We start from the raw sequence: 115,343 nt of genomic DNA on the forward strand, positions 1-115,343 counted from the left end.
GCACGATGCCGCCGAGGGTGAGCACCCACAGCCAGCTCGCGGCGATCTCCGAGTAGTGCCGGCCCAGGTCGCCGAGGTGCAGGTTGCGGTGCAGGTCGTCCAGCCAGGTGGTCATCGGGGTGGAGCCCCACCAGGTGGTCAGCTGTCCCTGGACCTTTCCGGTGTGCGGGTCGACGTAGACGGTGTGCTGGTTCTCGCCGAGATCCGGCTGGGAGAACACCACCCGGGTGCTCTGATCATCCTCGGCCGGCTGGACCGCCGCGATCGTGCCGTCCGGGTGACTCGCCCGCGCCGCGGCGATCTGCTCGGCCAGCGGGAGGGTGGGGCCGGTCGTCGTTGCGGCGGTCAGCTTGTCGCCGTACAGGATGGTGTCGATCTGTGGGGTTGCCGTGTAGAGCAGGCCGGTCAGGGCCGCCACCACCAGGAACGGGGCGACCAGCACCCCGGCGTAGAAGTGCAGGCGCAGCAGCAGCGCGCCGAACGCGGACGGCCGGCGGGCCTCGCGGGGAGGTGCCGGCGGGGTCACCGGCTGTTCGGTCAGTTCGGGGGTCACGGCCATACGGCTGTCCTCGGCATTCGGTGAAGGGGTGGGGCAGCGTCGCCGGTTGGTCGCCCCCGGGGGCCGGGAAGTTCCCAGGAAATCTTCGGGAACCAGGCCGCGGCATCCGGCGACTAACGGGCATGTCGACTGTCACCACCCGGGCTCGCCTGAGGCCGTTGCTCGTCCTCGCCGCACTGCTGCTGGTGCTCGTGCCCGGCACTCCGGCGTGGGCGCACAACGCGCTGGCCGAGGCCAGCCCGGCCAAGGGCGCCACGCTGAAGAAGTCGCCGGCCGAGGTGAAGCTGCGGTTCCTGCAGAAGCTGGACCCGGAGCACACCACGATCACGGTGAGCGACGCCGGCGGGGCGAAGATGGCCACCTCGGCGCCGAAGGTGAACGGCGCCACCGGCACCGTCACCATCGGCGAACCCCTGGCCGACGGGGTCTACACGGTCGCCTACCAGGTGGTCTCCACGGACGGGCACCCGGTGAAGGGGTCGTACGAGTTCACCGTCGACGACCCGGCGCCGCCGATCAGCGCCGCACCCTCCGCGGCGGCACCCGCCCCCGTTGCCAGCACCACCACGACCAGCGCCGTGAGCCCGCCGCTGGTGGCCGCCGAGGAGTCCTCGAACACCGCTACCTATGGTCTTGTCGCCGGCGTCGCGGTCGCTCTTGCCGCGATCGCCGCCTTCCTGTTCATCCGTCGCCGCAAGGCATGAGAGGTTCCCCGATGAAGCAGACCGCATTGCGGCGCGCCGCCACCGTCACCGCCGTCGCGGCCGCGTTCGTGTTCGGCCTGGCCGGCCCCGCGGCCGCCCACGTGACGGTCAACCCGAGCACCGCGACCCAGGGCGGGTACGCGAAGGTGTCGTTCCGCGTGCCGAACGAGAGCGACACCGCCTCCACCACCAAGCTGGAGGTCAACCTGCCGGTGGACAGCCCGGTCGGTTCGGTGTCGCTCAAGCCGGTGCCGGGCTGGACCGCGGTCGCCGAGAAGTCGAAGCTGGCCACCCCGCTGAAGGTGCACGACCACGAGATCAGCGAGGCCGTCACCAAGATCACCTGGACCGCGGCGTCCGGCTCGGAGATCAAGCCGGGCACCTTCCAGGAGTTCGACGTCTCGCTCGGGCCGCTGCCCGAGACCGAGCAGATGGTCTTCAAGACGCTCCAGACCTACTCCGACGGCACCATCGTCCGCTGGATCGACGAGCCCGCCACCGACGGCACCGAGCCGGAGAGCCCGGCGCCGGTCCTCAAGCTGACCGCCGCCTCAGCCGCACCGTCCGCCGCCGCCCCGGCGCCCGCCCCCGAGGCGGCCGCCCCCGCCGAGGACGACGGCAACGCCATGGCCTGGGGGATCGCCGGCCTGGTCGCGGGTCTCGCCGGCCTGGTGATCGGGCTGCTCGCCTACCGCAAGGCCGCTCAGGCCACGACCCCGGCGCCCTGAATCCGGGTGTAGATCGACAGCGGGTGGTGCGGCTCACGCCGTAGCCCCGCTGTTTTCTTGGAGAGGGCTTCTTCCAGCCGGCCGAGCCGGGCGAACCATCACGATGCGGCAAGCGGCTCTAGCCCGCCCGGTAGGCCGCCTCGACGTCCTCGGGCGCGCGCATCCGCCAGGCGTCGGTCACCAGTTCGCTCAGCCGTTCGGGTGACACCCGCTCCAGCCGGACCATGACGAGCGGCAGGCCGTCGTAACCCGGCGTGGTGAAGAACATGGTCGGCTCGCCGAGCACCAGCGCCTGCTTCTCGGCCTCGTCCCCGACGTAGAGCACCGCGATGTCGGTACGGATCACCCGCGGTTTTCCGGGTAGACGTTCCGGATATGACCAGACGAAACCCTTGCCGGCGACCCGGAAGTCGAAGCCGTCACTGTCGATCTCCTCGACCTGCGGGAGAGCGAGAGCCAGCCGCCGTACGTCATCCGCGTCACTCACGGTGGCCATTCTGCAACATCGCCCCCAAGGGATGCCTTGCCTACGGGCTAGGTAGGCTCCTATTATCCGATCCAAGAAGTAGGAATTGACCCTCCCTCCCCTGGCGGTCGGCACATGCAGAAGCTCATCCTCCTCGCCCTGGTCGGGCTCGGCGCCCAGCTGGTCGACGGCAGCCTGGGCATGGCCTACGGCGTCACCTCGACCACCCTCCTCCTCGCGATCGGCACCAACCCGGCGGCCGCGTCCGCCACGGTGCACCTCGCCGAGATCGGCACCACGCTGGTCTCCGGCCTCTCGCACTGGCGGTTCGGCAACGTCGACTGGAAAGTCGTCCTCAAGATCGGTGTCCCGGGCGCGGTCGGCGCCTTCGCCGGCGCGGTCGTCCTCTCCGGCATCTCCACCGAGGTCGCGGCGCCACTCATGGCGGTCATCCTGCTGGCACTGGGCCTGTACGTCTTCCTGCGCTTCACCTTCCAGGGCCTGCCCAAGGGCCAGCTCGGCAAGCCGCTGCGCAAGCGGTTCCTCACCCCGCTCGGCCTGGTCGGCGGCTTCGTCGACGCCACCGGCGGCGGTGGCTGGGGCCCGGTCGGCACCCCCGCGATCCTGGCCAGCGGCCGGCTCGAACCGCGCAAGACGATCGGCTCGATCGACACCAGCGAGTTCCTCGTCGCCGTCGCCGCCAGCATCGGCTTCATCTACGGCATCGGCAGCGAGAACATCGACTACGGCTGGGCCTTCGCCCTGCTCATCGGCGGCGTCATCGCCGCACCCATCGCCGCCTGGCTGGTCCGCCACATCCCGCCGCGGGTGCTCGGCGCCGCGGTCGGCGGCGTCATCATCCTCACCAACACCCGCTCCCTGCTGCGCAGCGACTGGATCGACGCCCCCGACAACGTCCGCTACGCCGTGTACGGCGTGATCTACGTGGTCTGGGCGGCGGCGATCGTCTACTCGGTGCTGCAGTACCGCAAGCACTCCTCCGAGGACGCGCAGATCATCGCCGAGGCGGAGGCCATCGCCGCGGCCGGCGACACCCCGGACGAAAAGGACAAGGCGCCCGCCAACGTCTGACCATCGATCGTACGAAGAACGGGTCCCGCCACCAGGCGGGACCCGTTTTCGTGTGCGGCTCAGTCGGTGGCCACCTGCCACGGCCTCCGGGGGTTGATGACCGATTCGCCGACCTTCGGCCACTGGTTCCCAGGCATGCCCTCCGAGTCGGCCAACTCGGATTTGAAGGTGTTAATGGCGATCTCGAACTGGGAATACGCGTCGTAGATGATCGGCGCGGCTCCCGCCAACATGGTGATCGCCCCGGCCGCCGCGGCGACGACGATGGGCGGCGCTGCGGGAGCGCCGACCACGCTCCCCGCGGAGACCGCGGCCGCCACGATCCCCACGACGACCGTCACCAGCGCCGCGCCGATGGCGAGAAGGAACACGATCTGACTGTGGGCGAGTTCGTGAAGCTGACCCTTCACCGAGGTCGAGAGAGGCATGAATGATTGGGTGGCCAGGCGCTGCGCCTCGGCCGACCGCTCGTAGGCCCGTGCCGCGGATCCGGAGAAACTGTCGACAGCGGCGCGCTCGCTCGGCGCCATCTTCGCGGCCAGCTCGCTCAACTTCTGACCCACGTCGGTCTCCCACATGTCCCCGATGCGGAACAATGCGGGCGGATATCCGGGTTCGGTCAGAAATCTTTGAAGCAGGTCCATGAAGTCGTTGGTGAGGTCGGCCGCTTGGCGGAAGCCGGCGATGATGGCCTCGGAGACCCCAGGGATGTAGATGAACTTGAGCGCTCGATTGAGTCGCTCCTCCAGTAGCTTGAAGTTGCTCTGGACGTCCTCGATGCCGCGTGAGATCGCCTGGTTGGCATCGTGGAATGCCTGTTCGAACGTGCCCGCACCGGCTGCGGTCATCTTCCTACCTCCCTGGTGGGTCGTTGGTGATCGGGCCGATCGCCTCGCCCAGGACGGCTCCGAGACCGGTTGCCGCTTCCCGGTCGGTCTCGTCGATCTGGTCTCTCGCGTTACGCAGGGCCAGTGAGAGTTCCTCCATCTCGAGGTACCCGTCGTTGAGGCTGGTGGCCACGAACGCTCGGAGTTCCTTATACGTGGCGAGAACGCCCAGTTCGACGCCGACGATGCCGAACTCGAAACCGCTGAGGCCGAGGCTCTCCGCGGACCGGGCGGCGTCGCCGACGGTCCGGGCGGCGGCGAACCAGAACTGGGAATCACTGTCGAGATCCTCGAGCGCGGCCCGCACCTCGCCGGGACCGGGTAGATCTCCCATCCCGACACCTCCTCGTTTCGTCAGTCACCGGTTACACGGCGGATGAAGTTCTCTGGATCGCGGGCCAGTCTCCGCACCTCGTCGAGATGCGGTGTGCGGGTGGACGTGGCCTCGTCGTCCGCCGCGATCGCCCGGTAGGCCTGCCGGCAGGCCGCCTCGATCTCGTCCGCCACCTGCCGGCCACTGGCCTCCGACCGCAGCCAGCGTTCGTCGATCTCCACCGTGGTGAGGTGGCTTCCGGTCAGGGTGATGGTGACCCGGCCGGAGTGGCTCCGGCCGGTCGTCGTGCGTTGGGCGGAGGCCTGCACATGCTCGGCATAGGCGCCGATTTCGGCGAAGGCTTCGGTGACCGTCCGCAGGAGGTCGTGCAGCCGGGGATCCGGAGCGCCATCGAACCGCGGCCGGACCGCTGGTCCGGTCGGTCCGGCCGCCGGCCGGGCCGGGGGAGGAGGCCTGCGCACGTCCTCGGCCCAGGCCGCCGCCTGCTTCGCGAGAGCGTCTCCGGCGGCAGCCAGGACGGCCGGCGCCACAGCCTCGGGAGAGAACCGACGGCGCCAGTCACGGTGGATCTCCACAGCGTCCAGCCGCCCGGTCTCGTCGACCCGCACCTCCACCGTGCCGGTCTCGTCCATGCCGATCGCGGACCGTGGCTCGCGAACGAAGGACTGGGCCGCGCTCTGCAATCGCCGTAGATCGTCCAAGCCGCTCATAGGCCCCACCCCCCGAATGACGTCCAACGCGGAAATTACCACGGCAGACCTATTACGTATTGACATACGCTTTTGATCTTTCTCCGGCTCACGGGTGCTGTGCCGTTCTGATTCAATGTCGGGATGCAACCGCGATCCGGCTCCGTGTCCCAGAGCTTGCCTCTCTTCATCATCGTGATTTCACTCATGCCGCTATTCCTGATTTGTGGTGGCTTCTTGGCTTGGTTTCTTGTCCTGCCCAGCTTGCAGGGCGGCGCACGATGGGAAGCGGCAAACCCGAGTTGCCCGGTTCTGGACACAGCGATTGCCGCCCGTCTGGGTGTCGCCACTCAGGCGGAGAAACCGGTGTTCGATCCGGACGCGACAACGCCCTTCGCCTCGTGCGGCTATGGGGCTGCTGGGACGGCGGACGTGACCCTGGCTGTGGCAGTAGAGGTCACGACGCCCGGAGCGCTGCAGGACGCGCACGACAAGGCCTTGGACGAGTTGGAGGAGAGCGCGAGGCGGCTGAACCCGATCGGGGCGCAGCAGGCGGATCAGATATTCGGTGAGCCTGACGTAGTTGAGAGGCTGGAAATGGTCAGTGTGGTCGACAATGCGGTGATCGAGATCAAATTCGATTATCCCGACGATCAGCCTCTCGACGCTGCCGCGAAAGCGGCTCTTCGTGATCCATTGCAGTCCGTTACTGATCAGGCTGTTGCTAATCTTGGTTGATCAATTCCCGGGGGTCAGAGATCGGGGGAATCCGCCGGCGCCATGATTCGCAGCGCGTTCGGGTCGACCGCCACCCGCAGCGGCGTCTCCCCGCACGGCTCCCCGTCCACCTCCACCTGCGCCGGCCGGTCGGTCTCCAGCCACAACTCGCCGACCGCCAGGAACGGCTGCTCCCGCAGCGTCCGCCGGTGCCCGGTCAGGGCGTTGCGCGCCGTCTCCCGCAGCAGGTGGAACTTGCCCGACCCGCCGACCGGATAGGCGACCAGCAGGCGGTCGTCGGCGTGGGCGTCGGCGGTGATGGGGCGCCCGGCGTGGAAGCCGCCGTTCGCAACGTACACCTGATGGGTCTTGAAAATGATCTCCCGGCCGTCGGCGCGGACCGTGGCCCGTAGCGGGCGATGCTTGGTGAGCAGGCCGAGTGCCGTGATCGGGTAGGCGATCCGGCCGATCGCCCGCTTCAGCCGGCTGGGCACGTTGATCATGATTTCGGCGGAGAGGCCGACGCCGACGTGGTTGGTGAACGGCATGTCGCCGGCGATGCCCAGGTCCACGTCGATGACCTTGCCGTCGACGAGAGTGGCGATCGCCTGGTCCAGGCCCGGCTCGATCCGGACCGTACGCGCGAAGTTGTTCGTGGTCCCCAACGGCAGCAGGCCGAGCGCCACATCCCGGTGCGCCAGCATCCGGCCGGCCGTGCTCATGGTGCCGTCCCCACCGCCGGCGACCAGCAGATCCGGCTTGTGGGCGAGCGCGGCGGCCAGCGAGTTCTCCAGTTCGCCGGGCCGGTCCACGGCGTACGCCCCGAGCAACTCGAACCCGGCGGCCAGCAGGCGGGCGTGCGCGTCGGCGTACAGTTGCCGGCCACGACGCGACCGGGCGTTGACCACGAGGGCCGCCCGCCGCTCGCGCCGGATGTCCTCGGTCAGCTGCTGCTTCGTCCGCACCGGCCGACCCTACCGTTACGAGATCACGAGCGGCTCACATGGACGGCCGCATATCCGCGCAGCACGAACGTCCGCGGTGGCTTCGGTGGCGCCGCCAAGCGCAGCCCCGGCGCATGGTCGAGCAGGGCGGCGAGCGCGGCCCGCAACTCGATCCGGGCGAGCGGCGCGCCGAGACAGAAATGCAGCCCGGCGCCGAACGTCATGTGCGGGTTCGGGTCGCGGCCGGCGTCGAACCGGTCCGGCTCCGCGAACACCGCCGGATCCCGGTTGGCCGCCCCGAGCAGCGCCGCCACCTCGGCCCCCGCCGGCACGGTCACCCCGCAGATCTCCACATCGGCCGCCGCGGTCCGTACGAACAGCTGCGACGGGGAGTCGTACCGCAGCATCTCCTCCACAGCGCGCGGGATCAGCGCCCGGTCCGCCCGTACCCGCGCCAGCTCACCCGGATTCCCGAGCAGCGCTACCACACCGTTGCCCAGCCCGTTGACGGACGCCTCGTGCCCGGCGTTGAGCAGCAGGATCGCCGAAGCCACCAGTTCCTCCCCGGTCAGCCGGTCCGACCCGTCCCGGATCGCCACCAGGTGACTGACCAGGTCGTCCTCGGGTTCGGCGGCGCGTACCCCGGCGAGATGCTCCAGATATCCGGCGAACTCCCGGCAGGCCTCCAGCGCGTCGGCCTCCACCTGCGGGGTGCGGCTGACCTCGTACATCCGCACCATCGCCGCCGACCACGGCCGCAACCGATGCCGATCAGCGGCCGGAACCCCGAGCAGCGCCGCGATCACACTCACGGCGAGCGGCTCCGCGAAGTCCGCCAGCAGGTCGAACTCCCGCCCCACAGCCCCGAGCAGCCGCTCCGCCTCCCCGGCGACCGCCGCCCCGAGCCGCTCCACATGCCCCCGCGCGAACGCCTTGGCCACCAGCGCCCGCAGCCGCGTGTGCACGGGCGGCTCGTTCTCCATCATCTGGTTGCGGTGCAGCGTGTTGAACGGCTCGAACACCCCCGCCGGCTCCAGATCCACCCAGAACCGCCCCAACCGCCGATCCCGCAACACCGCATCCACGGCCGCATGCCCGGCCGCCAGCCACCGCCCACTCCGCTGCCGCCCGATCGGCGCCGCCTCCCGAAGCCGCGCCAGCACCGGATACGGATCACCCACAAACGCCGAATCCCCGAAGTCGACCTCCACGCCATCCACTTTCTCTCACCCTTCGTTTCCGGGACGCACGTGCCTTTTCCGGTACGCACGTGCCCGCCCCCGAAAACAGCGACCGCCCCGCCCGCTCCAGGCGGCCTGCCTGCAACTCCAGCCCGTGCCGCCCGCGCCGGGCGATGCTGCCCACTCACCCTCCCTCAATACCGGCTCCCCGGACATCCCTGCCCGGGGAGCCGGCCCCGGCCCTTCCCCGGCCTTCGTCTGCCGGCCTTCGCCGCCACCCGGCCGCCACCCGGGCCGCCGCCAGCCCTCGCCTGGCCTCTCCGCCCACCTGTCGTCCGCGCCGGCGCCCGCTCGACCTGCCCGCCCGGCCCTTGCCCGGCCGCCGCCCGCAAGCCTTTGCCTGTCGGCCTTGGCCGCCACCCGGCCTCCCAGCTCGGCTGTTGCCTCCCTGCCCGGCCCGGCCCTGCCCGGCCCTGCCCGGCCCTGCCCGGCCCTGCCCGGCCCTGCCCGGCCCTGCCCGGCCCTGCCCGGCCCTGCCCGGCCCTGCCCGGCCCTGCCCGGCCCTGCCCTGCCCGGCCTCCCAGCTCGGCTGTTGCCTCCCCGCCCGGCCCTTGCCCGGCCGCCGCCCGCAAGCCCTTTGCCTGTCGGCCTTGGCCGCCACCCGACCCCCGCCCGGCCGCGGCGCATCTGCACGACGTGCCCCGTCGCGAGGCCGATGTGTCGGATGCGGCGTGGATCGCCGACCTTGTCGAGCACGGCCCCGCCCTGTCGGTGACCGTGTCGAGGCCCGGCCGGCAGCGCAGGCCGCACCCTCGTTCCGCAGCCGAGGATCCCTTGGCTTGCGGGCCTTCGACCCGTGCCGCCGCGCGCTCGGTGGCCGAGCGAACTCGCGAGAAGCAGCGGTGCGCTACGAGGTGAGTCCTGAGCCGCCCGGTAGCCACCCAAGAGGGTTCCGTTCGCGGCCCCGTACAAGCGGAGGCGATCACCATCATCAAGTTCCTTGACCGCGGGATCGGTCCGAGCCGGGGTGCCGGCGGGCGGTGTTGAAACAGAGGATTTCGGCGCGCATTGGAAGGAGGCTCATCGCGGGCGAATTTGGCATGATCGTCTTCCTGGTGGGGCTTACACTTCCTCGCGTCGGCGCAGGAGAATTGAGGTATGCCGCAGCTCCAGTTGTTCACCAAGGAAGAGATTTCCGAAATGCGTGACAGGAGCGCGCGCCGGAACCATTCCCCAGTCGCCGAACAATTCCGTAGCGAACACGATCGTCACCGCGCATGGGGTCTACGCAGGCGTCACGCCGAGCGCCTCCGCCGAATCCGCACCCGCGACGAGGCGGCTCAGTCGCCCGACCGCGCGCCGGCCAGCAACAGGGCCACCCGCCCGAACACGACCACCTCGCCGCGCCCGGCCACGACCACCTCGCCGCGCCCGGCCACTCCATCGCGCCCGGCCGAGACCACTCCGCTGCGTCCGGCCGAGACCACGCCGCTGCGTCCGGCCGCGACCATCCCGCCATGCCCGGTCGAGGCTCAGCCCATACTGGAACGGAGCGGCACGCACCCGGGTGAACGGTCGGCAGCACGAGGTCGGCCGATCAGTGACGGCATGAACCAGCCCCATGACTATCGAGCGGAGCCGCGACTCGAGCGGTCGAAGAACACCTCACCTCCGGGACGCACGGCTGGCAGGCTGGCAAATCAAGTGCCTGAGCTGCCCGAATGCGCCGAGGGTGTGGGCACTCCGGAGTCCCGCGCCCAGCAGATCCGTACACCGGGCCAGCGGGCGGACATCGCTACCGCCGACGGTCCTTCCGCGGACGAACTCGTTGATCAGCTCATTGCCCCCGCTGAACGGAACGGCCGGCGGCTTGGACGTAACCGCCCTCCGGCTACACCCGGCCCACCGCTCAACCCCTCCACCATCAAGTTAGGCCAATCGTGCCCGCCTGCGGTCAAGCCCGCCAACCACAACCGCGCGCCCGGTGGAGGTCGCCAACCACAACCGCGCGCCTGGTGGAGGTCGCCAACCGCGACCGCGCGCCTGGTGGAGGTCGCCAACCGCGACCGCACGCCGGGTGGAGGTCGCCAACCGCGACCGCACGCCGGGTGGAGGTCGCCAACCGCGACCGCACGCCGGGTGGAAGTCGCCGATCATGGCGGCCCACGAACCGACGTCGCGTGGCCGCGTCAGCCACGTTCGGCTGGCCGGGCCGATCCGGCAATCGGTCAACGGGATCGGGAGTCCGCTTTCGGTAGCCTTTCTGAACTGGTGGAGGAGGCGACCAGGAATGGGCAGCTGGAGCCGTTCCGCCCTTCGCCGTCGTGCCGATACATAGCCGACGCCAAGTCCGGTCCGAATTGTTCGCGGTCATCGACGACTGGCGACCGGGTGCGACTGGAAGGCAGAATTCGTTCCACTTTTCCGCTGCCGCATGGGAATTCTTCGCCACCGAAACAAACCGCCTCCGAGTCGATTCGGTCTCGTCGACCGCCCGGTTCGCTGAGCCGGCCGGGGGCGCCCACGGTCTGGGGCGCGCTGGGCGGCCCGGCCAAGCGGCTGGAACTGTTCGCCGGCGCCGGGTTCAGCGACCCGATCCTGGCCGCCGACACCGGGTTCAACCTGGTGGTGGGCGCTGTGAAGGGCTTACGCCGGAGTTCTGGTGGTGGGCGCTGTGAAGGGCTTACGCCGGAGTTCTGGTGGTGGGCGCTATGAAGAGCTGACGCCGGCGCCCAGGGCGGTGCGTACGGTGTTGACCAGCTTCTCCCGGTCGAATGGCTTGGCCAGGATCGTCGAGCCCGGCTCCAGGTTGTTGCCCTGCTCGTCGAAGAGCGAGTCGGCGTACCCGGAGACGAAGACGACGCAGAGGCCGGGCCGTCGTCCGGCGGCGATGCGGGCCAGTTGGCGGCCGTTCATGCCGGGCATCACCACGTCGGTGACCAGGGCCGCCACCTCGCCGCCGTGCCGTTCCAGCAGGCGCAGTGCCTCGCCGGCGTCGGGCGCGGTGAGCACCCGGTATCCGGCGCCGCTGAGGATCCGGGCGGTCACCTGGAGCACCGCCTCCTCGTCGTCGACCAGCAGCAGCGTCTCGCCGCCGGCCGGATCCTGCGGTGCGGTCTTCGGCGGCGGGGCCGCCGGGATCATGCCGGCCATGGCGGGCAGGGTGAAGGTGGCGGTGGTGCCCTGCCCGACCCGGGATTCGATGGTGAGCTGGCCGCCGGCCTGGCTGACGATGCCGTGCGCCGTGGACAGGCCCAGCCCGACCGTGCCGGTGGTCGACTTGGTGCTGAAGAACGGCTCGCAGCAGCGTTCGAGGACGTCGGAGTCCATGCCGGTGCCGGTGTCGCGGACCTCGACCGCCGCCCGGTCGTCCTGCGCCGACGTGGTGATCGTGACGGCGCCGCCCTCCGGCATCGCTTCGGCGCTGTTGCGGACCAGGTTGCGCAGGACCTGGGTGAGCTGTGCCGCGTCGGCTTTGACGGTGGGCAGTCCGGTGCCGAGGTTCAGCCGCAGGACGGTGCCCGGTCCGGCGGCGGCCCGCAGTGACGTCTCGCATTCGCGCAGCAGCGCGTTCATGTCGAGGGCGGTGGGCTGGTTGACCTCGCGGCGGCCGAAGGCGAGCAGTTGCTGGGTGAGGCCTTGGGCGCGTTCGCCGCCTTTGACGACCTGGGCCAGGTCGTCGATCAGGCTTTCCGCGGTGTCCGCCGGGATGCGGCCGTCGTCGCGGCCGTCGTTGATCGACTCGATGGCGAGGTTCACGTAGCCGAGGATCGCGCCGAGGATGTTGTTGAAGTCGTGTGCCGTGCCGCCGGCCATCCGGCGCAGGGCGTGCAGGCGTTCGGCGTCGCGGGTCCGGGTCTCGTCCTGCCGCCGCTCGGTCTCCTCCCGCAGCCGCTCCTCGGCCTGGGCCACGTCGGTGACGTCGTCGACCATCAGCACGCCGCCGGTCAGGCCGTCGTCCCCGTCGTGGATCTGCCGCAGGTGCACCCGCAGCGAGAGGATCTCGCCGTCCGGCCGGGTGATCCGGTGGGTGAACCGCAGTTCGGTGTCGGGACCCGCGCCGTGCAGCAGTTCCAGGGCGGCGTTCTGCGCGGGCCGGTCCAGGCAGGCCAGCCAGCCCTGCCCGAGGAGACGGTCCATCGGGGTCTGGAGGATTTCGGCGAAACGCGGGTTCACGTAGTCGGCGTGGCCGTGCCGGTCGATGATGCCGATGCCGACGGGGGAGGCCACCGCCATCGCCTCGAACCGGCGTTCGGTGTCGTGCAGCGCCCGTACCTTCTCGATGAGTTTGGCGTTGACCGCGTGCAGATGGGCCTGGGTGAAGTCCTCGCCCGTGTCGAGGTCGACGGTGACCGGCCCGGCGGCCAGCGCGGATTCGATCGCGTCGAGCAGGGTGCCCGGTTCTTCGGAGCGCAGCACCACCTGGCTCACGCCGCAGGCCTCGGCCAGCGGCCGGGTCTCCGGTTCCAGGTAGTTGGCGGTGTAGAAGATGACCGGTGCGGAGGCGGCCTCCCGGTCCGGGTCGGCACGCAGACGGTGGACCAGTTCCAGGCCGTCGATGCCGGGCATCAGCACGTCGGAGACGACCACGTCGGGGTGATGGGTGTGGGCGAGCCGGAGCGCGTCGGCGCCGTCCTTCGCCTCGATGACCTCGTGACCCCGGAAGCCGAGCAGCAGGCGCACGATGTCCCGGTTGGCGGCTACGTCGTCGACGACCATCACTGTCGCCACGGAGGCTCCCTCAAGAAGAGAAGCATTTGATCAGGATATGTCCGTAATAAAGGTTAAAGCATGTACGTTGATGCTGAAACCGATTCGGATCTTCGGGGGTACTGCCGTGCTGGGGAGGGCCGTCTCTCTGGTGGCCGCCGGAGCGGCCACGGCCTGGGGTCTGACGAGGGCCGCCCGTCGGCTCCGGCGCCGCCTGGACCGCTACCACTACCTCGCCGAGATCCTGAACCAGACCGGCACACCGGCGTTCGTGAAGGGCCTCACCGGGCGCTACCGGCTGACCAGCGCCGCCTACGACCGGCTCCAGGGCATCCCGTACGGCGGCGCCACCGGCCGCTACGACCGCGAGGTGCACCCGCCCGCCCGGCTCGGGGAGTTCCGCCGCCGGGACCGGGCCGCCCTCGCCGCGGACGGCCCGGTCGCTTTCGAGGACATGATTCCCGACGCCGGCCGGATGCGCCGGTTCGTCACCACCCTGTACGCGCTCCGCGATCACCACGACCAGCCGTACGCGATCTTCGGGGTGAGCGCCGAGGTGACCGACCTGACGGTGACCGAGGCCGGCCGCCTCACGCAGGCGCACGAGAACGCTCAGCTCGCCGCGATCGTCGAGGCCTCGCAGGACGCGATCGTCAGCAAGTTCCCGGACGGCACGATCAAGACCTGGAACCCGGGCGCCGAGAGGCTCTACGGCTACACCGCCGAGGAGATGATCGGCAGCGACATGAACCGCCTGCTCCCGCCGGACCGGCTCGGCGAGGAGCGGGAGCTGCTCGCCCGGGTGCTCAGCGGCCAGGCCCTGACCCGGTTCGAGACGCGCCGCCGGCGCAAGGACGGCGCCGTCATCGAGGTGTCGCTGAGCATGGCGCCGATGCGCGACGCCGACGGCGCGGTGATCGGCGCCTCGACCGTGGCACACGACATCACCGCGCGGGTCCTGGCCGAGCAGCGCCGCCGGGTGGAACGCGAACAGCTCGAAATGATCATGCAGGCGGCCAGCGACCCGTTCTTCACGATGGACGCGGCCGGCGAGATCACCGAGTGGAACCGGCAGGCCGAGCACGTCTTCGGCTGGCGGCGTGAGGAGATCCTGGGCCGGGACCTGACCGGCACGATCCTGCCGGAGCGGTACCACATGGCGCTGCTGCGGCTGCTGGGCGGCCGCCTCGAATGGCTGCTGGACCGGCCGACCGAGATGGCCGCGCGGCACCGGGACGGTCACGAGATCCCGGTCGAGCTGACCATGTGGTGCATCCGGCACGACCACAGCCCGCACTACCACGGCTTCGTCCGGGACATCACGGCCCGCCGGCAGACCGAACAGGCCCTCGCCGAAGCCCGCGACCAGGCCATCGAGGCGGCCCGGCTCAAGTCGCAGTTCCTCGCCTCGATGAGCCACGAGATCCGTACGCCGATGAACGGTGTGATCGGCCTGACCAGCCTGCTGCTCGGCTCCCCGCTGGACGAACGGCAGCGCCGGTACGCCGAGGGCATCGGCGCCGCCGGATCGGCCCTGCTCGCGGTGATCAACGACATCCTCGACTTCTCCAAGCTGGAAGCCGGCAAGGTGCTGCTGGAGGACGCCAACTTCCAGGTGGCCCGGCTGATCGCCGAGGTGGTGGCGCTGGTCGCCCCGCCGGACACCCAGAAGGCCGTCACCGTCAGCGCCGACTGCCACCCGGAGCTGCCCGCCACCGTCTGCGGCGACCCCGGCAAGCTGCGCCAGGTGCTGCTCAACCTGGCCGGGAACGCGGTCAAGTTCACCCCGCGCGGCCGGGTGGAGATCACCGCGGCGCTGGACCGCACGAACGTCGCCGGCCCGGACGCCGTACCGATCCGGTTCGAGGTGCGTGACACCGGCATCGGCATTGAGGCGCTGGCGCGGGAGCGGCTGTTCGAGGCGTTCACCCAGGCCGACGCGAGCACCACCCGGCGGTTCGGCGGCACCGGCCTGGGCCTGGCCATCAGCCGCGACCTGGTCGAGCTGATGGGCGGCCGGATCGGCGTGGAGAGCGTGCCGGGGGAGGGCAGCACCTTCTGGTTCACGGTCACCCTGCGGACCGCCCGGGAGGGCCTGGACCTGGTCGACCGGCACAGCCTGGACGGGCTGCGGGTACTCATCGTGGACCCCGACGAGGACGACCGGACCGTCCTCACGGAGCAGCTCAGCGCCTGGTCGATGGATACGACCGGGGTCCGCGACGAGGACGCCGCCACCCGGGCGCTGGCCGAGGCGGCCACCGCGGGACGCCCCTTCGACCTGATCATCACCGACGTCGAGAGCACCCCGGTGGAGCGGCTGGTGCCGGCCGGCTGCCCGGTGCCGAAGACCGTCCTGCTCGCCGCCGACCCCGGTCACCTGCCCAGCGAGCCGGACCAGCGGGTGTCCGGGGTCTTCGCCAAACCGCTGCGGCAGGCACAGCTGTTCGACGCGCTCGCCGGGGTGCTGAGCGAGGCCGACGGCGACGGCGTGGTGGGCACGGTCGCGGCGAATCCGCCGGGCCGCGGTCACCTGCTGGTGGTCGAGGACAACGAGATCAACCGTACGGTCGCGCTGGGCATCCTGGCGAACCTCGGCTACACGGCCGACGTGGCGGTCAACGGCCGGGAGGCGGTGGACCGCGCCCTGAACCGTGACTACCAGGCCGTCTTCATGGACTGCCTGATGCCGGAGATGGACGGCTACCAGGCGACCGAGGAGATCCGCCGTCGTGAGCCGTCCGGCCGGCACGTGCCGATCATCGCGCTCACCGCCAGCGCCCTGGCCGAGGACCGGGCCCGCTGCCTGGCCGCCGGCATGGACGAGCACCTGGCCAAGCCACTCATCCCGGCGGACGTGGCCCGGGTGCTGGAACACTGGTCACAGCCGGCCCCGCCGGACTTCGCCGAGGTGACGGCGGAGATCGAACGGCGGCTGGACCACCTGCGCGGACCCGACCCGGCGGCCACCGCCGGCGCGCTGGCCGGACTCCTCGCCGCCCTCTCGGCGAAGATCCCGGAACACCTGGACCGGATCGAGCACGCCCTCGCCTTCGAGGATCCGGGCACCACCCGTACCGAGGCCCACCAGCTCATGGGGGTGCTGGCGAACCTCGGCGCGGGCCCGGCGACGACCGCCTGCGGCCGGATCGAGTCGGCGGCCCGCGCCGGTGACCTGCACGCCGCCGTGGTCGCCTTCACCGCGGCCCGCCCACTGATCCTGACGGTCCGCGACGCCGCCGATCAGATCCGGCGGCGCCCGCTGCCGACGCGCTCCCGGCGGTCGGCGTAGAGGCTGGTCACCGTCACGGTGGCCAGGGTCAGGCCGATGACGGCGAGCGACGCGTCGGTCGGGATGTCCGGTACGCCCGGCCAGGCACCGTGCGCCCAGTGCAGCACCAGCTTCACGCCGATGAAGGCGAGGATGACCGCGAGCCCGTAGTTGAGGTGCCGCAGCCGGTCCAGGACGTTGTGCAGCACGAAATACAGCGCCCGCAGGCCGAGCAGGGCGAACGCGTTCGTCGCGAACACCAGGTACGGGTCCTCGGTCACGCCGTAGACGGCCGGCACCGAATCGACCGCGAAGACCAGATCGGTCATGAAGACGGCCACCACCACGAGCGCCAGCGGGGTGAGCGCGCGCCGGCCCCGCTCCACCACGGTCAGCCGGCCGCCGTGATAGTCGCCGGTCACCGGCATGAGCCGTCGCATCAGCCGCACGCTGCGCATGTGCTCGATGTCGACCCGGTACTGCTCGTGGCGCATCGCCTCCCGGAACACCTTCACCGCGGTCGCCAGCAGCACCGCCCCGAACAGCAGGAACGCCCACGCCCCGCTGCGCAGCACGACCGCGCCGGCCGCGATGAAGACGGCCCGCAGCACCAGGGCGCCGGCGATCCCGTACAGCAGCACCCGCTGCGCCAGCCGCGGAGGCACCGCGAACGCCGCCAGCAGCAGCATGAAGACGAACAGGTTGTCGACCGACAGCGACTTCTCCACCACGTAACCGGTGAAGAACTCCACGGCCGGGCGTCGTCCGTACACCTGCCAGAGAAGGACCCCGAACGCGGCCGGAAGCGCGAGATAGAAGAGTGACCAGCCGACCGCCTCGCGCATCCCCACGTCGTGGGGGCGATGGGTGATCGCGAAATCGGCGATGAGCAGGCCCAGCAGAACGGCGACGCTGATCGCCCAGAGCTGCGGAGACGCGATGGACGGAAGATCGAGCACGGGGCCCCCTCGGACACGTGTCATCGTCCGAGGTCTCCCTCACCCGCCGCACCCTGCACGCCGGGCGAACGCACGAGGGCACGTCCGCGTGCCCGTGGTGACCGCCACGCTCTCGTGGAGGTACTCCCCTCGGGGGCAGCATAGGCAGACCCGGCCCGGCACACCATGCCAACCGTGGATTCCGCCGAATCGGTTGACGACCGCCGCCACCGGGGGGACGGTGGGATTCCGGCTGCTCAACGCAGTCGCCGGCGGCCCCGAGGAGGTCCGCGATGTTCGTCGAGACAGTGCTCGCCGGCCTGCTGATCCTCTGCATGCTGATCAGCATGGCCGCGCTGTCGGCACCACATCACCGGCGCCGTCGCCGGCGCCGGCACGGATGACAGGCTCGGCTCGGATCAGGTCGCGCGGGGGCGCGGCTCAGATCAGGTCGCTCAGGGTCGCGGCGAAACGCGCGGGCGCGCGCAGATGCGGAAAACCGGGCCGTTTCGCGACTCGCGCCGGGACTCCCTTGGAAAACCAGCACCGGTACGAGTCCCGCAGCCGCCGATCCCCGCGCGGCACCGCGAACTGGCGGTACGCGGCCGGCACCCCGGCCAGGTCGGCGCCGGCCTGATGCTGCTCCGGGCTCTCCGGTGGCGCCTCGGCCGGCTCGTCGAAGGTCAGCACGGCCCGGGTCGCGTAGGCGGCCGCGAACGCCTCCGCCAGCAGCGCGCCCTCGCCCTGGCCGACCAGCACCGGGGCGCGGTGCAGCTCCAGGTCACGGACCAGCACGGCCAGATCCCGGGCCAGCGCGTCCAGATCGTTGTCGCCGCGGGCGGCGGACTGGCCGTGGCCGGGGAGATCCACGGCGATGACGGTGCACGGGCCGGTCAGCTCGGCCGCGACCGGCCACCAGATGGTGCGGTCGTAGAACAGGCCGTGCAGCAGGACCACCGGGCGGCCGAAGCTGCCCCAACGGTCGTAGACCAGCAGATTCTTCGGAGTTCCGTAGGCGTGGGTGGTGCGGCGCGGGGGTTGAGGATGCACGGCGTGGGGTCTTCCTGAATCGGGGGGAACCCAAACATGCAGTGTCATCCCGGGGTACACCAAACATTCCTCGAAATTGATCTTTTAGAGTCCCCCGTCCGTACCGTTTCAGGTTCCGCCGCCTAACGTGAGCAGGCATGGCGTTCGTTCTCGACACCGCGGCCCTGCCCGCCACCGAACGTGTGGAGGCCGTGCACACCGCGATGATGTTCGCCTCCGCCCCCTGCCACGTCATCCACGAGAACCCGGCCGGCCCGGTACACGCCCGGATGGAGGTGTGGGACCTCGGCGACACCAACATTTTCACCTGCCGCTCCTCCGGCCTGCGGCTGCTGCGCACCGCCAAACTGGCCCGGCAGGACGCCATGCCGGTGATCTCACTGGCCGTCCAGCGGGAGGGCTACGGCCGCCTCGACCAGCACGGCCACCAGCGGGTCACACCGTCCGGCGAACTGCTCGGCGTCGACCTCTCCGGCGCCTACGACTACTCCTGGTCCGGCGACGGGGCGGCCGGGTGCGTACAGATCCCGCTCGACCAGCTCGATCTGCCCCTCGACGCGATCCGTGAGGCGCTCGGCAACCTGCGGGCCAGCCCGCTCTACCGCCTGGTCACCGCCCACATCGCCACCCTGTCCCGGGACCGGGCCCGGATCACCGCCGACCCCACCGCCCCCACCGTGGCCGCAGCCACCGTCGACCTGGTCCGGGCGCTGCTCGCGTCGGCCACCCGCAGCGAACGGCACACCCGCCGCGCCCTCGCCGAAACCCTGCTCACCCGGATCCGCGCGCATGTCCGCCACCACCTGACCGACCCCGGCCTCACCCCCGCCCGGATCGCCGCGGTCCACAACATCTCCCTGCGCCAGCTCTACAAACTCTGCGCCGGCGCCGGCCTCAGCCTGGAACAGTGGATCATCAACGAACGCCTCCGCGGCGCCCGCCACGACCTGCTCCACCCGGGCCACCAGCACCAGCCGGTCACCGCGATCGCCCACTCCTGGGGATTCCGCGACGTCACCCACTTCACCCGCCGTTTCAAGGCCCGCTACGGCCTCACCCCCTCCCAGCTGCGCCGCGCCTCGGCCGACGCCCGTCGCCCCGGCATTTAGCGCCTTTCTTGTACGCGTGTTCTTGTCCCGCCTTTTCAGGGCCGTCCCGTCCGGTCGGCGCGCGCTTGCTGCCCGCTCCGGCCTGTGCCGCGCCCGCCGGGCGGAGATCGGTACCCGGGCGCCTGCCACCCGCTGCTTTCGGTCCCGCTGGGTGGGTGGTTGCGGTGTTGCCGGCCGGGCTGCCGGGTTGCCCTCTGCGGTAGCGCCGGTCGCCCGGTGCGGTGGTCCCGCTCTTGCTTTCCAGGCGCGGGGGTTGCCTGCTCGCGGCCGTTGCGCCGGTCGCCCTCAGTGGGTGGTCGCGGTCTTGCTTCCCATGCACCGGGGTTGCCCACTCCCGGCCGTTGCGCCGGTCGCTGCGGGTGGGTGGTCACGGTGGTGCTTCCCAGGCGCCGGGGGTTGCCTGCTTGCGGCCGTTGCGCCGGTCGGGCTGGGTGGGTGGTTGCGGTGTTGCTTCCCAGGCACGGGGGTTGCCCGCTTCCGGCCGTCACGCCGTTCCCTCTGGGCGGGTGGTCGCGCTTTCACGAGGGTGGGCGCGCATGGTGGTGTTGTGGTCGCCTGCGTGCCCTATCGGGGCGATGGCCGCTCATGCGGCGGCTTTCGTGCGCGCTCACCGCCGAAAGCCCGGCCGGCCGGCACTCCGCGTGAGCGAGGGACCCGGTTCACCATCTCTTGTGGAAGATCGAGGTGGCCTGAGGGCCTCTTTCCCGGTTGTTGCCGGGGTGGATGTCACGTCGCTTGTTCGCGTGTTTCCCGTCTTTGCCGCGAGGTTAGGCCGGTCATCGTCGGCCGCGCGAGTCATCCGCAGGAATCGATGTAGATCTCGGGTGATCGTCACCGAACGCGGGATCTTGCGCCATTGTGGCCATCCGGGAGTCTCCTTCTTGGGCGTTCGCGGTTCTACGTCAAGCGCCCGGTCGGGCGAACCACCAAATGGAGGGCGCCGTCCGCCGCGCTGGACGGAAATGGGGCTTTCGCCGGAAGCAGGTGCCCGTTTCGCCCGCTTTGTGTGCCGCTGTTGTGCGATCTTGAACGATTTGCCACCCGAGGCGGTGGTGAATCGTTCAAGATCGCTCCGGGGGGCGCGTCCTGCTGGCGAGGGATTGCGGATTCGGCCGTGGGCGGCCAAGAAGAAGACTCCCGGATGTATCCGATAACCCAAGGTCTTCCAGCAGAAATGGATCATGGGCGATGATTGGCCGCCGGACAACAGCCAGGAATCAAGATCGGCCCGACAGCCGCCATCGCCCAAGATCGCCGGCGGGTCGGGGGTGACGCCGCAGCCATCCGCATGCGCGACTCGACATCGCGGCCACCCACAACCGAGAAACAGGCTCCAGAACAGCACGGATGTACCACTGCACCCTCACGTATCCAAGATTGCGGTCACGGTGAGTGACTTCCGGTGGCTCCGTGGCGCGACCGGTATCAAGCGCCACCACCCACCCGACGCGACCGGCGGGACGGCCGGGAGCAGCGCCTCGGGTGCCTGGCGATCATCACCGCAACCACCCGCCTGGCGGGATCGGCGGGACGGCCGGGAGCGGCGTCCAGGTTGCCTGGCGATCACTACCGCAACCACCCGCCCAGAGGGAGCGGCGTGACGGCAGGTAGAGGGCAGCCCCGGGGCAAGCACAAACCGCAACCACCCACCCGGGGCGAGCGGCAGGAACATGCGGGAGTGGCCAACCGGTCCACGCCCGGCGGGGGCGGCACAGGCTGGAGTGGGCAGCGAGAAGGGCCGGGCGGGCGGAACGGGACGAATGGGAACGGGACGGCGGCACGCGTACAAGAAAAGGAAGCGGAAGAGAAACGCGGACCTCGACCACGGACGATCTTCAGCGGCCGGTGGTGCTGAAATGCATATAGTCCTTCAACGTGGTCCAGTGGCCGCCCCATGTGAAGCCCTCGCGGGTGAAAGCGGTGACCGCGCCGTTCGCGTGCAGCATGCCTGGGTGGTGGGCGTCGCGGGCCAGCCAGGCGGCGCTGTTCGGTGGGTCGAGGTAGTTGCCGCGGATCATCGGGTTCTGGCGTGGGTTGATGTCGACGGCCCGGCCGTACGCGTGCTGTGACCAGGTTTTCGTCCCGGCCACGTAGCGGCATTCGTAGCCCTTCGTGAGGACCGTCTCGTCGGGGACCACGGCCGGTGGCATCGCCATGATCGGGAAGCGGCGGCGGTAGAGGGTGGCGAACGCCCGCTGGGTGGGGCGTGTCAGGGTGCGGTGCATGGTGAGGTGGCCGTCGTGGGCGCGGCCGTCGAAGCCGAGGTAGCGGACCCAGATGCGGCGCAGGTCGGTGGCGCGCAGCGGGCAGTGTGCCGGTTCGGGGGCGGTCAGCGGCTCGATGTGGGTGCGCCAGCGGGGCAGCGGCGCGGCGGGTGGGGTGAGCCGGAGCATGCCGTCCACCGAGAGCGCCGTCCGGCCGTTCCATCTGCGCAGGTCGGCGACGCTGTGACCGTACCGGGCGGCGACGCCGGAGAGGGTGTCGCCGGGCCGGACGACGTGCACCGGCGGGCCGGGCGGGAGCAGGAGCAGGGCGGTGAGCAGTCGGATCACAACCGTCCAGTCTTCCCGTCCGGGGCGTTCTCAGCCGGACATGACGCGGTTGCGGCCGGCCTCCTTCGCCCGGTAGAGGGCGTGGTCGGCGCGGGCCAGCAGTTCGTCCAGCGAGGTGTCGCCCTGGGCCAGGCTGGTCAGGCCCACGCTGATCGTCACGTGCAGGGGGCCCGCCTGCGTGGGCACCGGCTCGGCGGAGACCGCCAGGCGGATCCGGTCGGCCAGCTCTTCGGCGTGGCCGCCGTGATCGGGCAGGACCGCGGCGAACTCCTCACCGCCGTAGCGGCCGAGCACGTCGGAGTGGCGCAGCCGGCTCCGGATCCGGGCGGCCACGGTACGGATCACCTCGTCGCCGACGCCGTGCCCGTGCGTGTCGTTGATCGCCTTGAACTTGTCGATGTCCAGCATGACCGCCGCCAGTTGACGGCTGTTGCGGGCGGCCGCCTGCACCAGGGCGCCGGCGATCGCGTAGAAGTGCCGCCGGTTGTGCTGACCGGTCAGCTCGTCGGTGGTGGCCAGTTCCTGCACCCGGCTGAACAGGCGGGCGTTCTCGTACGCGGTCATGCCCTGGGTGGCCAGTGCGGCCGCCACCTGACGGCTGGTGCCGTCGAGCCCGGAACCGCCGAGCAGCACCAGCCCGACCGGGCCGTCCCGTCCCACCAGAGGGACGGTCAGTGCCCTGGGCGCGCCGGCGAGCACGCGTTCGCGTACCCCCGCCGTCTCTTCCAGACCGAGCAGCTCGGGCGTGTCGCCCGGGGTGATCCGCACCGTGCTCCCGACCGCTTCGACGGGTGTGGCGCCGACCACCTCGATCACCTCGCCATCGGTGCTGATCAGGCATCCGGCTGTCGCGCCGAGCTGGGCCCGCAGCGTGCCGCACAGGTGCCACAGCAGCCGGTCCGGCTCCAGGATGGCGCTCATCTCGGCCAGGCTGGCCCGCAGCATCTCGGCGAGCGCCTGCTGCTGCCGGGCGGCCTGCACCTGCGAGTGCAGCTGTGCCGCCCGCGCCGTCTCCAGCGACACGGCGACGTGGCTGCTCACCGCGGTCAGCACGGCGACGTCGTCGTCGGTGAAGACGCCCCGGGCGAGCCGGCTGTCCAGGTAGACGATCGCCACCATCCGGCCCTTGAACTGGACCGGGGCGATCAGGATGCTGCGCAGCCCGTGTACCACGGCGCTGCGTGAGCCGAGCGCGGCGCCCTGCTCGGTGCCGGCGACCACGAGCGGCTCCCCGGCGCCGGCGACCCGGCGGACCAGCGTGGACGCGTACTCGTCGGTCTCCGGAAGATCACCGGAGGCGTCCCGGCCCGCGTACCGGACCGGTTCGCCGGCCTCGTCCAGCAGGAAGAAGACCGCCCGCTCGGCGCCGAGGATGCGCAGCATCTCGTCGAGCGCCACGCTGGCCAGCTGCTGCGGGTCCAGGATCGTCGCGGCGGCCGTGCCGACCTGCTGCAACGCCTCCAGATGCCGGTTGCGGCCGGACGCCGGGCGGCGGTCCGCCACGGTCCGTCGATGGGTGCCGGCGCCCTCGTCGACGCCGAACTCGGCACGCGTCTGCCGTCGCCGCTGCTCCCAGCCGTGGAAGAGCGCCATGGTGAGCGCGAACCGGGCCTGCCGGTCGGACTCGTTGGCCATGCCCATGGCGCGCATCGCCCGGGCCCGGATCCGGAACACCTCGTACTGGATGAACGGCGCGTCCACCTTCCGCAGCCGCCGCTCCGCCTCGTCGGCGATCCGCAGGCAGCGCTGCGGGTCGCCGGCCGCCAGGTACCAGGACGCCTTCGTGGTCAGGTGCACACAGCGCAGCAGCGGGGTGCCGCCGACCCGGCCCAGGTCCCGGACCGCCTTCTTGGCCACCGCGAGCCGGGCCGGCCGGTCGGCGTCCGAGGCGAAGCGGAACTGGATGAGCCGGCCGTGCGCCTGGTACATGTAGATCCACTTGTGCTGCGGCAGCAGTTCGGCGCGGCGCAGCTTGAGCGCGTGGAACTCGGCGAGCACCTCCTCCAGCTGCGGCCCCACGTCGCCCTGCTCGATCAGCAGGCAGGCGGCGGCGGTCAGCATGTTGGCCCGCTGCACCCGGGTGCCGGTGCCCGGCGGGAACGCCGTGTGCAGCCGCTTCAGCGCCGCCGCGGCCTCACCGAACCGGCTCTGCCCGGCCGGGATCATCACACTCAGCATGCCGAGCGAGGTGCCCAGCACCTGTTCCTGGTCGGGCAGGTTCCGCATGCCGCGCTCGTACTCGCGGGCGCTCTCCTCCACGTAGCCGCGCAGCAGGTAGCGCATCGCGAGGGTGGCGTAGCCGGGGATCAGTTGGGCCGGAACGTACCAGCGAGCGTTGCGGGAGGTGGTCTTCTCCCAGATGCTGCCGTCGTCGACGCCGCTGATCATCAGGGCGCAGCCGTGCATCCACTCCACATAGGCGCCCAGCCCCGGGTCGTCCAGCCCGGCGGCCGCCTCGGCGGCCCGGCGCAGGCAGCGTTCACTCGTGGTGCGCAGCTTGACCACCGCGGTCACGTAGCCGATCAGCGCGTAGACGCGGACGTACTCGGGGCACGGGCCCAGCCGGTTGACCGCGTACACGGCCCGCAACGACAGGGCGCCGGCCTCGGCCAGGCGCAACCCGAGCCCGGCGGCATAGCCGCCGGCATCCAGCACGGCGGCGAGCACGGCCAGGTGTTCCCGGCGCCGGCCACGTGCGGTTCCGAAACCCACCCCGGTACGCCGGACGAGCCCACCCACGAACGCCACCAGCAGCGACGTGAGGAGCAGCAGCAGCCCCCGGCCCCCCAGCGGTCTGCGCAGTTCGGCCAGCGCGGCCCGGGTCGCCTCCAGAGCCCGGTCGTCGTCCCAGACCGTGTGGTACAGCTCGATGCGGGTGGTGAGCAGCCGGGCCCGCCACAGCCGGTCCGTCTCCCCGGCCAGCGCCCGGTCCAGCACCTCCCCGGCCAGCTCCAGCCGGCCCGCCCGCAGGTAGGCCTGGGCCAGCGAGTGCAGCATCCCGGTCTCCGGCGCCGGGTCCCCGGCCACCGCCTCGGTCAGGTAGCGGATCGCCTCGTCCGGCGACTGGTCGGCCAGGGCACGGCGGCCGGCCAGCGCGGCGCTGCGCCGGCGGTCCCCGGCCGGGACCTGGTCACCGGCCCGGCTGTAGTGACGGGCCACCGCGTACGCGTGCCCCTCGTCCCGCAGCTCCTCCGGCAGACCCTCCAGAGCCCGGGCCAGATCGGCGTGCACCCGCCGCAACCGGTCCTCGTCCAGCCGCTCCAGCAGCACGTCGCGCAGCTGGGGGTGGATGAAGGCGTACCAGCCGCCGGGCCGTGGCTCCAGCACGTGCCGGTCGGCCGCGGCCGTCAGCGCGGCCAGCATCCGGTCCGGATCGCCGACCGCCAGCAGCGTCGCGGCCCGGAACCGGACCCCGGCCACCGCGGCGATGGCCAGGCAGTCGAGTGTGCCGTCCGGCATCGTGGTCAGGCGGGTGGCGAGCAGGTCGAGGACGTCGGCGACCGGCGGCAGCGCGTCCGCCCCGGCGAGGTCCAGCTCCCAGGAGCCCCACACCGGGCGCAGCAGACCCGCGTCGAGAAGCCGCAGCAGGTAGCTGACCACGGCCAGGGGCGTGCCGTCGGTCCGCGCCGCGACGTACCGGACCAGCTCCCCGGTCACCTCCGCGCCGGGCAGCCGGGACGCGATCAGATCGGCGACCGCCGGCCCGTCCAGCGGGTTGCAGTCGACCTCCAGGGTCCCGGCGCTGTCCAGCCCCGCGGCCGGGTCGCCCGCCCCGTCCGGGGCGGTGAGCAGCACCAGCGCCGGCAGCCCGGCCAGGTCGGCGGCCAGCTTCTCGAGCAGCTGCCGGGAGCCCGAGTCCAGATGCTGCGCCTCGTCGATGACCAGCATCAGCCCACCGCAACGGGTGGCCAGCTCACTCAGGAAGGTGGTGCCGGCGCCGAGCACGTGCTCGTCACCGCCGGCCGGCGCGACGTCGGCGCCGGGGGCGCTCAGCTCGCCGGAGATCCGGGCCAGCAGACGCGGCCCGGCCGCCGTGGCCGCCTCCCTCACCAGCCGCTCGACCGCGGTGCGCCGGGCCGTGGGCAGCCGGCGGACCCCGGCCAGCCAGTTCCGTACGGCCTCCCGGACCGCCGACAGCGGGGTCGCCTCCCCGGCCCGGCAGGTGGCCCAGAACAGGGGGAGCCCGGCGGCCTCCGCCTCGGCGGCCAGTTGCTCGGCGAGCCGGGTCCGGCCGGAACCGGGCCCGCCGCGGATCACCGCCACCCCGCCGTGCCCGGCCAGTGCCCGTTCCCAGCGGCGGGTCAGCCGCTCCGTCTCGGCGGCCCGGCCGCGCAGCGGCCACGCGCCCACCGCGGGCTGCTCGGCGGCCTCCCCGCCCGGACAGCCGCGCAGGGCGTCGAGCAGCGACCGGGCGTCCTGGAAGCGGTCGTCCGGATCCTTGGCGAGCAGCCGGTACACCACCTCGGCCAGCGCCGGGCTGATGCCCGGGCGCGGCACCGCCAGGTCCGGGACCGGGGCGGCCAGGTGCAGGCGCAGCAGCTCGCCGACGTCGTCGGTCTCGAACGGCAGTCGCCCGGCCAGGCACTCGTAGAGCACCACGCCGAGCGAATACAGATCGGAGCGGCCGTCGACCGGGCGCTTGAGCATGCCGGACTGCTCCGGCGACGAGTACAGGAAGGTGCCGACCGCCTGGTCCGGCGACCCCGTCTCGCCGAGCTGCGCCAGACCGAAGTCGATCAGTTTGGCCGGCTGGTCCGTGCTGACCATGATGTTGCCCGGCTTGAGGTCCCGGTGCACCAGCCCGAGCCGGTGCGCGGCGGCCAGGCCCCGGGCCAGCCGGGCGGCCAGAGCGACCACCCAGTCCTCGGCCAGCACGCCACCGGACAGCTGGTCGGCGAGCGTTCCACCGGGCAGATGCTCCAGCACCAGAGCCGGTACGCCGTCCAGGTCGCCGACCGCGAAGACCCGCACCACCGCCGGATCGTCGATGCAGGCCAGCAACGACGCCTCACGGGCGAACTCGGTCCGGATCCGCGGATATTCGGCGGGGTCGGCGAGCGGGCGCTTCAGCGCGTACCAGCGGTCGCCCCGCCGGGCGCGGTGGACCATCGTGAACGCGCCACGACCGAGCTCGTCGACCACCTCGAGGCCGGTCAACCCTGTATCCGTCACGGGAACCTTCACTTCGTGTCCGGCGTCACGAAAACCTCTTCGGCCGGAAACGGTCATTGCTGAACGAGTCTCAGAGCGTCGCTGCCAGCTTCTGCAGCGCTTCTTTGGCCCCGGCGGTCAACGGCTCACCGTGACCGGGAAGGATCGCCTTCACCTCCAGGCCGGCCAGCTTCTTCACCGACGCGGCGGCCAGGGTGGCGTCCGTCGTGTACTGCGGCGCGGAACCCTCCAGCCCGTTCTGGTTGCGCAGCGCGTCGCCCGTCACCAGCACCCCGGTCCCCGGTTCGAAGACCGACATGTGCCCCAGGGTGTGCCCCGGGGTGCCGATGATCTGCAGGCCGAAAACCTCGTCACCATCCTTGAGCGGGGTCAGCGTCTCGCCCGCCGCATCGATCGCCGCCACGTCCGCCTCACCGGCGTACAGGGTGGCGCCGACCAGCGGGGCGATCGCGGCGAGCCCACCCGCGTGGTCCTGATGCTGGTGGGTGAGGATCACGTGTCGCACCGAGTCCCACCCCAGGCCGGCCGCCTTCAGACCGGCCTCCACCGACGCCTCCGAACCCGGGGTGCCGGTGTCCACGACGGCCACCTCCCCGCCACGGACCAGCAGGTAGACCGAGACGAACGAGAGATCCACCCGGCGCCAGTCGCCCACCAGGCCCGGCGGTGGAGCGGCCGCCGACGGCGTCCCCGCCGGATCGGTTCCGGAACACCCCGTCACGGTGTTCAGCACGGTCACCCCGAGGACACCGGAGCCCCCGGTCAGCAGCAGTCTGCGGTTGAGACTCATAGAACATCCTTAGCGCATCGCGGGCGCGGTCGCACACCGGACAGCAGGACGCACGGAGCCGGTTTCGCCGGGCATGCTGGTTTTCCCGGGCCGGAGGCGGGCACCGTGAACTGGTACCGCCCGGTGCTCCCTCGGGACACCCGATTCTGAGCAGGGGGATCTCGTGTTACGGCAACCGACTCCGGTGATCGACGCGATCGTCGCCGAGCACCCCGGCTACCGGCCGGTCACCCTCGACCTGTTCCGCCCGCCCGTCGACGGCCCGCTGCCGCTGGTGATCTGGGTGCACGGCGGGGCATGGCGCTACGGCACCAACAAGCACGACGGGCCCCAGCTCGCCCCGGCCCGGATCGGCGACCGGATCCTCGCCGCCGGGTACGCGCTGGCCCGCGTCACCTACCGGCTCAGCGCCGAAGCCACCTTCCCGGCCCCGCTGCACGACGTCAAAGCCGCCGTCCGCTGGCTCCGCCGCAACGCCGCCGACCTGGGGCTCGACCGGAGCCGCTTCGCGATCTGGGGTGAATCGGCGGGCGGCCACCTGGCCGCGCTCGTCGCGCTCACCGGCGACGACCCCACCGTCGGCGACCACGATCCCGGCGTCTCCGACGCGGTCCGGGCCGGCGTGCTCTGGTACGCGCCCAGCAACCTGCTCACCATGGCCGCCCAGAACCACCCGCACGGCCTCCAGGACCACGACGCCCCCGACTCCCCGGAGAGCCGGCTCGTCGGCGGCCCGGTCCAGGAGATGCCGAAGGAGTCGGCCGCCGCCAGCCCGGCGAGCTATGTCTCCCCGAACGCGCCGCCGCTGCTGCTCGTACACGGCGACCAGGACCGGGTGGTGCCCGTCGGCCAGAGCCGGGAACTGCACGAACGCCTCACCGCGGTGGGCGCCCCCGCCGAACTGCGCATCGTGCCCGGCGCCGACCACTGCTTCGTCGGCGCCGACCTGGCCCCGCTCGTCCACGAGGGCCTGGCCTTCCTCGACCGCCACCTGACCTAGGGCCTATCTGGTGGATCACCCAAGTGCGAGGCGAGGTCCAGGTGGTGGCTGGCGTCGGCCGCGGGAAGGCCTAATACCGGTGTTGTATTTGGCCTTCCCGCGGACGCCGTCAGGCGCCGCCTGGACCACGCCGCAGCCCTGGGTGATCCACCAGATAGGCCCTAGACCGGCGGCAGCCGGCGGCGGGACGTCACGTCCAGCTTCCGGAACACCTTGCGCAGATGGTGGTCGACGGTGTTCGCACTGAGGAACAGCCGCGCGGCGATCTCCCCGTTCGTGGCACCGGCCGCGGCCAGGCGCGCGACCGCCAGCTCCTGCGACGTGAGGGTGCCGCCCGTCTGCCCGGCCGCGTCCAGCTCCCGGGCCGCGCGTTCGGCGTACCCCCGCGCGCCCATCGCCTCGAACATCGCCGCGGCCCGGCGCAACTCGTCGCGGGCGTCCCGGCGCCGCCTGCGCCGCCGCAGCCACTCCCCGTAGAGCAGATGCGCCCGCGCCAGATCCGCCCGGGCCTCGGTCCCACCCAGCAGCGCGACCGCCCGCCGGTACAGCGGCTCGGCCTCCCCGGCCTCGGCGACCAGCGCCCGCGTCCAGGCCAGCACACCCAGCGCCCAGCCGGTGCCCGCCGCCTCCGCCAGGCCGGTGAACCTCGCCAGCGCCGCACCGGCCGTCTCCGGATCACCGCTGCGGACGGCCGCCTCCACCAGATCGGGCAGAACCCGCGCATGCACCCCGAGCACGTCGGCGGCGACCACCTGACCGGCCAGCACCCGGGCCCGCCGATAATCACCCCGGCCGAGCGCCTGCGCCACCGGCCCCTCAGCGAGCCGGTCCGGGCGTTGGCGGACGCCGATCTCGGCACACACCCGCTCCGCCTCCGCCAGCGACTCCCGGACCGCCGCCACATCACCGAGCCGCGCCGACGCGTCCGCCGAGCCGTACAGCCCCGTCACCAACTGCCACCGGGCCCCCGACCGCCGCGCGATCCGCACCACCCGGCGCCAGACCGCGCGCTCCGCACCCGAATCCCACAGCAGAGCCGACAGCGTCGCCGCGGTCAGATGCCGCCGCAACACCACGTCGTCCGGGACGTCCGGCGCCAGCAGCATCCCCACCGCCCGCCGCACCTCGGGCACGGCCGCCGCGCATCCCTCCGCCACCAGCGCCCCGAACGCCCGCAACTGCTGCTCCACCACCGCCGCCCCATCAACCTCGACGGCTCCGCCCACCGGCGCCGTCTCTCTGTTGCCGGGCGGTCGGGCCGCTGCCTCCACGATCTCGGCGAGGCCGGTGCCGGGTCCCGCATTCCCGGCGCGGATCAGATGCTCCACCGCTTCGAGCAGGGCTCCGCGAGCCAGTCGCGGCTCACTCTCCCCGATCGCGCGCGCGGCTTCCAGACAGATCAAAGACCCTTCCGCGTACGCCGCCGCGCGCCCCGACAGCACCACGGCCCCCGCTTCGACGAGCAAAGCCCGCCCGCGGACCACCCCCGCCCCGGGCCCACCGGCAACCTGCGCCGCTTGCGGGCACTCAGCCCCTGGCCGCCACCCGGGCCGGGGCTCCAGGACGGTGCCGGCCGACCGCGGTGCTGGTGGGCGCGTGTCCGTTTCGTGGGCGGTGTCGGCGGGCCGCCATGCCGGTAGGGGCCTGTCTGTGTCGGCGAGTCGCCGTACCGGTGCGGGTGTGTTCGCTTCAGGGACGGTGTCGGCGAGTCGCCGTACCGATAGGGATGTGTTTGCCGCAAGGGCGGCGTCGGCGAGCCGCCGTGCCTGTAGGGGCGCGCCCGCGACCAGAGCGGCTTCGGCCGCGTCGAGGAACCGTTCCGCGCGGCCGGCGCCCGGGGTGAGTTCCGCCGCCCGGGTCAGGAAGGCCGCCCGTGCCGCATATCCGCCCCGCTCGCCGGCCCGGTCCGCGGCCCCGACCAGAGCTTGCGCCACCGTCTCGTCGAGCCCCGCGCAGGATCCGGCCAGGTGCCAGGCCCGCTGGTCGGCATCACCGGCCGGTCCGGTCACGGCGGCGAGGGCGGCATGGACGGCCCGCCGCCGGTCACCGGTGGCTCCGCTGTAGATCGCCGACCGGGCGAGCGGACGCCGGAACACCGCGGTCACCCCGAGTGTCAGTATCCCGGCGGCCACCGCCGATTCGGCCACCCCCGGAGCGATGCCGAGCCGGTCGGCGGCCGCCACGATCCGCGCGATGTCCCCACCGGGCTCGGCCGCGGCGATCAACAGCCAGGTCCGGGTGTCCTCCGGCAGTTCCCGTACCCGTCGCAGGTGGAACTCCTCGATCCGGCTGCCGGCCGGCAACGGATCGGGCAACGACTGCGCCCCGGCCAGCTGATCGGCGGAAAGCTCCCGCCCCAGGTCGATCAGCGCCAGCGGATTCCCGCCGGTCCCCGCCACCAGACGAGCCGCGACCAGGGCGTCCAGCGGCCCGGCCACCACCGACCGCAGGACGGCGGCCCCCTCCGCGGCGCCCAGCCCCGCCACCTCCAGTACCGGAAACCGCCCCCACCCGGCGGGCATCTCCCGAGCCGCCAGAATCAGTCCCACACCCGCCCTGCCGCCCTCAGCCCAGCGCGCCGGCATCCGTCCACCCCGGACCACGGCGACGGCGGCGCCCGGCAGCCGGCGGGCGACCGCGGCGAGCACCGCAAGGGACTCCCGGTCGAACCAGTGGGCGTCGTCGGCGTAGCAGAGCACCGGGCACTCGACAGCGAGCCCGTCGAGCAGCGCGGCGACCGCCCCGACGACCGGTTCCGGCCCGGTGGGCGGATCATCGGCCGGCCCGAACGCCCCATGCAGCGCCCGCAAACCGTCCGGCGGCAGGATCGTCGAGGCGAGAGGCAGCACGGGGATCAGCAGCCGGTGCAGCGCCGCATAGGGAAAGCCGCTCTCCGCCTCCACCCCCGCCACCCGGATCACCCGCAGGCCGGAGGCTCCGGTGACGGCCTCCTCCAGCAGTGCGGTCTTACCCGACCCCGGATCGCCCACCAGCACCAGCGCGTCGCCGAGACCCCCATGCAGCGCCCGGATGAACTCCCGCAGCGTCCCGCATTCCCCGGCCCGTCCCTGTAGAGCCATGACGCACCGAAAGCTATCGGCCCTCCACTCCCGATCCGCTGGCCCACTGTGCAGCCCTATCGGCCCACAGTGCACACCTGGAGATCTTGCTCCGCTTCCGGTTCCTTTCCTGTACGCGTGTCGTCGCCCCGACCTATCAGGGCCGTCCCGTCCGGTCGGCGCGATCTCACTGCCTGCTCCGGCCCGTGCCGCGCCCGCCGGGCGCAGATCGGTGCCCGGGCAGGCCGGGCGGGTCGCCACGTCCTCGTGTGCCGCCGCCCCCGCTTTCGGTCACGCTGGGCGGGTGGTCCCGCTCTTGCCTCCCAGGAGCCGGGGTTGCCCACTCCCGGCCGTTGCGCCGGTCGCTGCGGGTGGGTGGTCGCGGTCTTGCCTGCCAGGCGTCGGGGGTTGCCTGCTCGCGGCGGTTGCGCCGGTCGCCCTCGGTGGGTGGTCGCGGTCTTGCTTCCCAGGCACCGGGGTTGCCCACTCCCGGCCGTCACGCCGGTCGCTCTCAGTGGGTGGTCGCGCTTTCACGAGGTTGGGCGTTCCGCAATCCCTCGTCCAGCGGACGCGTCACCCTGAGCGATCTTGGTCGATTTATCACCGTCTCGGGTGACCAATCGTTCAAGATCGCAGAGCGTCGGCATGCAAAGCGGGCGAAACGGGCATCTGTTCCCCGCGAAAGCCCCGTTTCCACCTAGCGCGGCGGATGGCGGCACCTTCGCCGAATGCGCGACTCGACATCGCGGCCACCCGCAACCGAGAAACAGGCTTCAGGGCGGCACGGATGTACCACGCATCTGCCCATGCCCAAGATCGCGGTCACGGTGAGTGACTTCCGACGGGCTTCCCTGGCGCGACCGGCGTGACGGCCGAAAGCACCACCCCGGATGCCTGGTAAGCACCACCGCAATCACCCGCCCGGGGCGACCGGCGTAACGGCCGAAAGCACCACTGGCGAGCACCACCGCCACCACTCGCTCGGAGGGAGCGGTTAGCGCCTCGGTGCCTGGCAAGCACATTCACCCAGCGTGACCGGAAGTAGGGCAGCCGTGTTCCCGGCGGCGCAGGAGGGAGGGCACCGATCTCCGCCCGGCGGGGCGGCACGGGCCGGAGTGGGCAGTGAGATCGCGCCGACCGGACGGGACGGCCCTGATGGGGCGGGACGGCGACACGCGTACGGGAAAGGAACCGGAAGCGAAACGCGGACCGCCACCACGGGCCGGCACCGAAGGCCGGCTTCGAAGTGGTGCTGGAGGGGTCAGGGGACGGCCAGGGCGGGGGCGGCGGCGAGCCACTCCAGGCCGAGACGGGTGTCACCGGCGATGGTGACGGAGAGCTGGTCCGGGCGGCGGCGGTCGCCGACCAGGCGGCAGAACTCGACGATGTCGGCGGTGACCTCGGCGTCGGGCACGAGCGACGGGGGCTGGGGCGGTGTGGATCCGGGCGGCGGCGGGGTCACCGGGACGGTCCACGTGCCGCCGCCGGGTCCGGTGAGGTGCAGCCGGACGTGGCGGCCTTCCGGCGCGGTGACCCGGGTGGCGGTGGCCAGCGGAAGGGTCCGGACGGCCAGGTCGGCCATCGGGTTGAGGTGTTCGGGCAGGGGTGTGACGGTGGGCCGGGCCAGGACGCCGCCGATGTCCTCGCTGTGGATCCACGTTTCGAAGGCCCGCGCCACCAGGGCGTCCGGCACCGGCATGTCCCAGCCGACGGCGATCGTCCCGGTCGGCGCGGGGACGGTGAGCAGGGCGCCGCACAGGGCTTCTGCCTGGGCGCGCCAGGTGCGCCGGGCCTGCTCGGCGGTGCGGGTGCGGGCGAAGTTCAACACCTCCCGGGTACGGGACTCCGGGTCGGATCCTGGCGCCAGCGGCGGTTCGACGGTGACTCCGAGGGCGGCCGCGATCAGGCTGTCGGTGGCGGTGAGGTGGGCGAGCAGGTCGTGGACGCTCCATTCGCCGTACGCCGCGATCCGCCCCCAGTGGTCGTCGTCGAGCCCGGTGAGCAGCAGGTCGAGGGCCGCCACCTGGGCCGCGTACGGCTGCGCGTACTCCGGGGCCGCGGGAGCCGGACGCCGCCGGACGGGCGCCGCGGACCGCAACCGGGCGGCGAGCCCGGCCGGGGGCCGTCGATGCGTGCCGCCCAGTTCGGCCGCGGTCTCGCGCAAGGTGCGTGCCTCGCCGGCGCAGATGTCGCAGTCGTCGAGGTGTTCGCGGACGAGGCCGTCGTCGCCGGGCGGGCAGGCGTCGAGGGCCCACGCCCCGAGGAGGGGCGCCACGATCTCGTGACTGTCGGTGCCGGTCATCGCGTCACCTCCGCCGGGCTCGGGTGCCGCGCAAGTCCGTCTACAAGCTTGCTCATTGTGCCTCCGGGCCGTGAGCGTGATTTCCACTCAACGCCACGGTCAATCGCCGTAACCCTTCGCGGAGCCGGGATTTCGCGGTGCCTTCGGGCAGGCCGAGTTCGGCCGCGACCTCACGGTAGGTGCGTCCCTGGAGGTAGGCCAGGGAGATGACGGTGTGCAGGTGTTCGGGCAGGGTGCCGAGCGCGAGCCGGAGCCGCCGGGTGGCGTCGGCGTCCTCGACCTGGTCGCCGACCGGGTCGCCGCGGCTGAGGGCTTCCGCGCTGAGTTTGCCGTCCTGGGTGGAGCGCCGGTGGGTCTCCTCGCGCCGGACCAGGTCGACGGCCCGCCGGTGGGCGAGCATGGCGAGCCATCCGCGCAGGCTGCCCTTGGCCGGGTCGAAGGCGAGCGGCCGCTGCCAGACGGAGAGGAAGACCTCCTGGGCGACGTCTTCGGCGGCCCGCTCGTCACGGGTGACCCGGACGGCGACGGTGTAGACGAGCGCGCTGAACCGTTCATACAGCTCGCTGAAGGCGTCCTCGTCGCCGAAGACCAGCCGGTCACGGAGCCGGGTGTCGTCGGCGAGGACGGTCTCCTGTCGCACCAAGGCGCTCACCCCGCAACACTCTAGCGGCCGGGGTCCAGTTAATCGACGGAAACCGATTCGGCTCGTGGTTCGGGGACGACGGCGGGCCGGTCGGCGAGTTGTTCCCGCAGGTAGTTCCAGAACACCGCGAGCATGGCGGCGACCGGTACGGCGAGCAGCGCCCCGACGATCCCGTAGAGGCTGCTGCCCAGGGTGACCGCGAGCAGCACCACCCCGGCGTGCAGGCCGAGCCCGCGGCTCTGCACCATCGGCTGGAGGACGTTGCCCTCCAGTTGCTGCACCGCGACGATGATGGCCAGCACGATGAGCGCGTCGGTCCCGCCGTTGGTGACGAAGGTGATGACCACCGCGACGAAGCCGGCGAAGAGCGCGCCGACGATCGGCACGAACGCGGTCACGAAGGTGAGCACGGCCAGGGGCAGCCACAGGTCCACCCCGAGGACGAACAGTCCGATGCCGATCAGCACCGCGTCGATCATGCCGACCAGCGCCTGCGAGCGGACGAACGAGCCGAGCGCGTCCCAGCTGCGGCCGGCGACCGCGGGTACGTCGGCGGCGAGCCGGCCCGGCAACTGGCGGCTGAGCCAGGGCAGGAAGCGCGGCCCGTCCTTGAGGAAGAAGAACATCAGGAACAGCGCGATGATCGTGTTGACCAGGCCGTTGAAGAACGAGCCGACGCCGTTCAGGGTGGCCGTGGCGATGCTGCCGACGCTCGCCTGGAGCTTGTCGACCGCAGTGTTCAGGTACTCGTTGGCCTGGTCGTCGCTGATGTTCAGCGGTGGCCCGGCGGCCCAGTCGCGCAGTTCGGCGATGCCGGCGACGACCTGGTCGGCCAGCACGCCGGACTTGGCGCCGACCGGCACCGCGATGCCGACCAGCGTGCCGATCGCGACGACCAGGAAGAGCAGCGTGACCAGGGTGGCGGCGAGCGCGGGCGGCCACCTGTGCCGGCGCAGGAAGCGGGCCGGGGGCCAGGTCAGCGTGGTGAGCAGCAGGGCGATGACGACCGGCCAGATCACCGGCCAGGCCTTGCCGAGCAGCCAGAGTGTCACCCAGGTGGCGAGCAGGACCAGCAGCATCTGGAGTGAGATGCTCGCCGATGTGCGCAGCGCGCCTCGCGCCTTCCTGGAATTCAGACCGGGTCCCATGTGATCACCCTAGGGACCCGGCGCACGGGACCGCGCGCCGAGGCGTGCGGTCCCGTGGGGGAGGGTCAGAGGTTCAGCGCGAACTTGACGAAGTCGCCGGCCTTGAACTGGCCGGTGGCCGGGGCGATCGGCGTGGTCGGCCGGAAGTCCGGGTTCCGCTTGAGGAAGCCCTCCTTGTCGGCCTCCAGGATGCCGAGGATGACCTCGGTGACGACCCGGCCGCCGACCGGGCCGAGCCGCTCGCCCGCGTGGGTGAGCTCGGCCTCCTTGAGGATGTAGAACCAGAGCGGGGCCTTGCCCTGCCAGCCGGCGTTGTCCGGGTCGGGCAGGCCGAGCTGGGCGTTGGTGAGCGGGGTGACGCCCATCCGCGCGGCGACGTCCTGACCGGCCGGCAGGCCCAGCCGGACACCGCGGATCAGGTTGCGCTCGGCCAGCGACGGCACCCCGTCGCTGACCACGGTGGTGGGCATGTTGAACAGCGGCAGGGAGAGCTTGCCGTCGATCCGGCGGGCCGCGTTGCGGGGGGTGGCGGGCCGGCCGGGCACGTCGAAGAAGTGCCACCAGTCGATCTCGAGGCGGGCCGGCAGCGGACGGTTGCCGCGCAGGTCGGCGCCCGGCTGGCCGAAGATCGCGGCCGCCGAGACCCCCGCACGGTTGTTGAGCAGGTACCCGGCCCGGATCATGCTGTGCCCGAAGCGGTACGCCGCGACCGAGTACTCGATCGGCATCATCGGCCGGTGGGGGTTCTTCGGCTTGTAGAACTCCCGCTTGACCTGGCCCTTGTTGTTGAGGAACCGGCCGACCACCTCGGAGCCGGCGACCTTGTCGAGGAAGTCGTGGATGATGACCCACTGGAAGTGCCAGCGGGTGATCCGCTGCGCCTCGGCCAGGTTGCTCGCCAGCCCTTCGGACAGCACCCGGTTGTGGAACTTGGCGAAGGCCAGGTGGAGCTGCGCGACGATCAGGTTCTCGTCGTTGCGGGCGTCGCCGAGGATGGCGCTGCCGTCGGCCCGGCGCGGCAGGTCGTCGACGCCGTTGGCGTTACGGACGATCTTCATCCGGAGACCGTCGGCCTCGTACAGATCGGGATCCTGGGACGGGCCCCGCCCGTAGAGCGAGCCGAGATCGAACACCGGGGTGTCGAAGTTGGTGAGCGCCAGCGGATCGGCCTCCGCCTCCGCCAGCGGGGTCCGGTCCAGCGTCATGTCGTGGTCGATGAACTGGCCGAGGAAGGTGAACCCGGCGGGGATGCGCGGGTTGTCCAGGTCGGCCGGGTTCGGCAGGGTGGGCTCGCCCATCTGCGCGGCGAGGCTCCGGAGCAGGTCCTCCGGCGGAGCGTACGCCTCGGTGTTCTTGAACATGATGCCGAAGCGGCCCTCTTTGTCGCGGCCGGCCTTCACCGCGATCTCGCTGCCCCGGGTGCCGGCGCCCGCGTGTTTCCAGTCGTTCGGCGCGCCGGGAGCGTCCGGGGCGGCGGCCGCCGCGGCCGTCGCCGCGACACCGGTGGTGCCCACGGTCGCCGCGACCGCGCCCGCTGCGGTGCCGGCGAGCAGCGTGCGCCGGTCGATGTTGCTGTCTGCCATGTGTGCTCCTTCTGCCGGGGGTGCCAGGAAGGTAGCCACGCACACGGGTCGATTGCGACGTCGAAGGACACCGCACGACTAATACCGACTGGACGGCTTAATCCGACTCGGGAACCTTTGTTCCGGACGAGGGAGACGGCCGCAACCCGCGCTGCCCCACGACGTTGGGCATCAACGCGGTCGCCACGAGCACCAGGAGGGCGGTTCCGGTGGCACACCACATGATCGCGGTGAATGTGTGCGGCACCACGGTGGTGGCCGCGACCAGCACCGCGCAGCCCGCCCACATGGGCGCCGACGGCCATCGGGATCCGGCTGCCACCTGCGCGTTGACCAGCACGAACACCAGCGCGTAGAGGGCGCCGGTGGCGGCGAAGACCGGCGCGTACCGGCCCAGTCCGGCGTAGTCCGGGCCGCCGGCCGCCCCGAACGCCAGCCCACCGGCCAGCGCGGACGCGGTCACCAGGACGGCGCCGGACGCGGTGACCAGCCCGACCGCGACGAGCAGGGCGCGCCTGCTGCCGTGCGCGAGCCGGGGGAGGGCGAGCACGGTGACCACCTGGGGCGCCCAGATCGCGCCCTTGGTGAGAACCGTGCCGACCGCGTACGCGCCCGAGGCGGCGGCCGGCAGCAGCGCGCGGGCCAGCAGCAGGTCGGCGTAGGAGACCACGAGCATCGCGAGGGTCGCCGAGCAGGCGGTGAAGACCTGCCTGGCGGTGATGCCGAGCCCGGTGGCGGTACCCGCGGAGGAGCGGGTCAGCAGGATCAGCGCGACCGGGATCAGCAGGGCGGTGGCGGTGCCGATCAGCATCGACCCGGTCAGCCCGGCGCCCAGCAGGAGCCCGGCGCTCAGGCCGCCGTACCGGCCGACGGCCTGCACGGCCATGCCCACGGCGAGCAGCAGGAACCGCTCGTCGCCCTGGAGCTCACCGAGCCAGCGGCCGGCCGCCACGATCGCTCCGGTGTAGACGGCCAGCAGCAGGATCACCGTGGCCGGCACGTCGAGCAGCGGGCCGGCCACCGGGGTCAGCAGGGCGACCAGGGCGGTGCACACGGCCGCGGTGAGCCATCCGGCCCGCTGGGCGCCCGCGCCGGGCTGGCGGACCCGGTGCACGGCCACCGCGATCTGCAGGCCCATGCTGGGCACGGCCGCGATGCCGGCGATGGCCAGCACGGTCGCGAGCGCGCCCAGGTCAGAGGCTTCGAGGGTACGGGCGCCGAGCACCGGGACGAGGTAGCCCAGAGCGCTGGCGACCGCGCTGGCGATCGCGACCGCGGCCGCCCCGGCGCCGATCCGCCGGGCCGTGCCGCCGGCCGGAGCCGCTACAGCCGTCCGTCCTCGACCGCCTGCCTGATCCACGGGATCACCTCGTCCAGCATCGTGTCGAGGCCGGTGTCGGCGCTGAAGCCGAGCACCTCGCGGGACTTCGCGACGTCCGGTACGCGCATCGCGACGTCGTGCGCGAACGGCTCGTCACTGACGTACCGGAAGGGGGTGTCCGGGCCTTTGATCTTGCGCCAGATCACCTCGGCGAGCTGGAGCACGGTGGTCGACTCGGCGGTCGAGAGGTTGAAGTCCTCGTTGAGGGCGGCCTCGTGCTCGATAGCGGTGGCGATGCCGCGGGCCAGGTCCCCGCCGTAGGTGTAGTGCCGCACCTGGTCGCCGGCGCCCAGGATGTGCAGCGGGTCCTGACCCTTCAGCACCTTCTGCACCAGGTCCGGGACGACGTGCGACATGGCCAGCTTGACGTTGCCGGACATCACCTCGGTGGAGCCGAGCGCCCGCCCCTCGCCGATGCCGACGCAGTTGAACGGCCGGACGATCGTGTACGGCAGCCGGTACTGGTCCCAGGCGGCGCGGGCGTAGTACTCCACGGCCAGCTTCTGGAAACCGTAGGACGACATGGGCGGCGGCACCTCGTGCTGGTCGCCCTCGCGGCTCGGCCAGCGGTCGGTGGACTCGAAGACCATCGACGACGACACGTACGTCATCTTCTTCAGCGTCCCGGCCTGGTGCGCCTTGATCGCCGCATCACAGGAGGCCGCCATGATCCGCTCGTTGGTGGCGAGCAGGTCGTACGCGTACGCGTGGAAGTAGGAGATCCCGCCGATCATGGCGGCGCCGGCGACGAAGTGGTCGCAGCCCTCCAGCAGCTTCGTGACCAGCTCGGTGTCCCGGGCGTCGCCCTCGGTGAACCGGTAGTTGGGGTGGTCGTCGTAGCTGTGCGACACCGGCCCGTACTTCGAGAAGTTGTCGAGCCCGACGACCTCGTGCCCGCGGCCCAGCAGTTCCTCGACCAGATATCCGCCGATGAATCCAGCCGAACCGGTGACCAGCACCTTCATGCGGGCGTGTCCTCCCTGTCAAAGTCCGCCGGAGCGGGAACGGGCCTCTTGTCCGCCCAGCGGGCGGCCATCTGCTCGTCCGACATGCGCCGGCCGAACGCGAAAAAGTACCAGCGCAGGTAACTCGGCATGAACCGGCCCACGTCGAAGTGCGACTCCCCGAGCTGGCGGTCGAGCCAGATCGTCGGGAGCTCGGCCACCGGGCGGCGCAGGCGGGTCGCCTTCGCGGTCAGCTCGATGCCGATCTCGAAACCGGTGTTCGACTCGATGCCGACCTCGCGGACGAAGTCGGTGTCGTACGCCTTGAAGCTGTTCGTGGCGTCCCGGGTGCCGACCCGGGCGAACATGCTCAGCGTCTTCCCGGCCCACCGCGACGCCATCCGCTTGAACCGCGGCCCGCCCACCTGCTGCCCGCCGGGCATGTAGCGGGACGCCGCCGCGACCACCACGCCGCGGTCGACCAGCCGGGCCAGATCGTCGATCTGCCGAGGGTCGTCGCAGCCGTCGGCCATCGTCACGACCGCCACCGGGGCGCGCGCCGCGTCGATGCCGAACCGGATGGCGTTGGCCGGGCCCCGGCCGTACGTGTTCAGCACGGCCCGCACCCGCGGATCGGTCTGGGCCAGCTCGTCGACGAACGGCACCGTGGTGTCCTCGGGCATGTCGTGCACGACCAGGACCTCCGCGGGCAGCATCACCTCGCGCAGGATCCGCTCCAGGTGGCGGACCACCTCCGGCCCCTCGTTGTAGACCGGGATGACCACCGAGATCCGTGGCGTCACACCCGCACCCCCGTTCCGGTCAGGCCCCACATGTCGATCACCGGTTTGTCGGTGTCGAGATCGGCATAGTCCGGGTGGGGTGAGGCGATCACCAGGAGATCGGCCCGTTTGAGGACGTCGTCGAGCGGAAGGAACCGGTCGTCCTGGACGTACGGGTCGGTGCAGAGGGTCTCCCGTGCCTTCAGCGTGAGGATCTTCCGCAGCTTGTACGCCAGGCTGTCCCGCGAGTCGTCGCTGCCGCCCTTGAACGCCATGCCGAGGATTCCGACGCTCAGCTCACCGAGGTCGAAGCGGTCCTCCAGCCGGGACACCAGGTACAGCGGCAGACCCTCGTTGATCAGCATCGCCGAGTGGCCGAGCACGAAGTTGTTCCGGTTGAACGCGGCCAGCTGCATGGTGTCCTTCAGCAGGCACGGCCCGGCCGCGAAGCCCGGCATCGGCAGGTCGGCCGCGCGCGGGTAGTCGAACGACACGGCGTGCCGGATCCGGGCGAAGTCGAGGCCGAAGTCGTTGGCCATCATCCAGAACTGGTTGGCCGCCGCGAACTTGAGGTAGCGCCAGGTGTTGGTGAACAGCTTGGCGAGCTCGGCCTCCTCCGGCTCCAGCCGGACGATCGAGTCGGTCAGGTTGCGGAACAACCTTTCCGCACGGTCAAGAGCCTCCGGGGTACGCGCGGCGACGATCTGCGGCAGCGTGAAGAGCTCGGTCATGGCCCGGCCCTCGGCGATCCGCTCCGGGCAGAAGGCCACGTCCACCTGGAGCCCGCGGCTCTTCAACAGCTTCTCGGTCAGCGCCGTCACGCCCGGGTAGACCGTGCTGCGCAGGACGATTAGCTGACCGTCGTGCAGGTGCTCCACGCAGCGCTCGATGGCCCGCGGAACCGCGCCGAGGTCCGGGTTGAGGTGCTCGTCGACCGGGGTGCCCACGACCACGACCAACGCGTCGGCCAGCCCGACGCTCGCGGGCGAGGTGCTGGCCCGCAACCGGCCGGCGGCCAGCGCCTCGGCCAGTGGCCCGGCGGCGCCCTCCTCCGCGAACGGCATGTCGCCGGAGTTCACCCGCGCCACAGCGGTTTCGTCGATGTCGTACAGCACCACGGACAGACCCCGCGCGGCGAGTGCGATACCCAGCGGGAGGCCTACCCGGCCACACCCGCCGACCACGCAGACGTCCACGCCGAGGACCTCATCTACCTCGGTCATTTCGCCTCACAATCCCCGCCAGGCTCTGGCGTAGAGGCAGGTTACTCGTGAGTCAACCTCGGGTCTACCCATGCGTAGCGAAGGGGCTATCGTTCGTCACCATGGCAGGCACGCCGACCACCACACTGAGCTCGCGGATCGCCGCGCTGCTCCCCGCCCGCGCCGTCGCGGCCGCGGTGCGCACCGCCTATCCGCGGGTCGAGCCGGAACTCGCCCGGCTGGCCTCCTACGCGCCGCACTGCGCCACCGCGGTCGACGTCGGGGCCTGGTACGGCCCGTGGACCCGCGGGCTGCGCAGGATCGCCGACCAGGTGGTCTCCGTCGAACCTGTGCCGGAGCTCGCCCGCCATGTGGCCGGCGCCTTCCCGGACGTTCGGGTGATCGAGGCGGTCGCGTCGGACCATCCCGGCACGGCCCAATTGTTCCTGCCGACCGGCGGTCCCGGGGCGGGAACCTCGTCGGTCGAGCACGGCGACGGCCCGACCGCGACGGTCCAGCGGATCACCATCGACTCGCTCGAGCTGACCGGTGTCGGGTTCATGAAGCTGGACGTCGAGGGCCACGAGATGCCGGCCCTGCTCGGCGCCGAGCAGACGATCAAGCGGGACCGGCCGTTGCTGATCGTCGAGCTGGAGGAGCGGATCCAGCCGATCCAGCCGGTGCTCGACCTGCTCGCCGGCTGGGGCTACCGGGCCTTCGTGATGCCCGGCCGCGAGTGGCTGCCGCTGGAGAGCTTCGACCTGCTCACCCATCAGAAGGGTGCGCTCGCCCGGATCGACCAGAGCTTCGTGCGGCGGGTCATCCGGCCCGAGCCGCGGTACGTCAACATGCTGCTCTTCCGCCCGGAGCCGGAGTGACCGCGGCCGCCGTGCCCGCGACCCGGGCCTGGCGGATCGATCCGGTCCACGCCGTCGCCGCGGTGCTGATCGCCGCGAGCGTGGCGTGGCGGGCGCTGATCACCCGGCGCGGTTACCTGACGATCGACGACTTCCCGATCCTGTCGCAGGCCGACGCGTCCGGGCTCACCCCGGGCCACCTGCTCTCGCTCTACAACAACCACCTGATGCCGGGCGGCCGGCTCATCGTGTGGATCGCCGAGCGGATGACCGGGTACGAGTACTGGCCGTACGCCGCCCTGATGATGATCGGCCAGCTGGCGGTCGGCATCACCTTCTACCGTCTGCTGCGGCTCATGCTGCCGGCCGGGTGGGCGCTGCTCGTACCGTTGACGCTCTTCCTCTTCAACCCGCTGACCCTCGAGGTCACCGCCTGGTGGGCGGTCGGGGTCAACCTGCTGCCCATGCAGCTGGCCATGATCCTGGCGATCGGCGCCCAGGTCCGCTACGTGCGCACCGGCGCGAACCGGCACCTCGTGGCGCTCGGCGCCGCCGTGCTGTTCGGGATGTTCTTCTTCGAGAAGGCGCTGTTCGCCATCCCGATGGTCTTCCTGGTGACCCTGTTCCTGTACGCGCCGGGCGGCCCGCTGCGCGCCGTGTTCACCACGATCCGCCGCTGGTGGAAGTCGTGGGCCGTGCTGACCGCGGTCGCCCTCGTCTACCTCGCCGCCTACCTGGGCATGTCGACCTCCGGCTCGACGCTGCGCCGCCCGTCGTCGCCGGCCGAGGTGGGCGCCTTCTTCGCCCAGTACTTCGGCGAGTCGCTGTCCCCGGCCCTGTTCGGCGGCCCGTGGACGTGGCTGGGCGCCGGCGACGGCACGCCGGTGGTCGCCCCGCAACCGGCCGCCGTCTGGGTGTCCTGGGCACTGACCGCGGTCCTGGTGGTCGGCACCGTCTGGTGGCGCCGGTGGGTCGCGGTCCGGGCGTGGAGCCTGCTCGTGGTCTTCACCGCCCTGGCCGGTGGCCTGATCGCGGCCACCCGGCTCGGTTCGGCGCTCAGCGGCGTGGCCGGTCTGGTGCCCCGCTACCTCGGTGACGTCCTGCCGCTGGCCGCCCTCTGCGTCGGCGTCGCGGTGTGCGGCCTGCGGGCCGTCGACGACACCCCGCAGCCGCCGGACCGGAAATCCGGCCAGCTGTGGTTCGTGGCCCTGGTCGTGCTGATCGCCAGCAGCGTCTACAGCGGCGTCGGCTTCGACGCCGAGTGGCGGCACAAGATCGGCCGCGACTACCTGAGCACCGCCGAGGCCGACCTGGCCCTCGCCGAGGCCGGCACGGTCTTCATGGATCAGCCGGTTCCGGAGGCGGTGGTGCCGAGCATGTCGTATCCGTGGAACATGCAGTCGAAATTCTTCGGCCCGCTGGAGAAGCCGCCGATCTTCGTCACCGAGGCCCGCAGGCTGTCGATCTTCGACGACGCCGGGCACGTCCGCCCGGCCTGGGTCGACGGGGTCTCCGCGAAGCCCGGCCCGGTCGCCGGCTGCGGCTACCGGGCCACCGGTGGCAAGCCGGTCACGATCGAGCTGGACGGCTCGGTGCAGGACTACTGGCAGGTGGTGCGGATCAGCTACCTCAGCGACCGGGACACCAGCGCCAGCATCCAGGTGGGCCGGCACGTGCCGCGCTCGTTCGACATCCACCGCGGCCTCAACGCGATGTTCCTGCTGATGCTGGTCGAGGGTGACGAGGCCGAGCTGAAGGTCGACGATCCGGCGGCCAACCTGTGCACCGACGAGATCGACATCGGCGCGCTGGTGCCGCAGCCGGTGGGATGAGCGTGCGGCCCCGCCTCGTCCCGCACGCGGTCGCGGCGGCGGTCACCGCGGTGGTCCTCGCGCCGCTGGCCATGCCCGGGTACGCGCTGCGCTACGACATGGTGTTCGTCCCGCGGCAGGCGCTGAGCTGGGAGATGATCGCCCCGGCCGACGCCCTGCCCCGGGCCGTCCCGCTGGACGCCGTGGTGGCGCTGGCCAACCTGGCCGTGCCCGGCTGGCTGTTGCAGCGGGTCGCGCTGGTCGCGGTGGTCTACCTGGCCGCGCTCGGCGCCGCCCGGTTGCTGCCCTCCGAACGGACCCTGCCCCGGGTGGTGGCCGCCATCGGGTACGCCTGGACGCCGTTCCTGGCCGAACGGCTGCTCCTGGGCCAGTGGGCGCTGCTTCTCGCGTACGCGATGATGCCCTGGCTGGTGAAGACGGCGCGCGACGTGCGCGCCGGGCGCCCGAACGCGCTGCCCCGGCTGGTGCTCGCGGCCGCGCCCGCCGCGGTGACCCCGACCGGCGGCCTGATCGCGCTGGTCACCGTGGCGGTGCTGCTTCCGCTGCGGAGCCGTCGCACGATGGCCGCCCTGGCCGCGGTGGCCGCCCTGAACGCGCCCTGGCTGGTGTCCTCCCTGGTCAGCGCGGCCGGCGGGGTCAGTGACCCGGAGGGTGTCGCGCAGTTCGCGGCCCGCGCGGAGAACTGGGCCGGCCCGGTGGTGGCCCTGCTCGGCACCGGCGGCATCTGGAACGGCCAGACCGTCCCGGCCAGCCGGACGACCGTGCTGGCCCCGCTGGTCACCCTGCTGATCCTGATCGCCGCCGCGGCCGGGGTGGGCGAGCTGCGCCGCCGGCTGCCGGACGTCGCCGGGCGGCTGCTGATCCTGGCCGCCGGTGGGTTCCTGCTGGCCGTGGCCGGAGTGGTGGGCCCGGGCGTCACCCTGCTGGAGTGGCTGGTCGTGCACGTGCCCGGCGCTGGGCTGCTGCGCGACGGCCAGAAGTTCCTGATCCCGTACGCCCTGGCGCTGGCCCTGTGCTTCGCCCTCGGCGTGGAACGGCTCGCGGACCGCCTGGCGGCCCGCTTCGAGCCCACCGCCGGCCGGATCCTGCTGGCCGCCGCCCTGCTGCTGCCCCTGGTGGCCCTGCCCGACCTGGCCTGGGGCGTCGGCGGTGCGCTGCGGCCGGTGCGCTACCCGGCCGACTGGGCGGCCGTGCGGGCCCGGGTGGAGGCCGCCCCCGGCGAGGTGCTGTCGCTGCCGTTCGAGGGCTACCAGCGGTACCCCTGGACCGACGGTGTCGTGGTGCGCGACCCGGCGCCCCGCTACCTGGACGTGCCGGTGCTGATCAACGACGCGCTGCGGGTCGGCCCGGTCCTGGTCGACGGGGAGAGCCCTCGGGCCACCGCGGCCGCCGCGATCCTGGCCGCCGGCCGCCCGGCCGCCGAGATCGGCACCCACTGGGTCCTGGTCCGGCGGGGGAGCGGTGAACCGGACGCGAGGGTGCTCTCCGGACTCCGGCTGGTGTACGACGGCCGGTATCTTCAACTCTGGGAGAACCCATCGACTCCTGCCGTTGTCCGGTCGGCCGATCCGGGCCGGCGGGCCGCGGCCCTGGCCGCCCACCTGCTGGCCGCGATGGTGCTGGTCGGCGCGATTGTTCTACTGCGACGGAGAAGCCGATCAACCGCTCTCCCTAGTGCTACTGGGCAGTAGATCGTGATACGGTCCGCGCACCCACGACTCCGGGGAGGAAAGATCATGGCCAAACTGGCCACGTTCGTCATCGCGACGTTTGCCGGGGGCATCCTCGGCATCGTCGGCGTCGTCGCGGCTGTCGGTGCCGCGAACCCGTCGGCCGACACCGTCGCCAGCGTTAGCAAGACCGACCCGAAGCAGGGTGAGGCGGTCTACGGCGTTCGCTGAACGACAAACAGAAAGCCGGCCGGTTCCCTCGGGAACCGGCCGGCTTTCTCGTGTGCGGGGGTGGGTCAGGCGACGCGCTGATCCGCCGGGGCGGGCTCCTCACCGGACAGCTGCCGGGCCACCACCCCGCCGAAGGTCTCGCCCGCCTTCTCCCAGGTGAACTGGCTGGCGTGCGCGGCCGCGGCGACGCCCATCCCGCCGCGCCGCACGGCGTCCAGCAGCAGCGCCCGGACCTGGAGGAAGAAGTCGTACTCGTTCTCCACGAGCACGCCGGTCTCCCCGTCCACCATGGCGTCGGCGACCCCGCCCGCCGAGCGGAACGCCACCGACGGCGTGCCCCGGACGCCGGCCTCGACGATCGTCAGGCCCCAGCCCTCCTTGAGCGAGGGCGCCAGCAGCAGCCAGGAGCCGCAGAGCAGCTCGTGCTTCTCCTGTTCGGAGACGAAGCCGGTGAACCGCACCCGCTTCTCGATGCCCAGGTCCTCGGTGAGCTGCACCAGCGGCTCGTCCCACCAGCCCTGCCCGGCCACCACCAACTCCACCTCCGGCAGCTCCAGGGCCAGCAGGGCGGTCGCCCGCAGGGCGAACTCGACCCGCTTGTGCGGCACCAGGCGGCCCAGCACCATGAGGCTCGGATGCGGGGTACGCGGAGCCGGCGGCTCGGTGACCTCCGGGGTGCCGTTGTGCACGACCGCGATCCGGTGCCGGTCGACGCCCAGGCCGACGAGCTCCTCGCGGGTCGACTCGGAGACCGTCACGTACTGGCAGTCGCGGTAGACCCGGACGGCCAGTACGGACTCGATCCACCAGCCGACGCGGGCCAGCCGCGGGCCGAAGACGACCGGCCACTGCTCCCGGTGCACGTGGTGGACCAGGGCGATCACCGGGACCCGGGCGTACAGCCGGCTGAGGAACGGGATGCCGTTGCCCACGTCGATGATCAGATCCGGTCGGCCGAGCCGGCGGCGGGCCAATGGGCCGATGCCGAGCAGGCCGATCAGGTAGGTGATCGCGGCGAGCAGGTAGACAGTGTGTCGTCCACCTCGGCGGATTATCCGCACCCCGTCTGGAGTAGTCTCCTCCGCCGGAGCGTTGCCGTGCGCCTGGCAGAGCAGTGTCACCAGGTAGCCGCGGCGGACGAATTCCGCGGCCACCCGGTCGAGGAACAGCTCCGAGCCGCCCCCCTCGGGGTGCTTGGTGTCACGCCAGTTGAGGAACAGGACGTGACCGCCGCTGAGCTCCGTCATGGTCTACTCTGCCACCCCTACTAGCGAGTACGATTCGCGGTCGCGTCACAGTAGGGCAGCTCAGGGAGCCACCGCAACGGTCGCACCACAACGGGAGGAGGCGCGTGAGCGAGGGAAGCCTCCGCGCGCGACCGGAGTTCTGGCCGGTCATGATGCTGAGCATCACGTTGATCGCGGTTCTGGCCGGGTGGTCCGGATTTACATATATCGATCGAACCAGAAGCGATCCGGACTGCGCCGAGCGGACCTCGCTACGGGTCGCGGCGGCGCCGAGCATCGCGCCGCCGGTTCGCCAGATCGCGGCGCGGCTCTCCGCCCGCGACCGCTGCCTGGACCTGGTGGTCGAGGAACGCGAGTCGGCCGAGGTGCTGCGGGCCGTCGCCCGGACCGCTCCGGACATCGTGGACCCGCTCGCCGCCTCGCCGTCGGCCTCCGCGAGCGCCGCCGCCGCGGCCATGGCCGCGGCGCCCGACGTCTGGGTGCCCGAGTCGACCCTCTGGCTGCGCCGGGCCCGTGCGGTCGGCGCCTTCCAGGTCCCCGCCGAGGGGGTGTCGGTCGCCACCACCCCGGTGGTGCTGTCCCTCGACCAGAAGACCGCGACCCGGCTCCAGAAGCGCAAGGGCGGCCTGGCCTGGCAGCGCCTGGTCGGCGCCGCGCGGCTGCCGGTCCCGGTGGCGCTGCCCGACCCGGCGACCAGCCCGCTCGGCTTCGGCGCCCTGGTCGGCGTCAAGGCCGTCGCCAAGAACCACGCACCCACCACGGTCGCGATCATGCGGCGGCTGGCGCGCTACACCGTGTCGACCGCCGGTGAGGCAGCCCCCGACCCGGTCGGGCCGGGGGCGAAGGAGACCGCGGTGATCAGCACGGAACAGCAGGTGCTGTTCGCGGACGCGGGCGGCAAACGGCAGGTGGCCGTCTACCCGGCCGCCGCGGTGCCCGGCCCGGACTACCCGTACGCCGTGCTCACCTCCGCCGAGCAGGCCCGCGAGTCGGCCACCGCCCTGCTGCGCGGCCTGCTCGCCGCGGACGGCGCCGCCGCCGTCACCGGGCACGGCCTGCGCACCCCGGACGGCACCGCCCCGGAGGGCATCCCGGCCGCCACCAAGGTCCGCTCGGCCGCCTACCCGCCGGCCGCGCTGCCCGCCGAGAACGACGCCGAGACCCTGCTCAACACCTGGGGCGGGGTGCACATCAGCGCCCGCATGCTGGCCGTCTTCGACATCTCCGGCTCGATGGCCGAGGTGGTCCCCGGCTCCACCGAGACCCGGATGCAGGCCACCGTGAAGGCCGCCCAGGACGGCGTGCAGCTGCTGCTGCCCACCACCGAGCTGGGCGTCTGGGAGTTCTCCACCGACCTGGACGGCAAGCGCGACTACCGCGAGCTGGTGCCGGTCGGCCCGATCGGGCCGCGCCGCGACGAGATCATCCGCAAGGTCGGCAAGATGGAGGTCGAGGAGGGCGGTCACACCGGCCTGTACGACACCGCCCTGGCCGCCTACCGCGACGCCACCCGCAACTGGACGGCCGGCCGGATCAACATGGTGCTGATCCTGACCGACGGCCGCGACGACAACGCCAGCGGCGTCAAGCGCGCGGAACTACTCCGTGAGCTGGGCGAACTGGTGGACCGGAAGCGACCGCTGCCGATCCTGTTCATCGGCGTCGGCCCGGAGATCGACAAGAGTGAGCTGAACCAGATCGCGACGGCCACCGGCGGGCAGGTCGCCCTCACCGACAAACCTTCCGGAATCCGGCAGATCTTCTACACTGCGCTCGCCGAATTCAGCTGCCTGCCCCCGGAGTGCCGCCGATGACCACCGCCCTCCGGGAGCGGAGCACCCCCGTGCCCACCCCACCGACGATCGGTCCCCGCCGCCACCTGCTGGCGATCGGCGGCGCCCTGCTGCTCATCGCGCTGTCGTTCCTGCAGCGGCCGGGCCGGACCACCTTCGACACCAAGCTGGACCTGGCCGAGAACCCGATCGGCTTCATGTCCCGCGCCCTGCACCTGTGGAACCCGTGGGCCACCTCCGGTGAGCTCCAGCAGCAGGCGTACGGCTACCTGTTCCCGATGGGCCCGTTCTTCGCGGCCGGCGACCTGCTGGGCCTGCCGCCGTGGCTCACCCAGCGGCTCTGGTGCGCCCTGCTGCTCTGCGCCGCCTACCTCGGCACCCTGCTGCTGGCCCGGGCCATGCGCATCGGCTCCGACACCGGCCGGGTGCTGGGCGCCCTGGCCTACGCGCTGGCGCCCCGGATGCTCACCGAGATCGGCCCGCTCTCCTCCGAGATGCTGCCCGTGGTCATGGTGCCCTGGGTGCTGCTGCCGCTGGTGCGGGTGGGCCGGATCGGGTCGCCCCGCCGGGCCGCCGCGCTCTCCGGCCTGGCCGTCCTCTGCATGGGCGGCATCAACGCGGCCGCCGTGGTGATGGCCCTGGTGCTGCCCGGCCTCTACCTGATCACCCGGCGCTGGGACCGGCGCCTGCTCAAGCTGATCGCCTGGTGGAGCGTGGCGGTGCTGGGCGCCACCCTGTGGTGGATCATCCCGCTGCTGCTGTTCGGCCAGTACAGCCTGCCGTTCCTGGACTACATCGAGTCGTCCGCCACCACCACCGCGATCACCTCGCTGTTCCAGGCGACCCGCGGCACCAACCAGTGGAGCGGCTACATCGTCCAGGGCGAGCCGTGGTGGCCGGCCGGCTGGACGCTCGTCGACAACCCGGTGCTGATGGCCGTCACCGCGCTGGTCGCGGCGGTCGCCCTGACCGGCCTGGCGCTGCGCGGGCTGCCCGAGCGGCGGTTCCTGGTGCTCGGCGCGCTGACCGGCCTCACCCTGCTCACCATGGGCTACGTCGGCACCCTGGACAGCCCGCTCGCGCCGATGATGCGTGAGCTGCTGGACGGCCCGCTCGCCCCGCTGCGCAACGTGCACAAGTTCGAGCCCAACCTGCGGCTGCCACTGGCGCTCGGGCTGGCGTACGCCGCGAGCCAGGCCCTGCGGCTGCGGAAGTCCTGGCGGCTGCGGATGCCGGCCGCCCCGGTCGTCGCCGTGCTCCTGGCCGTCGCCGCGCTGCCCGCCTGGACGCTGCTGCTGCGCCCCGGGCCGGGCTGGTCGGAGATCCCGTCGTACTGGCGCAACGCCACCACCTGGCTCAGCGACCAGGACGACCAGGCCCGCACCCTGCTCCTGCCGGGTTCCGGCTTCGCCCAGCACACCTGGGGCCGGACCGTCGACGAGCCGATCCAGCCGCTGGCCGGGGCGCCCTGGTCGACCCGGCACCAGATCCCGCTCGGCTCGGAGGGCAACATCCGGGTGATGGACGTCGTCGAGCAGGTCCTCGAACAGGGCCGCGGCTCGGCGGCGCTGGCCCCCTTCCTGGCCCGCTCCGGCTACCGCTACCTGCTCGTCCGGCACGACCTGGACCGGTCCGCCGCGGGCGCCCCGCCGATCGCGGTGATCCGCCGCGCGCTGGCCGGGTCGGCCGGCCTGAAGCCGGTCGCCCACTTCGGCCCGCTGGTGGGCGCGGGCGGCGCGAGCCCCAGCCCGGTCGACACCGGGGTGTCGGTGCCGGCCATCGAGATCTTCGAGGTGGACCGGACCGTCTCGCAGGTGTCCGCCACCGCGATCACCGACGTGCCGGTGGTCAGCGGCGGCCCCGAGTCGCTGCTCGGCATCCTGGAACAGGGCCTGATCGACGGCGCCCAGCCGACCGTGCTGGCCGGCGAGGCGGACGGCGACCTGGGCCTGGCCGAGGGCGAGTCGAAGGCCCGCCCGATCGTCACCGACGGGCTGCGCCGCCGTGAGCTGAACATCGGCCGGATGCGCGACAACGTCAGCCAGACCCTCACCGAGGACGAGAAGACCCGGCAGGGCCGGGTCCGCAGCGACTTCGTGCCGTTCGCCGCGAAGGGCCATCAGACGGTCGCCGCCTACCAGGGGATCCGTTCGGTCCAGGCGTCCAGCAGCGCGAGCTTCGCCGACTCGATCGGCGCCACCGACCCGTCCGGGCTGCCGTTCGCGGCCCTCGACGGGAACGCGGCGACGGTGTGGCGGTCCGACCCGTACCAGCCGGGCGCCGGACAGTGGATCGACGTCGAGCTGGGCACCGCGAAACGGGTCACCGCCGTCACCGTCGACTTCTCCGACGACCTGCGGATCTCGGCCCCGGTCGCGCTGGTCCGGCTCACCACCGACCAGGGCATCGTGGACCGGCCGGTGCCGGCCACCCCGGGCCCGCACACCCTCTCCACGCTGCCCGGCCTCACCACCGGCGTACGCGTCACCGTGCTCGCCCTGCGCCAGGGCTACGAGGGCGGCGTCGCCCTGCGTGAGCTGGGCATCCCCGGGCTGGCCGCGGAGCGGGGCCTGCAGACGCCCGCCGACATCGTGTCGGCCGTCCCGCCGGCCTACTCCTTCGAACGCGCGATCCAGCAGCGCGGCGCCTGCTTCCCGGCGTCCACCGAGGCGGGCGGCGCGATCCACTGCGACCAGTTCCTGGCCCGGCAGGGTGAGGAGCCGCTCGGCATCGACCGGTACTTCACCACGCCGGTGGACGCCGCCTACGACCTGCGGATGACCGCCGTGGTGCGGCCGGGAGCGAACGTCCCGCTGGCCCTGCCGGTCACCGCCACCGCGTCGACGGTGCTGACCGGCGACGTCACGGCCGGCGCGCACGCCGCGATCGACGGCGACCCGGCCACCGCCTGGCTGGCCGAGCCGACCGACGAGAACCCGGCGTTGTCCCTGTCCTGGACCGGAGCGCGCCGCCTGGACCGGATCCGGCTGGTCGTTCCCGAGGCGCCGGCCGCCGCAGTGCCCACCCAGGTGCTGATCCGGGCGGGCGGCAAGGAGACGGCCGCCGAGGTCGGCACCGACGGCCTGGTCAGGTTCCCGCCGGTCACCACGAACCGGGTCGAGGTCGTGGTCACCGGCACGCGCAAGGTGATCGCCGACCCGCGCGGCCAGGGCTGGGCGGCGCCCGCCGGGATCGCCGAGATCGAGGTGCCCGCGCTGGCCGGGCTGTTCACCGCGGCCACCGACCGGACACCGCTGGCCGCCGGGTGCGGCACCGGCCCGGCCGTGGAGATCGGCGGCCGCGGCTACCCGACCGCGGTGTCCGGCACGCTCGGCGACGTCCGTGCCGGCCGCCCGATGAGCGTGGCGGTCTGCGACGACTTCGCCACCGAGTCGGTCCAGCTCACCAAGGGCGACCAGCACCTGCGTACCACGCCGTCGGCGGCCTTCGTGATCGACTCGGCGACGCTGGTGCCGGACGGGACCACGATCGCCGTTCCGGCGGTCACCCCACGAGCCGTGACCGTCGAGTCATGGCAGCCCACCCGGCGCACCCTCACGGTCGCGGCCGGCGCGGCGTCGCTGCTGGTGGTGACCGAGAACCACAACGCCGGCTGGACCGCCGTGCTGAACGGCGAGACGCTGCGCCCGGTCCGGGTCGACGGCTGGCAGCAGGCGTTCGTGCTCCCGGAGGGATCCGGCGGCACCGTGATCTTGCGGTTCACCCCGGACGAGCCGTACCGTACCGGTCTCGCGGCCGGAGCCGGCTGCGTCCTGCTGGTCGTGCTGCTCGCGCTGATACCGGTGCGCCGGCGTGCCGTTGCGGTCGCCCGTCCGCAGGCCCGGGTGTTCACCGCCGTCCCCGGTGGGGGCTGGTGGATGCTCGTGCCGCTGATGGCGCTGGTCGTCCTGCTCGGTGGCGTGGCCGGAGCGACGCTGCTGCTGGTGGCGCTCATCGTGCGGCAACTACGGCCCGGGGTGCTGCCCGGGCTCGCTTTCGCGAGCGTCGCCACGGCCATCGGGGTGGCGGTCTCCGGGCGTCTGCTCGGGCACGGGCAGGAGTGGGCGTACGACCTCGGCGTGCAGTTGGCGATGCTGGCGGCGGTCTGCGCGGTGGCGGCGTCGGCCGCGCCGTCGGCCGGACACCGGGAACAGGAGATCTCAGTGCACGACATGGAAACCGACCCGCACCGGGCGACGCTCGGCCGGTCGGTCCGCCTGTTCCGGACGTTCCTGGTCGAACAGTCCGACCCGGACCGCTTCTACTCGCTGCTGGCCGAGGACTCGGTACGCCAGCTCGGCGCCTACGCCGACCTGAACGGCGCCACGGTGCTGGACGTCGGCGGTGGCCCCGGCTACTTCAACGCCGAGTTCGAGCGGGCCGGGGCGGCCTACTTCGGCCTCGACCCGGCGGTCGGCGACTTCGCGGCGGCCGGCGCCAAGGTGAGCGGGATGGTCCGCGGCAGCGGCACCGCCCTGCCGATCCGTACCGGCTCCCTGGACGTCTGCTACTCGTCGAACGTGCTGGAGCACGTGGACGAACCGGAGGCGATGCTCGACGAGATGGTCCGGGTGACCCGGCCGGGCGGCACCGTCTTCGTGTCCTTCACGCCGTGGTGGTCTCCGCACGGCGGTCACGAGACCGGACCGTTCCGGCACTGGTTCGGCGGCGACCGGGCCCGGCGCCGCTACCTGCGGGTGCACGGTCACGAGCCGAAGAACCGGTTCATGGAGACGCTTTTCCCGGTCAGCGCCGCACGGATGATGCGCTGGACCCGGGCCGCCCGCCGTGCCGGAGCCGTCACGGTGGTCGATGTGATCCCGAGGTATCACCCCTGGTGGGCCCAGTGGGTCGCCTCGGTGCCGGTGCTGCGGGAGTTCCTCACATGGAATTTCACCGTCGTGCTGCGGCGCGAGGGTGAGTCCGTTTCAACAACCGTTCAGGAAGATGTGGCAGGGGTCTCGCTTCCTGATGTGACTCTCTAGTAACCTCCTGCAAGCTCGGCATACATCATTCCTGCCGCATTCCGTTTCCACCTCGTGGAGGACATATGAAGTCCCGCGTCATCGGCACCGTGCTGTTCGGTTTCGGCGTCTTGGCGTTGGTGTTCGCCGGCGGCCTCGCCTTCGTCGTGGCACCGACCGTCAAGCAGCTCCCGTACGACATGGAGATGACCCAGTCGATCGCCGAGGCGCCGAACGCGACGTACCTGCAGATCGCTGACGGCAAGGCCACCATCGAGACCGGCGACCTGCGTTCCACCGTCACCGTTCAGACCGACTCGGACGAGACCGCCAAGCTCACCGGCGACCTGGACGGCACCGCCCTGGTGTGGGTCGCCGGCCAGCAGGTCGAGAACACCGAGGGTGAGCTGGTCAGCGCGTACAGCACCTCTCTCGCCGTGGACCGCAAGACCGGTGCGGCCGTGAAGTGGGACGGCCAGTGGCTGGACACCGGCGGTCAGCGTGAGGCTGTCGACTACAAGGGCCAGATCTACAAGTTCCCGTTCGGGACCGAGCAGAAGACGTACGACATCTTCGACCGGGACATCCTGACCGCGAAGCCGGCCAAGTTCATCAAGACCGAAGAGATCCAGGGCGTCGAGACCTACCAGTTCACCCAGACGCTGGAGAACGAGACCCAGGTTCTCCCGGAGGACCGCGTCAAGCTGCTGCTCGGCCAGCTGCTGCCGACCGCCACCTCCGGCTCCGTGCAGTACGGCAACGTCCGTACCGTGTGGGTCGACCCGGTCACCGGCGCGTACATCAAGGTCCAGGAGCAGCAGAAGAAGACGCTGCTCGGCAACGACGGCAGCTCCAAGGTGCTGCTGGACGCGACCTTCGTCTACTCCGACGCCACCGTCACCAAGTCCGCGGACACCGCCAAGGCGAACCAGTCCAAGCTCAGCCTGGTGGGCGTCTGGGGCCCGATCGGCCTGGGCGTGCTCGGCCTCATCCTGGCCGTGCTCGGCGCGGTGCTGATGCTCCGTGGCTCGAAGACGGCCGCCGCCAACGGCGTCCCGGCCCAGTGGTCCGGCGCGCCGCGGCACGCCGCCAAGTCGGGCGACGAGGCCGGCGACGAGGCGGAGGCGACCGCTTCCGCCGAGAAGAGCTGACACCACCCGTACGACGAACGAGCCGTACCCCTGGGCCGAAAGCCCGGTGGTGCGGCTCGTCCGCTTCTGTGGCGGCGGCCACTCACAACCGCTTCCCGGACGACTGTGACGTGCGGGTAATGCTGGATGCGCTTTCAAGTGACCAGGTGGAAACCGGGGGTTTCTACTTTTGGGGCGAACCGAAAGGGGTGCCTCTGTGGCTGCCGATGTCACCAAGGTACGAACCGTGTGCGGGTATTGCGGCGTCGGTTGTGGGATGGTGCTCGACGTCGCGCGCCAGGATGACGGTCCGTTGCGGGTGATCAAGGCGAGCGGGGACCGGGACCACCCGGCCAACGCGGGCCGGCTGTGCACCAAGGGTTCGACCAGCGCCGACCTGCTCGCCGCGGGCGGCCGGCTGGACACCGCGCTGATCCGCGCCGACCGGGGCGCCGCGCCCGCGCCGGTGGGCGCCGGCGCCGCGATCAGCGAGACCGCCCGCCGGCTGCGCGCGATCATCGACGAGCACGGGCCGGACGCCTTCGCCATGTACGTCTCCGGCCAGATGACCCTGGAAGCCCAATACCTGGCGAACAAGCTGGTCAAGGGCTACATCGGCACCAACAACATCGAATCCAACTCGCGGCTGTGCATGGCCAGCGCGGGCACCGGCTACAAGCTGTCGCTGGGCGCGGACGGGCCGCCCGGGTCCTACGACGACCTCGACCACGCCGACGTCTTCCTGGTGATCGGGTCGAACATGGCCGACTGCCACCCGATCCTCTTCCTGCGGATGATGGAGCGGGTCAAGGCCGGCGCGAAGCTGATCGTCGTCGACCCGCGGCGCACCACCACCGCCGAGAAGGCCGGCCTCTTCCTCCAGATCCGGCCCGGCGCCGACCTCGCGCTGCTCAACGGCCTGCTGCATCTGCTGCTGGAGAACGGGCACATCGACGCCGATTTCATCGCGGCGAACACCGAGGGCTGGGCGGCGATGCCGGAGTTCCTGGCCGACTACACCCCGGACCGGGTCGCCGAGCTGACCGGCATCCCGGAGGCCGACATCCGGACCGCCGCCGAGTGGATCGGCGCGGCCGGGAACTGGGTCAGCCTCTGGACCATGGGCCTCAACCAGAGCACCCACGGCACCTGGAACACCAACGCCCTGGTCAACCTGCATCTGGCTACCGGCGCGATCTGCCGTACCGGCAGTGGCCCGTTCTCGCTCACCGGGCAGCCGAACGCGATGGGCGGCCGCGAGATGGGCTACATGGGCCCCGGGCTGCCCGGCCAGCGGTCGGTGCTGGTGCCCGCCGACCGCGAGTTCACCGAGAAGGTGTGGGGCGTGCCGGCCGGGACACTGCGTACCGAGGTCGGCCGGGGCACCGTCGACATGTTCGAGCAGATGGCGGCCGGGCGGATCAAGGCCTGCTGGATCGTCTGCACCAACCCGGTCGCCTCGGTCGGCAACCGGCGGACGGTCATCGCCGGCCTGGAGACCGCCGAGCTGGTGATCACCCAGGACGCCTTCGCCGAGACCGAGACCAACGCGTACGCCGACATCGCCCTGCCCGCCGCCATGTGGTCCGAGGCGGACGGCATCATGATCAACTCTGAGCGCAACCTCACCCTGGTCCACCCGGTCGTCCCGGCGCCCGGCGAGGCCCTGCCCGACTGGCGGATCATCGCCCTCGTCGCGGCCGAGATGGGTTACGCGAGTGCCTTCACCTACGCGAGCGCCGAGGAGATCCTCGAGGAGATCAAGACCTTCAAGAACCCACAGACCGGGTACGACCTGAGCGGGGTGACCTACGCGCGCCTCGGCGAAGGGCCGGTCCAGTGGCCGGCGGCGCCCGGTGGCCCCGCCCGTAATCCCATCCGCTACCGCACCGCCGACGGTGGCCTGCGGTTCGCCACACCCGGCGGGAAAGCGGTCTTCCACGCCCGGCCGCACGTCGACCCGGCCGAGATGCCCGACGACGACTACCCGTTCGTGCTCAACACCGGCCGCCTCCAGCACCAGTGGCACACCATGACCAAGACCGGCAAGATCGCCAAGTTGAACCGGCTCAACCCGGCGCCGTTCCTGGAGATCAACCCGGTGGACGCCGAATGGTTCGAGATCGCGGCCGGCGACCTCGTCGAGATCGCCTCCCGGCGCGGCCGGGCCGTCCTGCCCGCCGTCGTCACAGACCGGGTGCTGCCCGGCAGCTGCTTCGCCCCGATGCACTGGAACGACCTCTTCGGCGAATACGTCAGCGTCAACGCGGTCACCAGCGACGCCGTCGACCCGATCTCCTTCCAGCCGGAGCTGAAGGTGTGCGCGGTCTCCCTCACCCGAATCGCCGCCGCCCCCACCCCACCGTCCGCACCCGGCTCGTCCTCGGTGCCGGCCGGGCCGGTCGGCGGGGCGCCGTCGCCCGCTCTCGTCGGTGCCGCCGCGGTGGGCTCGGTACTGCCCGGGGCGCTCGGGCAGACGCTCGGCATCGACACGGCGCCGCCGGAGCTGACCGAGGACCAGCGGCGCTACCTCGCCGGCTTCCTGGCCGGGGCCTCCAGCCGGCCCGGACCGGCGGTGCTGCCCGCCGGTGCGCCGTTCGACCACGCCACCGCCATGTGGGTCAACGGACTGCTCGCCGGAGTGCTCGCGCCCGTACCCTCGCCGGGTCTGTATCCCGCCGCCGAGCCGGCGGCGGACCGCCTCCAGGTGCTGTGGGCCTCGCAGACCGGCAACGCCGAGGACTTCGCCCGGACCGTCGCCGGCCGCCTCGCCGGAACCGGGCGGGAGGTGACCGTCCTCGGCATGGACGGGCCCGCCGCCGACCTGCTCGACCCCGGAGCCGACCTGCTCGTCGTGACCAGCACCTTCGGCGACGGCGACGCGCCCGACAACGGGACCACCTTCTGGGACTCGCTCACCGGCGACGGCGCGCCCCGGCTGGACGGGCAACGGTACGCGGTCCTCGCCTTCGGAGACTCCAACTACGACGACTTCTGCGGCCACGGGCGGCGGCTCGACGAGCGGCTGGCCGAGCTGGGCGCGGTGCGGCTGGCGGCGCGTGCCGACTGCGAACCCGACTTCGAGGAGACCGCCGACGGCTGGCTCTCGTCGGTCCTCGCCGCCCTGACCACGGGGTCGCCGCCGGCCGTGCGGACCGCTCAGGCCACGATCGCCGTGACGGCCGCGGCCGCGACCCCCTTCCCGGTTTCGGTGTCCGGCTCGGGGGGCGTGCCGGCCGCCGGGCCGGTGGCGACCAAGGCCGCGCCGCTCACCGCCGCGCTCGTCGGCAACCGGCTGCTCAGCCTGCCCGGGTCGGCGAAGGAGGTGCGACGGTTCACCTTCGACACCGGGGGACTGCTCGACTACCAGGCCGGGGACGCGCTCGGTGTGTGGCCGGTCAACTGCCCCGAACTCGTCGAGGAATGGCTCCACGTCACCGGCCTCTCCGCCGACGCCCCCGTCGAACTGGACCGGATCGGCACGCGGCCGCTCGGCGAGGCCCTCAGCCGGCACCTGGACATCACCCGGGTCACCAACGACCTGATCCGCTTCGTCGCCGAACGCGGCGGCGCCGGCCACCTCAAGACCCTGCTGCGCCCCGACAACAAGGGCGAACTGGCGAAGTGGACCTGGGGCCGCCAGGCCGTCGACGTGCTCGCCGAACACCCGGTCGAGGCGGGCGCCCAGGAGTGGGCCGGAGTCCTCAAGAGGCTGCAACCCCGGCACTACTCGATCAGCTCGACCCCGCTCACCGATCCCGGCCGGGTCAGCCTCACCGTCTCGGTCGTCCGCTTCGACAACCATCGTGGCCGGTCCCGCAAGGGCGTCTGCTCCACCCACCTGGCCGACGCCGCCGCCGGCGCCGAGGTCCCGGTCTTCGCGCAGCGGGCGCCGCACTTCCGTCCGCCCACCGACCCGAACACCCCGATGATCATGGTGGGCCCGGGCACCGGTGTCGCCCCGTTCCTCGGCTTCCTCGAGGAGCGGCAGATCACCGGCGCCCCCGGCGGCAACTGGCTGTTCTTCGGCGAACAGCGCAGCAGCACCGACTTCTACTACGCCGCCGAACTGGAGGAGCTCCGCGCCGACGGCATCCTGAGCCGCCTCGACACGGCGTTCTCCCGCGACCAGCGGGCCAAGGTGTACGTCCAGGACCGGATGCGCGAAAAGGGCGCCCAGCTCTGGGCCTGGCTCCAGGCGGGCGCCCACTTCTACGTCTGCGGCGACGCCAGCCGGATGGCCCGCGACGTCGACCGCGCGCTCCACGACATCGCCGTTCACCACGGCCGCCTCACCGAGGAGGCCGCCACCGCCTACGTGAAGCAGCTCGCCACCGACAAGCGCTACGTCCGCGACGTCTACTGACCCACCGCCGGCCGGGGCTACGTCATGCGGGTGACGGCGTCGCGGAGGCGGGCCAGGTCGCGGCGGCGCTGTTCCATCGTGGTGGCGATGCCCACCAGGAGCAGGCCGCCGACGGCCAGCGGCACCCACCGTGGCACCAGATCCCAGACCTGGATCAGCTCGTGCAGGGCGACCAGCAGCAGGGTTCCGCCGCCGACCACCACCGGGGCCTGGAGGCGGGCCCGGGCGCCGGCCAGCAGGATCAGCAGGGCGCCGGCGCCGAGCAGCAGGCGGCGCAGGTACTGCGGATCGTCGGCGTCGCTCGCGGCCACGACGTAGAGGGACGGCAGGATGGCGGCGCCCAGAGCCGAGCCGTAGGCGGTCCAGGAGGAGAGGCCGGACCGGTAGCGGCGGGCGAACCATCCCGCGATCAGGGCCAGGACCGCCGCCGGGAGGGTGTAGATCTCGACCGTCTCGACATCCCTCGAGGACAGCAGCAGCCACCAGCCGAGCAGGGCCACCGAACCGGCCGCCAGGGCGTACCGGAACCTGGTCCGCCGGGTCTCGCCCGGCCGCAAGGCGCGGACGGTGAGGGCCAGCGCCCACAGCTTGCAGATCAGCGCGGCCCAGCCCAGGCTCTCGGTGAGCGTCAGAGCGACCACCGCCGAGGCGTGCCCGACGACGAACGGCGCGATCGCCTCGGCCGGGCGACGGGACGCCAGAACCGCCTCGAGCGCCACGATCAGGGCCGCGGCGGCCAGCACGAACAACGGTGGTCCGGCGGGCTCCAGATCGGCGGCGACCGCGATGGTGTACGCGACGACCGTCAGCGAGATCGTCCCCGCGGCCCAGCCGGTGATCCGGTCGACCGGCCGCCGGCCGGCCAGTCCGGCCACCGTCGACGCGGCGGCCACCAGCGTGAACGCCGCGATCGTGGCCCCGTGGCCCGCCGCGGACCCGGCCAGCCCGGCGGCCACGAGCACTCCGAACAGGATGGTGAGCAGGTCGCTTGCCCGGTGCCGGACCGGGGCGAACGCCACCGCCAGCATTCCGGCCAGACCGGTGACCAGGGCGGCGATCGGCACGGCCGGCCAGGCGGCTCCGGCCGCCGCGAAGATCAGCGGCACCAGCAGCGCCACCAGCGGCGCCGCCGCCCGGACGGCCACCATGAGCGGCGAGCCGCCGCCCACGGTCCGCGCCGCGCCGGAGGGGTCCTCGGACGGCGCCTCGCTGCCGGTGTCCGCCATGGCCCCGGCGAGGCGGGCCAGGAGGAGGCCGGTGAGTGCCGCCGCGAGCGTGGCCCCCGCGAGGGCCGCGACCGAGGACCAGGCGACCGGTGACTGCCGCGGTAGGACGCCGGACCAGACGCCGTCATCGAGGGCGGTCCACGGCTCCAGGACGACCACCGCGAGGTCCGGGGCGATCAGGACGAGCAGCGCCCCGGCCGGAAGCAGCGCGGCGATGGCGGCCGCACCGGAGGAACGGACCGCCGGCAGCGGCAGGAGGGCGACGACGAGCAGGAGGCCGGCGGTCGCGTACAGGGCGGAGGGATCGGCGCCGGGCAGCGACCAGAACGGGGCCGTGGCGGCGGCGAGCAGGGCGACCCCGACGGCATTCGGGCTGTAGCCGGGCAGCCGCCGTGTCACCGCGTGGGCGGTCAGGCAGAGCAGCACCGCGACGGCGAGCGACACCCGCACCCGGGCGGTGACCGGTACGTCGGCCGCGTACAGGGCCAGCCACACGGCCGGCGGGACGGCGAGCAGGCCCGCCGTGACGGACCCGGCCCCCACGTCGGCGGAGCGCGGGGTGTTGCGCACGGCGACGGCCGTGCCCAGGCCGAGGAGGGCGATCGCGCCGCACACCGCGGCTTCGGCCCCGGCCTGGCCGAGGCCGGTGAGGATCGCGTGCAGGGCCGCGAAGACGCACACGGCGACGCGGGGGACGGCGTCCTGGAGGGTTCGCGAACGGGCCGCGAGAACCAGCGCCACGGCGGCCACGGCCATCCCGGCGACGGCGGCCGCCCACCAGGTCAGACCGAACACCGGCGGCGCCAGCAGGGCGGCCCCGAACAGGGTGGTGAGGGCCAGGTCGGGGTGGGTGCGGCGGGGGAGGAGCAGGGCGTACGCCACAGCGGTCAGCACCAGCGCCACGAGCAGGTCCCGGCCCGGCCCGGTGACCGCGCGGTCCCACGGCGCGGCGAACACCGGCGTGGCCGCGGCCATGCTGCGTACCGCCCCGCTCGCGGCGCCGAGCAGGACCGTGACGGCCGCCGGACCGCCGGCGACGAGCGCGCCCACCCACGGGCCGCGGCCGGCGACGACCGGGAGCCGGGGCTTGAGCAGCGCCGCGACGCCGGCGAGGAGCAGGGTGACGACGGCCAGTTCGGTGACCGGCCAGCCGGTGCCGGGCATGGACCACGCCCAGCCGGTGGCGGCGACCCCGACGGTGATCAGCGCCAGCCCGGCGGTGATCGCCTGGGCCAGCGGGATCCGGGCCAGGACGGCCCAGCCGGCCAGTGCCAGCGTGGGCAGCACCAGCACGACCCCGGCCACGGCGACGTCGGCCGGGGCGTCCTGGACGATCAGGTGGACGAGGGCGACGCCCCCGGCGGCCACGGCGGCGAGGGCGCCGCAGACGTGGGCCAGCGAGCCGACCACGTCGGTGGCGAACCGGGACGGCCGGATCCGCAGCACGGCGATGTCGAGCACCAGGGTGCCGGTGAACGCCAGCGACCATCCGGCGAGGTCGGCCTCCGCCGCGGCGGCGAGCAGCGGGAGGACCGGCTGGGCGAGCAGCAGCGCGGCGATCCGGGGCCCGTGCAGGCGGGTCGGCCACGAGTAGCCGAGTGACACGAGGGCGCTCACGGTGAGGACCGCGGCGGCGTACCCGGTGGGTTGAAGATCGCGCACCCGGAGGAAGTCGACCGCCCAGGCCGCGTATCCGTCGAGAAGGATCATGAGCAGGCCGACGGCCGCGAGCGTCTCGGCGGCGGCCGTGAGGCCGCGCCGGACCGCGAACGGGGGCACCGCCAGGACCGCCACGGTGGCCCCGGCGAGCAGCAGGGCCCGCCCGGTGACGCCGACCTGCGCCCAGGCGACCGCCGTGAAGACGGCCGCCGCGACGACCAGTAGCAGACCGCCGAGGGTGAAGAGCACGTTCTGCACGGTGAGTGTGCTCAGACGCGGCTCGGCGGGTGCCGGCGGCGGCGTGAACGAGGGCGGCGGCGCCGTCACCACGGGAGCGCGCCGGGCGACCACCCGCGCGGCGAGCGAGGCGCGGCGGCCGCGGGCGTCCTGGATGCGCCGGTCGAGGTCGGCCACCAGGGTGCGGGCCGCGTGCAGCTCGCGCTGGAGGCCGTCGAGCTCGCCGTCTATTCGGATGACCTCGGCGGCGTCCGGGTCGGGGCCGGCGCCGCAGGCGGGGCATCCACCGTCGAGGGAGGCGGGTGCGCCGCAGTGCGGGCACGGATAGGTGGTGGTCAAGGCGCATCCCGGTTCATCTGGAGTGGGAAGGACAGCTTCGCGCATCGATGCAAATCCGTGAACGCATGACGTCACGCCGATCGGGTGGTCACCCGCTAGGCGCTTACCCTGCGCCGTCACTCTCGGATACGTTCGGTGACAACCAGCCCGCGTCCCATTCTTGCTGGCGGCGGGTGTCTTTTTCAAGATCAAAAACTCTTCGGCGTACGGGTGAGCGGCACCGAAGCCGTGCACCGGCTGAACCCTGCCCCCGTCACGCCGGTAGTAGAAGACGAGAACCGTCGCACCACCGAGGAGGCCCAGTGTGAGCGCCGCCGACCTGATCCTGATGGCCGACCGGATCCACACCATGACCGGATCCGCGGCGCCGACCGCGATCGCCGTGGCCGGCGGCGTGATCGTCGCACTCGGCGACCGTGCCGACGCGCGCGACTGGCGCGGCCCCCGCACCGAGATCCTCGACCTGGGCCCGGCCACCATCACCCCCGGCCTGGTGGACGGGCACTTCCACCCGGTCATGGGCATCGGCCTCACCCGGGGCGTGGACCTGTCCGGCGTCCGTACCCTCGACGGTTTGAAAGCGGCGCTGAAAGCCGCCGCCGTGGCGCCCGGCGGATGGATCGAGGGTTGGGGCCTCGACCCGAACGCCTTCGAGGGCACGCCGATCACGCACGCCCCGCTGGTCGAGGCCGCCGGTCCGGACCTGCCCGTGTTCCTGCTGCTCTTCGACGGGCACTCGGCGCTGGTCAGCCCGCGCGCACTGGAACTCGCCGGGATCACCGGGCCGCGGGAGTTCCCGTCCGGCGCCGGCGTGGTCTGCGGCGCCGACGGCCGGCCCACCGGCCACCTGCTCGAACTCGACGCGTTCAACCTGGTCCGCCGGATCCTGCCGGCGGACGACCCGGCCGCCCGCCGGGAACGGTTGCGCGACCTGCTCGACCGGATGGCCGCCACCGGGCTGACCGCGGCCGACGCCATGGACTTCGAAGAGGACTCCCTGGAGCTCTTCCGGACCCTGGAAGACGACGGCGACCTGCCGGTACGTTGGCGGTGCGCGCCGTTCGTGATGCCCGGCGCCGGCGCCGACGGGCTGGACGACGTGATCGCCCGGCAGCGCCTGAGCGGGCGGCGCTGGCGGGTCGAGGGCGCCAAGTTCATGATCGACGGGACCATCGACGGCGGCACCGCCTGGCTCGACGAGCCGGACACCCACGGCGAGTCCACCGCCTGCCTCTGGCCCGACCCCGCGGAGTACGCCGCGGCCGCCCGCCATCTCGCCGGCAACGGCGTCCCGATCGTCACCCACGCCATCGGCGACGCCGGAATCCGGTACGTACTGGACACCTACGCCGGCCTGCCGCGAACCCGGGCGCCACACCGGATCGAGCACCTGGAGACCATGCCGTCCGACCTGATCGGACGGTTCGCCGAACTCGACGTGACCGCCGGCATGCAGCCCACCCACTGCACCCACTACACGCGCGCCGACCACACCGACAACTGGTCCACCCGGCTCGGCAAACGCCGTGCCGACCGCGCCTTCCGGGCCCGCGATCTGCGCGACCAGGGCGCCCGCCTGACCCTCGGCTCGGACTGGCCGATCGCCCCGTTCGACCCGCGGGCCATCATCGCCGCGGCCCGGCTGCGCCGCCCGGCCGGTCACGCCGACGTCGAGCCGATCCTGCCGGAACAGGCCCTCACTGCCGAGATGGCCCTGGAGGGCTACACCACCGAGGCGGCCACGGCGGCCGGCCGGTCCGGGCGGCTGATCCCCGGGCAGCGGGCCGACCTCACGGTCTTCGGCCTGGACCCGCTCACCGCGAGCCCGGACGAGTTCGCCGACTCCCCGGTACCCCTCACCGTCGTCGACGGGACGGTCGCCCACCGATCACAGTAGACCGCTTCAGCCTCCCTCGGCCCAGCCGGTTCTTTCTCCGCGCGTTGCTCTTCCGCACGTTGCTCTTCCGCGCGTTGTTTCTCTGCGCGCTGGTCCTTCTCCCCGCGCCGGTCCCTCTGGCCGCGCCGGGCCTTGTCACCGTGCCGGGTGGGTGCGGATCCGGTCGGCCTGGTCGACCTGCATGCGGCGGCCGGCCTCCAGGAAGCCGGTGATCAGTTCGAGGTCGGCGTCCGAGTAGCCGGTCAGCAGGCGGTGCCCGGCTTCGGCGATCGGCCCGTAGATGCGCCCGACCGCCTCGGCGGTGGCCGGGGTGACCGTCACGACGGCACGGCGGCGGTCGGCCGGATCGGTGTCGCGGCGCAGGTGGCCGGCCGCCACCAGGCGCTGGATGGCCGCCGTGGTGGCGGCCGGGCTGAGGTGGGCGGCCTCGGCCAGCGTGCCGGCGGTCATCGCGCCGACGGCGCCGATCAGGCCGATGATCCGTAGGTCGGTGCGGTTCACGTGGAGCGCCGCGGCGGCCGCGTCGTCGACCTCGTCGGCGGCTGCCCCGAATGCCGCGGCCGCATCCGCGGCCGCCTGCCGTGGGCCGGAATCCTGCGGGGCGGCCGGGGGAAACGAGCCCCAGCGGCCGGTCACGGGCGATTGCTTCGACACTCGAAGGAATATACCGTGGAGAAAAAGCTTCGATCGTCGAAAGGATTTGCCATGGGCCCGACCGAGGTACTGCGGCTGCCGCGCTGGCTGCCGTTCGCCAACCGGGTGGTGCGTGCCCTCAACCGGCTCGGCCTGCGGCTCGGCACCATCCACGTGCTCACCGTCCCCGGCCGCACCACCGGCGAGCCCCGCTCCACTCCGGTCTCCCCGCTCACCGTCGGCGGCCGCCGCTACGTCGTCGCCGGCCTGCCGAACAGCGACTGGGCCCGCAACGTCCGTGCCGCCGGGCGCGGCGAGCTGGCCACCGGCCGCCGCCGGACCACGGTCACCCTGACCGAGATCGCCGACCCGGGCGAACGGCGCGCCGTGATGCGCGCGTTCCCCGTCGAGGTCCCGGGCGGTGTGCCCTTCTTCATCAAGCTCGGCCTGGTCCGCAGCGGCGACCCGGACGAGTTCGAAGCCGCCGCCGACCGGGTCGCCGTCTTCGAGATCAACTGAAACCCGGCCCGGACACTCGGTGCTGTCGAAGTCGCAGGCGGCCCGCAGCCGACCCACCTCCTGCCGAGGTCGAGATCGCCTGGCGCCAGGTCCGGGCTGTTCGGTGTTCTCGGAGTCGCCAGTGGTCTGTGATTGGCGGAAGGTGCCTGCCGGGGTCGAGATCGCCTGGTGCTAGGCCTGGGCTGTTCGGTGTCTTCGGTGTCGTGGGTGGTCTGTGGTTGGCGGAAGCCGCCTGCTGCCTTCGGGATCGTCTGGTATTCGGCCCGGGCTGTTCGGGGCCGTCGGGGCCTGCGGTCGGCGAAAGCGGCCCGCCGACGTGAGGGGTGGAGGAAAATTCATGTAATGGGGGTATTGAAGAGTTTCTCAACCATTGTTGCGCTTTCCGTGGGTCTCGGCCTGTCGGTCGCCACCGTTCCGGCCACCCCGGCCGTGGCGGGGCCTACCGTCGAGCCGGGCTCGGATCTTGAGGAATTGCTGCTCACCGAGGAGGACCTGCCGTGGGGTTACACGGGCCAGGAACTGCCGGACGCCGCCGAGCTGTTCCATGACGTGATCGCCGGATACGACGTGGACCGGGATGTCTGCGCCGTGCCGGGCGTCGCGTCGATGGCGGACATGCCGGACCATCGGCCGTACGCCGAACCGGCGGACCTGCGTGAACCGATGAAGGCGCACGAACCGGCGGACCTGCGTGAACCGGTGAAGGCGCACGAACCGGCGGACCTGCGTGAACCGATGAAGGCGCACGAACCGGTGGACTTGCGTGAACCGGTGAAGGCGCACGAACCGGCGAACATGCACGAACCGGCGAACATGCATGAACCGGTGGACATGCATGAACCGGCGAACATGCATGAACCGGCTGAGGGGGAGCAGGGCGAGAGCGCCGCCGCTGTCTTCGTCAACGAGAGGAAGGGGCTGTTCGCCCTGGAGCTGCTGGCCGACACCGGTCAGGAGATCGCCGTCGACATGGTCAGCGACACGATGGACGTGCTCGAGGAGTGCCCGACGATCGAGCAGGAGGGCATCGACCTGACCATGTCGCCGCTGAGGTGGAAGCCCCGCCTCGGTGACGAGTCGGTCGGCCTCTCCATGGTTCTCCGGGTCACCGATGGCGACGTCGAGATGGCCCTGTACGGCAAGCTGGTCGTCGTCGCGCAGGACGACCTGTCGGTGACGGTGGGTCTGGTCGGTCTGCAGGAACCGCGCGAGCGGGACCTCAAGAGGATCGCGAGGGCGGCCGTGCAGAAGATCGAGGACGTGGAGCCGGCCGGTCCCTACCTCATGGACCGCACCGAGCCGGGGCGAAACCCCTGAGAGCGGGATCTGAATCGGAACTGTTCGTCTGACTCGATCAGTGGTGGGTACCCTCGTGCCGCGCGGCACGGGGGTGCTCACCCTTCTGTCCTGGAGGGGCGGCGGCGGTAGATCACATCCTCGGTCAGTTCGTCGAAGGTGCCCAGGTTGCGGAGGGTGCCGGTGGACGGGCCGACCAGGGTGATCGCGGCGCCGTCGCGGAAGACCAGGTCCAGGCCGTGTTCCTCCTCCCAGTCGCAGTCGCAGGCCACCCGCACGTAGACCCGGCGGTCGTCGTGCGAATCACGGACGACCAGGGGTTCGGTCCCGAGTGTCACGTAGTCGAGGACCTGGCCGGGGCCGGGGATGTCGGCATACAGCTCGTCCTCCTCGCCGCAGGCGAGGACCTCCTCGATGATGTCGCGGTAGTACTCGAAGATCGCGGGGGCGGCCGCGGTCAGCACGGTCCGGTCGAGGGCCAGGAACGCGCCGATCGCGGCGTGGAAATCGGGGCCGCCGTCGTAGCCCTCGACCGCGATCCGGCACAGCGCGCCACCCAGCACCGGCACCGGCACGGGGGCACTGCGAAACGAGCCCAGGTGCTCGTGGTGCTCGACCGGGCCCAGTCCGGGGATCTCCATCGCGACCACCATAGCGCGCGAGAATGATTACCCACCATGGATCACTCTGCGTAGTCATTGGGCGGGAGGATCCGTTGTGAACGGAGCGTGAGCATCGATCGGAGACCGGTTAGCGCCTCGTCGAGAAAATTTTCCAGGCGTGGCACACATGGTCGCTGAGCTGCGATGAAGTCGGGGCTTTTGCGGTCCTGCGGGAGGGGTCCGCGAAGTTTGCGTTGAACCGTCCGGCCGCCGGATCCCGTATGGCCCCCCAACCGATGACATCGACATCCAACGACGAGGAGTGATTATGAGGGCGCGCTCGTACCGACGGAACCCGGGCAGTCGGCGGAAGACGATCGGCGCGGTGGTGGTCGCGGGAGTGTTGGTGGTCAGCGGGGTGACCGGTATGCAACTGGCGTCGGCCGGCACCGAGAAGAAGGCCGCCGATCTGGTGAGTGTCGACGGTCAGCAGTTCGACATCTCGCAATGTGCCGAGCTTCAGGTCAACGCGGGCAGCGTGATCTGTGACGGCGAGCCGCTGGCCCCGGTGGAGGCGCAGGCCCCCGAGGAGGCGGCCGCCGATTCGGCCGTCGCGCTCGAGGCGGCGTGCGACACGTTCGCCGCCGATGTGGCCGCGGCCGCCGGTGAGGCCGGTGCCGAGGAGGCGGCGGAGGCTGCCGAGGACCCGGCCGCCGCGAAGGCCGAGAACCGCGCCCTCGCCAAGAAGTACCTCAAGGTCCTCAAGGCCGCTGGAAAGGCCGGCAAGGGCGGAAAGGCGGGGAAGGGCGCAGCCGAGGAGGGTGCCGCTCAGGAGGGTGCCGCTCAGGAGGGCGCCGCTGAGGAGGGCGCCGCTGAGGAGGGTGCTGCCGGTGAGCAGGCCGGTGCTCAGGATGCCGCCGCGGTCGCCGTGGCCTCCGCTCAGCAGGCCCTGCTCCAGTCCTGCCTGGCGCTCGCCGACGCCAAGGCGGTAGCCGCCGCGGGCGCCGGCGCTGCCGATGAGGGCGCCGCGGATGAGGGCGCCGCCGCTGAGGAGGGCGCCGCCGGCGAGGGTGCCGCTGAGGAGGGCGCTGCCGGCGAGGGCGCTGCGGATGAGGGTGCCGCCGATCAGGGTGCCGCCGGCGAGGAGGCCACCACGACCCGGGGCCGCTGACCCCCCGAGAGCCGTGACGGTGGCCCGGGCGAAATGGGCGGAGCCCGGGCCACCGTCACGCGGCTCGCGGCGGGACTCGGCAGATCCGTACGAGCACATCGATTTTTGCCGTAACCGCGACGGACTCCCCTCGTTGGACCGATATGGGGCGTCGAATCGTCGCGGCCTTGGTCTGGGCCGTGGTCCTGGCCGGAACGGTGTCGCCCGCGGTGGGCGCCGAGGCTGCCGACCCCACCGGCGTTGCGGCCCGGCTCGACCGGCTGACGCTGGAGATCTCCGGGAACGTGGTGGAGCGCCGGGCGCACCTGCTGGTCAACTATCACCGGGTGGAGGGTGGCATCGAGGCCTGCATGCGGGCTCTCGGAAAGTCCTACCAGCGCCACCCTTATGTGGATTTCTACCGTGATTTCACCGATGCCGATCTGGGCTTCGGCACCGGCTACGGCACGGTCTTCGACTCGCCGACCGACCGTGGCCGGATCCAGGTGCTGAACGAGCAGGCTGCCACCCGGGTGTGGGAGTCCGGCCTCTACGACTACGCCACCCCGCCGGCGCCCGGCCTGGACGGTTGCCGGGAGCGGTTCGGCAACCGCGATTACCAGGACCCCGACCCGCCGCATCCGGCCGTCGACCGGCTGAGCGGCTTTCCCGAGCTGGTGGCGATCGTGAGCCGGGATCCGGGCGTGCGCGACGGCATGCGGCACTATCCGAAATGCATGAAGCAGAGGTACGGGTACGACGTGCCCGGCGAGCGCACCGATCTCCTCTTCGCGCCCCGCCTGGATCCACCCCCGAATCCTGGCTGGGATCAGGCGGTCGCCGAGATCGCCGCGGTGCACGCCGCCGATGCCGACTGCCGGCGCCCGGCCTACGGCATCGCTGTCCGGATCGTCGGCGAGCACCTGGACCACTGGGAGAAGCGGCATCGGTCCGAACTGGACGCGATCCGTGCCGCGTGGCGTCAACGGGTGAGCGAGGCCGCGCGGTATCACAACTGACCATGGCGATCCGGCAGGCGACCCCCGGCGACGCCGCCGCGCTGGCGGTGGTGCACGTGCGCACCTGGCAGGCCACGTACGCGGGTCACGTCCCCGGCGACTACCTGGACTCCCTGGATCCGGCCGAGCGGGAGCCCGCGTGGCGCAGCCGGCTGGCCGGGATCAGCCCGCCGGCGGCGGTGCTGGTGTGGGACGACGACGGCGGTGTGCCGGTGGGGTTCGCCGCGCTCCGGGAGAGCCGGGACGGCGAAGCGGGCGTCGGCGAGATCGCCGCGATCTACCTGCTGCCGGAACACTGGGGACGCGGGGCGGGCCGGGCGCTGATGGCCGCCGCGCTGCGACACCTCGCGGGCGCCGGTTTCGGTGAGGCGACGCTGTGGGTGCTGGGTTCCAATGTGCGGGCGCGGCGGTTCTACGAGGCGGCCGGGTGGCGGCCGGACGGCGCCGGGAAGGTCGACGACTCGTACGGTTTTCCGCTGGCCGAGGTGCGTTACCGCCGCGGCCTGGACGATCAGGGTTTGCGGCCGACCGCCCCGTAGACGGCGACCTGGTCGGGTGCGGGCCGCTGGTGTGCCGGGACCTCGGGGAGCCATTCGGAGACCGGCACGATGCCCGGTCCGATCAGGCCCAGTCCGGTGAAGAACTCGGCGAACTCGGCCCGGCTGCGCGGCCTGCCGCCGGCCGGCATCGTGTCCGGCGTGCCGTGGTCGAGGGTGATGTTGGTGGCGGCCAGGTAGCTGCCGGACGGGAGCGCGGCGAGCAGTTCGCGGACGATCTCCCGGGCCCGCGCGTGGTCGGGCAGGAGATCCAGTACGGCGATGAGGATCAGCCCGACCGGCCGGTTCAGGTCGAGGGTCTCCTTGAGCAGCGGGTGGTCGAGGATGGCACCCGGGTTGCGCAGGTCCTCCTCGATGAAGGTCGCGGCGCCGGCCGGCAGCGCGCGGGCGTGTACACCGATCTTCGGGTCGTTGTCGACGTAGACGACCCGGGCGTGCGGCACCCGGCGCTGTGCGATCTCGTGGGTGTTGCCGCCGCTGGGCAGGCCGGCGCCGATGTCGAGGAACTGGCCGACCCGCGCCTCTTCGGCCAGGAACCGCACCGCACGCTGGAGGAACGCCCGGCTCTCGCGGGACGGTGGCTCGGTCACCGGATGTCCTCCGTTCCGTATCGAAGTGGGGCGATCGCGCCGACCCTATCGCAGAGATCCAACCGGGAACCTGTTAACACGACGGCAATGTTCATGCCGGGCTGACAGTGGGCCACAGGGCATTCAAAGACTCCGGTGTTTGCATGGGCGGGCAAACCCCCACCGAGCGGCATATCGGAGGACAGATGACGACCTATCAAGGGCGCCCCCTACCCCATCCCGAGGAGGAGGTGTTCGACCAGGGCCTCGGCTTCGACATGGGCACCCTGATGGGCCGGCGGAAGCTTTTGCGGGCCTTCGGCGTCGGCGCGCTCACTCTCGGCGTGGCCGCCTGCACCTCCACGACCTCCTCGTCGCCGCAGTCCACGTCCGCCGCGACCACCGCCAACTCGTCGGAGATCCCGGACGAGACGGCGGGACCCTATCCGGGTGACGGCTCGAACGGGCCGGACGTGCTGGAGCAGAGCGGCATCGTCCGCAGCGACATCCGGTCCAGCTTCGGCGACGCGAAGGGTACGGCCGAGGGCGTGCCGATGACGCTGGAGCTGACCATCCAGGATCTCGCCAACGGCGGGGCGGCCTTCGCCGGGGTGGCGGTCTACGTCTGGCACTGCGACCGGGCCGGCCTCTACTCGATGTACTCCGAAGGGGCCACCGAGGAGAACTACCTGCGGGGCGTGCAGATCGCCGACGACTCCGGGAAGGTGACGTTCACCAGCATCTTCCCGGCCTGCTACACCGGACGGTGGCCGCACATCCACTTCGAGGTCTACCCGGGCCAGGCCGACATCACCGACAGCACCAAGGCCATCGCGACGTCCCAGGTCGCCATTCCGAAGGAGTACTGCGACACGGTCTACAAGGAGAAGGGGTACGAGGCCTCGGTCACCAACCTGGCCCAGCTCACCCTGGAGACCGACAACGTCTTCGGTGACGACGCCGGCGCGGAGCAGTTGGGGACCGTCACCGGTGACGTGGGCAGCGGGTACACCGTGGCGCTGACGGTCGGGGTGGACACCACCACGACTCCGGCCGGTGGAGGGGCGCCTCCCGGTGGCGGTGCGCCTCCCGGTGGCGGTGCGCCGGGCGGTGCTCCGCCGAGTGGTGCGCCGGGCGGCGGTGGCCCGGGTGGTGCTCCGCCGTCGGGTCCGCCGCCCGCCTGATCGATCCGTCTCATCCCTCCGGGGTGACGACCGATTTCGATGCCCTCGGCAGGGTGGGCCCATGGCACGCTCAGGGCGCCCCGGAGGCGCGGTTCCCCTCATCGGTCTTCTGGTGGCCATCGCCGGCGTTGTGCTCCTCATCGCCGGCGTGGTCACGTACGCGGTGGTCAGCTCCACCCTTTCGGACCAGCACATCACGGTGTCCGAGGACGCCGACAACTTTGCCGGACAGCACGTCGACCAGCCATGGGAGGCGTACGCGGAGGCCAGTGTCATCGCCGAGCACGCCTCCGAGATGGCGGACGGAAAGACCTACGCCGAGCTGCCCCGTGACGATCCCCGGCGCGAGTCGGTGATGACCGCCTCCTTCCTCCAGGCCTCGCTCTTCACCTCGGTGGTGGCGTTCGGGGTGGCGGCGCTCGCGGCCGGTCTCGGCATCCTGTTCGTCCTGATCGGCATCTCCCTGCGCCGGGTCGCCCGGGCGCCGGCGGCACCGTGACCGGCCTCTCCTCGCCGGGGTCGCGACTAGTTGGATTCTCGACTAGTCTGGATCGCGACGAGGAGGGGCCATGGGTGTCGATCCGGAGCCGGAGGCCGGCTGGGTGCGGGCCGTTCTCGAGATGGCGGTGCTCGCCGCGCTGACCGAGGGCGACCAGCACGGCTATGCCCTGGCGCAACGCCTCGCCGGGCAGGGGCTGGGAAAGGTGCGCGGTGGCGTGCTCTATCCGGTGCTCAACCGGATGGAGATCGACGCCGTCGTCGAGTCCAGCTGGCATGCGGGGCAGGGCGGTCCGGGGCGGAAGGTCTACGCCATCACCGCGTCCGGGCGGCATCGGCTGTCCGGGCAGCGGGTGGCGTGGGGCCGGTTCGCCGACAGCCTGACCCGCTATCTGGAGCAGACGGCGGAGGCGACATGACCACGTTCGACGACTGGGAGACCTCGGCCCGGTGGGAGATGGGGGAGCGTGGGATCGGCTATCACGAGGCCACCCCGCTGATCGAGGAGGCGCGGGAGCACCACGCCGCGAGCGGGCAGGACCCCTGGGCGGCGCTCGGGCCGCCGGCCGAGTTCGCGGCGGACGTCGCGGCCGCCCGCCCGGCCGATCAGGCCCGGCGCGACACGCATGGCAGGGAGCCACGGGACTACCTCGGTGACGCGGTCTTCGGGCTCGGTGTCATCGGCGTCCAGATCGCCGTGGTGGGCGCCATCGTGGCCGGCGGACTGACCATCCCGGTGACCGTGGCCGGCCTGACCGGGGTGGTGACGGCGAGCGCCGCCGCGCTGGTCGGCTGGGCGGGGCCGGGCGCGCTGCGGGCCGCCGGGCATCCACGGCTCGCGCCGTGGGCGTTCGTGGTCAGCGCGATTCTGATCATGCTGGCCGGGTTCGCCTTCGTCACGCTGCCGAAGGAGCGGATCGGCGAGGTGCCGGCGCTCCTGCTGCTGGCCGCGTCGGTGGCGGTGTGCTGGCTGACCACCCGGCCCGGCCGCCCGCGGGCGCCGCGGCGTGGTGACGCGGTGGACGGTCCGGAGGACGCCGAGGCGTGGTTCACCCGGCTGCGCGCCCTGCTGGTGGGCCGGTTCGACATCGCACCGGCACGGGCCGGGGAGTTGGTGGCGCAGGCCCGTGCCCACGTGGCGGCCACCGGGTCACGGCCCTGTGACGAGTTCCCGTCCCTGGCGGGCTATGCGCACGATCTCGCCCAGAGCGAGCCGGATCGGCCGGGCCCCTGGTGGCGTGGTGACACGGCCCGCCTGCTGGTGACCGCCGGCGTCGGCATCGTCTTCGCGGTCCAGACCGTGGAGGCCGCGGTGAACGGGGTCTGGTGGGTGACGGTCTGCGGCGTTCTCGCCCTGATCGCGATCGGTTTCGAGCTGCGTGACCGGCTCCGGGCGAAGCCACTCCGGGCGGCGCGACCACGCTGACCCCGGCGGCGTCAGAGGACCTTCGTGCCGTACATCTCGCCCAGCGGGTCGGCGATCAGCTCGATGCGGGCGCCGTCCGGGTCGCGGAAGTAGACCGAGACGCCGCTGTGCACCGTGTGCTCGACACCCGCGTCGGCCAGCCGCTGGACCAGTTCGTCCCAGCGTTCCGGGGCCACCGAGATGGCCATGTGGTGCAGACCGCCCAGCACTTCGGCGTAGGGGCCCAGGTCCAGGCCGGGCAGGTCGAAGAAGGCCAGCAGGTTGCCGTTGCCGATGTCGAAGAAGAAGTGTGACGAGCCGGGGTAGTCCCGGTTCTCGATCAGCTCGGTCAGCGGGAAACCGAGCAGATCCTGGTAGAAGCGGACGGTCTGCTCCACGTCGGCGCTGATCAGGGCGGTGTGGTGCAGGCCGCGGGCGGTGGAGGGTGGCCGCTCTGCGGCGGGCCGCAGATGCTCGTCGCGGATGCGGTGACGGGCGGCTTCGAGGGCGGCGAGGTCGGTCATCCCTGGATCTTGCGCTGCTCAGGGCCCTGGCGCCGACCGGATGGCCGACATTGGGCAGTCTTCGCGAAATTACGGTCGCGGCGGTTCCGGAAACGGTTCGGACTCTTGACAGATAATCAACGACGATGGATGAATGTGTTCGACCCTGTTCGTCTTTGCGGGGTTCCGGGTGTCCTCCCGGTTCGCTTACGTTCGGCCCGTCCCCATCCGTCTCCAGCGCCGCGGACCGGCCCGCGACCCGACGGTCGTGCGCCGGGCCTTCGGCGTGCCCGTTCCCGAGGAAGTCCGATGCGCCGATCCGTCGTACGGCCGCTCGTGGCCCGTGCCCTCGCCGCCCTGACCGTGGGCGCGAGCGTGCTCGTGGCCACCGCCGCGCCCGCCGCGGCCGTCGTCCCCAAGACACCGCCGCTCAGCACGCCGTGGACCAGCCAGGTGTCCACCACCAACCCGCTGCCGGAGTACCCGCGACCCCAGATGACCCGCCCCGACTGGCAGTCGCTGAACGGGGAGTGGCAGTTCCTCAACCCGGCGACCGACAGCGCCGGCAACGTCAACCGCAACGCCGCGCCGCCGATCGGGCAGACCCTGCCGGAGCGGATCCTGGTGCCGTACCCGGTGGAGTCCGCCCTCTCCGGGATCATGCGCAACGACAACCGTGACCTGATGTTCTACCGGCGCACCTTCACCGTCCCCGCCGGGTGGGCCGGCCGCCGCGTCCAGCTGCACTTCGGCGCGGTCGACTACGAGGCCACCGTCTGGGTCAACGGCACCCAGGTGGCCACCCACAAGGGCGGCTACGACCGGTTCGAGGTGGACGTCACGCCGCAGCTCAACGGCGGCGCCAACGAGATCGTCGTGCGCGTCTACGACCCCACCGACGGCCGCGGCGAGAAGCAGCCGATCGGCAAGCAGACCAACAACCCGAGCGGCATCTTCTACACGCCCGTCTCCGGCATCTGGCAGACCGTCTGGCTGGAGCCGACCCCGGTCTCGTCGATCTACTCGGTCGACATCTATCCCAACATCACCGACAACACCGTCCGGGTACGGGTGTTCACGCGCGGAAACGTGTCAGGGCACAGCGTGTTCGCCGAATCGATGGCCGGAACCACCGTGGTCGGCACCGCGACCGGCGCCTTCACCGACTTCACCGTCCCGGTGCCGAACGCCCGCCGCTGGTCGCCCGACGACCCGTACCTCTACAACCTGCGGGTGTCCCTCCGGACCGGCGCGGGCGCCACGGTCGACCAGGTGACCAGCTACTTCGGCATGCGCGAGATCGGCACCAAGCTGGTCGACGGCGTGCTGCGGCCCACCCTCAACGGCGAGTTCGTCTTCCAGGCCGGCACCCTCGACCAGGGCTACTGGCCGGACGGCCTCTACACCGCGCCCACCGACGCGGCCCTCCAGTCCGACCTCCAGAAGCACAAGGACCTGGGCTTCAACATGGTCCGCAAGCACATCAAGGTGGAACCGGCCCGCTGGTACTACCACGCCGACCGCCTCGGCCTGCTTGTCTGGCAGGACATCCCGTCCACGCCGCCGTTCGACGCCAACCGGACGGCCGCGCAGATCGCCGAGTTCGAGACCGAGGCCCGGGAGATCATCGACGAGCACCGGTTCTCGCCGGCCGTGGTCACCTATGTGCCGTTCAACGAGGGGTGGGGTGAGTGGAATCTCGCCGACACCCAGCGGGTCACCCGTGACCTGGAGGCCTACGACCCGACCCGCCTCATGAACCCGCACAGCGGCTACAACTGCTGCGCCTCCAAGGGCGACCCCGGCACCGGCGACATCATCGACTGGCACATCTACACCGGACCGGACGCGCCCCGGCCCAGCGCCACCCGGGTGTCGATCCTCGGCGAGTTCGGCGGGCTCGGGCTGCGCACACCGGGGCACGAGTACAGCCCCGACGGACAGTTCTTCGCGTACGAGCAGATGTCCAGCGCGGCGCAGCTCAACGACCGGTTCACCGGCATGATCCGGGACTCGCAGCGGCTGATGACGAGCAAGGGGCTGTCCGGGTTCGTCTACACCGAGATCACCGACGTGGAGGGGGAGTACAACGGGCTGCTCACCTACGACCGGCAGATCCAGAAGGTGGACACCGCCCAGGTGCGGGCGGCGCTGACCGAGCTGATCCGGGCGTCCCGCAACCAGAACGCGGCGGTCCCGCTCACCCTCGGGCACGTGCGGTCGTTCCAGGTCACCACGGCCGGGCACACCGACCGGTACCTGCGGCACTCGGACTCGTTCGCGCGTACCGACGTGATCAGTGGGGACTCCGCCCGGCAGGACGCGTCGTTCCGGACCGTCGCGGGGCTCGCCGATCCGCGCTGCCACTCGTTCGAGTCGGTCAACTTCCCGGGCCGCTACCTGCGGCACGCGTCCGGGCGGGTGCGGATCGACGCGAACACCGGTGGAAGCTTCGCCGCCGACGCCACCTGGTGCGGCCGTCCCGGACTGGCCGCCGGCGGCACGTCGTTCGAGTCGTTCAACTACCCCGGGTCGTACCTGCGGCACCAGTCGGACCTCGTCCACCTGGCCGCCAACGACGGGTCGGCGCTGTTCGCGGCCGACGCCACCTGGAACGTCACCAACCCGGCCCTGTGGCGCAGTTCGGTGCTCCTGCCCTACGACGTACGGCGCTCGCTCCAGGTCACCACGTGGGGCTTCACCGACCGTTACCTGCGGCACGCCGACAGCCTCGGCTGGACCGAACCGGTGACCGCCGGCAGCTCCACCCTGCTCAAGGCGGACGCCACGTTCACGCTGCGCCACGGGCTGGCCGACCCGTCCTGCTACACCTTCGAGTCGGTCAACTTCCCCGGCCAGTACCTGCGCCACGCCTCCAGCCGGATCCGCCTGGCCGCCAACGACGGGTCGGCGCTCTTCGCCGGCGACGCCACCTTCTGCGCCCGGCCCGGCCTCGGTGGCACGGGCGTCACCTTCGAGTCGATCAACTTCCCGGGCAGCTTCCTGCGCCACTTCGACGCCCAGGTCTCCATCGCCTCCGGCGCCGGAACCGGCTTCGACCGCCCGATGACCCTGTCCGCCGACAGTTCCTGGACCGTAGCCAACCCCTGGACCCCGTAACCGATTCCGCCCTCTCACGGCCAGCCGCCCTCCCGGCTGGCCGTGAGTGCTTTCCGTGCATCGGGGGATTCGGCGGATCGGCGGGTGGGGTGGTGGCCGCGCGCATAGGGTCCGGGCATGGACGTGCGGGGAGCGAGAGCCCACGTCGCCCGGATGGTGGGCAACACCTCGGTGTTCGTGGGCCTGCTGATCGCTCTGCTGGAGGCGTGGGTCGGCATCGGGCCGTCGATCGGGCCGTGGGTGTTCGCGGGGCTGTTCGTGATCATCGGGGTCGGGCTGCGGCTCGAAGCGGCGATCCTCGACCATCACTGATCACGGGCCGAGGGTGAGTTCCGCTCACGCCGCAGCGGGCCCCGCGGCCGGGCAGCCGCGATCAGGTGGCGGACAGCCGCGGGAGGTGTGGCCGCGGTCGGGGTGCTCACGTCCGTACCGGAAAGCAGGGGTCTCGGAAGTCGCGTTTGCGCGGGTCATCGGGGCGGGGGAATCCGGAACCGCAAGAGTCTTTTCGGGCTGGTCCCAGGAGCGTGTCCGAGCGGTAAAATGGACGCTCGTGGGAGCGCTCCCAAAGCGCTTCCACGCCGACCGGCGGAGGGCCGGGCGGGACCGACGGCGACGGTGGAGGACCTGTTGCGCTACGGGTATTTCGACGATGAGCAGCGTGAGTACGTCATCGACAGGCCGGATACGCCGTTGCCGTGGATCAATTACCTCGGCACGGACGCGTATTTCGGCATCGTGTCCAACACGGCGGGTGGCTACTCCTTCTACCGTGACGCCAAACTGCGGCGGCTGACCCGCTACCGCTACAACAACGCGCCCCTCGACGTGGGCGGACGGTACGTGTACGTGCGCGACGACGCGACCGGCGACTACTGGTCGCCCTCCTGGCAGCCGACGCCGGAGCGTGAGCTGGACGGCTACGAGTGCCGGCACGGGCTGTCCTACACGAAGATCGGCTCGGCGCGGAACGGCATCCGTGCCGAGACGCTGTACTTCGCGCCGCTGGGGGAGACCCTCGAGGTCTGGCGGGTGCGGGTCACCAACGAGCGGACCGAGGCCGCCGAGGTGTCGCTCTTCTCGGCGATCGAGTTCTGCCTCTGGGACGCCCAGGACGACAGCACCAACTTCCAGCGCAACTACTCGATCGGCCAGGTCGAGGTGGTCGACGGGGTGATCTACCACAAGACGGAGTACCGCGAACGCCGCGACCACTTCGCCTATTTCGCCTGTTCGGAGCCGCTCGCCGGGTTCGACACGCAGCGTGAGTCGTTCCTCGGCGCGTACCGCGGCTGGGACCGCCCGGCCGTCGTCGAGGCCGGCGCGGCGAAGGACTCGATCGCGCACGGCTGGCAGCCGGTGGGCAGCCACCACGTGAAGCTGGCGCTCGAGCCGGGCGAGACCCGCGAGGTGATCTTCGTGCTCGGCTACGCCGAGAACCCGAAGGACGACAAGTTCGACCCGCCGGGCTCCCAGACGGTCAACAAGACCCGCGTCCGGCCGGTCATCGAGCGCTGGTTGCGCTCCGAGACCGTCGAGAAGGGGTACGCGGACCTGCGCGCCTACTGGGACGGGCTGCTCGGCGGCCTGCGCGTGACCACTCCGGACGGCGACACCGACCGCATGGTCAACATCTGGAACGCCTACCAGTGCCTGGTCACGTTCAACATGAGCCGCTCGGCGTCGGGTTACGAGTCGGGGATCGGCCGGGGCATGGGCTTCCGGGACTCCAACCAGGACCTGCTCGGGTTCGTGCACATCCTGCCGGAGCGGGCCCGGGAGCGGATCCTGGACATCGCCGCCACCCAGAAGGCGGACGGCGGCGCCTACCACCAGTACCAACCGCTGACCAAGCGCGGGAACAACGACATCGGCGACGGCTTCAACGACGACCCGCTGTGGCTGATCCTGGGCGTGGCGGCGTACCTGAAGGAGACCGGCGACCTGGCGTTCCTCGACGAGCCGGTGCCGTTCGACAACGAGCCCGGCAGCGAGGCCCCGCTCTACGAGCACCTGCGGCGGTCGCTGCGCTACACCCTGGACCGGCTCGGCCCGCACGGCCTGCCGCTGATCGGCCGCGCCGACTGGAACGACTGCCTCAACCTGAACTGCTTCTCGGACACCCCGGGCGAGCCGTTCCAGACGACCGAGAACGCGTCCGGCGGGGTCGCCGAGTCGGTGTTCATCGGCGGGCTGTTCGTGCTGGCGGCCAAGGAACTGGCCGGGATCGCGGCGCTGCGCGGGCAGGACGGCGAGGAGGTCGTCTACCGGGCGGCGGCCGAGAAGATGGCCGGCACGGTCACCGAGCACGGGTGGGACGGGGCCTGGTTCCGGCGGGCGTACGACTTCTACGGCAACGTGATCGGCTCCGGCGAGAACGACGAGGGGCAGATCTTCATCGAGCCGCAGGGCATGTGTGTGCTCGGCGGGGTCGGCCTGGAGGACGGGCTGGCGGCGCGGGCTCTGGACAGTGTGGCCGAGCGGCTGGCCACCCCGCACGGCATCGTGCTCCAGCAGCCGGCCTACTCGGGGTACCGGATCGAGCTGGGGGAGATCTCCTCGTACCCGCCGGGCTACAAGGAGAACGCCGGCATCTTCTGCCACACCAACCCGTGGATCATGATCGCCGAGACGATGGTCGGCAACGGGGACCGGGCGTTCGACTACTACAAGCGGCTCAACCCGTCAGCGCGGGAGGCGATCAGCGAGGTGCACCGCTGTGAGCCGTACATCTACGCCCAGATGATCGCCGGTAGGGACGCGCCGACCCACGGCGAGGCCAAGAACTCCTGGCTGACCGGCACCGCGGCGTGGAACTTCGTGGCCATCACCCAGTGGATCCTGGGTATCCGGCCGGACTTCGGCGGCCTGCGGATCGACCCGGTGCTGCCCGGTGGATGGCAGGCTTTCGAAGCGGTTCGATCGTTCCGCGGCGTCACCTACGAGATCAGCGTGCGGGGGACCGGCCGGGTCACCCACCTGCTGGTCGACGGCGAGCGGGTCGAGGGCAACCTGATCCCGCCGGCCGCGCCGGGCGCCGTGGTCCGGGTCGAGGCGGTCGCCACCGCATGAGTGGTGGGGTTCGGCCGGCAACCGGCCGAACCCCACCCACAGCTATCGGGGCAGTCGCAGGCCGGACATGCCGCCGTCGACCGCCAGGGACATCCCGGTGGTCGCGCCGGCCGCCGGGCCCGCCAGATAGAGGATCGCGTCGGCCACCTCGTCCGCGGTGACCAGCCGCCCGGTCGGCTGCCGGGCGGCCAGCCGCGCCTTCTCACCCTCCGGATCATCGGTACGCGCGAGCAGCCGCCCCACCCACGGCGTGTCCACCGTGCCCGGCGCGACGCAGCACACCCGGATCCCCTCGCCCACCAGGTCGGCGGCCATCGCCAGGGTGAGCGCGTGCACCGCGCCCTTGGACGCCGAGTAGAGCGCCCGCTGCATCAGCCCCGCGGTGGCGGCGATCGACGACAGGTTGACGATCGCCGCGTGCCGGCTGCGCCGCAGGTACGGCAGCGCGGCCCGGCTGGCCCGTGCCACCCCGGTCACGTTGACGTCCAGCACCCGCGCCCACTCGTCGTCGCCGTTGCCCTCGACCGGCCCGACCGAGCTGATCCCGGCGCTGTTGACCAGGATGTCGATGCTTCCGTGGGTGGCGGCGATCTCGGCCATAGCCGCCTCCAGGGAGGCTCCGTCCCGTACGTCGGCCGGAACGATGCCCGGCCCGGGGGTCAGGTCGACGGCGGCGACCTTCGCGCCCGCCTCGGTGAACCGTCGCACGCAGGCCGCCCCGATCCCGGAGCCGCCGCCGGTGACCACGGCGACCAGGCCGTTCACCCCTTCACCCCGCTGCGCTGCCGGCCCAGCCCGTCGATCTCGGTCTCCACCACGTCACCCGGCCGCAGGTACGGGAACCGCCCGGACAGGGCCACCCCCTGCGGCGTCCCGGTGTTGATCAGGTCCCCCGGTTCGAGGACGGTGAACTGGGACAGGTGCCAGATCAGGAACCCGACGTCGAAGATCATGTCGGCGGTGCTGGAGTCCTGCCGGGGATCGCCGTTCACCCACGACCGCAGCCGCAGCGGGAAGGTCAGCTCCTCCGGCGTGACGAGCCACGGCCCGAGCGGGTTGAACGTCTCGCACGACTTGCCCTTGGACCACTGCCCGCCGGAGCGCTCCAGCTGGTACTCGCGCTCGGAGACGTCGTTGACCACCACGTACCCGGCCACGCAGGCCATCGCCTCGGACGGGGAGGCCAGATAGCGGGCGGTCCGGCCGATCACCACGCCCAGTTCGACCTCCCAGTCGGTACGCGTGGACCCCGGCGGCAGCAGGATGTCGTCCTCCGGCCCGACCACGGTGTTCGGCGCCTTGTAGAAGATGATCGGCTCGTCCGGCGGCGCGGCGCCCGACTCGGCGGCGTGGGCCGCGTAGTTCTGCCCGACACAGAGGATCACCCCCGGCCGGGCGATCGGTGGGCCGACCCGTCCACCGTCCACGTAGGCCGGGGGCAGCGCGGCCGGATCGCCCTGGTAGCCGCCGGACGCCAGGAACGGGGCGTCGATGTCGGCGGTCACCGAGGACAGGTCGTAGAGCGCTCCCCCTGAGGACAGGATCGGGCGTTCCGCGCCGGGTGGGCCCACCCGCAGGTATCTCAACACAGCTCCCATCGCTTGTTCACGGCACCGGCACCTCGGGGTCGAGCAACCACGCGGCGACCAGGTCACGCCAGAGACCGCCGGGGATCTTCACCGACGCCATCGCCGCGGCGTCCGCGGCCTCCTCCGGCGAGCGCATGCCGACCAGCACCGACGCGACCGCCGGGTGGCCGAGCGGGAACTGCAGGGCCGCGGCGCGCAGGGGTACGTCGTACCGGTCGCAGAGCCGCTCCATGGCCTGCGCGCGGGCGATCACGTTGGGAGCGGCGGGCCGGTAGTCGTAGGTGGCGCCCGGCACCGGATCGGCCAGCACACCCGAGTTGTAGACGCCGCCGACGATCACCGAGACGCCGCGCCGCTCGCACTCCGGCAGCAGGTCGGCCAGCCCGGACTGGTCCAGCAGCGAATAGCGCCCGGCCAGCAGGAAACAGTCGAACTGGCCGGTCCGGGCGAACGCGGTGAGCATCGCCGACCGGTTCATCCCGGCGGACACGGCCCCGATCACGCCCTCCCGCCGCAGCCGCACCAGGGCCGGCAGCGCCTCGCCGGCGGCCGCCTCGAAGTGGTCGTCCGGATCGTGCAGATGCAGCACGTCGATCCGGTCCACGCCCAGGCGTTCCCGGCTCTCGTGCAACGACGCGTACACCCCATCGGCGGAGAAGTCCCAGGTCAGCACGGTCTCGCCGGCCTCGGCCCAGATGTCGGCCGGATCCGGGCGGCCGGGCGTCAGGCGGCGGCCGACCTTCGTGGCGAGCGTGTAGCCGTCGCGCGAGTGCTCCCGCAGGGCGGTGCCGGCCCGCCGTTCGGAGAGGCCCGCGCCGTACAGCGGGGCGGTGTCGAAGAACCGCACTCCCCGCTGCCAGGCCTCGTCGACGGCGGCCACCCCGGTCCGGTCGCCGACCGCCGAATACAGGCCGCCGATCGGCGCCAGCCCCATGCCGAGCCGGGTGACGGTGACATCGGTGCCGCCCAGCGGCACCCTCGCGAACGGATCCACGGAACGGGTCCTCTCGTAGATCCGACGGGACCTACCGAACTGTTTAATGCTTGTCGATGCGGTAGTCAAACACCGACATAGAGTCATGTTCCGTGAACAGTTCGATGATCTTGGGGGCGGCCGGCATCCTCGCCGCGGCCGCCCTGGCACAGGCGGCCACCGGTTTCGGCTTCTCCCTGCTGGCGGTTCCCCTCCTGGGACTGGTGGCCGGACCGGTGGACGCGGTCGTCGGCTCGTCCGTGCTGGCCTGCCTCATCAACGCGGTCGCGGTGGCCCGCGACCACGGCGCGGTACGGTGGCGGACCGCCCGCACCGTGCTCGCCGCCGGCCTGGCCGGGCTGCCGTTCGGGCTGCTGCTGCTCACCGTTCTCCCGGCCCGGTCGCTGACCGTCCTGATCGCGTTCTGCGTGCTCGCCGGCGCCGCCGCCATCTGGCGTGGCCTGCGGATCCGCGGCGGCCGGGCCGCCATGCTGACCTCCGGGTTCGTCTCCGGCCTGCTGACCACGGCGACCGGCGTCAACGGCCCGCCGATGGCCGCCGCGTTCAGCGCCATGGGCCTGCCGCCCCGGCAGTTCCGGGCCACCCTCGCCGCCATCTTCATGGTGGTCGGCCCGCTCGGTGTCGCCGGGTTCGTGCTGGCCGGCCAGTTCACCACCCGGGCCGGCGTGATCGCGCTGGCCGGGCTGCCCGCGGTCGTGGGCGGCTGGTGGGCCGGTGACCGGCTCTTCGCCCGGCTCACCGACCCGGACCTGTTCCGCCGGGTGGTGCTGGCCGCGCTGTGCGTGGCATCGCTGATCACCCTGGCCCGGGCCGTGACGGCCTGACTCTCATGACCGGGCGCCCGTCTGTGGTCGAGGTCCGCGTTCCCCTTCCGCTTCTTTCCCGGTACGCGTGACGTCGTCCCGCCTCACCTGTCCCGTCCCGCCCGGTCGGCACGCGCTTGCTGCCCGCTCCCGCCTGTGCCGCCCCCGCCGGGCGTAGATCGGTGGCCAGGCCGGCCCCCTCTTTCGCCGCCGGTCACGGCCGGGGCGCCGGCTCCCACCCTCGGCGGACCGGGTCACGCTGGGCGGTTGGTTGCGGTGGTGCTGGCCAGGCACCCGGGTTGCCGCTCTCGGCCGTTGCGCCGGTCGCTGTGGGCGGTTGGTTGCGGTGGTGCTGGCCAGGCACCCGGGTTGCCGCTCTCGGCCGTTGCGCCGGTCACGGTGATCGTCATCCGCGGTCCCGTCGGGGCCGGCGGCCGCACACGCAAGTCGCCGCATGTGCGGGCACCACCGTTATAGGGCAGGTAGGCGACCACGACATCGCCAGCGTGTGCGCCAACCCCCGCCCATCGCAGTGACGGCCGTCCACCCGACGGCTTTCGTGCCCGCTCACCCCACAAACCCGCCTGGCCGACACTCCGTGTAAGCGAGGGGCCCCGCCCACCGGCCCTTGTGGAGGATCGAGATGGGCGGAACGGCACCGATGTTCCACGCGCCTCCACGCACTCACCGCCATGCTCACGGTGGGTGACTCTCGGTGGATTCCCGTGGCGCGACCGGCGTCAAGCGCCACCAACCACTCGGCGTGACCGGCGTGACGGTCGGGAGCAGCAGCCCGGTTGCCTGGCGATCACTACCGCAACCACCCGCCTGGCGTGACTGGTGTGACGGTCGGGAGTAGTGGCTTGGGTGCCTGGCGATCACTACCGCAACCACCCGCCTGGCGTGACTGGTGTGACGGTCGGGAGTAGTGGCTTGGGTGCCTGGCGATCACTACCGCAACCACCCGCCTGGCGTGACTGGTGTGACGGTCGGGAGTAGTGGCTTGGGTGCCTGGCGATCACTACCGCAACCACCCGCCTGGCGTGACTGGCGTGACGGCCGGGAGTAGCGGCTCGGGTGCCTGGCGATCACAACCGCTACCGCCCGCCCGGCGCGACCGACGGCACTGGAGGGAGTCGCCCGGGCACCGATCTACGCCCGGCGGGCGCGGCAAAGGCCGGAGTGGGCAGCAAGATCGCGCCGACCGGACGGAACGGGACAGATGAGGCGGGACGACGTCACGCGTACCGGGAAAGAAGCGGAAGCGAAACGCGGACCTCGACCACGAAGGATCTAGCGCAGACCGGGCAGGACCTTCGCGCCGAACGTCTCGATGAACGGCATCAGGTCCTGACCCACGTGGTGCAGGTAGATGCGGTCGAAACCGAGATCGGCGTACCCGCGCAGCAGTTCGGTGTGCCGGCCGAGGTCGGCGGAGATGTTCACGACCCGTGCCACCCGGTCGACCGTCACGTGCTCGGAGACCACGTCGAACTCCTCGGCGGTGGCCAGATCCCAGCAGACCGGCGGGTCGAAACAGTTGCTCCGCCACTGGTCGAGGGCGATCGCCTCGGCCTCCGTCTCGGTCGGCGCCCAGCTCAGGTGCACCTGGAGGCAGAGCGGACCGCGCCCGCCGGCCGCCCGGTACGCCGCGATCATCTCGCGCAGGTGCGGCTCCGGGGCGTTGACCGTGACCAGCCCGTCGGCCCATTCCGCGCACCAGCGGGCGGTCGCCACGCTGACCGCCGCGCCGATCAGTGAGGGCGGCGTCGATGGGTGGGTCCACAGTCGCGCCCGGTCGACGGTGACCAGCCCGTCCCGGGACACCTCCGCGCCGCCGAGCAGGTCGCGGATGACGTCGGCGCACTCGCGCAGCCGGGCGTTGCGGACCTCCTTGCGCGGCCACTTCCCGCCGGTGATGTGCTCGTTGCTGAACTCGCCGCTGCCCAGCGCCGCCCAGAACCGGCCGGGGAACATGCTGCCCAGGGTGCCGATCGCCTGCGCGATGATCGCCGGGTGGTAGCGCTGGCCGGGCGCGGTCACCACCCCGAACGACAGGTTCGTGGCCTGGAGCGCGGCGCCCAGCCAGGACCAGGCGAAACCCGACTGGCCCTGGCGGGCGCTCCACGGCGAGAAGTGGTCGGAACACATCGCGGCACCGAACCCGGCGCGTTCGGCGGCGACGACCGCCTCCAGGAGCGCGCCGGGTGGGATCTGCTCGTGTGAGGCGTGGATGCCGTACTCCGTCATGGGAGTACCGGTACCCACTATTCCGGCGCGACGACCAGGATTCCCAGGCACATCTCGTCGCTGGTGCCCTCGCCCCACACCACGTACCGGGAGGGCAGCGACTGCAACTGCGGGAGCTGCTTGCGCAGCGTGGCGTCGTGGGTGCAGGTCACCCGGACCACGTCACCCTTGGCGATCTTCAAGGGCTTCTTCAGCGGTACGAGCGCCTGGCCGTCGAAGTTGTATTCCGGCACGTCGAGGACCGTCTGGGCGTTGGCCGTGCCCGGGTTCAGCTCGACCTTGATCGACCGGCCCAGCAGATGCATGTGCCCGGCCGCCATGTACACCGTGCCGCCCTGCTCGATCGGCTGGTCACAGCTCTGGGTGGTGCCGGGTTTCGGGGCGCCGCCCTGGTTGCACCACTGGTTGAGCTGGTGCACCGTCTCGGCGGACTCCGGCCCGAACCGCTTGGCGACGTCGGCGATCGCGGCCTCCCGGTCGCACAGCGGGCCGGTGCCGCCGGGCTCGCAGGGCAGCTCGATCGGCGCCATGACCAGGCCGGTGGCCAGCGGCTTCAGCTTCGCGCCGGCGGCCGACAGGCGCATCTGCATGCCGGACGTGTCGGATCCCGGCCCGCCGTCGCCGGCGCCCAGCAGGTTGTAGTGGACCTGCATGACCAGCTTGCTGCCGGGCGGCATCGCGAAGCCGAAACCGTCCGGCATCAGGGTCTCGCCGGCGCCCGGCGCCCAGTGCGCCACCCAGGCGGTCTCGCCCTGCACCCCGCTGTCGCCGAAGCAGGTCCAGCCCTCGCCGGGCGCCTCGGCGTCCACCGACGCGGCCGCCTTGGCCTGCTCCGGGTCGAGCCGGTAGAAGATCGCGTGGTGCACGATCGCCGCGTTCTGCGGCAGGAACCGGCTGCCGGTCAGGTAGGCCGGTTCGGTCAGCCCCGGGTCGACGAGGAAGCACCGGTACTCGTCGGTGCCGCCGTTCGGCGCGGCCGGAGTGTACGGCTGGGTCAGGCCCACCTCGACGAACCGCTCGCCCTCCCGCAGTGGGGTGGGCGGCGGCGCCGAACCGGAGCTGTGCCCGGTGTGCGGGGCGGACGGCGGTGGCGCCGCCACCGGCTCGGGCTCGGAGCCGCACGCGGCGAGCAGCAGCACACCGGCGAGCGCGGTGACGACGGCGGGACGGGCGAACCTCATGGCGGGCCTCCCTCGGCCAGGCGACGAGATGCGCCCAATCCTTCCAAGCGTCAGTACGCCTCGCATATCCGTGGGAACCCGGAGGATACCCACGAATCGATCATCAGGGTCCGGGCGAGACCTCGACCGCGGTGGGTGCCGGGTACACCGGCGCTTTGTCCACCCCGCCGTCGGACCGGACCGCGAACATGACGAAACCGCAGAACAGGATCACGGTGCCGATCACTGCCGCCACGATGGTCAGGACCAGCCAGGGGAACCGGCGCCGGGGAGCGGCCGCATACAGCGGGGCGGCGGGCACCCGGGGCAGGTCGGTCTGGGTGTCGGCGGCCGCCACGATGCTCTCCGGGTCGCCGAGGCGGTCCAGGATCGTACGGATGTCGGCCTCGGTCTCCGCCCCGGACTCGGCCCGCGCGATGTCGATGTGCTCGCGCAGGTCGGCGAGCAGTTCCTCGCGCCGCCCGGCGGGCAGGCCGGCCGCGGCCCGCTCGACCCGGGCCAGGTAGTCGGTGACCAGTTGGTCGGTCTGGGTCATTACTTGCTCTCCGTTCCCAGGATGCGGTCGACGCCGCTGCGGAAGGCGACCCACTCGGTGCGGAAGTGGGTGAGAGCCGCCTCGCCGTCCGATGTGAGGGTGTAGTAGCGCCGGGGCGGCCCGGCGGGCGCCTCGCGCCAGGTGGTCGCGATCCTCCCGTTGCGCCGCAGGCGGGACAGCAGGGGATACATCGTCCCCTCGCTGGTGGACATGCCGAGGGAACCACTGAGTTGCTGCACCAACTCGACGCCGTAGAGCTCGCGCTTGTCGAGGAGGGCGAGCACGCAGTACTCAATGGTGCCCCGGCGCAGGGCTGTGGTCAGCGCCGCGTCATCGCTCATGCAGACAAGGTACCTTGCGCCGCAAGGTAAGTGCCAGAGAGAAAGGGGGCCGGGCGGCCCCCTTTCGGCAATCAGCTGGTGATGCGGAACGTGGCGTCGGCCTTCTCGGTGGTGGTGCTGATCGGGTCGACCCTCAGCAGATAGTTGTAGTGCCGCAGGTAGCGGGTCGGGTAGTTGTACGACTGGAACGACGACCAGGTGCTGTCCGCCAGCCCGGCCACCTGCTTGAACGTCGCGTCCGCGGCGAACGTGGTGGTGCCGTCGTTCGCGGCCAGCTGCCCGTCGTAGGCGTAGTGCCGCAGGTAGTAGCCGGGGTAGTTGACCGACTCGAAGGAGACGTAACCGGAGCTGTTCGCCAGGCCCGGCACGATCCGGAACTGCGAGTCCAGCAGCGGGCTCACGTTGGCGTCGATCCGTACGTCGAAGTTGGAGTGCCGCACGTACCGGGTCTGGTTGTTGTACGACTGGATCCGCTTCAGGGTCGTCGTGCCGCTGCCCCACTTGGCCAGCACCCGGGACTCCTCGGCGGCGGTCAGGTTCATGATCGAGCCGTGCCGCTTCTTGGTGGTGCCCAGGCTGTAGTCGGTACGGGTGGCGAAGTTCGCGGTGCTGCCCAGGTTCGTGGAGCGCACCGGCATGTACCCGCGGCCGGTCGCGTACTGGTCGACCCACAGGTGCCACTCGCTGGCGCCGTTGGTCTGCGCCCACATCGGGCCCTCGACCACGTTGCCGCCGGTGGCGCCGTTGGAGATGCCGAGGTGCTGGAGGTCGCCGATCTTCGTCCAGGTGCCGAGGATCGTGTTGCTGCCCTCGATCGTGATCTGCCCGTCGGCCGAGGCCCGGTAGTAGCGGTAGCCGCCCAGGCTGCTCGCCACCTCGATGATCTGGGTGTCGATGATGCCCTGGCCGGTGCCCCGGTCGATGTAGAGCTGCGGGGCCGTGACGGTCCGGAAGTCGCTGGTCCGCACGTACCAGATCCGGTGCTTGGTCACACCGTTGAGCAGGGAGTTGGTGGCCCAGTAGATGACGTAGTCGTTGGTGGCCGGGTTCCAGATGGCCTCCGGCGCCCACGCGTCACCGGCGCCGGAGATGCCGCCGGCCACGTTGATCAGCCGGGGCACCGACCAGTTGACCAGGTCAGAGGACTCCCAGACGACCAGGTTCACGCTGCCCTTGCTGGACGCGTCACCCCACGAGGTGCCGCTGGCGATGCGCAGGTCGGTGGCGATGATCCAGTACTTGTCGCCGTTGGGGGAGCGGACGATCGCGGGGTCGCGGACGCCCTTGGTGCCGACCGTGGAGAGCAGCACCGGGCCGCCGCCGTTGAGGTCGGTCCAGTTGCGGCCGTCCTTGCTGTGCGCCAGGTAGATCTGTTCGCCCTGGCTGGACTCCCCGATGAAGTGGGCCATCAGGTAGCCGGTGAACGGGTCGAGGGCGCTGGCCGGAGCGGCCAGGCCGGTGAGGAGGAGGACGAGGGTGGCGAGGAACGTGCTGATGCGGGTGAGGACTCTGGGCATCAGATCTCCGAAAATGTTAGCGCTAACGCTACGGGGGAATGTTTCGAAGTGTTGATGCCCGTAACTTCGTTGTCAAGAAGTCAGCACTCGGTGACGTTGACGGCCAGACCGCCGCGGGCCGTCTCCTTGTACTTGTCCTTCATGTCGGCGCCGGTCTCCTTCATGGTCTTGATGACCTTGTCGAGGGAGACGTGGTGGCGGCCGTCGCCGCGCAGCGCCATCTTGGCGGCGGTGACGGCCTTGACCGCGGCCATGCCGTTGCGCTCGATGCACGGGATCTGTACGAGGCCGCCGACCGGGTCGCAGGTGAGGCCCAGGTTGTGTTCCATGCCGATCTCGGCGGCGTTCTCCACCTGCTCCGGGGTGCCGCCGAGCACCTCGGCCAGGCCGGCCGCGGCCATCGCGCACGCCGAGCCCACCTCGCCCTGACAGCCCACCTCGGCGCCGGAGATGCTGGCGTTGCGCTTGAACAGCAGGCCGATCGCGCCGGCCGTCAGCAGGTAGCGGACCACGCCCTCCTTGTCCGCGCCGGGCACGAAGTCCAGGTAGTAGCGCAGCACGGCCGGGATGATGCCGGCCGCGCCGTTGGTGGGGGCGGTCACCACCCGGCCGCCGGCCGCGTTCTCCTCGTTCACCGCCATGGCGTAGACGGTCAGCCACTCCATCGCGACCTCGGGCGGCTCACCGGCGACCCGCAGCTGGCGGGCCGTGGTGGCGGCCCGGCGGCGCACCTTGAGGCCGCCGGGCAGCACGCCCTCGGCGTCCAGGCCCGCGTCGACGCAGTCCCGCATCACCTGCCAGATGTCCAGCAGGCCCGACTTGATCTCCGACTCGGTGCGCAGCGTCTCCTCGTTCGCCAGCATCAGCCGGGGGATCGACAGGCCGGTGGTCCGGGTCAGCGCCAGGAGTTCGGCCGCCGAGGAGAACGGGTACGGGACCGGGCCGCGCGTCTCCCGTACCGCCGCATGGTCTTCCTGGACCACGAAGCCGCCGCCGACCGAGAAACAGGTCTCGGCGAGCAGCTCCGCGCCGTCGGCGCCGAAGGCGGTGAAGCGCATGGCGTTGGGGTGACCGGGCAGGGTCCGGCGGCGGTGCAGGACCAGCTCGACGTCGATCTCCCGCTCCCGTAGCAGCCGCAGCCGGCCGTCGGCGCGGATCCGGGCGGCCCGCGCGTCCGCCGAGATCACGTCCACCGTCTCGGGGGTGTCGCCTTCCAGGCCCAGGAGAACCGCCTTCGGCGTCCCGTGGCCGTGGCCGGTCGCGCCGAGCGAGCCGAACATTTCGGCACGGACACTCCGGATGTCCGGAATGTCGGCCAGGCGGCCGGCGAAGAGACGGGCCGCCCGCATCGGGCCGACAGTGTGCGAGCTGGACGGGCCGATGCCCACTGAGAACAGGTCGAAGACGGAGATGTGCTGGTCGAAGCTCACGATGCACTCCTTCGGGCGTCGCGGGCGGGGGATGAGGCTGCCGATGGGACTGGTTACGTGAGCGGCCACCGCAGGGTTCAGAAGGGCAGCTCTTGACCCTATGTAGAGTTTCGATAGAGTGACCGGATGCGGATCACGATTCCAACCGCGCGAATCCTCGCCGCGCTGCTCGCCGACCCGGGTGCCGACCGGTACGGTCTCGAGCTCATGCAGGTCACCGGGCTGGCCAGCGGCAGCCTCTACCCGATCCTGCACCGCCTCCAGGAGGCCGGCTGGGTCGAGGCCCGGTGGGAGGAGATCGACCCGGCCGAGCAGGGCCGCCCGGCCCGCCGGTTCTACCGCCTCACCGCGGACGGCGCAGTCGACGCCCGCCGGGCCCTCGCCGAATTGCACGCCGGGACCAGCGTTCCGGGCAAGCCGGCGCTCGGCCTGTCCTGATTCGCTTTCTTTCTTATTTGGTCGCATCTATATGAGCAGGTAGATGCGACTTTGATCGAGGGAGAAAAACGGGTAATGTCTTTCGGCGCGCCGCATTGGCGTGCATTTAAGACGCCCCTAAGAAAAACTTAAAACAATCGAGGAAAAGGACATGCTCAACCGTCGCCTGATAGCGGTCACAACCGCGATCGTGGCCGTGCTCGCGGTCGGCGCCTGCTCGACTCCGGCAGAGGAGGAGGAGGCCGCCGCCGGCACGCCTGTGGCGGCAACCTCGTCCTCCTCCGCAGGGGCCTCGGTCGCGGCCTCCGCACCGACCGCCGCGGCCCCGAGCGCGGCCGCCCCGAGCGCCACGGTGAAGACCGCCGGCGCCTGCGCCCGGAAGGTCTCCGCCAAGCCGGTCGCAGGAGTCACCACGGTCAAGCTTCCCGCCAAGGTGGTCGGGTACGGCGGCGAGGGCGACACCGAGAAGCTGCCGATGGCCATCGCGGCCCGCCCCGACGGCGGCTCCTGGCTCGCCTGGCTCGGCACCGACGGCAAGGTCCATCTCGGCAGACTCGGCTGCGACGACAAGCTGACCGGCGCCACCACCAGCTTCACCGGCATCGACCTCCAGGACGTCCAGGCCGACGCGAACGGCGGGGTCCTCCTGCTCACCCGCAAGGGCGCCTGCGGCAGCGGCCCGCTCTGCGGCGGCGAGTCCAGCCCGTGCAACACCATGCACATGATCCGCTTCGACAACAACGGCAAGCTGGTCTGGGAACGCCAGGTCACCAACCTGACCGGCGGCCGCACCGGGTACGACGACGGCGCCCGCTTCATCTGGTGGTACCAGCACCACGGCCGCCTCGCCACCAACGGCTCCGACTGGGCGGCCTACTTCGGGGTGGCGATCACCGTCAAGAACGGCAACTGCGTCGACGTGCACGAGGGCGACCGGATGCAGGTGGTCAACAAGGCCGGCAAGCTGGTCAGCGGGCACAAGGACGCCTTCGAGGTCGGGTGCAGCCACGCCTGGACGTCCCGGATCGTCTGGGACCCGCGTACCAAACGGTTCGTCACGGTCTGCGCCACCGACAACGACTGCCGGATCGCCCAGCCCGGCCCGTACCGTACGGTGGCGGCCGGCACCTGCGACGGCACCCTCTTCGGCGGCGACCTGGTCCTCGCCAAGTCCAAGGGCTACTGGACCGCGTGGAGCCAGGGCGGCGGCGTCCGCCTCGAGAAGTTCACCACCGGCAGGTCCACGAGCACCGTCCGGACCGGGATCTCGTCGGCCCATCCGCACCTGGTCTCCTACGGCCCGAACCGGATGCTCCTCTCCTGGCAGTCCGGCTCGTCGATGGGCGCGCAGGTCTACGACGCCGGGACCGGCAAGGCGGTCGGCGGCCGCCTGTCGATCGCCGTGAAGGACCACGCCTACCAGGCCTTCAAGCCGTACAGCGACGGCAGCGCCGCCTATCCGGCCACCGGCGGCTCCAGCGACACGATCAAGATCGCCCGGGTGCTGCCCCAGGCCTGACCACACAGGCCTGGGGCCGGCCGTGGTCAGCGGTCCACGTCGGTGCCGATGTCCTCGCTGTAGGTGGCGCCGCCGTCGGACTCCTTGTGGAGCGGGCGGGCGCCGCCCTCGGGCGGGCCGGCCAGCGACTGCTCGCCGGCGGCCAGGTGCGGGAACTTCAGGTCGAAGGCCGGGCGCTCGGAGCGGATCCGCGGCATGTGGTCGAAGTTGCGCAGCGGCGGCGGGGTGCTGGTGGCCCACTCCAGCGAGTTTCCGTGGCCCCACGGGTCGTCGGCGGTGACCACCTTGCCGATCTTGTACGACTTCCACACGTTGTAGACGAACGGCAGCGTGGCGATGCCCAGGATGAAGGAGAAGACCGTGGAGAACGTGTTGAGGAAGGTGAACCCGTCGCTCGGCAGGTAGTCGGCGTACCGCCGGGGCATGCCCTGGGTGCCGAGCCAGTGTTGCACCAGGAACGTGCCGTGGAAGCCGATCATCGTGAGCCAGAAGTGGACTTTGGCGAGGCGTTCGTCGAGCATCCGGCCGAACATCTTCGGGAACCAGAAATAGATGCCGGCGAACACCGCGAACACGATCGTGCCGAAGAGCACGTAGTGGAAGTGGGCGATCACGAAGTACGAGTCGGAGACGTGGAAGTCGATCGGCGGCGAGGCCAGCAGGACGCCGGAGAGGCCGCCGAACAGGAACGTCACCATGAAGCCGATCGCCCAGAGCATCGGCGACTCGAAGCTGATCTGCCCACGCCACATGGTGCCGATCCAGACGAAGAACTTCATGCCGGTCGGCACCGCGATGAAGAAGCTCAGCAGACTGAAGAACGGCAGCAGCACCTGGCCGGTGGCGAACATGTGGTGCGCCCACACCGACATCGACAGCGCGCCGATCAGCAGGGTGGCCGCGACCAGGCCCTTGTAGCCGAACACCGGCTTACGGCTGAAGACCGGGACGACCTCGGTGATGATGCCGAAGAACGGCAGCGCGATGACGTACACCTCGGGGTGCCCGAAGAACCAGAACAGGTGCTGCCAGAGCATCGGCCCACCGGTCTCCACGTTGAAGACCTGCGCGCCGAGCATCCGGTCGGCGGCCAGGGCGAACAGCGCGGCCGCCAGGAACGGGAAGATCAGGATCACGAGCAGGCTGGTGACCAGCATGTTCCAGGTCAGGATCGGCATCCGGAACATGGTCATGCCGGGCGCGCGCAGACACAGGATCGTGGTGATCAGGTTGACCGCGCCGAGGATCGAGCCGAGGCCACCGATCGCCAGGCCGACCACCCAGGCGTTGCCGCCGATGCCCGGCGAGTGCAGCGAGCTGCTCAGCGGCGTGTACGCGAACCACCCGAAGTCCGCCGCCCCGCTGGGGGTGAGAAACCCGCTCATGGCGGTCAGCGTGCCGAACAGGTACAGCCAGTACGCCAGCGCGTTGAGCCGTGGGAACGCCACGTCCGGCGCTCCGATCTGGATCGGCACCACGTAGTTGGCGAAGGCGAACACGATCGGGGTGGCGAAGAACAGCAGCATGGCCGTGCCGTGCATGGTGAACAGCTGGTTGAACTGCTCCGGCGACAGGATCTGCATGCCCGGTTTGGCCAGCTCGGCGCGCATCAGCAGGGCCATCAGCCCGCCGACCATGTAGAACACGACAGACGTGATCATGTACATGATCCCGATCTGTTTCGCGTCCGTGGTCCGCAGGATACGGGCCAGCGCAGACCCTCTCACCTGCCGGCGAACCGGTTGAGGCCGGATCGGCACCGGCCTCGGGGCGACGGTAGTCATGCACGCTCCTCACCTGCGCATGCGGCTTTTCCTACCTCCCTTTTATAGGCGTCATCCGTCTTAATTAGCCCCGGATCCGAGCAAGAGCGGCATTTCGGTGAGATCAGGCGGTGATCGGCGTCCAGTCGGAGTATTTTGGGGCCCGGTCGTCACCGGACGAGCGCCCCCGCAGCCGCCGCCCGATCCAGGGCAGCACGTGCTCGCCGTAGTAGCGCGCCTCCGTGAGCAGCCGGAACGCGGGCGCCGGCCCCGGGTCGAGCACATGCGGCGGCACCGGCAGACCCAGCGCGGCCAGGATCAGCGAGGCGACCCGGCGGTGCCCGGCCGCGTTGAGGTGCAGCCGGTCAGCCGACCAGTAGACACGGCGGCGCAGCTCCCGGTCACGGAAACAGTCGACGAAGGTGACCCCGTCCAGCGGCATCAGAGCCTCGACGGCCGCGGTGAGCTGCTCGCCGCGCTGCCGGAAGGTGCTGCCGAACGGCAGGTGGTCGGACGGGTCGGCGCCGCTCAGCAGCAGCAGCGGCACCCCGGCCTCCGAACAGCGCCGGACGGCCTGCTTGGTGAGGTCGATCAGGTGCTCCACCGAGGCGCCCCGGCGCAGCATGTCGTTGCCGCCGCCGTTGAAGGACACCAGCGTCGGCGCGGGGGACAGGGCCAGGGCGGCCTCGAGCTGATCGCGGACGATCGGCTCCAGGAGGCGGCCGCGGATGGCGAGGTTCGCATACTCCACCGGACCGTCGGCGGCCAGGCCGGCGGCGACCAGGTCGGCCCAGCCACGCTCGGTGCCGTCCGGAAGCGTGTCACCGAGGCCCTCGGTGAAGCTGTCGCCGATCGCTACGTAACGCTTCATGTGTCTTCTCCCGTGCCGTGGAACGGACCGACGCTATCCGATCGCCGGGCCGCTCCACGAGCCGTCAGGGAGCGACCTGGATCACGGCCAGTCGACGCTCAGGTACTGCGTCTCCTGGAACTCGCGCAGGCCGTCCCGGGCGCCCTCACGGCCCAGGCCGCTCTGCTTCACCCCGCCGAACGGCGCCGACGGGTCGGACACCAGCCCGCGGTTGACGCCCACCATGCCCGCGTCGATCGCCTCGCCGAGACGCAGGGCACGGGCCAGATCACCGGAGAAGACGTACGCGGCCAGGCCGTACTCGCTGTCGTTGACCAGGTCGAGCAGCTCGTCCTCGCCGGTCCAGGTGGTGATCGCGGCCACCGGGCCGAAGATCTCCTCCTGGAGGATCTCCGCGTCCGCCGGCACGCCGGTCAGCACGGTCGGCGGGTAGAACCAGCCCGGCCCGTCCGGGACGGCGGCACGGTGGCTGATCCGGGCGCCCGCCGCGACGGCCTCCGCCACGGTACGGGTGACCCGCCGCAGCGCGGCCGCACTGATCAGCGGCCCGATGGCGTCCGCCGGCATCTTCTCGACGGCGGCGCCGAACCGGGCCGTGAACTCCCCGGCCACCGCGGCGTGCACGTAGAACCGGTTCGCCGCGGTGCACGCCTGCCCGCCGTTGCGGAACTTGGCGATCATCGCCCCGGCCACCGCGGCGTCCAGGTCGGCGTCGTCGGCCACGATGAACGGCGCGTTGCCGCCCAGCTCCATCGACGAGTTGACCACCCGGTCGGCGGCGTGCCGCAGCAGCACCCGGCCCACCGCCGTACTGCCGGTGAAGGAGATCTTCCGGACCCGCTGGTCGTTCAGCCACGCCCCGACCACACCGGAGGAGTCGGTGGTGGTGACCACGGTGACCACCCCGTCCGGCAGCCCGGCCTCGCGGAGCAGCTCTCCGATGGCGAGCGCGGTGAGCGGGGTCTCGGCGGCCGGCTTGACCACCGCGGTGCAGCCGGCGGCGAGCGCCGGGCCGATCTTGCGGGTGATCATCGCGGCCGGGAAGTTCCACGGCGTGACCAGCGCGGCCACGCCCACCGGGCGGTGGGTGACCAGGGTACGGGTACCGCCGGCCGGGGACTCGCCGAAGTCGCCGCCGGGCCGGACCGCCTCCTCGGCGAACCACCGGAAGAACTCGGCCGCGTACGTCACCTCGCCGAACGCGTCGGACAGGGACTTGCCGTTCTCCCGCCGGATCAGGGCGGCCAGCTCGTCGCGGTCGCGCAGCATCAGTTCGAACGCCCGGTACAGGATCTCCGAGCGCCGCCGGGGCGCGGTCCCCGCCCAGCTCCGGAACGCCGCCGAGGCCGCGTCGACAGCGGCCCGCGCGTCGGCGACGCCCTGGTCGGGGACCTCCGTGATGGTCTGCAACGTGGCGGGGTCGACCACGGGAAAGAGGGTGCTCACGCGGTCCAGTCTCGAACCGGAGACCATGCCCGTCCATTACCATCTGGGCAGCCCACCTATGCCTGGGAGGCATGATGGAGTTGCGGCACCTGCGCTATTTCGTGGCCACCGCCGAAGCGGGCACGGTCAGCGGCGCGGCCGCCCGGCTGCATCTCACCCAGCCCGGTCTGTCCCGGCAGCTCCGCCAGCTGGAGAAGGATCTCGGCGTGCCGCTCTTCGACCGGGCCGGCAGCCGGCTGGAGCTGTCGACCACCGGGCGGGCGCTCCTGCCGCAAGCCCGTGACCTGCTACAACGTGCCGACGCGCTGAGGGTGGCGGCGTCCTTCCACGCGCAGGGACGTCTCGAACGGCTGACCATCGGGGCGCCGACCGTGACGCTGACCGACGTGGTGGCGCCGTTCATCGCCACCCTGGCCCCGGACGACCCGACCACCGACGTACTGGGGGCGGACGGTCTCTCCCCGGCGGAGACCCTCCGGCTGGGCGCCGATCTGGCCATCGGGACGACTCCCGCGTCACCGCCGTTCCACCAGACGTCCCTCGCGGTGCTGCCGGTGTGGGCCTACGTTCCCGCCGGCCACCAGTGGGCCGGGCGGGAGGCCGTCACACTCGCCGAGCTGCTCACCCAGACGCTGATCCTGCTGCCGAAGACGTTCACCGCGCGGCAGGCCCTCGACGCCGTCATGCCCGGGATCTCCGCCGTCGAGGCGGCCAACGGCACCGTCGCCCAGGCACTGGCCGCCGCGGGGCGGGGAATCGCCATCGCCTCGGACGATCCCCGCTTCGGCCTGACCCCGCTGGGGGTGGAGGCGAACGGCCGCCGGCTCTCCATCCGGCTGGTCGCCGTCTGGGACTCCCGCCATGCCGCCGCCACCACGATCGGCCGCTTCGCCGCCCGCCTGGGCCGCTTCGTCCGCGACCGCTACGACGCCCCCGCCGCCTGACCCCACGATCTTTCTCAGGCCCGGTGGCCCCCTGCCGATTCACTGCGACATGGATCGCAGTGTCAGCACTCACCGGGACGGCCGCTGGTTCGGCACGGGGCACAGCACGCTCACCGACCCGGGCGCCGCGGGAGCCGAGGCGGCCGCGGCCGCGATCACCGGAACCGACCCGGTAGTGGTGTTCGTGTTCTGCTCGGTCGGCCATCACACGGCGGAGATGCTCGACGCCGTCCGTGAGCGGGTCGCCGCGGACACCGTGATCGTCGGATGCAGCACCTCGGGACAGCTGTCCGGCGGCGCCACCAGCAAGGACGGTGTGGTCGTGGCGGCCTGGGGCGGGGCCGGCTTCACCGTCCGTACCCATGTCTCCCGCGACATCTCGAACCGCCTGCGCGACTCCGGCGTCGAGGCCGCGTCGTGCCTCGGCGCGGTCGGCCACCCGCACCGGGCGCTGCTGATGCTCGGCGACGGCCTGGCCGGCAACCAGCACGAGATCGTGCGCGGCGCGTTCTCGGTGGCCGGCGCGGCCGTCCCCCTGGTCGGCGGCTGCGCCGGCGACCAGCTGACCTTCACGCGCACCTACCAGTTCCACGGCGGCCGCGACGGCGTGGAGATCCTGTCCGACGCGCTGGTCGGCGTCGCCATCGGCTCGGACGCGCCGCTCGGGGTGGGCATCTCCCACGGCTGGCGCAAGACCGGCTCGGCGATGATCGTCACCCGCAGCCAGGGCGGCCGGGTCCACGAGCTGGACGGTGAACCGGCGCTCGACGTGCTGCTGCGGCTGCTCGGCCTGGACGAGTCGATCCTCGACGACCCGGACGCGTTCCGGCAGGTGACGTTCCCGCACCCGCTGGGCCTGTCCCGGCGCAGCGGCGAGGACATCCGGGTGATCCACGACGGCGACCGGTCGGACCGTTCCGTGGTCTGCCTGGCCGACGTACCGGAGGGCGCGCTCGCCTGGCTCATGGAGACCGACCCGGGCGCGCTCGCCGCCGCGGCCGGCGAGTCCGGCCGGCAGGCGCTGGACATGCTGGCCGGCCGCCCGGCTCTGGGCAGCCTGGTCTTCGACTGCTCGGCCCGCCGGGTCACCCTCGGCGAGGACGGCGTCGGCCGCGAGCGCGACGGGCTGCTCGAAGCGCTGCCGGACGTGCCGTTCGCCGGGTTCTACACCAACGGGGAGTTCGCCCGGGTCCGCGGCGCCCTGGGCATGCACCACTTCACCGTGGTCACGCTCGCGCTGGCCTGAGGGAGAATCTGTGAACCACTGGTCCACGCACCAGCTCACCGAGTTCTTCGCGGCGGTCTGCGAGCCCCGCGACGAACAGGCCGCGATCACCGTGGCCGTCGAACGGGCCGCCGAGGTCCTGGAGGCCGAGGTCGCGGCGATGCTGTCCGGCGGCGGCGTCGACGTGGTCCGCGGCGTCGACCGGGACCTGCTGGAAGGCGCCCTGCCGGACGGCCCGTCCCCCGGCGTCCTCGCCCTGCCCGGCCTCGGCGAGGTGCACCTGAGCGTCGCCCGGTTCGGATCCGAGCCGCGCGGGACACTGCTGGTGGCCCGGGCCGGCGAACCGCTCGCCCCGGAGGAACGGCAGCTGCTCCAGGCCATGGGACAGACCCTGGGCCTCGCGCTGCACAACATCGCCCTGCTCACCGCGGAACGGCGGCTGCGTGAGGAACGCGAGCGGGAGGCCGCCGAGCGGCTGGCCCTCGTCGAGTCACTGCGCGAGGCCCGGCACGACTCGCTGACCGGGCTGCCGACCCGGGTGCTGTTCCTGGAGATCCTCGGCGAGAAGCTGGACGCGGGCGGCCCGGTCAGCGTCCTCTTCATCGACCTGGACCGGTTCAAGGCGGTCAACGACAGCCTCGGCCACCGGGCCGGCGACGACCTGCTCGGGCACGTGGCCGGCCGGATCCGGGACTGCCTCGGCTCGGCCGGCACCGGTGCCCGGCTCGGCGGCGACGAGTTCGCCGTGCTGCTCGGCGGCTCCACCACGGAGAACGCCGTGCCGGTGGCCTGGCGGATCATCGAGGCGCTGCGGCGGCCCTTCCGGATCGCCGGGCGGGACGTCTTCATCGGCGCCAGCATCGGCATCGCCACCGGCGCCGCCGGCACCGACCCCGGTGACCTGCTCGGCAACGCCGACGTGGCGATGTACCGGGCCAAGAAGGACGGCCCCGGCAAGGTGATCCTCTTCGAGCCGCGGATGCACGCCGACGCGCTGGCCCGGCTCACCCTCGGCGGCGAACTGCGGCGCGCCCTCGAACTCGACGAGTTCCGCCTGCTCTACCAGCCGTTGATCTGCCTGGAGACCGGCGCCGCCACCGGTGTGGAGGCGCTGGTCCGCTGGTCCCGGCCGGGCCGCGGCTACGTGCGGCCGGCCGAGTTCCTGCCGCTCGCCGAGGAGAACGGGCTGATCACCGACATCGGCCGGTGGGTGCTGCGGGCCGCCGGGGAGCAGGCCGCGCGGTGGCGCCGGACCATCCCCGAGATGACCCTGAACGTCAACGTCTCCGGGCGCCAGCTCACCGACCCGCGGTTCACCGGCGACGTGGAACGGACCCTCGCCGAATGCGGGCTGCCGCCCGCCGCGGTCACCCTCGAGCTCACCGAGTCGGTGCTGATGAGCGACCCGCGTACGGCCATCGCCTGCCTCGGTGACCTGCGTGACCTCGGGGTCGGCCTGGCCGTCGACGACTTCGGCACCGGCTACTCGTCACTGTCCTACCTGCAACGTCTCCCCGTCGACGAGCTGAAGATCGACCGTACGTTCATCAGCCGCGCCGAACCCACCGTCGCCGACCTCGCCGTGATCCGTACCGTCGTCGAACTGGCCCGCACCCTCAAACTGCGCACCGTCGTCGAGGGCGTCGAGACCGAGGAACAGCACCGCGCGATGCGGGAGCTGGGCTGCGACTACGGCCAGGGCTACCACCTGTGCCGCCCGCTGGAGCCGGAGAACATCCCGGCCGCCTTCGCCAACCCCCTGGCCACCTACCCGGGCGGGTAGCCGTCAGGTGCCGAGCCCGTGGTCGGCGGGTGCGGTCTGGAGCAGCCAGGCGAGGGGCATCTTCGCCGTCACCTCGTAGGCGCCGTCGTGGCCGATCGAGTGCAACGTGACCGTCTGCGCGGCGTCTCGGTCGACCAGCCAGTACTTCCCGATCCCCGCGGCGGCGTACTCCTGCACCTTGACGGTCCGGTCCATCGCGGCCGAACCAGGCGAGACGATCTCCACGGCCAGCAGCAGGTCGGTGATCGGTAGCCACACACCTTGGTGCTGGGCAGCCGACCAGAGGGTCAAGTCCGGTATCCGGCCGCCCGAACCCGCAGAGCCGACGAGTTCGATGCCCACCGCCTGGAGGATCTGATCAGCCGGCCAGCCGGCCATCGCCAGCCAGATCATCAGGCGGCTGGCGATCGCGGCGTGCTCGGAATCGGCCGGAGGCATGACCGACAGTGCTCCCTCGGGGCTGAGTTCGTAGCGGTGGCCATGCGGATCGGCCTCATTCATCGCCGCAAGATCATCGAGCGACACGACTGCTGGCATCTGCCTGCCGATTGCCTCAGCGCTCACACCGCCATCCTAGTCACCGGCGGTCCGGGCCGGGAGCGGCGGCGGTAGCGGCCGGGAAGACGCTGCTGGCCTGATCAGCTGAGGGTGGCGGCCTGGAGGTCGACGTTGCCGCAGGTGGGGTGGTGGACGGCGGTGGCGGTCCAGGTGACGGTCAGCCTGGAGCCGGCCTTGGCGCGGTAGCGGATCTCGAAGCGCTGGGTGCTGATCGCCTCGCGGTTCTCCAGCGTGCGGGTGGCGCTCGCGCCGTCCACGGTTACGGTGAGGCGGCCGGCGGCCATCCACACGCCGGCGTAGACACGCAGCGTACGGGTCGCCGGGCCGGCCGGGGCCCGCAGCGTGAAGGTGGCGCCCTGGCCGCAGGCGTAGACCCCGGTCGGGGTGCGGCCGGCCGAGGCGGTCGGGGTGCCGCCGGACCAGCGGTAGAGCTGCGGGTTGTTGTCGTAGCGGCCGCGCGGGCTGCCGCCCAGATCCTCGATCTGGGTGGCGCCGCCGCGGCGGTTCACCGAGTCGGCGCCGGTGAGACCCCAGTGCACCCAGTCGCGGGAGCCCTCGGTGCTCAGGTCGACCAGCGACGGGATCGTGCCCGCCGTGACCGACACCGTGGGCGTGACCGGTGCCGCCGTCGTCGCGGTGGGGGAGTGCGGGGCGGTCGCCGGGACGCGGGTGTTCACCGGGCCGGCCGAGAACGAGGGCGGCGGGGGCGCGATCGAGACCGGCACCTCCGGGTCCACCGACGGGGTCGTCAACGACCAGTAGCCCTCGGGGAGGTCGCCGGGCAGCGGCGCCGGCGGAACGGCCGCGGGCGTGGTGGCCGAGTCGCCGTCGCCGGCCAGCTGGACGATGCCGATCACCACGAGGACGGCGACGGCCGAGGCGGCGGCGAGACGCCACCAGCGGCGGCCGGCGCGGTGCCGCCCGATGTGGATGTCGTCCGTGGCCCCGCCGGGTTTCGCGAGCACGAGCTCCTTCGACGGTGGCGCGGCGGGCAGGGCCCGGCGTCTCGGCCGGCCGGGCAGTGCCCGGGTCTCGGCGGGCGGCCGGCCACCCGAGGCGAGCCAGCCGCCGATCCGCAGCCGGCTGGATCCCTCATCGTCCCGGTCGTGCACCGCTGTGAACTCCGTAAAGTCGTCCGGACGAGAACCGGGACTAACATACGGGTTCCGCCGGGGTCTGTCGATCGACGTACCCCCATAAAATCGAGACGTTTCGTTACCGTGGGCCGGTGCGCACCCGGATCATCGCGATGTCGGCGCTCGCCGCGTCGGCCTTCTGCTACGTGGCCACCGAGACGATGCCCATCGGCATCCTTTCGCTGATCGCGGGAGACCTGGGCGTCTCGCGCGCGGCCGTGGGTCTTCTCATCACCGGGTACGCCGTGACCGTCGCGATCGTGACGATCCCCCTGACCTACGGCACCCGTAACGTCCCGCGCCGCCGGCTGCTCGTCGTCCTGCTGTTCGCCCTGACCGTGGCGAACCTGCTGTCCGCCCTGGCGCCCACCTACGGGGTGCTGCTCGCCGCCCGGCTGGGCGCCGCCCTCTCCCAGGCGATCTTCTGGGCCGTGGTGGCGCCGGTCGTCGCCGCCATGTTCGACGTGACCGTCCGCGGCCGGGTCGGCGCCGTGGTGTTCGCGGGCGCGTCGCTCGGCCCGATGCTCGGAGTCCCGGCCGGCACCTGGCTGGGCCAGCAGTACGGCTGGCGGTCCGCGTTCCTGGCCCTGACCGGGCTCGCGCTGGCCGCCTTCGTCACGCTGCTCGCCGGCATGCCGGACGTACGGGTCGCGGAGACGCACGCGGCCACCGGCACCAGTCCGGACGCCCGCCGGTACGCCGTCGTCGTCGCGGTGACCACCCTGTCGGTGGCCGGGCTGTACACGGCTTTCACGTACACCGAGGTGTTCCTGACCGCGGTGACCGGGTTCGCGGCCGCCGCCGTCGCACCCCTGCTGCTGGCCCGCGGCATCGCCGATTTCGCGGGCATCGCGGCGGGCGGCTACGCCGGTGACCGCTGGCAGCGCGGCGCCGTCGCCGGATCGGTGCTGCTGGTCGCGGCCGCCCTGATCGCCCAGTACGCGGCCGGCGAGTCCCGTTCGGTGACCGCGGTCCTGCTGGCGGTCACCGGGTTCGGCATCGGCGCGCTCACCCCGGCCCTCCAGAACCGGGTCCTCGAGGTGGCGCCCGGCAGCACCGACATGGCCTCGGCCGGCAACTCGGTGGCGTTCAACGTCGGCATCGCGGGCGGCTCGCTGCTCGGCGCGGCCGTGCTCAGCGGACCGGGCGCCCGGGCGACCGCGCTGGCCGGCGGACTGCTGGCCCTGGCGGCGCTGCTGCTCTTCGCGGCCGAGCCGGTGATCGTCCGCCGGACCCCGGTGACGATCCGCAGGTGAGCGCCCTGGCAAGCTTCCGAGTCGTGGAAGCATTGCGGCTGATTCTTCTTTTCATACACCTGGTCGGGTTCGCGCTGCTGCTCGGCGGCGCCATCACGCAGTTCCTGTCCGGCAAGTTCCGGATCAACCCGGCGATCCTGTGGGGCTCCATCATCCAGCTGGCCAGCGGCATCGCGCTCTCCGCGCCGCTGCGTGGCGGCGGCGACGATGAGCCCAACCCGGTCAAACTCGGCGTCAAGCTGCTCCTCGCTGTGATGATCTTCATCATGGTCTTCATCCCGCGGAAGCGCGACGAGGTCAACAAGGGTCATTTCATCGGCATCATCACGCTCACCCTGGTGAACGCGGCCGTCGCCGTCTTCTGGCACTGAGCGCGCTAGCAGTACAGCTTGTAACCGGCGTCGAACCCGCGGTCGAGCCCCACCATGTAGCCACGGATGTAGTCGTCGACCTTGTAGCTCGGCTCCCGGATCGGTTTCTTGCAATCGGTCCGGGCGGCCTCCATCCCGTACGCGAAGCCGTCCTTGTATCCCTGCCGGAACTCACGCCCACCGGGCGGCGCGGCGGCGGTGGCCGGCGCGACCGGGCTCAGCATGGCCGTGATCAGGCAGAACACGATTCCGAATCGTCTTGCCCTCATGTTCGCCGAATCTACGCCGGGAGCCGGGCCGTGTCCGCCGGATCCGGCGATCCGCCTTTATCACGTTCGCGCCGCCGATGCGGGGTAACGTGCGAGTCTGCTCAGCGCCCGCGAACTCCAGTGTGATGCGGACGTCCGGGACGTGCGCGCCGCTGCGGCATGCCGGTAGTCTCGGTGGGATTTCGCGGGGCCCCAGCCTGCTTGATCATGCCCACGGCAGGGGCACAGGGCCGTTGCGTAGGATTTCGGGCCGCACGACCCAAACGAGGGGAACCGAGGAGCACGATGCCGCTCACTCCAGCTGACATTCACAACGTGGCGTTCAAGAAGCCGCCGATCGGGAAGCGCGGATACGACGAGGAAGAGGTCGACGCCTTCCTGGACGAGGTGGAGGGCGAGCTCACCCGCCTCCTGGAGGAGAACGGCGCCCTGAAGGACACGCTCGCGCGCGGCGGGGGCGGGGGCGGCGGCAACCCGGCCGCGACCATGGTCCTCAACAACGAGTTCGCCGACCTGGCCGCCCAGCTGGAGCGGCTCCAGGAGGCCCGGGCCCGCGCCGAGCAGAACGCGCGGGGCATGCAGGCCCAGCTCGAGCGGGCGCGCAGCCAGGCCGCCCCGTCCGGTGCGATGCCGACCATCGCCGGCGACGACGACCGCAACTCGCGGGTGCTGATGATGGCTCAGCGGACCGCCGACGAGCACATGCGCGACGCGCAGCGCGAGTCGGAGACGGTGATCACCAACGCCCGCGACAAGGCCGACCAGCTCACCAGCGAGGCGCAGATCAAGGCGGCCACCATCGAGTCGGACGCCCGCCGCAACCACACCGAGGCCATGGACAGCCTGGTGGAGAAGCGGTCCGCCGCGCTCGACGAGATCGAGCGGCTGGCCCAGCTCGCCACCAGCTACCAGGATGCGCTGACCAACCACGTCCAGCAGCAGCTGATGGACCTGACCGCGGCGCCCGAGCCGGGCGGCCGCGACGTCTGAGCGGCGAACGCAGGAAGGCCCGCCCCGATGCCGGGGCGGGCCTTCCGCGTTCAGTGCGTCACGCCTCCGGGCGCTGGACGTGCTCGGCGCCACCGTCACCGGTGTTGAAGGTGCCCTCCGGACCGGCCGGGGCCGGCAGCTTGATCGGCTTACCGGGGACCGGCTTGCCCTTCACACCGTTCACCGACTCGGTCGAGAAGGCGTAGGTGAGCTGGGCGAAGGCGATCAGGTCGCTGTTGATCTCGAGAGCCTTCAGGTCCAGGTTGTCGATCGTGTCGCCGGGCTGGTGGTAGTTCGGGTCGAACGACGCGCCCGCCGTGCCACCCCAGATCGCCGCCTGCTCCTCGGTCTTGACGACCTCGGCGCCGGTGAAGAGGCCACCCGACGCGATGCCCGCCTCGATGAAGGCCTGGTAGTCGGAACGGCCGGAGAACTCGGCGTCGTCGTACGGCTGGCCCTTCCAGGTGTAGTACGACTCGAAGAGGTCCTCGAGCGCGGTCGAGCCCTCCGGCACCACGACCGGCGCCGGGAACGACGACTGGTCCGCGTCGTACACCTGGAAGATGTAGTTCGGCGAGCCGACCATGTCGTAGTTCAGGTACAGCGCGATCTTGTCCTTCTCGGCCTGCGGCAGCTCCTCGACGTACGCCGTGGAACCGATCAGGCCCTCCTCCTCGGCGCCCCAGAAGGCGAACCGCAGGCTGTTCTGCGGCTTGCTCCTGGCCAGGGTCAGCGCGGTCTCCAGGATCGCGGCCGAGCCGGAGCCGTTGTCGTTGATGCCCGGGCCGTCGGTCACGCTGTCCAGGTGCGAGCCGGCGAACACGATGTTGTTCTTGTTCTTGCCGGGCAGGTCGGCGATCACGTTGTAGTCGGTCCGGGTCTCCGACGGCAGCACCAGCACGTGCGCGGTCGAGCCGGCCGCGGCCAGCGCCGAACCGTCGGCGAAGCTGGCGCCGACCACCGGGATGGTGACACCGTGGTCCACACCCAGGGTGCCGACGATCAGGCCCTCACGGGTCGGGTCGTTGCCCTGGTTGAAGATGATCACGGCTTCCGCGCCGGCCGCCTGCGCGGTCTGTGCCTTGACGGCGAAGCTGCACGTGCCCCGCTGAACGAGCGCGATGTCGTTGGCGCCGGTGAAGTCCAGTCCGGTGTAGTCGGTGGCCTCGCAGGCGCTGGTGGAGGCCCGGTCGCCGGTCAGGTTGATGTCCACCGGGATGACCGTGCCGGTGACCTCACCGGACTGGCTGTTGGTGAAGGCGCCGGTCGCGTACTCCGCGTTCGCCGGGGTGAGCTGCTCTAGCAGCGCCGGGTAGTTGAAGGTGAACTCGAACGGGTCCAGAGTCACCTTGTAACCGGCCTTGCGAAGCAGCGCCGACACGTAGCGGACGCTGTTCGCATACCCCTCGGTGCCCGCGGCACGACTGCCCGGGTAGTACACGTCGTCGTTCCGGTCGGCGATCTTCTGGAACGCCTTCAGGTGGTCCAGCACGCCGTCCACCGTCACGCACTTCAGCACCTCGGCGTACGTGTCGTTGGCGGTCTTGTCGCACCGGTCGCCATGCCCGTGACCGCCCGCCGACGCGGCGGTGGCCGGGGCGACGGTCAGTACGGTGGCGACGGCCGCCGCGCTGATGACTCGGAACGATCGACGCCGGGTTGGCGTCACGTCGTCGTGACTCATCTATCTGCTCCCCCTGTCCTTTTTGGAACCAGGATCACGTTAGAAGACACGAGCGTCGATGGCCAGGCCCTTGCGACGTGGACAAACCGCAGGCCAGCAGAAAGGCCCGAGTGGGGACAGGCCGATAACGGTCGCCGTCCACGCGAAGGCGATGAAATCGATCGACGAGCTCTCCCGGGAACCGGAAGCGGATCGTCCGTAACCGGTCCTAGCCTGTCCGGCATGGCTATCGCTCGTTTCCCCAGCATCGTCATCGACTGTCCGGAGCCGGCCGTGCTCGCCAGGTTCTACGGCGAGATGCTCGACTGGCCCGCGAAGATCTCCGAGGACTGGGCCGATGTCCGCGCCGACTACGGCCAGCGCATCTCTTTTCAGCAGGTGGCCGACTTCCGGCCGCCGGTCTGGCCGGACCAGGAGGCACCCCAGCAGATGCATCTCGACGTGACCGTCGACGACCTGGACACCGCGGAGGCCGCGGTTCTCGCGCTCGGCGCCACCAAGCACCGGCACCAGCCGGGCACCACGTTCCGGGTCTTCCTCGACCCGGCCGGCCACCCCTTCTGTCTCTGCGCGAGCTAGCGGATCGGCCGGATCCGACCGGTGTCCGATGTGCACGTTCCCTGCCTGGCGGATATCGTCAGGCATGGTTTCCGGCCTGGTGGTCGACGACACCCATGTCGAGATGGTGGCCGGCGGCGCCCGGATCGGGCCACGGCGGCAGATCGGCGAGGCGGACGAGAGCCTGCTCGCCGACCTCGGTGAACGGTATGTGCGCGCGGTCCGTGCCGGGTCCGCCCACGAGGTCTTCGTGGGCCTGGGCCGGGAGCTGTGGGCCTGGCTGGAGGGTGGGGACGGCCGGCTCACCGCGCTGCTGGACCGGGCCACGGCGCCGGTCGTCTTCGAGGTCCGTGGCCCACGGGTTCCGTCGGCGCGGGCCTGGGCGGTGCTGCGGGCGCCGTTCGAGCTGCTGGCGCACCCGGCCGGGGGGTTCCTGGCCGGGGACGCGCTGTCCCGGTTCTGCGTGGTGCGCCGCCTGGGCCGCCCGGCCGCGCCGCCGGAGCCGGACGGGTTCCGGCTCGGCCTGGCCTTCATGGCGTCGTCGCCGCGGCGGCAGCACGAACTCGACTTCGAGGCCGAGGAGGCGGCGATCCTCCGGGCCGTCGACGAGACGCGGGTCGATCTGGTCGTCGAGGACACCGGCAACCCGGTACAGCTCGGCCGCCGGCTCGCCGACGTGGGCGGCCTGCCGGTGGTGCACCTGTCCTGCCACGGCACGAACCGGCATCCGGGTCATTCCGGGGCGCCGGTGCTGCTCATGGAGGACGAGGTCGGCGACGACCTGACGGTCACCGCGGCGTCGCTGGTGGAGTCGCTGGGCCGGATGCCGCGGTTGCTGTTCGTGTCGGCCTGCCTGACGGCAACGGCGGCGACCGAGGAGGGGCATCTGCCGGGCGGGGCCGGCCGCCGTTCCGGATCTTCCAACCCCGGCGACGGTACGGACGGACTGCTCGCCCACTCGATGGCGACCGCCCTGGTCTCCGCGGGCGTGCCGGCGGTGCTGGGTTGGGACGGCTCGGTCGGCGACCGGGCGGCCACACTGTTCGCCGAGCACCTCTACGCGAGGCTGAGCAACCACACCGACCTGGCCGTGGCGGTCGGGGACGCCCGCCGTGCCCTGCTGAACGCGGCCGACGACACGGTCCGCCCGGACTGGCACCTGGCCCGCCTGTGGCTGGGCCCGTCCGGCGGTGGCCCGCTGGTCTCCGGCCCGAGACGCCGTTCCCGGGTGTCCCCGGTCCGCGGCACCAAGGTCTTCCTGGACCGCAAACGCAACGTCCCGGTGGCCGACCCGGAGATGTTCGTGGGCCGCCGCCCGGAGTTGCAGCGGGCCCTGCGGGCGCTGCGTCCCGGTGGCCTGGCCGGGGTGCTGCTGTACGGCCAGGGCCGTCTCGGCAAGTCGAGCCTGGCGGCCCGGATCGCCGACCGCCGCCCCGACCTGACCCCGGCCGTCGTCCACGGCGACTACTCGGCCGCCGCGATCCTCGACGTGGTCGCCGAAGCGGTCCGCGCCGATTCCACCGCCCGTACTCTGGTCGCCGCCCGCCGGAAACTCGCCGAGGACGTGCCGGAGGCACTGGAGGCGCTGCTCAGCGACCTGCTGACCGGGCCGTGCGCGCAGACGCAGGACGGGCTGCCTCTGCTGCTCGTCATCGATGACCTGGAACAGGTGTTGCGAGTCGGGAGGTCGGGTCTGCCGACGGTGGTCCCGGAGGCGGCGCCGGTGCTGACCGCGGTGCTGCGAGCCTTCGACCCGGCCGGGACCGACAGCCGGGTGCTGCTCACCAGCCGGTTCCGCTTCACCCTGAACGGACTGGAGGAGCGGCTCAAGCCGGTTTCGTTGCGGCCGCTGTCCACCGTCGCGCAGCACAAACTGCTGAGCCGGCAGCGGGCCCGGGTCAGCCCGGAACGGCGGGCTGAGCGGTCCACGCTGGCGGAGCGCGCCGTCGAGGTCAGCCGGGGGAATCCCGGGTTGCAGGACCTGATCGCGTCCCGGCTGGTCCTCAACGAGCAGGTGGATCTCGCGAGGGCCGAAGCGGTGGTCGCGGACATGGAGGGATACCTGAACCGGGGCGAGTCACCGGCGGAGGCGACGGTCCGGGACTTCCTGGAGAACATGGCTCTGGACGCGCTGCTGCAACAGGCCGGGCCGGAGCACCGGGCCCTGCTGCGGGATCTCACCGTCTTCCGGATGCCCGTGCCGAAGGCGGTGGTGACCGCGCTGGCCCGGCGGTCCCGTGGTTCCGCGGCCCGGCTCCTCGGCCTGGGACTGGTGGACGCCTCGCCGGACATCTTCGACCCGCGAAAACTGGCCCTGGCCACGAACGCCCTGGTCGCCGGCCGGCTCGACCCACTCGCCGGCACCGAGAGCGCGGAACTGGCCCGGATCGCCGTCGAGCCGCTGTTCACGGCCTGGGGTGGCACCGATCGGCCGGATGAGCGAGGCGGAGACCTGGGTCTGCAACTGACCCTGCTCGCCCTGCTGGCGGAGAACCCGGAGATCGTCGCCTCCTGCGCCGACGACGCGACGTTCGCGCTTCGTGGCGGACCGGCCGCGGAGGCGTTCCGGCTCGGCCGCGACGCGATCGAGATGCTCGACCGGCATCAGCACCATGTCCCGTCGCCTCTCCTGCGGCATGTCGCCCAGGCCGCCCACACCAGCGGTGAGATCGACGAGGCCGTCCGCCTGTTCCGGATCGCCTATCAGCGCACGCAAGCCGACGATTCCTCCGAGCGGGCGGCAGTGCTGGAGAAGGCCCGGACCACGGCCGACTACGGCGTCTTCCAGATGGAGCGCGGTGAGCTCGGCCAGGCCGGTGAACTGCTGGGAATCGCCCACGATCTGTTCCTGGCGGAGGGCTCCGAACGGGAGGCGGCGATCTGCCAGAGCGCCATCGTCGCCATCCTCTACCGGCGCGGTGAGTACGACGTGGCCCTCCGGCTCTGCCGGGACGTCGTTCTGCCGGTACTGGGGCGTCTCGGTGACCAGCGGGATGTGGCGGTCTGCTGGGGTCAGATCGCTGACATCCTGCACAAGCACGGCGACTTCGACGAGGCTCAGCGGATCCGCAGGGAGATCGAGCTACCGGTGTACGAGCGCCTCGGCGACGAGAACGCGATCGCCGTCGTCTGGAGCCAGGTCGCCGACATCACCCACGAGCGCGGCGATTTCGACGAGGCTCTGCGGATTCGCCGTGAACTCGTCCTGCCGGTCTACAAGCGATTGGGAAACGTCCAGTCGATCGCTCAATGCTGGGGTGAGATCGCCAGCGCCCATTACTGGCGCGGTGAGTTCGACGAGGTTCTCCGGATCCGCCGTGAAGTGGTGCTGCCGGTGTACGAGCGGCTCGGCGACGAGCGTGCGGTCGCGATGTGCTGGGGTGAGATCGCCGATGTCCTGCACCAGCGCGGCGACTTCGACGAGGTGTTGCGGATTCGTCGTGAGGTGGAGTTGCCCGCCTACGAGCGGCGCGGGGACGTGCTCGCGGCCGCCCTGTGCTGGGGCAAGATCGCGACGGCTCTGTTCGCGCGTGGTGAGCACGACGAGGCTCTCCGGATTCTTCGTGAGTCGGAGTTGCCGGTGCACGAGCGGCTCGGCAATGTCCGCTCGGCCGCCCTGTCCTGGGGCAGGATCGCCGACATCCTCTTCGAGAAGGGCGAATACGACGAGGTCCTGCGAATCCGCCGGGAACACGAGCTGCCGGTCTACGAACGGCTCGGCGACCTCCATTCGCTCGCGGTCACCTGGGGGCAGATCGCGGACGTCCACGCCGCACGCGGTGAGTACGACGAGGCTCTCCGGATTCTTCGTGAGGAGGAGTTGTCGCTCCATGAACGTCGTGGTGACCAGCATGCCATCGCCTTCACGTGGGGCCGGATCGCTGGAATCCTCGAGGCGCAGGGGGACTACGAGCAGGCGCTGGCCCTGCAGACCAAGCGCCTGCACATCAACGAGTCGCTGGGCCTCGCGCACAGCGTCGCCTGGACCAGGCGCGATCTGGGCCTCATCCGCCTGGCGCTGCGGGACCACGCGGCCGGGATCACGCTGTTGTGGGAGTCGTTCCAGGATTTCCAGCGCATCGGGGATGCCGTCGGCTGCGCGTCGGTGGGGCCGAGCCTGTCCCGGCTCCTGATCGCCGCAGGGGCTTCGGAGGAAGCGGAACAGGTCCTGACCGAGACCGTGGCCGCGGCGAACACGGTCGGCGCCGAGGACATCGCCGAGGAGTGCGCACAGCTGCTCGCGCAGGTGGACAAGAAGTGACGGAGGTGGGCGCCGGAGGGCTGGCGCCCACCGGACGGTCAGTGGCGGCGGACCAGGTCCACCCGGTAGGTGGTGTGGTTCGTGCGGTCCTCGCTGGTGGTGGTGACGGTGTGGGTGCGGCCGGAGCGGGTGACCGCGACGACCGCGTACGGGTCGGTGGCGGTCGCTGTCACGCATGCGCGGGACGGGTCCCGGGCCGGGACCCGGTAGGAGGTCACCGACGGGTCGAAGTTCGGGACCGCCTTTCCGTCCACCAGGAGCGCGGCCACCGACGCGTCGGTGCCCAGGCCGGGTGCTCTCGCGTACACCTGGAGCTCGGAGACCGTGAGGTAACCGTCGGGCGTGGGCGTCAGCCGCAGGCAGAACGGGCCGGTGGTGGCGGGGGTGAGCGGGATGTCGACGGCGAGCGAGGTGACCGTGACGGGTGACCCGGCCACCTCGCAGGCCCCGGCGGCCGAGGGCGTGCCGGCCTGGACGGTGGCGGCGATGCCGCCGCCGGAGGCGCTGTCCCGGTAGAAGTGCAGCACCGCGCGCCCGGCCGACGCCCCGTCCGGAAGGGTGACGGTGAGCGTCTCGACCGGGTTGCGCCCGGACGACTTCCAGTTGGACCAGGCCTTGTCGGTGGTGTTGCCGTTGGTGAGCCCGGCCGTCGAGTAGCCGCCCTCGGTGTAGGAGGCGGCCACCGTGAGGCCGTCGACCAGGCCCTCGGACGGCGTGGTGACCTGGACCCGTGCGGTCGCCGGCAGGGTCTGGCCGGGGACGACGGTCGCGGTGCCGGCCACCGTCACCACACCCACCGTCTCGTAGGTTCCGGGATCCCAGGTCACCGGCAGGGTGGCCCGTCCGCCGTGCCGTCCGGTGGCGACCACCGTGGCGGGCATGGCCGGGACACCGCCGGCGTACGCCTTGGCCCGTCCCGGTTCGGTGCCGGTCCAAATGTCGACCGCGACCCTGGCGACCGCCGGGACCTGCTTGCCGAGGGCGTCGGTGGCCGTGCCGCGCACGATCACGGTGCCCGGCTTCCGCCATTTCGAGGCGGCGGGCAGGGTCCAGGTGGCCGGCAGGGCGCGGCTCTCGCCGCTGGGCAGGACGGTGGTCACCGTGGCGGGCAGGTCCGGCACGCGGCCGGGCACGGTGTGGGTCAGTGCGACTTCGGTACGCCCGACGGTCTCGTCCTTGAGTGTCCACCGCTGGTGGGCTCCGGAGCCGGGCTGCCAGACGCCGACCGGCGACCCGTCCGCGGTGGCCTCCCCGCTCACGTCGAGGAGCCGCCGCGCGCCCAGGTTGACCAGCGTGTACGTCCCGTCGCCGGTGGTCGACAGGGTCCACAGCGCACCGTCGTCGACGGTCCCCGCGGTTTCGGTGACCGCCCTACCGTCCCGGACGGCGAGCCGCTGCCCGGTGCCCGCGTTGATCAGCTCGTAGCGCTCACCCGAGACGTTCCGTGCGGTCCACAGTTGGTCGGCGGCGGCCGTGTCGTTGGTCCGGATGACGAGCCCGGCACCGGACGGCGTCAGCGACCGCCTACTGGCCACACCCTCGAACCGGTAGACGTGGTCGGCCCGCAGGTGGGCGGTGTCCTCGGCGCTCACCCGGTCGATCAGGAAGGTGGTGACCGACTGGGCCGGGACGGTGAGGGTGGCCTGCCCGCCGCTCACCCGCACCGGCGTGCCCTGGACCAGTTTGCCGTCGGTGCTGGTCACGACCGGAGTCACAGTCGCCCGATTTGAGACCTTAAATCGGGACAAGTCAAGGGTTACCGTCTCCTCGGCCGCGCCGGGGTTGGAGTGGACGACCGTAGCCCCGGTGGCGTTGACCGCTGCGGCGCTGCGCGTGTCGCTGACCTTGACGAACCGGTCACCCGGCCGGATGTAGTGGGTGAAGTTCCGGATCGTGTCGAACTTGGTGTTCGTCTGGATCGGGCACGTTTGCAGAGTGTCTGATTCATCGCAATTGAACGGAATGTGGATACTGCCCCACTGCAGATTGCCCTCGGCCACCATGTTGTCCGCGTCCTCGACCGGCTGCCACAGCACCCACGCCGACGGCTCCAGCTCCCGCAGGTCGTCGATGATCCGCTGAGCCATCCCGAGGCCCGAGTCCATACCGGTGAAGTCCCTAC

Annotated in this window: 85 protein-coding genes (2 of these 85 running past the window's edge); 39 read left to right on the forward strand and 46 right to left on the reverse strand. The window is 71.7% G+C overall.

Annotated elements, in window-relative coordinates; genetic code table 11:
- Positions 1-559, reverse strand: partial view of a PepSY-associated TM helix domain-containing protein gene (locus tag BJ964_RS19640; RefSeq protein WP_188122013.1) — the start only. 830 nt of this gene lie to the left of the window's left edge; the window shows 559 of its 1,389 coding nt (coding positions 1-559); it begins with the start codon at positions 557-559; its stop codon lies off the left edge, out of view.
- A gap of 122 nt (positions 560-681) precedes the next feature.
- On the opposite strand from BJ964_RS19640, the gene BJ964_RS19645 reads away from it, so the two are divergent.
- Positions 682-1,263 carry a copper resistance CopC family protein gene (locus BJ964_RS19645; RefSeq protein WP_188122014.1) on the forward strand — a complete coding sequence of 194 codons (582 nt, stop codon included), beginning with the start codon at positions 682-684 and terminating at the stop codon, positions 1,261-1,263.
- Between the two features lie 11 nt (positions 1,264-1,274).
- Positions 1,275-1,991: a YcnI family protein gene (locus BJ964_RS19650; RefSeq protein WP_188122015.1), complete on the forward strand. Its 717-nt coding sequence runs from the start codon at positions 1,275-1,277 to the stop codon at positions 1,989-1,991.
- Positions 1,992-2,109: 118 nt separating this feature from the next.
- On the opposite strand, the gene BJ964_RS19655 is transcribed toward BJ964_RS19650, so the two are convergent.
- Positions 2,110-2,478 carry an MmcQ/YjbR family DNA-binding protein gene (locus tag BJ964_RS19655; RefSeq protein WP_188122016.1) on the reverse strand — a complete coding sequence of 123 codons (369 nt, stop codon included), beginning with the start codon at positions 2,476-2,478 and terminating at the stop codon, positions 2,110-2,112.
- 114 nt (positions 2,479-2,592) lie between these two features.
- Between BJ964_RS19655 and BJ964_RS19660 the strand changes: the two genes are divergently transcribed.
- Positions 2,593-3,549, forward strand: a complete 957-nt coding sequence (locus BJ964_RS19660; RefSeq protein ID WP_188122017.1) for a sulfite exporter TauE/SafE family protein — start codon at positions 2,593-2,595, stop codon at positions 3,547-3,549.
- A gap of 59 nt (positions 3,550-3,608) precedes the next feature.
- On the opposite strand, the gene BJ964_RS19665 is transcribed toward BJ964_RS19660, so the two are convergent.
- The 3 genes from BJ964_RS19665 to BJ964_RS19675 are packed head-to-tail and all read right to left on the reverse strand — an operon-like array spanning position 3,609 to position 5,480.
- On the reverse strand, positions 3,609-4,397 hold the full coding sequence (locus BJ964_RS19665) for a hypothetical protein (protein WP_188122018.1): 789 nt from the start codon (positions 4,395-4,397) through the stop codon (positions 3,609-3,611).
- Positions 4,398-4,401: 4 nt separating this feature from the next.
- Positions 4,402-4,770 (reverse strand): hypothetical protein, encoded by a 369-nt coding sequence (locus BJ964_RS19670; protein ID WP_188122019.1) that lies wholly within the window; start codon positions 4,768-4,770, stop codon positions 4,402-4,404.
- Positions 4,771-4,790: 20 nt separating this feature from the next.
- Positions 4,791-5,480, reverse strand: a complete 690-nt coding sequence (locus BJ964_RS19675; RefSeq protein ID WP_188122020.1) for a YbaB/EbfC family nucleoid-associated protein — start codon at positions 5,478-5,480, stop codon at positions 4,791-4,793.
- A 123-nt stretch (positions 5,481-5,603) separates the two neighbouring features.
- Here BJ964_RS19675 and BJ964_RS19680 point away from each other — a divergent pair, with 123 nt between their 5' ends.
- The gene (locus BJ964_RS19680) at positions 5,604-6,197 is read left to right on the forward strand and encodes a hypothetical protein (RefSeq protein WP_188122021.1); all 594 of its coding nucleotides are present in this window, start codon (positions 5,604-5,606) and stop codon (positions 6,195-6,197) included.
- Between the two features lie 14 nt (positions 6,198-6,211).
- Here BJ964_RS19680 and BJ964_RS19685 read toward each other — a convergent pair whose 3' ends face one another.
- From BJ964_RS19685 to BJ964_RS19700, 4 genes are all read right to left on the reverse strand, one after another.
- Complete coding sequence (locus BJ964_RS19685; protein ID WP_188122022.1) at positions 6,212-7,141, reverse strand: diacylglycerol/lipid kinase family protein; 930 nt, start codon at positions 7,139-7,141, stop codon at positions 6,212-6,214.
- Between the two features lie 23 nt (positions 7,142-7,164).
- Entirely contained in the window at positions 7,165-8,340 is a 1,176-nt protein-coding gene (locus tag BJ964_RS19690; RefSeq protein WP_229807021.1) for a cytochrome P450, read from the reverse strand.
- A gap of 1,301 nt (positions 8,341-9,641) precedes the next feature.
- A complete protein-coding gene (locus tag BJ964_RS19695) occupies positions 9,642-9,788 on the reverse strand; it encodes a hypothetical protein (RefSeq protein ID WP_188122023.1) in 147 nt (48 codons plus the stop codon).
- Between the two features lie 1,222 nt (positions 9,789-11,010).
- Positions 11,011-13,032, reverse strand: coding sequence for an ATP-binding response regulator (locus tag BJ964_RS19700; RefSeq protein WP_229807022.1), 2,022 nt, complete (start codon positions 13,030-13,032; stop codon positions 11,011-11,013).
- A 70-nt stretch (positions 13,033-13,102) separates the two neighbouring features.
- Here BJ964_RS19700 and BJ964_RS19705 point away from each other — a divergent pair, with 70 nt between their 5' ends.
- On the forward strand, positions 13,103-16,303 hold the full coding sequence (locus BJ964_RS19705; protein WP_188122024.1) for a PAS domain S-box protein: 3,201 nt from the start codon (positions 13,103-13,105) through the stop codon (positions 16,301-16,303).
- Here BJ964_RS19705 and BJ964_RS19710 read toward each other — a convergent pair.
- Together BJ964_RS19710 and BJ964_RS19715 are read right to left on the reverse strand one after the other, a co-directional pair.
- Positions 16,255-17,241 carry a TerC/Alx family metal homeostasis membrane protein gene (locus BJ964_RS19710; RefSeq protein WP_229807023.1) on the reverse strand — a complete coding sequence of 329 codons (987 nt, stop codon included), beginning with the start codon at positions 17,239-17,241 and terminating at the stop codon, positions 16,255-16,257. The genes BJ964_RS19705 and BJ964_RS19710 overlap by 49 nt on opposite strands.
- A gap of 420 nt (positions 17,242-17,661) precedes the next feature.
- A complete protein-coding gene (locus tag BJ964_RS19715; RefSeq protein ID WP_188122026.1) occupies positions 17,662-18,270 on the reverse strand; it encodes an alpha/beta fold hydrolase in 609 nt (202 codons plus the stop codon).
- A 137-nt stretch (positions 18,271-18,407) separates the two neighbouring features.
- On the opposite strand from BJ964_RS19715, the gene BJ964_RS19720 reads away from it, so the two are divergent.
- The gene (locus tag BJ964_RS19720; RefSeq protein ID WP_188122027.1) at positions 18,408-19,379 is read left to right on the forward strand and encodes a helix-turn-helix domain-containing protein; all 972 of its coding nucleotides are present in this window, start codon (positions 18,408-18,410) and stop codon (positions 19,377-19,379) included.
- Between the two features lie 1,835 nt (positions 19,380-21,214).
- Here the strand turns inward: BJ964_RS19720 and BJ964_RS19725 are convergent.
- From BJ964_RS19725 to BJ964_RS19735, 3 genes are all read right to left on the reverse strand, one after another.
- Positions 21,215-21,931: a M15 family metallopeptidase gene (locus BJ964_RS19725; protein ID WP_188122028.1), complete on the reverse strand. Its 717-nt coding sequence runs from the start codon at positions 21,929-21,931 to the stop codon at positions 21,215-21,217.
- A 30-nt stretch (positions 21,932-21,961) separates the two neighbouring features.
- On the reverse strand, positions 21,962-27,088 hold the full coding sequence (locus tag BJ964_RS19730) for a diguanylate cyclase (RefSeq protein WP_229807024.1): 5,127 nt from the start codon (positions 27,086-27,088) through the stop codon (positions 21,962-21,964).
- Between the two features lie 85 nt (positions 27,089-27,173).
- Positions 27,174-27,893 carry an MBL fold metallo-hydrolase gene (locus tag BJ964_RS19735; RefSeq protein WP_188122030.1) on the reverse strand — a complete coding sequence of 240 codons (720 nt, stop codon included), beginning with the start codon at positions 27,891-27,893 and terminating at the stop codon, positions 27,174-27,176.
- A gap of 163 nt (positions 27,894-28,056) precedes the next feature.
- On the opposite strand from BJ964_RS19735, the gene BJ964_RS19740 reads away from it, so the two are divergent.
- Positions 28,057-28,893 (forward strand): alpha/beta hydrolase, encoded by an 837-nt coding sequence (locus BJ964_RS19740; protein ID WP_188122031.1) that lies wholly within the window; start codon positions 28,057-28,059, stop codon positions 28,891-28,893.
- 161 nt (positions 28,894-29,054) lie between these two features.
- Here the strand turns inward: BJ964_RS19740 and BJ964_RS19745 are convergent, their stop codons facing one another.
- The 9 genes from BJ964_RS19745 to BJ964_RS19785 form a co-directional block, all read right to left on the reverse strand.
- The gene (locus tag BJ964_RS19745; RefSeq protein WP_188122032.1) at positions 29,055-31,973 is read right to left on the reverse strand and encodes a helix-turn-helix transcriptional regulator; all 2,919 of its coding nucleotides are present in this window, start codon (positions 31,971-31,973) and stop codon (positions 29,055-29,057) included.
- 1,240 nt (positions 31,974-33,213) lie between these two features.
- A complete protein-coding gene (locus tag BJ964_RS19750) occupies positions 33,214-34,254 on the reverse strand; it encodes a maleylpyruvate isomerase family mycothiol-dependent enzyme (RefSeq protein WP_188122033.1) in 1,041 nt (346 codons plus the stop codon).
- A gap of 52 nt (positions 34,255-34,306) precedes the next feature.
- Complete coding sequence (locus BJ964_RS19755; protein ID WP_188122034.1) at positions 34,307-34,906, reverse strand: sigma-70 family RNA polymerase sigma factor; 600 nt, start codon at positions 34,904-34,906, stop codon at positions 34,307-34,309.
- A gap of 29 nt (positions 34,907-34,935) precedes the next feature.
- On the reverse strand, positions 34,936-36,045 hold the full coding sequence (locus BJ964_RS19760; RefSeq protein ID WP_188122035.1) for an AI-2E family transporter: 1,110 nt from the start codon (positions 36,043-36,045) through the stop codon (positions 34,936-34,938).
- Between the two features lie 65 nt (positions 36,046-36,110).
- A complete protein-coding gene (locus BJ964_RS19765; RefSeq protein ID WP_188122036.1) occupies positions 36,111-37,628 on the reverse strand; it encodes a peroxidase family protein in 1,518 nt (505 codons plus the stop codon).
- 97 nt (positions 37,629-37,725) lie between these two features.
- The gene (locus BJ964_RS19770) at positions 37,726-38,988 is read right to left on the reverse strand and encodes a polysaccharide biosynthesis protein (protein ID WP_188122037.1); all 1,263 of its coding nucleotides are present in this window, start codon (positions 38,986-38,988) and stop codon (positions 37,726-37,728) included.
- Positions 38,952-39,974, reverse strand: coding sequence for an NAD-dependent epimerase/dehydratase family protein (locus tag BJ964_RS19775; protein ID WP_188122038.1), 1,023 nt, complete (start codon positions 39,972-39,974; stop codon positions 38,952-38,954). The genes BJ964_RS19770 and BJ964_RS19775 overlap by 37 nt, the downstream gene beginning before the upstream one ends.
- The gene (locus BJ964_RS19780; RefSeq protein WP_188122039.1) at positions 39,971-40,756 is read right to left on the reverse strand and encodes a glycosyltransferase family 2 protein; all 786 of its coding nucleotides are present in this window, start codon (positions 40,754-40,756) and stop codon (positions 39,971-39,973) included. The genes BJ964_RS19775 and BJ964_RS19780 overlap by 4 nt, the downstream gene beginning before the upstream one ends.
- Positions 40,753-41,958, reverse strand: a complete 1,206-nt coding sequence (locus BJ964_RS19785) for a nucleotide sugar dehydrogenase (RefSeq protein ID WP_188122040.1) — start codon at positions 41,956-41,958, stop codon at positions 40,753-40,755. Before BJ964_RS19785 ends, BJ964_RS19780 begins: the two co-directional genes overlap by 4 nt.
- A gap of 101 nt (positions 41,959-42,059) precedes the next feature.
- Here BJ964_RS19785 and BJ964_RS19790 point away from each other — a divergent pair, with 101 nt between their 5' ends.
- The 4 genes from BJ964_RS19790 to BJ964_RS19805 are packed head-to-tail and all read left to right on the forward strand — an operon-like array spanning position 42,060 to position 46,527.
- Positions 42,060-42,815, forward strand: coding sequence for an FkbM family methyltransferase (locus BJ964_RS19790; RefSeq protein ID WP_188122041.1), 756 nt, complete (start codon positions 42,060-42,062; stop codon positions 42,813-42,815).
- Positions 42,812-44,626, forward strand: coding sequence for a hypothetical protein (locus BJ964_RS19795; protein ID WP_188122042.1), 1,815 nt, complete (start codon positions 42,812-42,814; stop codon positions 44,624-44,626). The genes BJ964_RS19790 and BJ964_RS19795 overlap by 4 nt, the downstream gene beginning before the upstream one ends.
- Positions 44,623-46,317: a hypothetical protein gene (locus tag BJ964_RS19800; protein ID WP_188122043.1), complete on the forward strand. Its 1,695-nt coding sequence runs from the start codon at positions 44,623-44,625 to the stop codon at positions 46,315-46,317. Before BJ964_RS19795 ends, BJ964_RS19800 begins: the two co-directional genes overlap by 4 nt.
- Positions 46,318-46,362: 45 nt before the next feature.
- A complete protein-coding gene (locus BJ964_RS19805) occupies positions 46,363-46,527 on the forward strand; it encodes a hypothetical protein (protein WP_188122044.1) in 165 nt (54 codons plus the stop codon).
- A 65-nt stretch (positions 46,528-46,592) separates the two neighbouring features.
- On the opposite strand, the gene BJ964_RS19810 is transcribed toward BJ964_RS19805, so the two are convergent.
- A complete protein-coding gene (locus tag BJ964_RS19810; RefSeq protein WP_188122045.1) occupies positions 46,593-47,774 on the reverse strand; it encodes a glycosyltransferase family 4 protein in 1,182 nt (393 codons plus the stop codon).
- A gap of 104 nt (positions 47,775-47,878) precedes the next feature.
- On the opposite strand from BJ964_RS19810, the gene BJ964_RS19815 reads away from it, so the two are divergent.
- The 4 genes from BJ964_RS19815 (at position 47,879) to BJ964_RS19830 (ending at position 60,027) form a co-directional block, all read left to right on the forward strand.
- Positions 47,879-49,588 (forward strand): substrate-binding domain-containing protein, encoded by a 1,710-nt coding sequence (locus BJ964_RS19815; protein ID WP_188122046.1) that lies wholly within the window; start codon positions 47,879-47,881, stop codon positions 49,586-49,588.
- Positions 49,585-54,552 carry an alpha-(1->3)-arabinofuranosyltransferase domain-containing protein gene (locus BJ964_RS19820; protein ID WP_188122047.1) on the forward strand — a complete coding sequence of 1,656 codons (4,968 nt, stop codon included), beginning with the start codon at positions 49,585-49,587 and terminating at the stop codon, positions 54,550-54,552. The genes BJ964_RS19815 and BJ964_RS19820 overlap by 4 nt, the downstream gene beginning before the upstream one ends.
- A gap of 65 nt (positions 54,553-54,617) precedes the next feature.
- Complete coding sequence (locus BJ964_RS19825; RefSeq protein ID WP_188122048.1) at positions 54,618-55,682, forward strand: DUF3068 domain-containing protein; 1,065 nt, start codon at positions 54,618-54,620, stop codon at positions 55,680-55,682.
- Between the two features lie 196 nt (positions 55,683-55,878).
- The gene (locus BJ964_RS19830) at positions 55,879-60,027 is read left to right on the forward strand and encodes a molybdopterin-dependent oxidoreductase (RefSeq protein ID WP_188122049.1); all 4,149 of its coding nucleotides are present in this window, start codon (positions 55,879-55,881) and stop codon (positions 60,025-60,027) included.
- A gap of 17 nt (positions 60,028-60,044) precedes the next feature.
- Here BJ964_RS19830 and BJ964_RS19835 read toward each other — a convergent pair whose 3' ends face one another.
- Complete coding sequence (locus BJ964_RS19835) at positions 60,045-63,488, reverse strand: SCO7613 C-terminal domain-containing membrane protein (protein WP_188122050.1); 3,444 nt, start codon at positions 63,486-63,488, stop codon at positions 60,045-60,047.
- 304 nt (positions 63,489-63,792) lie between these two features.
- Between BJ964_RS19835 and BJ964_RS19840 the strand changes: the two genes are divergently transcribed.
- Positions 63,793-65,385, forward strand: a complete 1,593-nt coding sequence (locus BJ964_RS19840; RefSeq protein ID WP_229807026.1) for an amidohydrolase — start codon at positions 63,793-63,795, stop codon at positions 65,383-65,385.
- Between the two features lie 135 nt (positions 65,386-65,520).
- Here BJ964_RS19840 and BJ964_RS19845 read toward each other — a convergent pair whose 3' ends face one another.
- Complete coding sequence (locus BJ964_RS19845; protein WP_188122051.1) at positions 65,521-66,039, reverse strand: MarR family winged helix-turn-helix transcriptional regulator; 519 nt, start codon at positions 66,037-66,039, stop codon at positions 65,521-65,523.
- A gap of 51 nt (positions 66,040-66,090) precedes the next feature.
- Between BJ964_RS19845 and BJ964_RS19850 the strand changes: the two genes are divergently transcribed.
- Both BJ964_RS19850 and BJ964_RS19855 read left to right on the forward strand, forming a co-directional pair.
- Positions 66,091-66,537: a nitroreductase/quinone reductase family protein gene (locus BJ964_RS19850; RefSeq protein WP_188122052.1), complete on the forward strand. Its 447-nt coding sequence runs from the start codon at positions 66,091-66,093 to the stop codon at positions 66,535-66,537.
- 132 nt (positions 66,538-66,669) lie between these two features.
- Positions 66,670-67,854, forward strand: coding sequence for a hypothetical protein (locus tag BJ964_RS19855; RefSeq protein ID WP_188122053.1), 1,185 nt, complete (start codon positions 66,670-66,672; stop codon positions 67,852-67,854).
- Positions 67,855-67,931: 77 nt separating this feature from the next.
- Here BJ964_RS19855 and BJ964_RS19860 read toward each other — a convergent pair whose 3' ends face one another.
- Entirely contained in the window at positions 67,932-68,474 is a 543-nt protein-coding gene (locus BJ964_RS19860) for a DUF6985 domain-containing protein (protein WP_188122054.1), read from the reverse strand.
- A 289-nt stretch (positions 68,475-68,763) separates the two neighbouring features.
- On the opposite strand from BJ964_RS19860, the gene BJ964_RS19865 reads away from it, so the two are divergent.
- The 3 genes from BJ964_RS19865 (at position 68,764) to BJ964_RS19875 (ending at position 71,143) form a co-directional block, all read left to right on the forward strand.
- Positions 68,764-69,606, forward strand: a complete 843-nt coding sequence (locus BJ964_RS19865; protein ID WP_223149585.1) for a hypothetical protein — start codon at positions 68,764-68,766, stop codon at positions 69,604-69,606.
- A 167-nt stretch (positions 69,607-69,773) separates the two neighbouring features.
- Positions 69,774-70,604 (forward strand): hypothetical protein, encoded by an 831-nt coding sequence (locus BJ964_RS19870; RefSeq protein WP_188122056.1) that lies wholly within the window; start codon positions 69,774-69,776, stop codon positions 70,602-70,604.
- Between the two features lie 2 nt (positions 70,605-70,606).
- Positions 70,607-71,143, forward strand: a complete 537-nt coding sequence (locus BJ964_RS19875; RefSeq protein WP_188122057.1) for a GNAT family N-acetyltransferase — start codon at positions 70,607-70,609, stop codon at positions 71,141-71,143.
- Here the strand turns inward: BJ964_RS19875 and BJ964_RS19880 are convergent.
- A complete protein-coding gene (locus tag BJ964_RS19880) occupies positions 71,116-71,751 on the reverse strand; it encodes an SAM-dependent methyltransferase (RefSeq protein WP_229807027.1) in 636 nt (211 codons plus the stop codon). The two genes, BJ964_RS19875 and BJ964_RS19880, sit on opposite strands and share 28 nt — an antisense overlap.
- Before the next feature lie 185 nt (positions 71,752-71,936).
- On the opposite strand from BJ964_RS19880, the gene BJ964_RS19885 reads away from it, so the two are divergent.
- From BJ964_RS19885 to BJ964_RS19900, 4 genes are all read left to right on the forward strand, one after another.
- On the forward strand, positions 71,937-72,914 hold the full coding sequence (locus tag BJ964_RS19885) for a dioxygenase family protein (RefSeq protein WP_188122058.1): 978 nt from the start codon (positions 71,937-71,939) through the stop codon (positions 72,912-72,914).
- A gap of 61 nt (positions 72,915-72,975) precedes the next feature.
- On the forward strand, positions 72,976-73,413 hold the full coding sequence (locus tag BJ964_RS19890; RefSeq protein WP_188122059.1) for an aromatic ring-opening dioxygenase LigA: 438 nt from the start codon (positions 72,976-72,978) through the stop codon (positions 73,411-73,413).
- Positions 73,414-73,483: 70 nt separating this feature from the next.
- Positions 73,484-73,831, forward strand: coding sequence for a PadR family transcriptional regulator (locus tag BJ964_RS19895; protein WP_188122060.1), 348 nt, complete (start codon positions 73,484-73,486; stop codon positions 73,829-73,831).
- Positions 73,828-74,838, forward strand: a complete 1,011-nt coding sequence (locus BJ964_RS19900; RefSeq protein WP_188122061.1) for a hypothetical protein — start codon at positions 73,828-73,830, stop codon at positions 74,836-74,838. The genes BJ964_RS19895 and BJ964_RS19900 overlap by 4 nt, the downstream gene beginning before the upstream one ends.
- Positions 74,839-74,849: 11 nt before the next feature.
- Here BJ964_RS19900 and BJ964_RS19905 read toward each other — a convergent pair whose 3' ends face one another.
- Positions 74,850-75,341, reverse strand: a complete 492-nt coding sequence (locus BJ964_RS19905) for a VOC family protein (protein ID WP_188122062.1) — start codon at positions 75,339-75,341, stop codon at positions 74,850-74,852.
- A 288-nt stretch (positions 75,342-75,629) separates the two neighbouring features.
- On the opposite strand from BJ964_RS19905, the gene BJ964_RS19910 reads away from it, so the two are divergent.
- The 3 genes from BJ964_RS19910 to BJ964_RS19920 all read left to right on the forward strand — a co-directional run bounded on the left by BJ964_RS19910 (position 75,630) and on the right by BJ964_RS19920 (position 81,509).
- Positions 75,630-78,440 carry an AbfB domain-containing protein gene (locus BJ964_RS19910; protein ID WP_188122063.1) on the forward strand — a complete coding sequence of 937 codons (2,811 nt, stop codon included), beginning with the start codon at positions 75,630-75,632 and terminating at the stop codon, positions 78,438-78,440.
- 117 nt (positions 78,441-78,557) lie between these two features.
- Entirely contained in the window at positions 78,558-78,752 is a 195-nt protein-coding gene (locus BJ964_RS19915; protein WP_188122064.1) for a hypothetical protein, read from the forward strand.
- A gap of 303 nt (positions 78,753-79,055) precedes the next feature.
- Positions 79,056-81,509, forward strand: coding sequence for a GH36-type glycosyl hydrolase domain-containing protein (locus BJ964_RS19920; protein ID WP_229807028.1), 2,454 nt, complete (start codon positions 79,056-79,058; stop codon positions 81,507-81,509).
- Between the two features lie 42 nt (positions 81,510-81,551).
- On the opposite strand, the gene BJ964_RS19925 is transcribed toward BJ964_RS19920, so the two are convergent.
- The 3 genes from BJ964_RS19925 to BJ964_RS19935 are packed head-to-tail and all read right to left on the reverse strand — an operon-like array spanning position 81,552 to position 84,092.
- Positions 81,552-82,274: an SDR family NAD(P)-dependent oxidoreductase gene (locus BJ964_RS19925; protein WP_188122065.1), complete on the reverse strand. Its 723-nt coding sequence runs from the start codon at positions 82,272-82,274 to the stop codon at positions 81,552-81,554.
- Positions 82,271-83,098, reverse strand: coding sequence for a fumarylacetoacetate hydrolase family protein (locus BJ964_RS19930; protein WP_456049054.1), 828 nt, complete (start codon positions 83,096-83,098; stop codon positions 82,271-82,273). Before BJ964_RS19930 ends, BJ964_RS19925 begins: the two co-directional genes overlap by 4 nt.
- A gap of 16 nt (positions 83,099-83,114) precedes the next feature.
- Positions 83,115-84,092: an aldo/keto reductase gene (locus BJ964_RS19935; RefSeq protein ID WP_229807029.1), complete on the reverse strand. Its 978-nt coding sequence runs from the start codon at positions 84,090-84,092 to the stop codon at positions 83,115-83,117.
- A 92-nt stretch (positions 84,093-84,184) separates the two neighbouring features.
- Here BJ964_RS19935 and BJ964_RS19940 point away from each other — a divergent pair, with 92 nt between their 5' ends.
- Positions 84,185-84,916, forward strand: a complete 732-nt coding sequence (locus BJ964_RS19940; RefSeq protein ID WP_188122068.1) for a sulfite exporter TauE/SafE family protein — start codon at positions 84,185-84,187, stop codon at positions 84,914-84,916.
- A gap of 1,272 nt (positions 84,917-86,188) precedes the next feature.
- On the opposite strand, the gene BJ964_RS19945 is transcribed toward BJ964_RS19940, so the two are convergent.
- The 6 genes from BJ964_RS19945 to BJ964_RS19970 all read right to left on the reverse strand — a co-directional run bounded on the left by BJ964_RS19945 (position 86,189) and on the right by BJ964_RS19970 (position 92,149).
- Complete coding sequence (locus BJ964_RS19945; protein ID WP_188122069.1) at positions 86,189-87,145, reverse strand: TIGR03885 family FMN-dependent LLM class oxidoreductase; 957 nt, start codon at positions 87,143-87,145, stop codon at positions 86,189-86,191.
- A gap of 17 nt (positions 87,146-87,162) precedes the next feature.
- The gene (locus BJ964_RS19950) at positions 87,163-88,326 is read right to left on the reverse strand and encodes a monooxygenase (protein ID WP_188122070.1); all 1,164 of its coding nucleotides are present in this window, start codon (positions 88,324-88,326) and stop codon (positions 87,163-87,165) included.
- Positions 88,327-88,429: 103 nt separating this feature from the next.
- A complete protein-coding gene (locus BJ964_RS19955; protein ID WP_188122071.1) occupies positions 88,430-88,861 on the reverse strand; it encodes an HAAS signaling domain-containing protein in 432 nt (143 codons plus the stop codon).
- The gene (locus BJ964_RS19960; RefSeq protein ID WP_188122072.1) at positions 88,861-89,202 is read right to left on the reverse strand and encodes a PadR family transcriptional regulator; all 342 of its coding nucleotides are present in this window, start codon (positions 89,200-89,202) and stop codon (positions 88,861-88,863) included. Before BJ964_RS19960 ends, BJ964_RS19955 begins: the two co-directional genes overlap by 1 nt.
- Positions 89,203-89,273: 71 nt before the next feature.
- On the reverse strand, positions 89,274-90,719 hold the full coding sequence (locus BJ964_RS19965) for a glycoside hydrolase family 43 protein (RefSeq protein ID WP_188122073.1): 1,446 nt from the start codon (positions 90,717-90,719) through the stop codon (positions 89,274-89,276).
- An 80-nt stretch (positions 90,720-90,799) separates the two neighbouring features.
- Positions 90,800-92,149: an L-serine ammonia-lyase gene (locus BJ964_RS19970; RefSeq protein WP_229807364.1), complete on the reverse strand. Its 1,350-nt coding sequence runs from the start codon at positions 92,147-92,149 to the stop codon at positions 90,800-90,802.
- A 126-nt stretch (positions 92,150-92,275) separates the two neighbouring features.
- Between BJ964_RS19970 and BJ964_RS19975 the strand changes: the two genes are divergently transcribed.
- Positions 92,276-92,587, forward strand: a complete 312-nt coding sequence (locus BJ964_RS19975) for a PadR family transcriptional regulator (protein WP_183217945.1) — start codon at positions 92,276-92,278, stop codon at positions 92,585-92,587.
- A 151-nt stretch (positions 92,588-92,738) separates the two neighbouring features.
- Entirely contained in the window at positions 92,739-94,106 is a 1,368-nt protein-coding gene (locus BJ964_RS19980; protein WP_188122074.1) for a hypothetical protein, read from the forward strand.
- A 26-nt stretch (positions 94,107-94,132) separates the two neighbouring features.
- Here BJ964_RS19980 and ctaD read toward each other — a convergent pair whose 3' ends face one another.
- The 3 genes from ctaD to BJ964_RS19995 form a co-directional block, all read right to left on the reverse strand.
- The gene (gene ctaD, locus BJ964_RS19985; protein ID WP_188122075.1) at positions 94,133-95,890 is read right to left on the reverse strand and encodes an aa3-type cytochrome oxidase subunit I; all 1,758 of its coding nucleotides are present in this window, start codon (positions 95,888-95,890) and stop codon (positions 94,133-94,135) included.
- Positions 95,891-95,993: 103 nt separating this feature from the next.
- Positions 95,994-96,740: an SGNH/GDSL hydrolase family protein gene (locus BJ964_RS19990; RefSeq protein WP_188122076.1), complete on the reverse strand. Its 747-nt coding sequence runs from the start codon at positions 96,738-96,740 to the stop codon at positions 95,994-95,996.
- An 81-nt stretch (positions 96,741-96,821) separates the two neighbouring features.
- Positions 96,822-98,186: an NAD-dependent succinate-semialdehyde dehydrogenase gene (locus BJ964_RS19995; protein WP_229807365.1), complete on the reverse strand. Its 1,365-nt coding sequence runs from the start codon at positions 98,184-98,186 to the stop codon at positions 96,822-96,824.
- Positions 98,187-98,260: 74 nt separating this feature from the next.
- On the opposite strand from BJ964_RS19995, the gene BJ964_RS20000 reads away from it, so the two are divergent.
- From BJ964_RS20000 to BJ964_RS20010, 3 genes are read left to right on the forward strand one after another with little or no spacing between them, the layout of a single operon-like run.
- On the forward strand, positions 98,261-99,130 hold the full coding sequence (locus tag BJ964_RS20000; RefSeq protein ID WP_188122078.1) for a LysR family transcriptional regulator: 870 nt from the start codon (positions 98,261-98,263) through the stop codon (positions 99,128-99,130).
- Between the two features lie 49 nt (positions 99,131-99,179).
- Positions 99,180-100,376: an FIST signal transduction protein gene (locus BJ964_RS20005; protein ID WP_188122079.1), complete on the forward strand. Its 1,197-nt coding sequence runs from the start codon at positions 99,180-99,182 to the stop codon at positions 100,374-100,376.
- Between the two features lie 10 nt (positions 100,377-100,386).
- The gene (locus tag BJ964_RS20010) at positions 100,387-102,138 is read left to right on the forward strand and encodes a putative bifunctional diguanylate cyclase/phosphodiesterase (RefSeq protein ID WP_188122080.1); all 1,752 of its coding nucleotides are present in this window, start codon (positions 100,387-100,389) and stop codon (positions 102,136-102,138) included.
- 3 nt (positions 102,139-102,141) lie between these two features.
- Here the strand turns inward: BJ964_RS20010 and BJ964_RS20015 are convergent, their stop codons facing one another.
- Both BJ964_RS20015 and BJ964_RS20020 read right to left on the reverse strand, forming a co-directional pair.
- Positions 102,142-102,639 carry a Uma2 family endonuclease gene (locus BJ964_RS20015; RefSeq protein ID WP_229807366.1) on the reverse strand — a complete coding sequence of 166 codons (498 nt, stop codon included), beginning with the start codon at positions 102,637-102,639 and terminating at the stop codon, positions 102,142-102,144.
- A gap of 137 nt (positions 102,640-102,776) precedes the next feature.
- On the reverse strand, positions 102,777-103,808 hold the full coding sequence (locus BJ964_RS20020; RefSeq protein WP_188122081.1) for a hypothetical protein: 1,032 nt from the start codon (positions 103,806-103,808) through the stop codon (positions 102,777-102,779).
- A 116-nt stretch (positions 103,809-103,924) separates the two neighbouring features.
- Here BJ964_RS20020 and BJ964_RS20025 point away from each other — a divergent pair, with 116 nt between their 5' ends.
- Complete coding sequence (locus tag BJ964_RS20025) at positions 103,925-105,088, forward strand: MFS transporter (protein WP_188122082.1); 1,164 nt, start codon at positions 103,925-103,927, stop codon at positions 105,086-105,088.
- 23 nt (positions 105,089-105,111) lie between these two features.
- Entirely contained in the window at positions 105,112-105,459 is a 348-nt protein-coding gene (locus BJ964_RS20030; RefSeq protein ID WP_188127048.1) for a hypothetical protein, read from the forward strand.
- Positions 105,460-105,464: 5 nt separating this feature from the next.
- Here the strand turns inward: BJ964_RS20030 and BJ964_RS20035 are convergent, their stop codons facing one another.
- The gene (locus BJ964_RS20035) at positions 105,465-105,728 is read right to left on the reverse strand and encodes a hypothetical protein (protein WP_188122083.1); all 264 of its coding nucleotides are present in this window, start codon (positions 105,726-105,728) and stop codon (positions 105,465-105,467) included.
- 315 nt (positions 105,729-106,043) lie between these two features.
- On the opposite strand from BJ964_RS20035, the gene BJ964_RS49115 reads away from it, so the two are divergent.
- Positions 106,044-106,718 (forward strand): DivIVA domain-containing protein, encoded by a 675-nt coding sequence (locus BJ964_RS49115; RefSeq protein ID WP_407650812.1) that lies wholly within the window; start codon positions 106,044-106,046, stop codon positions 106,716-106,718.
- 58 nt (positions 106,719-106,776) lie between these two features.
- Here BJ964_RS49115 and BJ964_RS20045 read toward each other — a convergent pair whose 3' ends face one another.
- Positions 106,777-108,402 carry a M28 family metallopeptidase gene (locus BJ964_RS20045; protein WP_188122085.1) on the reverse strand — a complete coding sequence of 542 codons (1,626 nt, stop codon included), beginning with the start codon at positions 108,400-108,402 and terminating at the stop codon, positions 106,777-106,779.
- A 222-nt stretch (positions 108,403-108,624) separates the two neighbouring features.
- On the opposite strand from BJ964_RS20045, the gene BJ964_RS20050 reads away from it, so the two are divergent.
- Positions 108,625-108,981: a VOC family protein gene (locus BJ964_RS20050; RefSeq protein WP_188122086.1), complete on the forward strand. Its 357-nt coding sequence runs from the start codon at positions 108,625-108,627 to the stop codon at positions 108,979-108,981.
- A 64-nt stretch (positions 108,982-109,045) separates the two neighbouring features.
- Positions 109,046-113,221, forward strand: coding sequence for a tetratricopeptide repeat protein (locus BJ964_RS20055; RefSeq protein WP_188122087.1), 4,176 nt, complete (start codon positions 109,046-109,048; stop codon positions 113,219-113,221).
- Positions 113,222-113,259: 38 nt separating this feature from the next.
- On the opposite strand, the gene BJ964_RS20060 is transcribed toward BJ964_RS20055, so the two are convergent.
- Positions 113,260-115,343, reverse strand: partial view of an RICIN domain-containing protein gene (locus tag BJ964_RS20060; RefSeq protein ID WP_188122088.1) — the 3' portion only. The gene runs 976 nt beyond the window's last position; only the last 2,084 of its 3,060 coding nucleotides appear in the window; the start codon falls outside the window, past its right edge; its stop codon occupies positions 113,260-113,262.

The sequence above is a fragment of the Actinoplanes lobatus genome (assembly GCF_014205215.1).
Taxonomy (GTDB): Bacteria; Actinomycetota; Actinomycetes; order Mycobacteriales; family Micromonosporaceae; genus Actinoplanes; species Actinoplanes lobatus.

Excerpts from the sequence above, each read along its gene's own strand:
- BJ964_RS19760 (WP_188122035.1), bottom strand. The coding sequence starts at position 36,045 with ATGGGACCCGGTCTGAATTCCAGGAAGGCGCGAGGCGCGCTGCGCACA.
- BJ964_RS19735 (WP_188122030.1), bottom strand. The coding sequence starts at position 27,893 with ATGAGTCTCAACCGCAGACTGCTGCTGACCGGGGGCTCCGGTGTCCTC.
- BJ964_RS19800 (WP_188122043.1), top strand. The coding sequence starts at position 44,623 with ATGAGCGTGCGGCCCCGCCTCGTCCCGCACGCGGTCGCGGCGGCGGTC.
- BJ964_RS20005 (WP_188122079.1), top strand. The coding sequence starts at position 99,180 with ATGGATCGCAGTGTCAGCACTCACCGGGACGGCCGCTGGTTCGGCACG.
- ctaD (WP_188122075.1), bottom strand. The coding sequence starts at position 95,890 with ATGACTACCGTCGCCCCGAGGCCGGTGCCGATCCGGCCTCAACCGGTT.
- BJ964_RS19790 (WP_188122041.1), top strand. The coding sequence starts at position 42,060 with ATGGCAGGCACGCCGACCACCACACTGAGCTCGCGGATCGCCGCGCTG.
- BJ964_RS20000 (WP_188122078.1), top strand. The coding sequence starts at position 98,261 with ATGGAGTTGCGGCACCTGCGCTATTTCGTGGCCACCGCCGAAGCGGGC.
- BJ964_RS19915 (WP_188122064.1), top strand. The coding sequence starts at position 78,558 with ATGGACGTGCGGGGAGCGAGAGCCCACGTCGCCCGGATGGTGGGCAAC.
- BJ964_RS19675 (WP_188122020.1), bottom strand. The coding sequence starts at position 5,480 with ATGAGCGGCTTGGACGATCTACGGCGATTGCAGAGCGCGGCCCAGTCC.
- BJ964_RS19765 (WP_188122036.1), bottom strand. The coding sequence starts at position 37,628 with ATGGCAGACAGCAACATCGACCGGCGCACGCTGCTCGCCGGCACCGCA.
- BJ964_RS20055 (WP_188122087.1), top strand. The coding sequence starts at position 109,046 with ATGGTTTCCGGCCTGGTGGTCGACGACACCCATGTCGAGATGGTGGCC.
- BJ964_RS20015 (WP_229807366.1), bottom strand. The coding sequence starts at position 102,639 with ATGAATGAGGCCGATCCGCATGGCCACCGCTACGAACTCAGCCCCGAG.
- BJ964_RS19810 (WP_188122045.1), bottom strand. The coding sequence starts at position 47,774 with ATGACGGAGCTCAGCGGCGGTCACGTCCTGTTCCTCAACTGGCGTGAC.
- BJ964_RS19910 (WP_188122063.1), top strand. The coding sequence starts at position 75,630 with ATGCGCCGATCCGTCGTACGGCCGCTCGTGGCCCGTGCCCTCGCCGCC.
- BJ964_RS19665 (WP_188122018.1), bottom strand. The coding sequence starts at position 4,397 with ATGACCGCAGCCGGTGCGGGCACGTTCGAACAGGCATTCCACGATGCC.
- BJ964_RS19670 (WP_188122019.1), bottom strand. The coding sequence starts at position 4,770 with ATGGGAGATCTACCCGGTCCCGGCGAGGTGCGGGCCGCGCTCGAGGAT.
- BJ964_RS19660 (WP_188122017.1), top strand. The coding sequence starts at position 2,593 with ATGCAGAAGCTCATCCTCCTCGCCCTGGTCGGGCTCGGCGCCCAGCTG.
- BJ964_RS19720 (WP_188122027.1), top strand. The coding sequence starts at position 18,408 with ATGGCGTTCGTTCTCGACACCGCGGCCCTGCCCGCCACCGAACGTGTG.
- BJ964_RS19865 (WP_223149585.1), top strand. The coding sequence starts at position 68,764 with ATGAGGGCGCGCTCGTACCGACGGAACCCGGGCAGTCGGCGGAAGACG.
- BJ964_RS20045 (WP_188122085.1), bottom strand. The coding sequence starts at position 108,402 with ATGAGTCACGACGACGTGACGCCAACCCGGCGTCGATCGTTCCGAGTC.
- BJ964_RS19990 (WP_188122076.1), bottom strand. The coding sequence starts at position 96,740 with ATGAAGCGTTACGTAGCGATCGGCGACAGCTTCACCGAGGGCCTCGGT.
- BJ964_RS19885 (WP_188122058.1), top strand. The coding sequence starts at position 71,937 with ATGACGACCTATCAAGGGCGCCCCCTACCCCATCCCGAGGAGGAGGTG.
- BJ964_RS19875 (WP_188122057.1), top strand. The coding sequence starts at position 70,607 with ATGGCGATCCGGCAGGCGACCCCCGGCGACGCCGCCGCGCTGGCGGTG.
- BJ964_RS19805 (WP_188122044.1), top strand. The coding sequence starts at position 46,363 with ATGGCCAAACTGGCCACGTTCGTCATCGCGACGTTTGCCGGGGGCATC.
- BJ964_RS19825 (WP_188122048.1), top strand. The coding sequence starts at position 54,618 with ATGAAGTCCCGCGTCATCGGCACCGTGCTGTTCGGTTTCGGCGTCTTG.
- BJ964_RS19895 (WP_188122060.1), top strand. The coding sequence starts at position 73,484 with ATGGGTGTCGATCCGGAGCCGGAGGCCGGCTGGGTGCGGGCCGTTCTC.
- BJ964_RS19645 (WP_188122014.1), top strand. The coding sequence starts at position 682 with ATGTCGACTGTCACCACCCGGGCTCGCCTGAGGCCGTTGCTCGTCCTC.
- BJ964_RS19745 (WP_188122032.1), bottom strand. The coding sequence starts at position 31,973 with ATGGCTCTACAGGGACGGGCCGGGGAATGCGGGACGCTGCGGGAGTTC.
- BJ964_RS19905 (WP_188122062.1), bottom strand. The coding sequence starts at position 75,341 with ATGACCGACCTCGCCGCCCTCGAAGCCGCCCGTCACCGCATCCGCGAC.
- BJ964_RS19820 (WP_188122047.1), top strand. The coding sequence starts at position 49,585 with ATGACCACCGCCCTCCGGGAGCGGAGCACCCCCGTGCCCACCCCACCG.
- BJ964_RS19705 (WP_188122024.1), top strand. The coding sequence starts at position 13,103 with ATGCTGAAACCGATTCGGATCTTCGGGGGTACTGCCGTGCTGGGGAGG.
- BJ964_RS19785 (WP_188122040.1), bottom strand. The coding sequence starts at position 41,958 with ATGACCGAGGTAGATGAGGTCCTCGGCGTGGACGTCTGCGTGGTCGGC.
- BJ964_RS19680 (WP_188122021.1), top strand. The coding sequence starts at position 5,604 with ATGCAACCGCGATCCGGCTCCGTGTCCCAGAGCTTGCCTCTCTTCATC.
- BJ964_RS19960 (WP_188122072.1), bottom strand. The coding sequence starts at position 89,202 with ATGAGCGATGACGCGGCGCTGACCACAGCCCTGCGCCGGGGCACCATT.
- BJ964_RS19650 (WP_188122015.1), top strand. The coding sequence starts at position 1,275 with ATGAAGCAGACCGCATTGCGGCGCGCCGCCACCGTCACCGCCGTCGCG.
- BJ964_RS19980 (WP_188122074.1), top strand. The coding sequence starts at position 92,739 with ATGCTCAACCGTCGCCTGATAGCGGTCACAACCGCGATCGTGGCCGTG.
- BJ964_RS19750 (WP_188122033.1), bottom strand. The coding sequence starts at position 34,254 with ATGACCGGCACCGACAGTCACGAGATCGTGGCGCCCCTCCTCGGGGCG.
- BJ964_RS19890 (WP_188122059.1), top strand. The coding sequence starts at position 72,976 with ATGGCACGCTCAGGGCGCCCCGGAGGCGCGGTTCCCCTCATCGGTCTT.
- BJ964_RS19955 (WP_188122071.1), bottom strand. The coding sequence starts at position 88,861 with ATGACCCAGACCGACCAACTGGTCACCGACTACCTGGCCCGGGTCGAG.
- BJ964_RS19945 (WP_188122069.1), bottom strand. The coding sequence starts at position 87,145 with ATGACGGAGTACGGCATCCACGCCTCACACGAGCAGATCCCACCCGGC.
- BJ964_RS19950 (WP_188122070.1), bottom strand. The coding sequence starts at position 88,326 with ATGAGGTTCGCCCGTCCCGCCGTCGTCACCGCGCTCGCCGGTGTGCTG.
- BJ964_RS19775 (WP_188122038.1), bottom strand. The coding sequence starts at position 39,974 with ATGAAGGTGCTGGTCACCGGTTCGGCTGGATTCATCGGCGGATATCTG.
- BJ964_RS19975 (WP_183217945.1), top strand. The coding sequence starts at position 92,276 with ATGCGGATCACGATTCCAACCGCGCGAATCCTCGCCGCGCTGCTCGCC.
- BJ964_RS19860 (WP_188122054.1), bottom strand. The coding sequence starts at position 68,474 with ATGGAGATCCCCGGACTGGGCCCGGTCGAGCACCACGAGCACCTGGGC.
- BJ964_RS19900 (WP_188122061.1), top strand. The coding sequence starts at position 73,828 with ATGACCACGTTCGACGACTGGGAGACCTCGGCCCGGTGGGAGATGGGG.
- BJ964_RS20035 (WP_188122083.1), bottom strand. The coding sequence starts at position 105,728 with ATGAGGGCAAGACGATTCGGAATCGTGTTCTGCCTGATCACGGCCATG.
- BJ964_RS19850 (WP_188122052.1), top strand. The coding sequence starts at position 66,091 with ATGGGCCCGACCGAGGTACTGCGGCTGCCGCGCTGGCTGCCGTTCGCC.
- BJ964_RS19965 (WP_188122073.1), bottom strand. The coding sequence starts at position 90,719 with ATGCCCAGAGTCCTCACCCGCATCAGCACGTTCCTCGCCACCCTCGTC.
- BJ964_RS20050 (WP_188122086.1), top strand. The coding sequence starts at position 108,625 with ATGGCTATCGCTCGTTTCCCCAGCATCGTCATCGACTGTCCGGAGCCG.